Source organism: Streptomyces sp. SudanB25_2051 (assembly GCF_964272635.1).
Classification (GTDB): Bacteria; Actinomycetota; Actinomycetes; order Streptomycetales; family Streptomycetaceae; genus Streptomyces.
This window is the reverse complement of the sequence record NZ_OZ186787.1, coordinates 4819869-4934161: the sequence shown is the minus strand read 5'-3', so window position 1 is coordinate 4934161 and position 114293 is coordinate 4819869. Positions and strand designations below refer to the sequence as shown.

Genomic DNA, 114293 nt, shown 5'->3' with positions numbered 1-114293 from the left:
CGCACGAGGTGCAGTTCTACGGCCTGGACTTCGGTGGTGGCGGTCTGTCGTCGGTCGCGGGGCTGCCGCACGTGGGCGGTGTCGCCTCGCGCCTGGACCCGGAGCGGGTGCGGCGCACGGTCGCCGAGGTGTACGGCATCCTGTCGCGGCGCGAGGAGTACTTCCGCAGCGCCGGCATCGACTCGATCGCCACGTACCGGCGGCTGCGGGAGCGCGGTGAGATCTCGGTGGCCGACCAGCCGTGGGGCGACGTGTTCCTCCTCATCGACGGCTGGGGCAGCTTCCGCACCGACTACGAGGGGCTGGAGCACCTCGTGATGGACATCGCGGCGCGCGGTCTCGGCTACGGCATCCACCTGATCATCACCGCGTCGCGGTCCATGGAGGTGCGGGCCAACCTCAAGGACCACCTGATGAACCGGCTGGAGCTGCGGCTCGGCGACCCGATGGACTCGGAGCTGGACCGCCGTGTCGCGCAGAACGTGCCGACGGGTGTGCCGGGGCGGGGCCTCACCCCGGAGAAGCTGCACTTCATGGCGGCGGTGCCGCGCATCGACAGCATCAACTCGGACAGCGACCTGTCGGAGGCGACGGCGGCGATGGCGCGGGAGGTGTCCCGGCACTGGACGCTGCCGGGCGCGCCCGGCGTACGGCTCCTGCCGCGCGAGCTGCCGGCGGCGAACCTGCCGGCGGGCTTCGCGCACCCGGAGCGCGGGGTGGCGTTCGCGATCGACGAGAACAACCTGGCGCCGGTGTTCGTCAACTTCGAGCGCGACCCGTTCTTCCTGGTCTTCGGCGAGAGCGAGTCGGGCAAGTCGAACCTGCTGCGTCTGCTGATCAAGCAGCTGAGCGAGCGGTACGACGGGGACAGCTGCAAGCTGTTCGTCATCGACAACCGGCGCGGCCTGCTGGACGTCACCCCGCCGACCCACCTGGCGGAGTACGTGCCGATGTCCAACAACATGGACCACCATGTGGAGGCCCTCGCGGGGCTGATGCGGCGCCGCACCCCGTCGGAGGACGTCACGGCGCAGCAGCTGCGGGACCGGAGCTGGTGGCAGGGGCCGACGGTGTACGTGGTCGTCGACGACTACGACCTGGTGTCGACGTCGAGCGGCAACCCGCTGGCGCCGCTCACCGAACTGCTGCCGTTCGCGCGGGACGTGGGCGTGCGGTTCATCATCGCCCGCAACGCGGCGGGCGCGAGCCGCTCGGCGTACGAGCCGTTCATGCAGCGCATGATGGAGCTGGGCGCGCAGGGCGTGGTCCTGTCGGGCGACCCGCAGGAGGGCGACGTCCTCGGCGGCGTCCGCCCCCGCCCGATGCCCCCGGGCCGCGGCGTCTTCGTCTCGCGCCAGCGCGGCAACCCGCTGGTCCAGACGGGCCTCATGCCGGAAGCCCGCTAACCGCTGCCCTGCCGGGCCCTGCCCGGCCTGCCCGGCGCCGAGGGGGCGCCCGCCTTGACCGGCGGGCGCCCCCTTCGCCGTACGGGGGCTGTGCGCTGTGCGGGGCCCTTCGCCGTACCGGGGCCCGTCGCCGCCGTGCGGGGCCGCGACGGGAACCGGTCAGGTACGGGCGCGCGGCGTGTCGCGCCTTGCGGAGGGTGAGGTGCGGTCGCCTAGCGTGAGGCGTCCGACGTACGGCGTTCATGGGGGCGGGTGTCGGGAGTGGCATGGGACGAGCGGGAACAGCTCAAGGCGGAGGCGGGCGGCAGGGCGCGGACCGCATGCTCCTGAACGGCCTGCCACCAGAGGACCTGCCCAACGCGGGCGGTCCGACGGGGTGGAGTACACGGAAGCCCTGGGCCAGTCCGAGGCGTGCACGGGGGACATCTGGGCGACTCCCAAGCCGTCGGCGCCTGGGAAGAGCCCGTGAGAAGAGCAGGCCGCGACTGTGCCGGTGCGGTGACCGTATGGCAGACGGCCCTTGCGCGTGGCCAGCAACGGCCTCTCCTGAGCAGGTACGGGCGGCACCGGCGCGGCCGCACTTCCCCGGGCGATGCGCTGCCCGTCTTGCACTCGCCTACCGTGACGGTCGGCTCAAGCCGGCGATCGGGAGCTAACGGAGCGGCGGCAGGTGCAGGTCGGTGCAGCCGTGGCGTTTGGCCGTGCGCTTCACGAACTCCGTGAACGCCGGGGCGCCGAAGGTCTCCTCGCCGGTCTCCCCCGGGAGCCACACGGTCGCAGCCTCCGGAGGGATGAACGCCTCGAACAGCGCCCGCCCGTGGTCGCCGTGGCAGCGGGCGCTCCCCCACAGCTGTGCGCCCGCCCTCCCCGCCGGCTTGCCTCTTCCCCCCGGCGGGATCTCCCTCTCCCAGGCTCTCAGCGCCGCGGGTCCGAAGTGGGCCGAGAAGCTGTACCGGTCGCTGAAGTAGTGCGAAGCCCCCACCCGGCAGAACTCCCGCAGGGAACCGCCGCCCGTCACGGCCTCCTCCACGGTGTCCAGTCGCTTGTCGAGACCGAAGGGCAGACCGGCGCAGGTCCCGTCGGCGTCCTCGATCGGCTCCTCCCACGAGACCGGCGGCAGGGCTCGTATCCGCTGTCCCGGTTCGGCGTCGCAGTCCCAGTGCGCCGCGGCCTTGACGGCGGTCGCCGTGGCGAACCTGGCCCAGAAGCGGTCGCTCTCGACCCATCCGCTCCTCGATTTCTGCCGCTCCTCCAAGCCCGGGGGGTTCGGGAAGCCGACCGTGACGTAGACGGCCGCTCGCCTGTCCCTGCACGGGAGCAGCACCCCGACGGAGGCGTCGTCGACCGTGCCCCGCCACCCGTCGGCCAGCGGCACGGGCAGCATCCGAGCGTGGGAACCGGGCACCAGCTGCCGCAGCTGGTACTCGCCGTGCCGCCGGTGGTCGAGCAGCGCCACGGTGACCGGCGTCCGTGCCCCGCCGTACAGGCAGAAGTGCGCCTTGGGGCCCAGGACTTGCTCGTTGGGAACCTTGTTCGTCGCCAGGCCCTCGAACAGTGGGCTCTCCTCGTACGCCAGGACGCCCCCGCAGTACGTCCTCATCGCCTCCTCGAAGCGCCAGCGGGCCACGGTGTCGCTCTCCCGCCACCAGATGCCCGCCGCCAGGAGACCGAGGGCGACCAGCGCCGCCGTCCATGACGTCCACCGGATCACCGCGGTGCGTCTCACGCCGTGCCTCCTGGTCGTCGTGCCGGAGCATGCGTAGGGGCGGACACCTCCCGCGCGTGTCCGCCCCATGCCCCGGTTCTGGCCGGTGCCGCCGCTTACATGAAGTTCTGCGCGGCCTTCTTGTCGCCACCCTGGTAGGCGGGGGCCGCCTCGCGGACCGCGCGGGCGATCTGGTTCAGCGACTGGTTGATCTCACGGGCACGGCGGTCCCAGTCGGCCTGCGCCGTCTTGTACGCCTCGCGGGCCTCGCCCTCCCAGAGGTCGGAGATCGACGCGATCTTCGCCTGGATGGCCTCCAGGCTCATGTCGAGCCGCTTCGCCTGCTTCTCGATCGTGCTCGCGGCCTCCTGCAGGCTCGAGTAAGTGACGATCATCGTGCCGTCGTTGTTAGCCATCGGTCCTCCAACCGGTTCGTGCTGTCGTGAGTCGGCCGCGAAGAGTGCACGGCCGGGAGAGGTCAGTACTTGGCGAGGTTCGACGTGCGGGACTCGGCCGCGGCGTCGCCCGAGTAGCCCTCCGCCACGTCGACACCGCGCAGAGCGGCCTCGACCTCGGCGTCCGTGTTGCCGGCGATGGTGCGGGCCGCCTCGATGGCCTCCTGGAACTTCAGCAGGAGCTTGCCGATCCCCACCATGTTCCGGTTGATCGCGTCCTGCTTCACGTTGAAGGCACCGGCACCGATACCGGCCCAGCGGCCTTCCAGGCTGTCGATCGTGCCCTGCAGGGCGGAGAGCTGGCTCTTCACGTCGTCGAACTGGCGCGTCAGCTCCCCCTGGAGCTGCGAAAGCGCTACGCCATTGACCTTCTGCACTGCCATGCGATGTGTTCCTCTCTGGAGGTTCCCCGGTGGGTCGTGTCGCCACCGTCGGGTGCGGTCGGCTTGTTCGTGCCGCTATGTCGTACGGCGCTTGCGGGCGAGGTAGAACGCTCCCCCCGCGACGACGACCACGGCTGCGGCGCCGCCGAGAATGAGGCCGAGGGAACTCCCGCCCCCGGCTTCCTCGCTGGAGCCTGCCACGGCCTTGGCGGGCGTGGCCTCGGCCTGCGGAGCTTGTGACGAACCTGGTGCAGACGCCGCCGGCGAGGCGGCGGGCGACGCGGACGAACCGGCGCCGGAACCGGCGGAGTTCTCGTTCGTCAACGGGTTGATGTCGGGGTCACCGGGCTTGCCCAGGCCCCGGTTGATGTGGGCGCCGGGGCGGACCACGCCATGGCCGACGTAGTTGCTCACCGTGCCGGGCTTCCAGCCTTCGCCCTTGCCAGCGCTCTCGAACATCACGCGCAGCACCTGGTTCGCGGTCCAGTCCGGGTGGTACGACCAGATGAGCGCGGCGGTGGCGGAGGCGATGGCGGTGGCGTGGCTGGTGCCCTGCTGATTGATGCAGTATCCGTCGAACTTGGCATCACACCAGCCGGGAATGCCCTTGCCTGGCGCGGAGATGTCAACGACTCGACCGTGCTGGGAGAACTCCGCCACCCTTCCCTCGCGGTCGGTCGCCGCGACGCCGACAACCTCGGGGAAGGCCGCCGGGTAGAGCAACTCGTTCTTGCCGTCGCCGTCGTTCCCGACACCTGCGAACATCAGCTTGCCCTTGCTCTGGGCGTACTTCACCGCTTCTTCCATGCGGTCGGTGGTGTGCGGGTAGGCGAACGACATGTTGATGATCCGTGCGTCGCTGTCCGCGGCCGCACGGATGGCGTCCTCGATGGACCAGGGGTTCTTCTTCAGTTTCTGCGAGCCGGAAGTGTTCGCCCGGAAGGGAATGATCTTCGCTCCGGGGGCCAGCCCCTGGATGCCACCGGCCCGCCCGGTGCCGGCGATGAGCTCGGCCATGGTGGTGCCATGGCCGTCGGTGTCATCCGTCTTCCCGTCGAACTTGGTGGCGTCGAGGCCCTTGAGGACTTGCCCGCGCAGAGTATTCGTGGACGCGTTGACGCCCGTGTCGATTACCGCGACCTTGACGCCCTCGCCCTTGGTCTTCTGCCAGATCTTGTCGACGTGCATCGCGTCCAGGTACCACTGCTGGGCGCGGATGTCCTCCGCCGAAGCGGCGGGAGCCAGGCCGACGAAGCCGATGGCCCACGCACCGACCAACGCGACCGCACATGTCACCCGCCGCCGCAGCCGACGCGTCGTTCCTGCTGTCATCCTGGCTCCCTGCACCTTTCCTGAGATCAGTCGATCACCGGCGGAACGGCGCCACGCCGCCGCGTCGCCCACGTCTCTTCGTCTTCGACGAGGTAGTCGGGTCGCTCCGAACCGGGCTGCTCCTCGTCCTTCTGACCCCTGGCGCGCTGGGAGCGCGGGGTGCCCACCACGCCGTTGACGCTGGGGGTGCCTCGGCCCGTGGAACGGGCCGCCGCACCGGGGTTGGCTCCGATGACTCCGCCGGTGGCAGGACGCGCGGCCGACGGGCGACCCTGTGCCGCGGCCTGGCCGCCGATCACCGTGCCTGTGGGGATACGGGATCCGGCACCGCCGCCCGTGGCCGGGCGCTGCTGCGGCGTACCGCCGACGATGCCCGTGGTCGCCCGCCCGGCGACCGGCGATGCGGGCGCGCCCGCGCGCCCGGTGACCGGCGCGCCTGGAGAGCCAGGGCGGCCCACCATGTTGTTCGTGCCGGGGGCGCCGATGACGTTCTGGCGCCCTGCCGCGGGCGTACCGGGGGTGCCCGGTGTGCCCGGTCGGCCGACCGGGCTCGCCTGCCCGGGGGCCACCGTGCGGCCGGCCTGCCCCGGAGTGCCCGGCCCCACCTGCGGACCTCCGGGTACACCCGGACGGCCGTACTGGCTGGTGGTGGGTCCCGCCGTGCGCGGGCCGGCCGGTGCCACCGGGTTGCGCCCGGTGACCGGCCCCTTCCCTGTCGTCGGGAGGCCGGGAGCCATGGGAGGCGGCGTAAAGGGACCGGTGCTGGTGCTGGGCACGGTCGGCGTAGGCGCGGGTGCGGGCGGAGCCGTCACCGGCGGGGCCGCGGGCGCGATGGTGTCGATCTGCATCGACGGGTCCGGCATGGCGGGGGGAGACGCCTGGCCAGGGAGGTCAGCCCTGGGCGGCGGACCGGTGGGCACGCCGCGCTCACCAGCGTAGGCGGCCTGCGGATGATCCGCCCTTGCACCACGCGGCGCGTCGGTGGGAGGCGCCGTCCGTGAGCCGGCGGCGTCCCCGACGGAACCCGAACCCGTCGGCAAAGGCACCGCCGCCTTCAACCGCTCCGGGAACTTCGGCGGTTCCTGGGCCGCCAGCGTCGACTCCGAGACCGCGTAGAAGGACGCCAGGCGGTTCAGCTGGTTGATGGCCTCCTGGCGGTCGCGTTCCGCCTTGACGGCCTTCTGGTAGTCCTCGTTGTCCGCCGTGCGCTCCGCCGGGGGGAAGTCCGTGGGCTTCTTCGGGTCCGGGCGGTTGTCGCGGGGCGGGCGGGCGTTGCGGACGGAGGCGAGGCCCGTGCTGGCCACCTTCATCTGCGCGCCCACGATGTTGGCGAAGCTCGCCAGGTTGTACGTGTACGCGGCGAGGTCGGCGGCGAAGCGCTGGAACTCCGTACCCGCCACACCCTTCAGTTCCACGGCGGCGGCGTCCTTCTTCAGGTCGCGCGCCGCGTCGTTGAGCGCCTTGCGGGCGGCCTCCAGGGCCGTGCCGGCGGCCTCCAGTTCGGCCGGGTTGGCCGCTTCCAGCAGGTCCAGCATGGCGTTGAGCGGGGCGTTCTCGAAGTTCGTCTTGCCGAAGAAGCCGCCCGGTCCGCTTCCGGTGCCGAAGCCCATGCGGCCGAACTGTGCCGAGAAGCGCTCCAGCCGGTCCGTCGCGCTGAACGTCGTCTGGATCTTGGACGCGTCCTGGCTCTGCTGCTGCTCGGGGGTGAGGTTCTGCTCTTCGGTTCCCATCGGCCTTACCCCATGTCCTTCGTGACGTCCGGCATGTCCGTGCGGGGCTGGTCCGGCTTGTCCGTGTGCTTCTCTTCGCGCTGCTCCCGCTCCGCCTCTGCGGCCTTCAGCTGCGTCTGGATGGCGTGGAAGCGGCGGCGGGTGTCCTCGTCGACGTTGTCGAAGCCGACGTCGGCCGCGTGGGCGCCCAGGCGCAGGAGCTCCATCTGGTCGGCCAGCAGCTTGGAGAGGGTCACCAGTTCCTTGTGGACGCGGTTGTACTGGGTGAAGAAGCCGTCCGCTTCCGCGAAGGGCAGTGCGGTGCCGCTGAAGGCGCCGCGCTGGATAGTGTGCTCGGCGACCTTCTGGTGGCCGCCCGGGCTGTTCTCGAATTCCGTCAGCAGCGCGTTGATCTTGGACTGGAAATTCCGTAGCGCGCCTGCGCCGCGCTCAAGGTCGCCCATGCCCCTTGTCCCTCCCCGTTGTTCCAGCGGTCACGCATTGCGATCGGATCCTTGTGCTATTCGCCGATCGCACGCCCGCCACTCTATCCAGTGCCTCCGACAGCCCCAAGTGCCTTACGTGCCACGTGCCTTCTCCGTTGACGGGGGAAGGGGGCCGGTCGGTTGCGGTGTGGTCGTGTGTGTGCCGTCACCCGTTCGCGGGACGTGCCGTCGTACGGTCGCGGCGGCGGGCGTCGCGTAGGGCGATCGCGGTGCCGGCGATGGCGGCGACGAGGACGCCGCCGCCCACGACGACGTAGGTCGCGAGGCGGGCGTTGCGCTGTTCGGGCGTCTCGCCCAGGTGGAGCTCCGCCGGAGTGGGCGGTTCCGCCTTGGTGACGCCTTCGTGGGCGACCGGGGCCTCGATCGGCTTGTCGTCCTCCGTCAGGGCCCGGACCGGGTCCACGACGCCCCACCCTACTAGCCGGTCGCGTCCGGCGATCGAGCGCTCCGCGGTCTGCTGGATCTGGGCGACGATCTGCTTCTGCGTCCAGTCCTTGTGCTTGGCCTTGATGAGCGCGGCGATCCCGGCGACGTACGGGGCGGAGAAGCTGGTGCCGTTGTCGGCGCAGTGGCCGCCGCCCGGGACCGTGGTGATCATGTCCACACCGGGGGCGGCGACGCCGACGAAGTCGCCGGACTGGGAGAACGCGGCGCGCTCGTTGTTGCGGTCGGACGCGGCGACGGCGAGGACGCCCTCGTAGGAGGCGGGGTAGGTCTTCTTCACGTTGCCGTCGAGGCCGTCGTTGCCCGCGGACGCGACGACGACGATGTCCTTGTCCAGGGCCTTCTGGACGGCTTCCTTCAGCAGCGGCGTCGGCTCGACCGCCTTGGCCGTGTCCTGCGAGATGTTGATGACGTCGGCCTTCTCCGCGATGGCGTGCTCGATGGCGGTCGCCAGGGTCCCGGCCGTGCCGTTGCCGTCCGCGTCGTTCTGCTGGATCGGGATGATCGTGGCGTCCGGGGCGAGGCCGACGAAGCCGGTGCCCTTCATCGGGCGGGCGGCGATGATGCCGGCGACCTTGGTGCCGTGGCCGACCGTGTCGGTGGTGCCGCTCTCGTTGCCGCGCTCGACCTTGTTGCCGTTCTCGTCCTTGGCGTCCTTCGGGATCAGGTTGATGCCGCTCTTGACGTCGACGGCGGGCTTCAGCTGCGGGTGTTTGACGTCCACGCCGGTGTCGATGACGGCGACGCGGACGCCCTTGCCGGTGGACTGCTTCCACAGCTCGTCCAGCAGGACCCGCTGCAGCGCCCAGGGGCGGCCCTCGTAGGGCTTGCTGGGGTAGGTGCACTGGCCGGGGGTGTCCTCCGCCGCGGCCACGGGGGCGGGCAGGGTGACCGCCAGGAGGGCCGTCGCGGCCAGGACTCCGGCCCCGCGCCCGTACGCGGTGCGCCTGTTCGTGGACTTCATCGCCTGTGCCTCCGACCTCACGAGCCCTGCGGCTGGCGGGCCGCCGCCGTCGACAGGCGCGGGCCCGTCGGCAGGAACGCGGACCACGCGGCCGGGACGGGCTGCGGGTCGACATCCTTGTAGCCGAGCCGGTTCTGGGCCTGCTGCGCCTCCAGCAGGCGCGCCTTCTTCTCCTCCGCCGAGCCCGACGAGCCGATGCCGGAGTCGTCGGCCGGGTTGTCGCCGTTGGACTGCATCGCGTACCGCAGGCCGGTGTCGGTGACCAGGAACAGAAAGCCAGCGCGGGTGTTGGCGCCGCTGAACTGGCGGAACAGCAGGCCGGTGCCGGGGGTGACGTACGCGCTGCTGGAGCCGGTGGGCAGGGGCGCCGGGAATGCGTCGCCGGCCCAGGTGCTGAGCGTGGTGGAGCCGTTGTCCTCGTCGACCTCGCGCAGGACGTTGCAGACGGTGTTGCGGCTGCCCTCGTCGGTGCTCGCGGAGTTGACGGGCTTCGGCGCGTGCCGGGGCCACTTCTTGTCGGCGCCGAACGCCTCGCCGGGCTGGAAGGCGGCGGCGCTGACGGACGTGGCCTGGCCGTCCTGGCCCAGCTCGATCAGCTCGCGGCTGTTCAGCAGCAGCTTCGCGGTGAAGTCGGTGACGGGCGCGACGCGGCCGGGCAGGACGACGTACTGCTGCTTCTTGGTGCCGTCGGTGGCGGTCAGGACCATGCCGACCTTGTTCACCTCGTCGTCCAGCTCGCCGGGGACGTTCGCCGGGGCGCCGGGGGTGCCCTCGATGGACGGGAAGTCGACCTCGTCGCCCTTGTGGAGGGTGTCCAGCCAGCCGGCGGAGACCCGCTGCGGGGTGCGGCCCTGGCCGACGAGCTGGCGGAGCAGCAGTTCGTTGTTCTTCACCGGGTACGCGGTGCCGGCGCCGTCCACGATGTAGCGGGTCCGCTCGGGGGCGGGGCCCTCCACGTACAGCAGGTCGCCGCCGCTGAGCCGGCCTTCGCCGTCGGTCCGGGACTTCTCGCGGTCGGCGAAGACGAACGCGGCCTTCTGGATGGCGCGCCCGCCCTCGCCGGGCCGCTCGCACACCGCCCAGCGCTTGGCGGCGCCCGCCTCCTTCGCGTCGGGGAGGCGGTCCGGGGCGTACGGGATGCCGAGGGTGGCGCCGTGCCGGATCTTGCCGTTGTCGAGGACCGACTCGTCGACCTTGATGACCGTTCCCTTGTCGGGATTCAGCAGGAGTTTCGCGGAGGCCATGTTGAGAACCGGGTGGAGCTGCTTGGTCTTTCCGGTTTTCAGGACGACATAGCGCGTTGTCGACTTGCTGGCGATGATGACGTTCTCGCCGGGGCTGTCCCAATTCTTCGGGGCGACCGGCCGGAACATTCCCCACGCGCCGAAAACGGCGAGCACGACGACGCCCACGATCACGCCGGGCAGCACGCCGCGCAGCGGGCGGGGCGCGCCCTCTTCGGAGCCGGTGGAGTTGGGCTGGACGAATTGGGCGACGAGTCTCCGCTTCGCGAAGGTGTAGGCGTTGAGTTCATCCCGACGCGATGCCATGTATGCGCTGTCCCTCTCCCCGCTGGGCCGCCGCGTCCCCTGGTCCGCAAGGGCGCCGGCCGTCGTAACCGCCCCCCTACTATGCCTGCTGGAGGCCGGGCCGCTCTGCTCAGGTAGGGTGATCGCCCGGTCAACAGCCGTGTGAATTTGGCTTTTACGGACACGAGGGGGCAACGCGGCGATGGGTACGGCGACGCGCGCGCGCACGAGGCGGTCCGGCGAGGGACGCCCCGCCCGTTCCCGCGGGCAACGCGGCGGCGGCCGCCGGGCCGGAGGGCACCGTTCCGCCCCCGTTTCCCCGGCGTCCGGGTCCTCGGCCGCGCCCGCGCCGCGCCCGCTGTCGCGGGTCGGCCGCATGGGGCCGTTCCAGCTGCGCCAGCTGGTACTGATCGAGCTGGCCCTGGCTCTGGCGGCGGTCGGTTTCGCGCTGCAGGGCCTGTGGCTGATCCCGACGCTGTCCGTCGCGGTGCTGCTGGTGCTGCTCGCGGTGGTGCGCCGCCGCGGCCAGGCCGTGCAGGACTGGTCGTCGACGGCGCTGGCCCTGCGGGCCCGCCGCCGGGCGGCCGCGCCCGCCGACGTGGACACCGACCCGTCGCTGGCGCCGATCGCGGAGGGCCTGCCGGGCTTCCGGCCGTTCCCGTACGTCGACCGCAAGCGCCGCACGGTCGGCATGCTCGGCGACGGTACGTTCCTGACCGCCGTCGTCCGGGTCGAGGCGAGCGGCGCGGCGCCGCGCCCCGCGTTCGGCGCGCGGACGCTTCCGCTGTCGCTGCTGGGCGGGGCGCTGGAGGTGGACGACATCGTCCTGGAGTCGGTGCAGCTGGTGCAGCAGGTGCGTTCCGCGCCGGCGCCGCACCTGCCGCAGCAGGCGGTGGCCCGGCTCTCGTACGCGCCGCTGCAGGAGCGCACCGGGGCGCCCGCCCTGCGGATGACGTGGGTGGCGCTGAAGCTGGACCCGGAGCGGTGCCGAGAGGCCATCGAGGCGCGCGGCGGGGGCGTCGAGGGCGCCCAGCGGTGCCTGGTGCGGGCGGCGGACCATGTGGCGAGCAGGATCACCGGCGCGGGCTTCGACGCGGTCGTCCTGGACCAGGAGGAGCTGAACTCCACGATGGCGACCGCGGCGTGCGCGAGCCCCCGGCTGGCGGCGCGGGCGCACCGGCCGGACGCCACGCCGCAGCGCCGCACGGTGGAGACCGCGCGGGTGTGGCGGTGCGACGACCGGTGGCACACGACGTACGCGGTGGGCCGCTGGCCCGGTCTGGCGGGCGGCGACGGGTCGCCGCTGGCGAAGCTGGTGTCGCTGCTGACGGCGACGCCCGCGTACGCGACGACGTTCAGCCTCGCCATGCGCCGCGGGTCGCGGCAGGGCGCCGTGGACGTGGCCGGGTACGTGCGGATCACCGGCGGTTCGGACACCGAACTCATCGGGGTGCGGCGGGCGTTGGAGCAGGCCGCCCGGTCGGCGAAGGTCGGCCTGGTGCGGCTGGACCGGGAGCAGCTGCCCGGTGTCCTCGCGACGCTGCCGCTGGGAGGGACGCAGTGATGCTCGGTATGCGGTCGGCTCGCGCGCCGCGCGGACTGTTCGGCCCCCGTCACGCGGGCCACAGCGTGGCCGTGGAGGGCATGGGCGCCCTGTCGCTGCCGGTCGGCGACGACGGCGTGGTGATCGGGGACGACGCGGAGGGCAACCCGCGGATCGTGGGCTTCCACCGCTCCACCCCGTACGACGTGCTGCTGATCGGCGGGCTGTGGACCGCGCAGGTGCTGGCGCTGCGGGCGGCGGGCACGGGCGCGCGGGTCGCGGTGGAGACGGGCCGCGCGCAGGCGTGGACGGCGCTGGCGCACGCGGCCGGCGCCGGTCTGGAGTGCGTGACGCTGCACGACGTGGGCCGGGTGCCGCCGATGGGCGCCACGGTCGGCAGCCCGGTCGTGGTGGTCCGCGACTGCGGGATGCGGCCGCCGCGCGGGCGTGTCGTGTCGTCGCCGTGGCAGTCGGTGCTGACGCTGCTGCCGTACCTGAGTCCGGTCGCGCCCCGGCTGATGCGCGCCGCGACGCTGGTGGGCGTGCAGCGGGTGTCGCCGCAGGAGGCCGAGCAGATCGGGCGCATCCTGGGGCTCTCGCGCGCCGAGTACGAGGCGCTGCCGACGCTCGCGGACGGTGTGACGCTGTGGGTCTCCGGGCGCGAGCGGCACTGGGTGATGACGAGCGGTACGGACGCGGAGACCGGGCTGCTGGGTGTGGCCCGCCGGATGGACTGACCGCCCAGGAGGACTCGGGCCGGAGGCTCGGGACCGACGGTTCGGGGGCAGACCGCTCCAGGGCCGGAGGGCTGGGGCCGGGGGTGCTTTCCGGGGACGGCTTCGACGGGGCTTGCGGCCCGTCGTTCCGGAGCCGGGCACCGCGGCGGGAGGCGGGCGGTTCCGGGTCGGGCGCCGCGGCGGGAGGCAGGTGGTTCCGGGTCGGGCGCCGCGGCGGAGGCAGGGCGTTGCGGGCCGGGGCGATACGCCTGAGGGGCCGAGAGCCGCTTGTCAAGTGGCCCGGCGTGGGCGGGGTGTTCCGCCCTAAGATGCCGGGAAGTGACGGACCGCAACCGCAGTCGCCGTCGCACTCGACGGGCGGGGCTCCGGGAGGGGCACGTTCGACCCAGCCGTTACCGAAAGGACTCGAGCGATGGGCAGCGCACAGGAGAAGGACGAGTTGTACGCCCTCGACATCTCCGGGGTGGAGTGGCACGGCGCCCCCGGCACCAGCCCCGACGAGGAGCGCGTCGAGATCGCCTACCTGCCCGGCGGCGCGGTCGCCATGCGCTCGTCGCTGGACCCGGACACGGTGCTGCGCTACACCGAGGCGGAGTGGCGGGCCTTCGTACTGGGCGCGCGGGACGGCGAGTTCGACCTGAAGTGAACCGCTTGACGGTCCGGTACGCCTGAAGTGACCCGCTGACGGTCTGGTACGTCGGTGGCGGCGGACCTCGCGGCCCGGGAGTTCCGGGCGGTCGGGGTCCGCTTTCGTGTGCGGGGCTGCGGGCGGGCGGTGCGCCGAGACCTGATTGTTGGACAGGCCGCACGGGAGTGCGGGGCGTGAGCCGTTGTCAGTGTGCGGGCCTATGGTGGCTTTTGGGTGGGGTGGTGTTCACGCAGGGCTGTCGCGGCGTCACATGGCGCTGATGCCCGCCGTCGCCGGGGCGTCCCGCGGGCCCGACGGGCCTGACACGCGGGCGCCGTCGGCGATTAGGGTGGGAAGGGCCGGCCATGACCCCGCGCGGGCGTGCGGTGCCCGCAGGGGAGCGCCGGGCCACGGACGACAGGAACGGTCGCCCACACCCATGACGGCACAAGGGTGCTCGACCACACCAGGAGGCAAAGTGAACGGCGATCGGGACGAGATCCACCGGGGATGGAACGCTCCTCCCGTCGACGATCCGTCCGACATGGACGCCGCCGAGATGACGGGTGAGTTCACCATCGACTACACCCCGCCCGCCTGGTACACGCAGAACGCGGGGGGTGCGGACGCCTCCTCGCAGAGCGCGACGCCTCCGCCCCCGCCGCCGACCGGGCAGCCCATCGCCGTGCCCGGACTGCCGCAGAGCGGCGGGTTCCAGCCCCACACCGCGCCGCCGCCCGTGCCCGCCGCCCCGACCGCGGCGCCCCAGGTACCCGCGGCGCCCCACGTGCCGCAGGTGCCCCAGGCGGCGCCCGAGCCGGCCGCGCCGCCCGTGATGCCCGAACCGCCCGCGGCACCCGCGGCGGCCGAGCCCGCGGCGGCCTCTCCGTACGCGCCCGCAGCACCCGCGCCCTCCGCGGCCGAGCCGTTCGGCGGCGGCGATGTGGAGAGCGGCGCCACCATGCGCTTCTCCCCCGCCGCGCTGAAGCGCGAGATGGAGGAGATCGCCAAGCGCGCCGAGGCCGAGGCGGAGGCCGCCATGGCAACCGGCGCGAAGGCCGGACAGGCATCCGGGCAGGACGGCGCTACGGCGCCGGGCGCCTCGGACGCCGCCGAGAGCCCCGCCGCCCCCGACGAGGAGCGCGCCTCGGAGCCCGCCGGTGAGTCGGCGGACGCGCCCGGCCGGGACGACGTCGCGGCCGCCTCCCGCCACGACGACGGGACGCGCGACGACGCGCCCGGTGACGGCTCCGCCGACGTACGGGACGACGCTCGTGACGACGCCCCCTCCGACGCGCGGGCGGACGGACCGGCCGACGCCCCCGGCGACCGGGAGGGCGACGGACCGGGCGACGGACCGGGCGGCGATGCCGCCGACGACCGCGCCCACCAGTCCGGTGACCAGTCCGGCGCCCCGAGCGGCGACGCGTCCGGCCAGGGCGCCGCTCAGGACGCCGCGCCCGCCGCCGGTGAGCCCGCCCCGCAGCCGTGGACGCCGCAGGACGCCTCCGGTGGCCAGGGCGCCCAGCCGGTGCCGGGCCTGCCGCCGCTGCCGCCCGAGTTCCAGCCCGCCGCGCCGGCCGGGGCGCAGCAGTGGCCCGCACCGGCTCCGGGCGCCGACCCGTCGAACCCGCCCCAGGCACCCGCGTGGCCGGGGGCGGCCCCCGTGCCCGGCGCGCCGCAGCAGCAGCCGCCGTCGCCGTACGCCGACCCGCAGGCCGCCGCCGCGCAGCCCGGCGGCTACGGCTTCCCGCAGGGCCAGGCCCCGCAGCCCCAGGGCGGATACGGCTTCCCGCACCCGCACGCCCAGCAGCCGCACGCCCAGCAGCCGCAGCCGCCCGTGCCCGGCGCCCCGCAGCCGCAGCCGCCGCACGCCCCGGGCGGGTACGGCTTCCCGCAGGGCGACGCCCCGGCGCAGCCCGCGCCCCACGCCGCCCAGGCCCCGCAGGCCGCGCCGCCCGCCCAGCAGCAGGGCGGGTACGGCGTGCCGGGCCAGGCCCCCGTGCAGCCGCAGCCGCCGCAGCAGGCGCACCCCGGCCAGGCCCCGCAGCAGCACCCCGGTCAGCCGGGCCCCGCCCAGGGCGGGTACGGCTTCCCGCACCCGCACGCCCAGCAGCCGCAGCCCCACGACCAGCAGGGCCACGGCCCCGCGCAGGGCCAGGCGCAGCAGCCGCACGCCCACGGCCAGCAGCCGCAGGCGCCGGCGGTCGATCCCCGTGCCGGGGCGGGCTGGCCCTCGCCGGTGACGCACGACCAGCGGCAGCCGTCGGTGCCGGGCGCCCCGCTCGGGTACACGGCGGCCGTCGAGCTGTCGTCCGACCGGCTGCTGCGCAACACCAAGCAGAAGCCCAAGAGCAGCCGCAATCCGTCGGCCGGTTCGCGGTTCAAGCTCGGCGGCAAGAAGGAGGAGGCGGAGCGGCAGCGCAAGCTCCAGCTGATCCGCACGCCCGTGCTGTCCTGCTACCGGATCGCGGTCATCTCCCTCAAGGGCGGTGTCGGCAAGACCACGACGACGACCGCGCTGGGCGCCACCCTCGCCAGCGAGCGGCAGGACAAGATCCTCGCCATCGACGCCAACCCGGACGCCGGCACGCTCGGCCGCCGGGTGCGCCGCGAGACCGGGGCGACCATCCGCGACCTGGTCCAGGCGATCCCGTACCTCAACTCGTACATGGACATCCGCCGCTTCACCTCGCAGGCGCCCTCCGGTCTGGAGATCATCGCCAACGACGTGGACCCGGCCGTCTCGACGACGTTCAACGACGCCGACTACCGGCGGGCGATCGACGTGCTGGGCCGTCAGTACCCGGTCATCCTCACCGACTCCGGTACGGGCCTGCTGTACAGCGCCATGCGCGGGGTGCTGGACCTCGCCGACCAACTGATCATCATCTCGACGCCGTCCGTCGACGGTGCCTCCAGCGCCTCCACGACGCTGGACTGGCTGTCCGCGCACGGGTACGCCGAGCTGGTGCAGCGGTCCATCACCGTCATCTCCGGGGTGCGCGAGACCGGCAAGATGATCAAGGTGGAGGACATCGTCCAGCACTTCGAGACGCGCTGCCGCGGTGTGGTCGTGGTGCCGTTCGACGAGCACCTGGCGGCGGGCGCCGAGGTGGACCTCGACATGATGCGGCCCAAGACGCGGGAGGCGTACTTCAACCTCGCGGCGATGGTCGCCGAGGACTTCACACGGGCGCAGCAGGCGCAGGGCCTGTGGACCGGGGACGGGCACGGCGCCATGCCCCCGCAGATGGCCCCGCCGCTGCCCGGCCAGGGCCAGCCGCAGGCCCCCGGCCAGCAGCTCCCCGGCCAGCAGCTCCCCGGCCAGCCCATGCCGGGCCAGCCCATGCCGGGCCAGCAGGTCCCCGGCCAGCCGTACCCGGGCCAGGGGCAGCCGCCCGCGCCCGGCCAGTACGCCGCCCAGCCCCCGTACGGCGGTCAGCAGCCCGCACCGGGCCAGGCCCCCGCGCCCGGCCAGGCCCCCGCGTCCGGCCAGCCGTACGGGCAGCCGCCGCAGGCCCCCGGCCCGTACGCCCAGCCGGGCGTGCCGCCGCAGGGCTGGCACCAGCAGCCCCCGGCGGGCCACCAGGGCCGGCCGCCGCAGCCCGGCGGTCACCCCGGCGCCCCCCAGCAGTCCACCGACCCGAACGCGCCGGCCTCCGCCCCGGCCTGGCCCCAGCAGCCGCCCCAGGCCCCGCAGCCCCCGGCCGCCCCGCCCCAGCAGTAGGAGCACGGACAGAGGAAGGGCCCGCACCGTCCGGTGCGGGCCCTTCTCCACGCGGCGGGTGAGCGTCCCCCGCGGCTAACACGCGTCGTACTCGCCGGTCAGCTCGCGGCAGCGCTTCACGTCGTCGGCGATGGCCTCCAGCAGCGCCTCGATCGAGTCGAACTTCCGCTGCCCCCGCACGTACGCGAGGAAGTCGACGGCCACGTGCATCCCGTACAGGTCCAGGCCGACCCGGTCGATGGCGTACGCCTCGACGGTCCGCTCGGTCCCGTCGAACTGCGGGTTCGTGCCGACGGAGATGGCGGCCGGCATCCGCTCGCCGTCCGCGCTCAGCCACCCGGCGTAGACGCCGTCCGCGGGGATGGCCGTGTGCGGCAGGGTCTCCACGTTCGCCGTCGGATAGCCCAGCTCGCGGCCCCGCTGGGCGCCGCGCACGACGACGCCCTCCACCCGATGCGGGCGCCCGAGGATCTCGGCGGCGCCCCGGACGTCGCCCTCGGCGACCAGCCGGCGGGTCAGCGTGGAGGAGAACGGCTGCCCGCCGCCCGCCTCACCGGTCACGTACAGGTCGACGACCTCGACCTCGTAGTCGTACGTGGCGCCCAGCTCGGCCAGGTAGTCGACGGTGCCGGCGGCGCGGTGGCCGAAGCGGAAGTTCGGGCCCTCCACGACCACGCGCGCGCGGAGCTTGTCGACGAGGACCTTCACGATGAAGTCGGCCGGCGACAGCTTCGAGAACTCGGTGGTGAACGGCAGGACGAGCACGGCGTCGACGCCCAGCTCCGCCATCAGCTCCGCCCGCCGGTGGTGCGGGGCCAGCAGCGGCGGGTGGCTGCCGGGGCGTACCACCTCGGAGGGGTGCGGGTCGAAGGTGACCACGACGGCGGGGACGCCCAACTCGCGGGCGCGCTCCACGGCCCGCCCGATGATCAGCTGGTGCCCGCGGTGGACACCGTCGTAGGAACCGATGGTGACGACGCTGCGCCCCCAGTCCTGGGGAATCTCCTCCAAGCCTCGCCAGCGCTGCACTGTGACCGCTCCTCGCCCGAACCCGTGTACGTCAGTACGTCATGACCGATACGCAGGACTAAGGGTGCCATGCCCGCAGGGCTCGCCCCGCATCGGCATAGCGGTCGGTACGCGCCCGGCCACGGAGACGGGCCCCGCGCCCGGCCCCCGCCCCGTCGCGGGCCCCTCCCCCGGCGCCCGGACGGCCGACGCGGCGAAGCCCGGTGCCTCCTCGGCCAGTTCGGCGAGCACCCGGTCGAGGTGGGCGGTCCCCTCCGGCGTGCGGGCCAGCAGCTCACCGGCCCGCAGCACCAGCTCCCGGACCCGGGCGTCCGCGCCCGGCCGCCCCGTGGCCCGCAGCGCGGCGGCCCGCAGCAGCGCGTCCGGCACGGCGGGGTCGGGCACCTCGTGCCGCTCCAGGTCGAGCAGTACGTCGAGGAGCTCACCGCGCGGGCCCCGCGAGACGTCCGTGCCGGGCGCGGCGAGGACGGGTACGAGCGCGGCCCGCACCGCGGCGGGGCGGCCCCGCAGCAGGTCCATGACGAGCGGGACCACGAGGGCGCGTCCGGCCGGCCCCTGCTCCAGGCACCGGTCGACGTAGGCGGCGGCGTGGGCGGCGCCCCCGGGATGGCGGTCGGCGTACTCGCGGACCAGTGCGGCGGCGCGCCGGGCGAGCGCGGGCGCCCGCAGGCCGGCGAGGGCGTCCAGCACGTCGGCGGCCGCGTCCGGGCCGCCGCTGTGCAGCCGCGTGCGGAAGGCCGCCAGGACCGCTTCGGGGTGGGTGGTCAGCGCGGGGGCCAGCGCGCGGGCGGGCAGGCCGCGGTCGCCGGCCAGGAACACCGTGAGCGCCTGCGGCAGGTGCCGGTCGCGGGCGTGCGGGTCCCGCACGAGCACGGCGAGCGCCACGCCGTGCAGCGAACGGTCGCCGGGACGGGCGAGCAGGGCGAGCGCGGCGTACCGCAGGAGTTCCCGGTCGGCCTCGGCGGCGACGCGGGCGGCGAGGAGCTGCCCGTACGCGGCGGCGGCCACCCGGCGGGCCGGGCGGGCGTCGTCGTGGGCCCAGCGGTCGACGGCGCGGCACAGGGCGGCGGGCTCGTCGTCGGCGAGGCCGCGCAGGAGTTCGTCGGCGCGGGGGTGGGCCGTGGCGACCAGGGCCTCGCACAGGTCGTCGACGGCGAGGTCGCGGTGGGTGCGCAGCAGGGCCTGGGCGACTCCGGCGACGGTGGGCCGGGTGGCGGAGCCCGGCTGCGCGGGGAGCGGGCGCTCGTCGGTGAACCACCGGCACAGCAGGGGCTGCACGCCGCGCGGGTCCGCGGCCAGCCGGCGGGCGACCGCGGCGAGGTAGCCGGAGGGTCGGGTGGTGCCGGGCCGGGCGGGGCGCGGGACGTCGGCGGGCAGGACGCGGCGCAGCAGGTCGAGGCGCTCGTCCTCGCCGATGCCCAGCCGCTCCCAGAACGGCGGCCCGTACAGCCCGGGGTCGCCGGCGGCGGGCCGGGTCGTCAGGCGCGCGGCGAGCAGCCGCAGGACGCCGGTGTACGGGCGGGCGTCCGGCACGCCCAGCAGGGTGTCGTGGAGCAGCCGGCCGGCCCACCACTCGGCGTCGGCGGGCCCCGGCTCGCGCCGGAGCAGCCGCTCCAGCCGGCGCGCGAGCGGACCGGTCCCCCGGCCGCGCTCCAGCAGCAGCAGCGCCTGGACGACGACGCCGGACCGGTGCGCGGGGACTCCGCCGCCGGGTGGCCGGCACGCGGCGTCCGTGCCCGGCTGACCTGGCGGCACGGGGTACGGCGGCTCGGCGGGCGCGGAGGCGAGGGCCGGGGGGCTGTACCCCGGCCGGGGCGGTAGGAGGCCGCCGCCCGGTTCGCGGGGCGCACCGGGGCCGGAGGGTGCCCCGTACCCGGCGGCCTGGCCTGCCGGGGGCACCCACGCCGCCGCGGTGCCCTGCGGGACGGGGAGGGTCGGGACGGGCGGGGCGGCGCTGCCGGAGGGCGCGGGTCCGGCCGGAGTGGGTCCGGAGAGGGGGCCCGGGTGCGGGGGTGCGGCGGCCACGGGGACTCCGGGCCCGTGCGGGGCGTTCACACGCGGGCCGGCCCAGGGCGCGGCGGCCTGAGGGGCGGCCATGGGCGCGGCGGTCCCGGGCGTTCCGGGGCGGGTGAGCGGTCCGGGCGCGGCGGCCGCGGGCGCCGTCAGGACCGGCCTCCCGCCCGGGGGCAGGGCGGCCGGGGGCGGGCCGCCGACCGGGAGTGCCCGTGCCGTTCCGCCGGGCGCCAGTGCGGGAGGCCCGGCGGGACGGACCGGACCGGAGGCCGCCCGGCTCGGGCCCCCGCCCGTGGCGGGGAGGCGGTCCGGAGGGGCCGTCGCCTCGTGGCGTGTGAGCACCAGGGCGTCCAGGGCCGCGTCCACGTCGAGGTGGGTCGCCTGGAGCCACTCGCCGAACTCCTCGTCGGCGAACCGGTACCCGGCGCCCGCCGCGACCAGCGGTCCCTCCGCCAGGACGGCGGACGCCCACCTGGTGTCCGGCGGGAACAGGTCGTCGAACCCGGCCCGGTCCAGCGCCCCGTGGCCGGACCCGAGGCAGCGCCGCGCCGCCTCGTGGACGCGGCCGGCGACCCGCGCGGCGAGGCCCCGCACCTCCGTCTCCGACAGGGCGGGCCGGCAACCGGCGGCGATGCGCTGGGCGACGCGCAGGCACAGCAGGTTCAGGTGCGCGGCGAACAGGTCGGCCCGCGCCGCGCACGGGGGTACGGCGCCGGGCAGCGCCGCCCGCAGGTCCGCGAGGAGCCGCAGGGCCAGCGGGTGGCGCGCGTCGGCGGGCGCGAGCCCTCCGGGGAGCAGCCCGTACCGCAGGCGGGCCTCCTCGGCCTCCTCGCGGGTCAGGTCCCCGACGGGTACGGCTGCCGGGCCGGGCGCCCCGGTCCCGTACAGCGCGTCCGGCGGGTAGAGCGCGCCCGCCGTCTCCCAGTACGCCTGCCCGCAGGCCAGGGCGAGCCGTGCGCCGTGCTGCCGCAGCCACTGGACCGTCTCGGAGGTCCAGTGGGGCAGCCGGTGCGCGAGGGGCGGGGGCGCCTCCTCGGGCGCGTCCAGCACCACGAGGAGCGGCCGTCCCGCCTCTGCGGCGATCCGCGCGACCCGCCGGGCCAGGCCGTCCCGCTCCGGGGGCGCGCCCCCACCGCCGGTGCCGGGCATGAGTCCGCGCCCGGCCTCTTCGAGTGCGCGGACCATGGCGTCGGCGAGGGAGGTGTCGCCGGGCCGCAGATCGGCGCCGCGCAGCCACAGGGTCGGCTCGGGCACGGCCGCGACGGCGCGGCGGCGGGTGTGGGCGGCCAGGGCGGTGGTGCGCCCCGTGCCGGGCGCGCCCACGAGCGCGCAGACGACCGGCCCGCCGGCCGGGGCCCGGCCGGCGCCCCTGGTGAAGAAGTCCAGGTGGTGGGCGAGTTCGGGGCGGGGGACGGCGCGTCCGGGGTGGAGCGGCGCGTGGGTGAGGGCGGTGAGCTGGAGGGCGCCGGCCAGATTGAGGTCGGGGCCGTGGGCGGGGACCGTGGCGGCGTTGCGGCGGAGCAGGGCCGCCAGGGGCCCGCCCGGTTCGCGGGTGGCCGCGGCGGCGAGGGGCACGGCGAGCACGGCGGGGTGGTCGGTGTGCAGGGCGGGGGTCAGGACGGCGAGGACCGCGCCCGTGGCGGCGTCCACGACGGGGCCGCCGCCCGCCGCGCCGCCCGGCTGCAGGGCCTCGCGCCCCTCGGTGCCGAGGGCGAGTTCCAGGACGTCGCCGACGACGTGGGTGCCGTCGCGCCCGGTGCGGGTCGCGCGGGTGGTGCCGAGTACCCGTGCCTCGCGCGGCCCGTCGGCTTCGACGCGTACATACGATCCGATCGCCGCCCGGCGGGTGGCGATGGCCAGGGGGCGCACGCCGAGGCCCTCGGTGCGGATGAGCGCGAGGGCGTCGCCGGGCAGGACGGTGACGGCGTCGGCGGTGACCACGAGGGCTCGTCCCGCGGGTGCGTCGAGCACGATCCGGTCGAGGCCGTCGACGGTTTCCTGGCTGGTCACGACCGTGCCGAGGGTGTCCGCGACGAAGCCGGCGCCGCGCGTCCGGCCCGCCTGATCACAGATGCGCACCAGTGTCGCCCGGTCCTGTCGTCCCATGGGTCGACGTTAGGGCGGGGCTGATCGGGGCGGGAAACGCGAGCGGTCTACGCGCCCCCGAATGCCCCCGCCTTCACTCCGAGCGCCCGTCCAAGTGGGTGAATAGGCATTCTTGTGCGGACAGAGACAAGTCGGAGGGGGATCGTGGAGCGGGCCAGGACGACCGGCCCGCTCCACGGTGCACGGGCGCGACGCGGACCACCGGCCGGCCCCACACAGCGCGGGGGCGACGCGGGCCACCGGCCGGCCCCACACAGCGCGGGGGCGACGCGGACCGGCCCACTGGCCCGAGCACCCATGGGCCCGCGCCCTGCCGGTCCGAAGACGCCGGGCAGGGCGGCTCGGGTGGGTGTGCGCCACCGCGGCCCGCAGCGCGACGGGCCTGCGGCCCGCGGCCCACCGGCCGCGGCCCGCGGGCCCGTGCAGGGGGCCGTGCGGCCGCCCGGGTCTCAGCCGAAGACGGCAACGCTCTTGGCCTTGCCGCCGCGCTCCTCGACCAGGGCCAGGAAGCGGCCCTCGGGTCCGAAGACGGCGACGGGGCCCTTCTCGTAGGCGGGCATGTCGATGCGTACGCCGTTGAGGAGCAGCTTGGCGCGCCGCTCGTCCACCTCCCAGCGCGGGAACGCGGCGCCGGCCGCCTCCGCGATGGGCATGACGGTGAGCTCCTCCTGGAGCTGGTCCAGGGTGCGGGCGGCGTCGAGCTTGTACGGGCCGACGCGGGTGCGGCGCAGCGCGGTCAGGTGCCCGCCCACCCCGAGGTCGGCGCCGACATCGCGGGCGAGCGCCCGGATGTACGTGCCGGACGAGCAGACGACGGAGACGACGAGGTCCACGACGGGGGTGCCGTCCTCGGCGACGGCGTCGCGCATGTCGTACACGGTGAACTGGGAGACGGTGACCGGGCGGGCGGGGATGTCGAACTCCTCGCCGCCGCGCACCCGCGCGTAGGACCGCTTCCCGTCGATCTTGATGGCGCTGATCTTGGACGGCACCTGCATGATGTCGCCGGTCAACTTGGCGACGGCCGCGTCGACGGCCTCGCGGGTCACGCGGGACGCGTCGGTGGACGAGGTGATCTCGCCTTCGGCGTCGTCGGTGACGGTGTTCTGCCCGAGGCGGATGGTGCCCAGGTACTCCTTCTCGGTCAGCGCGAGGTGGCCGAGGAGCTTGGTGGCCTTCTCGACGCCGAGGACGAGGACGCCGGTGGCCATGGGGTCGAGCGTCCCCGCGTGGCCGACGCGGCGGGTGCGGGCGATGCCGCGCATCTTGGCGACGACGTCGTGGGAGGTGAACCCGGCCGGCTTGTCGACGATGACGAGGCCGTCGCGGGGGCCCCTCCCGGTGTCGGCCGGGAGGGGCTTGCGGCTTGCGTTGCTCATCGGGCGCCGGTGCCGTCCTCGTCGTCCGCCCCGGCCTCGTCGGCGTCGGCGTCCTCGTCGCCCGGCTTGCGGTACGGGTCGGCTTCGCCGGCGTACGTCTTGCCGGTGGACACCTCGCGCACCTCGGCGTCCTTGGCGCGCGCCTTGTCGAGGAGGTCCTCGATGGTGCGGGCGTTGTCGGGCAGGGCGTCCGGCACGAACGTCAGCGTCGGCGTGAAGCGGACGCCGGTCTGCCTGCCGACCTCGGAGCGCAGGATGCCCTTGGCGGACTCCAGCGCGGCCGCGGAGGCCGCGCGCTCCTCCTCGTCACCGTAGACCGTGTAGAAGACCGTGGCCTCTCGCAGGTCGCCGGTGACGCGGGCGTCCGTGATGGTCACGAACCCCAGCCGCGGATCTTTGATTCGCCGGTCCAGGGTCTCCGCGACCACGACCTGGATGCGATCGGCCAGCTTGCGGGCCCGCGCGTTGTCGGCCACCGGTCCGTCTCCTCTTCCGTCTTGCGTTCACTCTTCATCGGTGTGGATGCGCCGCCGTACGGACAGCAGCTCCACCTCGGGCCGGGCGGCGACGAGCCGCTCGCACCGGTCCAGTACCCCTGTGAGGTGCCCGACGTCCCCCGAGACCATCGCGACGCCGATCTCGGCCCTGCGATGGAGGTTCTGGTTGCCGGTCTCCGCCACACTCACCGCGAATTTCCGCTGGAGTTCGGCGACGATCGGCCGGACGACGGAGCGCTTCTCCTTCAGCGACCGTACGTCGCCGAGGAGCAGATCGAAGGACAGCGTCCCCACATACATGCACAGTCCGGATGTCCCGCCGGTTCGGGTTCGATGGGTCCCCGCCGTGCACCGGCGGGGACCTTCGAACCGTACACGCAGCGGCCGGGGCCGATCGACGGAAATTCCTTCCGCCGACCGGCCCCGGCTTCCGCTGCGTGGTGTCGCGCCGGCTGGGTCAGCCGCGCGGCTTCTCGCGCATCTCGTACGTCGCGATGACGTCGTCGACCTTGATGTCGTTGAAGTTTCCGAGGTTGATACCGCCCTCGAAGCCTTCGCGGATCTCGGTGACGTCGTCCTTGAAGCGACGCAGACCCTCGATGTTGAGGTTCTCCGCGACGACCTTGCCGTCGCGCAGGAGGCGCGCCTTGGTGTTGCGCTTGACCACACCGGACCGGATGAGGACACCGGCGATGTTGCCCAGCTTGGACGAGCGGAAGACCTCGCGGATCTCCGCCGTGCCGAGCTCGACCTCTTCGTACTCCGGCTTGAGGAGACCCTTCAGGGCCGCCTCGATCTCCTCGATGGCCTGGTAGATCACCGAGTAGTAGCGGACGTCGACGCCCTCGCGCTCCGCCATCTGCGCGGCACGGCCGGCCGCGCGGACGTTGAAGCCGATGACGATGGCGTCGGAGCCCATCGCCAGGTCGATGTCGGACTCGGTGACCGCACCCACACCGCGGTGCAGGACCCGGATGTCGACCTCTTCACCGACGTCGAGCTGGAGCAGCGAGGACTCGAGGGCCTCGACCGAACCGGACGCGTCGCCCTTGATGATGAGGTTGAGTTCCTGGATCTGACCGGCCTTGAGCACCTTGTCGAGGTCCTCGAGGGACACCCGGCGGACGCGCTTGGCGAAGGCGGCGTTGCGCTCCCGCGCGGCGCGCTTCTCGGCGATCTGGCGGGCCGTGCGGTCCTCGTCGACGACGAGGAAGTTGTCGCCGGCGCCCGGGACGTTGGTGAGGCCCAGGACCAGGACGGGGGTCGAAGGAGTGGCCTCCTCGACGTTGTTGCCCTTGTCGTCGAGCATCGCGCGGACACGGCCGTACGCGTCGCCGACCACCATCGTGTCGCCGACCCGCAGGGTGCCTCGCTGGACCAGGACGGTCGCGACGGCGCCGCGGCCGCGGTCGAGGTGGGACTCGATCGCGATGCCCTGCGCGTCCTGCTCCGGGTTGGCCCGCAGGTCGAGCGAGGCGTCCGCCGTGAGGATGACGGCCTCCAGCAGGGAGTCGATGTTCAGACCCTGCTTGGCGGAGATGTCGACGAACATGGTGTCGCCGCCGTACTCCTCGGCGACCAGGCCGTACTCGGTCAGCTGACCGCGCACCTTGGTCGGGTCGGCGCCCTCGACGTCGATCTTGTTGACCGCGACCACGATCGGCACGTCGGCCGCCTTGGCGTGGTTCAGGGCCTCGACCGTCTGCGGCATGACACCGTCGTTGGCCGCCACCACGAGGATCGCGATGTCGGTCGACTTGGCACCGCGGGCACGCATGGCGGTGAACGCCTCGTGACCCGGGGTGTCGATGAAGGTGATCTTGCGCTCTTCGTCGTTGACCTGGGTCGTGACCTGGTAGGCACCGATGTGCTGGGTGATGCCGCCGGCCTCGCCCGCGACGACGTTCGTCTTGCGGATGGCGTCGAGCAGGCGGGTCTTGCCGTGGTCGACGTGACCCATGACGGTGACGACCGGAGGACGCGGCGCGAGGTATTCCTCGCCGCCCTCGTTCTCGCCCCATTCGAGGTCGAAGGACTCGAGCAGCTCGCGGTCCTCCTCCTCCGGCGAGACGATCTGAACGGTGTAGTTCATCTCGTCGCCGAGGAGCTGCAGCGTCTCGTCGGAGACGGACTGCGTGGCCGTGACCATCTCGCCGAGGTTCATCATGACCGCGACGAGCGACGCCGGGTTGGCGTTGATCTTCTCCGCGAAGTCGGTGAGGGACGCACCGCGCGACAGGCGAACGGTCTCGCCGTTGCCGCGAGGCAGCATCACGCCGCCCACGGACGGGGCCTGCATGGCCTCGTACTCCTGGCGCCTCTGACGCTTCGACTTGCGGCCGCGGCGGGCGGGACCGCCCGGACGGCCGAACGCGCCCTGCGTGCCACCACGGCCGCCGGGGCCGCCGGGACGGCCGCCGAAGCCGGGACGACCGCCGCCGAAGCCGCCGCCGCCACCCGGGGCACCGGGACGGCCACCGCCGCCACCGCCGCCGGGACGACCGGCGAAGCCGCCGCCACCGCCGCCGGGACGGCCGGCGAAGCCGCCGCCGCCGGGACGGCCGCCGGGGCCGCCGGGACGGCCGCCGGTCGCGGGACCGCGGCCGCCGGGGCCGGGACGCGGGCCGGCAGCGGGACGCTGCGGCATCATGCCCGGGTTCGGGCGGTTGCCGGCGGGGCCGCCGCCCGGGCGCGGGGCCTGGGGACGCGGCATGGAGCCGGGAGTGGGGCGCGGGCCGCCGGGGCCCGGCTGCGGACGCGGGCCGGCCTGGCCGGGGGCCTGCGGACGCGGGCCGCCGGGAGCACCCGGGGCGCCGGGACGCGGGGCACCGCCCGGACGGGGCGCCTGCGGGCGCGCCATGCCGGTGGAGCCGCCGGACGTGAACGGGTTGTTGCCCGGACGCGGGCCGGCCGGACGGGCGCCGCCCGGACGGGGGGCCTGCTGGCCGCCGGGGCGCGGGGCGCCCTGGCGTCCGGCGCCCTGCTGGCCGCCGCCGGCCTGCTGGCGCGCGGCGGGACGGGGGCCGGGGGTGGCACCGGGCCGGGGACCGGCGGCGGGAGCCGACGGCGGCGCGGTGAACTCGGGCTTCGTCGGGGCCGGGGCCGCCGGGGCCGGCTTGGCCGGGGCGGGCTTGGGACCCGGGGTGGGCCGCGGGCCGGGGGCCGGCGCCGCGGGCTTCTCGGCGGCCGCGGGCTTCGGCGCGGGGGCGCCGGGCTTCGGGGCGGCCGGACGCGCCGCCTGCGCCGGGGACGGCGCGGCGGGCTTGGACTGGGGGGTGCCGGCCTCGCGCTTGGCGGGGGCGGCGGGGGCGGCCTTGCGGGGCGCGCCAGGCTTGGCAGCGGACTTGCCGGCGGAGCCGGGTCCCTGCAAAGCGTCGGTCAGCTTACGGACAACCGGCGCCTCGATCGTCGAGGACGCCGAACGCACGAATTCACCGAGTTCCTGGAGCTTGGCCATGACGACCTTGCTCTCCACACCGAACTCCTTGGCGAGTTCGTATACCCGGACCTTAGCCACTTCGCTCCTTTGAGGTCCGGTGTACCGCCGGACCGTCGCTACTTCATGGGCGTACTCATCGCGTACTCATCGAGTGCTCATCGCAATCTCGACCTACTTCCACTCGCGAGGTACCTGACCGCACGGGCTCTCCCCGTGCCGTACTTCTTCTTACGGTGTCGCCTGCTCGACGTAGTGGCGGATGTCCGCGGTGTCGAGCGGACCCTGGACCCGGAGGGACCGGGGGAACGCCCGGCGGCGGACCGCCAGATCGAGACAGGACTGGACGGGATGCACATAGGCACCCCGACCGGGCAGCGTACCGCGTGGATCGGGGGCGCACTCACCCTCGATCGCCACGATCCGCAGCAGATCGCTCTTGGCCGCCCGCTCCCGGCATCCCACACAGGTTCGCTCAGGGCATGCGCGGGCATGCGTCCGGCCAGACACGCTTAAGTCTACCTCCCCGCACCGACCTCACCCCTTTGGGGCAAAAATCGAACGGTTGTTGTCGTGATCCCGTCGTGGTCTCGCTGTGGCACAACGTGACCACGGGGGGACTCTATTCCCCGGCGGGCGGCGCCGTCTGCTCGGTATCCGGGCGGATGTCGATGCGCCAGCCGGTGAGGCGGGCGGCGAGGCGGGCGTTCTGGCCCTCCTTGCCGATCGCCAGGGACAGCTGGTAGTCCGGCACGGTGACCCGCGCGGACCGGGCGGCCAGGTCGACGATCTCGACCTTGGAGACCCGCGCCGGCGACAGGGCGTTGGCCACCATGTCGGCCGGGTCGTCCGACCAGTCGACGATGTCGATCTTCTCGCCGTGCAGTTCGGCCATGACGTTGCGCACACGGCCGCCCATCGGGCCGATGCAGGCGCCCTTGGCGTTGAGCCCGGAGCGCGTGGACCGTACGGCGATCTTCGTGCGGTGGCCGGCCTCGCGGGCGATCGCGGCGATCTCGACGGAACCGTCGGCGATCTCCGGGACCTCCAGCGCGAAGAGCTTCTTCACGAGGTTGGGGTGGGTGCGCGAGAGGGTGACGGACGGGCCGCGCACGCCCTTGGCGACGCGGACGACGTAGGTGCGCAGCCGCAGGCCGTGGGTGTACTCCTCGCCGGGGACCTGCTCCTGGACGGGGAGGATGGCCTCCAGCTTGTCGTCCAGCTTCACCAGGACGTTCTTGGGGTCCTTGCCCTGCTGGACGACGCCCGCGACGATGTCGCCCTCGCGGCGCGCGTACTCGCCGAACGTCATGTCGTTCTCGGCGTCGCGCAGCCGCTGCTGGATGACCTGGCGGGCGGTGGTCGCCGCGATGCGGCCGAAGTCCGACGGGGTGTCGTCGAACTCCTTGGGCTCCTGCCCCTCCTCCAGGTCCGCCGGGTCCTCCTTCGCCCACACCGTCACATGACCGGTCTGCCGGTCCAGCACGGCACGGGCGTGGCGGCGGGCTCCCTCGGTGCGGTGGTAGGCGATGAGGAGGGCCGACTCGATCGCCTCGACCAGCAGCTCGAAGGGGATCTCCTTCTCTTGTGCCAAGCCCTTAAGGAGCTTCACATCGATGTCCACGGCTACGCCTCCTCCTCTTCCTTCTTGTCCTTGCGGTTGAACTCGATCTCCACGCGCGCCTTGGCGATCTCGGGGAACTCCACGCGCCGGGCGGTGGCCTTGCGGCCCTTCACGCCCGGTACCTCCAGGTCGAGTCCCTCCTCGTCCACGCCGAGGATGCGGGCGACGAGGTCGCCGCCCTCGCGCAGCTGGAACTTCACGAGGCGGCCCGTGGCCCGTACGTAGTGGCGGTGCTCGGTGAGGGGGCGGTCGGCGCCCGGCGAACTCACCTCGAGGACGTACTCGCCCTCGCCCATCGCGTCCGTCTCGTCGAGCTTGTCGGAGATGGCGCGGCTCAGCTCGGCGCAGGCGTCGAGTTCCACGCCCTCGTCCGAGTCGACGATGACCCTCAGCTCCCTGCGGCGGCCCACCCGGGACACCTCGATCTCTTCCAGATCCAGCTGCCTGGCGATGACCAGCGGTTCAATCAGCCCGCGCAGCCTCTCGCTCTGGGTGGTGCTCATCCGGGTGACTCCTCGGCCGCGTGTGCTGTTGTGGGTTCGTCGCGTGTCAGAACCAAAGGGTATCCGGTCCCGGGGGGTGTTGCCGTCCACCCCGGACCGACCCGCGGGTACGCTCGCCTGCGGTGATCTTCGATGGATGTACCCGAAGGAGTGACGCGTGGGGCGCACGGGGATGACGCGGAGACGTGCACTCACCATGGCCGCGACGGCCGCCGCGGCGCCCGCCGCGCTGGCCGGATGCTCTGGTTCCGGCGCCGGCGAGGGTGAGCGGGGCGGCGCGTCGCGCCCCTCGGAGGCGGAGCGCGCGCGCCGTGCCGAGGCGGCCCTGCGCCGCAGGTCGGCAGGGGTGAGCGGGGTACTCCTCGCGGGTTACGACGAGGTGCTGGGCGCCCATCCGGGCCTGGGCGCGCGGCTGGCGCCACTGCGCGAGGCGACGGCCCTGCACGTCGCGGCGCTGGCGCCCGCGGGCGAGCGCGCCGCCGGGACGGCGAGCCCCGGCGCGGTGGCCCCGACGGGCGGCGCGGCGACCGGTGCGGCGCCGTCCGGGGCCGGGCGCCCGGCGGGGGCCGCGGCGTCTCCCGGCGCGTCCGGTGCGGCGGTGCCCGGTACCGGGCCGTTCCCCCGCGGGGTGCCGGCGGAGCCGGGGGCCGCGCTCGGGGAGCTGGCCGCGCTGGCGTCCCGTACCGCCGCAGCGCACACCGCCGCCCTGGCCGGGGCGCCGCCCGAACTGGCCCGGCTGCTGGCGTCGGTCGCCGCCGCGGGCGCCGCCCACGCGTACCTGCTGACCGAGGGGAGCGGGGCATGAGCGCCCTGGAGGCCGCGCGGGCGGTCGTGGCGGCGGAGCACGCGGCCGTGTACGGGTACGGGGTCGTCGGCGCCCGGGTGGGCGCCGCGCGCCGGGCGGAGGCCGGGGCGGGCCACGCGGCGCACCGGGCGCGGCGGGACGCGGCGGCCCGGACGGTGCGGGACCTGGGCGGTACGGCACCGGTGTCGGCGCCCGCGTACGCGCTGCCGTTCCCGGTCCCGGACGAGGAGGCGGCGGTCCGGCTGGCGGCCCTGCTGGAGGACCGGGTGGCGGGCGCGTACGCCGATCTCGTACGGGCCTCCGGAAGGGCCCTGCGCCGGGACGCGGCGGCCGCGCTGCGCGAGGCGGCGGTGCGGGCCGTCCGCTGGCGGGGCGGCGGCGTAGCCTTTCCTGGGCTCGCCGAGCGATCGTGAGCCCCGCTCCCCCGCGCGGCCCGCGCCGCAGTACCGGAAGGTGACCCCGCACGTATGGCCCACGCCGCTGACGCCCCCCTGTTCGAACCGCCGCGCCGTGTCGCGCGGGCGCTCGGCGAGACGTACGGCGAGGCCGCCGCGGGCGCGTGGCTCGGCGGGCTGCCGGACATCGCGCGCGAGGCGCTGACCGCGCGGGGCGCGACCGCGGAGCGGGTGGTGGAGCCGGGCGGGCGCAGCAGCGTCGTGGCCCTGGTGCGGCGCGCCGACGGGGAGCCCGCCGCGCTGAAGCTGGCGCCGCCGTTCGCCGCGCCCGCCCTGGAGCGGGAGGCGCTGGCCCGCTGGAACGGCTGGGGCGCGGTGCGGCTGCTGGACGACGGGGCGGACGCGCCGGGGCTGCTGCTGGAGCGGCTGCGGCCCGATGTGTCGCTGCGCTCCCTGCCGGAGGCGAAGGCGCTGCTGGAGGCCGCCGGAACGGTACGGCGGCTGTGGGTGGCGCCGCCGGAGGGGCACGGGTTCGAGTCGGTGGCGGACCGGACGGCGCGGATGGCGGGCGCGATGGCCGCGTACCGGGCCGACGAGGCGGTGGGCGCCCTGGTGGCGGCGGCCCTGGAGGCCCGCGAGGCGCTGGTGGCCAAGCCCCCGCAGGACGAGGCGCTGCTGCTGCACGGCTGCTTCCGGCAGGGCAAGGTCCTGGCGGGCGACCGCGCGCCGTGGCTCGCCGTGGGGCCCGAGCCGGTGGTGGGCGAGCGGGCGTACGACCTGGCGCGGCTGGCGCGGGACCGCGTGGAGGACCTGGTGGCGGAGGCGTCCGGCGCGACGGCGGCCCGGCGGCGGGTGGCGAAGCTGGCGGACTCGCTGGACGTGGACGGGGAGCGGCTGCGCGGCTGGACGCTGTTCCGGGCGGTGGAGTCCGGGACGCGGGCGCTGGCGGCCGGGCGGCTGCGCGAGGCGGAACCGCTGCTGGAGTTCGCCGGCTGGCTCTGACGCCCCGCCTGCGATGTGAACCCGCCTGCGGTGCGGCCGCCCTGCCTGGGTGCGGCCCTGCCTGCTCTGAGGCCTGCCTGATGTGCGGTCGCGCGGGGTGGCCCTGCCTGCTCTGACGCCTGCCTGCTGTGCGGTCGCGCGCGGCCGCCCTGCCTGGGTGCGGCCCTGCCTGCGGTCCTGCCCGCCGCGCCTGCCCCAGGGCCCGACTGCGGTCGACCCCGCCGCCCCGCGCGGCTGTCTGCGGTGCGGCCGCGCGGGGCGGCCCCATAGCGCCCATATGGGTGCACTATGGGCTTTAGCCCGTTCATCGCACTCGGGTTCGACCGACGGCAGGGGGTCGTCATGGGCGAGGAACTGCTGACCGCGGCGGTGCTGGCCGGCTCGGCCGCCATCGCGTACGCCGGGGCCGCCGCCAGGGTCGTCCGGCAGTACGAGCAGGGCGTCGTGCTGCGGTTCGGGCGGCTGCGCAGCCGTGTGCGGGGGCCGGGGCTCACCTTCATCGTCCCGTTCGTCGACCGTATGCGGAAGGTCAGCCTGCAGATCGTGACGATGCCCGTGCCCGCCCAGGACGGCATCACCCGCGACAACGTCACGGTCCGGGTGGACGCGGTGATCTACTTCAAGGTCGTGGACCCGGTGGACGCCGTGATCCGGGTCGAGGACTACCGCTTCGCCGTCTCGCAGATCGCGCAGACCTCGCTGCGCTCCATCATCGGCAAGAGCGACCTGGACGATCTGCTCTCCAACCGGGAGAAGCTCAACGAGGGCCTGGAGCTGATGATCGACAATCCGGCCGTCGAGTGGGGCGTCACCATCGACCGCGTCGAGATCAAGGACGTGTCGCTGCCCGAGACGATGAAGCGCTCCATGGCCCGGCAGGCCGAGGCGGACCGTGAGCGGCGGGCCCGGCTGATCAACGCGGACGCGGAGCTGCAGGCGTCCAAGAAGCTGTCGGAGGCCGCGCGGGAGATGGCCGACACGCCTTCGGCACTCCAGCTGCGGCTGCTCCAGACGGTGATGGCGGTGGCCGCCGAGAAGAACTCGACGCTGGTGCTGCCGATCCCGGTGGAGCTGCTGCGGTTCCTGGAGCGGTCCGCCGAGGCCGCAGAGTCCCGGACCGCCGAGTCCCAGGCCGCGGAGTCCCGGGCAGAGGGGCGGCGCGGGGCCGGATCCGGGGACGACACGCGGCGGGAGGACACCGGCGACGGCACGGAGCGGACGCGGAGCGACGACGGGCGGTCCGGCGAGGGCCGGTCCGGCGAGGAGCGCGGGCGGCTCGCGGCCGGGGAACGCCCCGAGCTGGGACCCGCGCCGCAGCGGGCCGCCGCGGCGCCGCCGTACGGGGAGACGCGCCGTCCGGAGCCCGTACGCCGACCGGCGCCGACCGCCCCGCTGCGGGACGACGACGCCGGTACGGCGGGGTGCCTGTGAGACCTACTCGGCGGCGGTGAGGCGGGCGACCGCCTCCTCGACGGTGAGCTCCTCGCGCTCGCCGGTGCGGCGGTCCTTCAGCTCGACGACGCCCTCACCGGAGCGGCGCCCGGCGACGAGGATCTTCGGCACGCCGATCAGCTCCGCGTCGGTGAACTTCACGCCCGGCGAGACACCGGCCCGGTCGTCGACCAGCACGCGCAGCCCGGCCTCACGGAGCTTCTCGGAGACCTCCAGGGCCAGCTCCGTCTGGAGCGCCTTGCCCGCCGCGACGACATGGACGTCCGCCGGGGCGATCTCGCGCGGCCAGCACAGGCCCTTGTCGTCGGCGGTCTGCTCGGCGAGGGCGGCGACGGCGCGGGAGACGCCGATGCCGTACGAGCCCATGGTGACGCGGACCGGCTTGCCGTTCTGGCCGAGCACGTCCAGCTGGAAGGCGTCGGTGTACTTGCGGCCGAGCTGGAAGATGTGGCCGATCTCGATGGCGCGGTCCAGCTTCAGGCCCGTACCGCACTTCGGGCAGGGGTCGCCCTCCTCGACCACGACGACGTCGAGGTAGTCGTCCACCTGGAAGTCGCGACCGCACACGACGTTCCTGGCGTGCTTGTCCTGCTTGTTGGCGCCGGTGATCCAGGCGGTGCCGGGGGCGACGCGCGGGTCGGCGATGTAGCGGACCTTCTCCAGGCCCTGCGGGCCGACGTAGCCGCGCACCAGGTCGGGGCGGCCGACGAAGTCCTCGGCGGTGACCATCTCGACGACGGCCGGGGCGAGGTGGTCCTCCAGCTTGCCGAGGTCGACCTCCCGGTCGCCGGGGACGCCCACGGCGACGATCTCGCCGTCGACCTTCACCAGCAGGTTCTTCAGCGTGGCGGAGGCCGGTACGCCCAGGTGCTCGGCGAGCGTCTCGATGGTCGGCGTGTCCGGGGTGTCCAGCTCCTCGACGGGACCGTGCGCGGAGCCGTCGACGGGCTCGCCGCCCGCGAAGGTGACGGCCTCGGTGTTGGCGGCGTAGTCGCAGGACGGGCAGTACACGAAGGTGTCCTCGCCGGCGGCGGCCGGGGCCAGGAACTCCTCGGACGCCGAGCCGCCCATCGCGCCGGAGATCGCGGAGACGATCTTGTGGCGGAGGCCCAGGCGCTCGAAGATCCGCACATACGCCTCGCGGTGCAGGCGGTACGACTCGGCGAGGCCCTCGTCGGTGGTGTCGAAGGAGTACGAGTCCTTCATCTGGAACTCGCGGCCGCGCAGGATGCCGGAGCGGGGGCGGGCCTCGTCGCGGTACTTGGTCTGGATCTGGTAGAGGATCACCGGCAGGTCCTTGTAGGACGTGCACTGGTCCTTGACCAGCTGGGTGAAGATCTCCTCGTGGGTGGGGCCGAGCAGGTAGTCGGCGCCCTTGCGGTCCTGGAGGCGGAACAGCTCGGCGCCGTACTCCTCCCAGCGGCCGGTCGCCTCGTACGGCTCCTTCGGCAGCAGCGCGGGCAGCAGGACCTCCTGGGCGCCGATGGCGTCCATCTCCTCGCGCACGACGCGGGCGACGTTCTCCAGGACCTTCTTGCCGAGCGGCAGCCAGGACCAGATGCCGGCGGCGTTGCGGCGGACGTATCCGGCGCGGACGAGCAGCTTGTGGCTGAGCGTCTCGGCGTCCGCCGGGTCGTCGCGCAGTGTCTTGATCATCAACCGGGACATGCGCTGGACCTGGGCCATGGGGATCTCTCCTGCGGTGAAAAGTGTGATGTGCAGGAGGTTAGCCGGGTGCCCCCGGCGCGAGGAAATCAGTTGCCGCCGCCACACGGGCGGCGGGCGGCCGCGCCGGGGCGGCGGGCACCGGGCTCAGCGGCGGCGCAGGGGCAGTGGGGCGCCCATGACGGCGTACGGGCGGGGGGCGCTGGGGAAGTGGACCCGGCGGGCGAGGTCCACGTACCCGAGGGAGCGGTACAGCCGGCGGGCGGGGCTCTCGATGTCGATGGCGGACAGGATGGAGCGCGGCTCCCGGGCGGTGCCGGTGATGGTGGTGAGCAGCCGCGTGCCGATGCCGCGGGCCTGGTGGGCGGGGTGGACGTGCAGCTCGGTGATGACGAACGAGTCGTCGAGCCAGCCCTCGGCGCCCTCGCGGACCAGGTAGGGCTGGACGACCGTCGACCACCAGTGGGCGCGGTCGTTGGGCATGCCGTACACGAAGCCGACGAGCCGGCCGTCCGGGGTGGTCGCGCCGAACGCGCGGGCGCCCGGGCACTCCATGTGCCGGACCACGATGTGGCGGCGCACCGCGATCTCGCTCTCGCTCAGCCCGAAGGCGAGGGCCTGCACGGCCAGCGCGTCATCCACCCGTGCCGTCAGGTCGAGCGGTCCGACCGTCACGACGTCATCCATGGACCGACCCTACGTCGCGCCGGCGCCCTCAGAACAGCACGCTCATGAACGCGCCGACCTCGCGGAAGCCGACCTTGCGGTACGCGGCGCGGGCGGGGGCGTTGTAGTCGTTGACGTACAGGCTGACGACCGGCGCCACGTCGGCGAGGGCGTACCGCAGGACCGCGGCCATGCCGGTCTCGGACAGGCCCCGGCCGCGGTACTCGGGCGCCACCCACACGCCCTGGATCTGGCACGCCTTGGAGGTGGCCGCGCCGATCTCCGCCTTGAAGACGACCTTGCCGTCCTCGACGCGGGCGAAGGACCGGCCGGAGGACACCAGTTCGGCGACGCGCGCCTGGTAGAGCAGCCCGCCGTCGCCCGCCATCGGGGAGACGCCGACCTCCTCGGTGAACATCGCCACGCACGCCGGCATGATCAGGTCCATCTCGTCCTTGCGGACGCGGCGGACCAGCGGGTCGGGCTCCACGTCGGCGGAGGGCCGTTCGGTGACCATCAGCGGCTGGTGCGGCCGTACGTCGCGGGCGGGGCCCCAGCTCGGTTCCAGGAGGCGCCACAGCTCGGCCGTCGCCTCGGCGGGGCCGACGATGGAGGAGCAGCGGCGGCCGGCGCGGCGGGCCCGGTCGGCGAAGGCGCGGACCGCCTCGGGGGTGGCGCAGACGGGGACGAGGTTGGCGCCCGAGTAGCACAGGGAGCGCAGCCGCCCCTCGGAGTACCAGCCCCACATCTCGCCGCCGAGGCGCCACGGGTCGAGGCCGGCGGCCTGGACGCGGGCGGTGACGAACGCGTTGGCCACGGGCTCGCTGTCCAGGACGGCGAGCGCGGCGCCGAGGTCCCCGGGCTCGAGGACCCGGGTGGTGGTGTGCGTCAACACGGGGGCCTCACCAGTGGGTCTGTCGGTCTGACGCACTGTACCCGGCGCCGCGGGGGGCATGCGGCGGGCACGGTCCGCTCCCGGACGGCGCCCGGGCCGGCCGGCCGCCCGCTCCCACGGGGTCGGGCGGCCGGCCGGCGGGCGGTCAGCTGACGGAGACCTCGGGCTCGCCGGACGGCACGCCGTCCTTCTCCATCTGCTCGGCGATCTTCATCGCCTCCTCGATCAGCGTCTCCACGATCTTCGACTCGGGCACGGTCTTGATGACCTCGCCCTTCACGAAGATCTGGCCCTTGCCGTTGCCGGAGGCGACGCCGAGGTCGGCCTCGCGGGCCTCGCCGGGGCCGTTGACGACGCAGCCCATGACGGCGACGCGCAGCGGGACCTCCATGCCCTCCAGACCCGCCGTCACCTCGTCGGCCAGCTTGTACACGTCGACCTGGGCGCGGCCGCAGGACGGGCAGGAGACGATCTCCAGGCGGCGCTGGCGCAGGTTCAGGGCCTCCAGGATCTGGATGCCGACCTTGACCTCCTCCGCCGGCGGGGCGGAGAGGGAGACGCGGATGGTGTCGCCGATGCCCTCGGAGAGCAGCGCGCCGAAGGCGACGGCGGACTTGATGGTGCCCTGGAAGGCGGGGCCCGCCTCGGTGACGCCGAGGTGGAGGGGGTAGTCGCACTGGGCGGCCAGCTGCCGGTAGGCGTTGACCATGACGACGGGGTCGTTGTGCTTGACCGAGATCTTGATGTCGCGGAAGTCGTGCTCCTCGAAGAGGGACGCCTCCCACAGGGCGGACTCGACGAGCGCCTCGGGGGTGGCCTTGCCGTACTTCTGGAGGAGCCGCTTGTCGAGGGAGCCGGCGTTGACGCCGATGCGGATCGGCGTGCCGGTCTCGCGGGCCGCCTTGGCGATCTCCTTGACCTTGTCGTCGAACTGCTTGATGTTGCCCGGGTTGACCCGGACGGCCGCGCAGCCGGCGTCGATGGCGGCGAAGACGTACTTTGGCTGGAAGTGGATGTCCGCGATGACGGGGATCTGCGACTTCTTGGCGATGACGGAGAGCGCGTCGGCGTCGTCCTGCGTGGGGCAGGCGACGCGGACGATCTGGCAGCCGGACGCGGTCAGCTCGGCGATCTGCTGGAGCGTGGCGCCGATGTCGGAGGTGCGCGTCGTGGTCATGGACTGCACCGAGACGGGTGCGTCCCCGCCGACGGCGACGGAGCCGACCTGGATCTGCCGACTCTTCCGGCGCTCGGCCAGCTTGGTCGGAACGGACGGCATGCCGAGAGAAATCGCGGTCATCTGCTGTGCAACCCCAAGGTATGGATCGAGGTCCCGATATCGGCGGGCTCCAGGCTCCGAGATTACAGGTGGGGGGCGGCCGCCAGCACATCGCGGCGGGCGCGCGCCGCCCCGCCCGCGCGGCCCCGGCGCGCGGTGGCGCCGGGGCCGCGGTCCCGTGGCGGTCCGCCCGCGGCGGGCGGGGTCAGGAGATCTTCACCGGGTTCACGATGTCGGCGAGGAGCACGAGGACCGTGAAGCAGATGAAGATGCCCGCGACGACGTACGCGACCGGCATCAGCTTGGCGACGTCGAACGGGCCGGGGTCGGGGCGGCGCAGCAGCCGTGCCAGGTGCCGCCGCGCCGACTCCCACAGGGCGCCCGCGATGTGGCCGCCGTCGAGGGGCAGCAGGGGGAGCATGTTGAACAGGAACAGCGACAGGTTGAACGTGGCGAGGACCAGCAGCATCGTCGCGACGATGTTCTGCGTGGGCACGTCGAGGTTCATCACCTCGCCGCTGATGCGGGCGGCGCCGACGATGCCGACCGGGGAGTCCGCCTTGCGCTCGCCGTCGCCGAAGGTGGCGTCCCACAGGTCGGGGACCTTGCCGGGCAGGGCGACGACCGCGTGGGCGCCGTCCGCGATCATGTCGCCCATGCGGTCGACGGACTGGCCGAAGGTGAGCGGGACGATCTCGGTCTTCGCCGCGAAGCCCAGGTAGCCGGCGGGGACGTACCTGTCGGGGATCGGCTCGCCGTCGGCGTCCTTGGCGACCACCATGTTCCGTTCGAGGACGGGCTTGAGGTCCAGGCGCTGCCCGTCGCGTTCGACGGTGACCGTGGCGGGGCCGATCGTGTCGCGGATGCGGGCGGAGAGCGTCGGCCAGTCGGCGACGGGCTCGCCGTTGAAGGCGACGATGCGGTCGCCCTCCCTCAGTCCGGCGGCGTGGGCCGGGGACACCTTGTCGCCCTTGGCGCACGTGTCGCGCTTCTCGCTCTGCGCGATGACGCACTTCTGGACGCCGGCGACCTCGGTGGTCTGCGTGGAGAAGCCGAACGACATGGCGACGCCGAGGAAGATCGCGACGGCGAGCACCAGGTTCATGAACGGGCCGGCGAACATGACGATGACGCGCTTCCACGGCTTGCGCGTGTAGAACAGCCGCTTCTCGTCGCCGGGCTGGAGCTCCTCGTACGCCGCCGAGCGGGCGTCCTCGATCATGCCGCGCCACGGCGAGGTGGAGCGGGCCTCGACGCGGCCGTCCTCGCCGGGCGGGAACATGCCGATCATGCGGATGTAGCCGCCCATGGGGATGGCCTTGATGCCGTACTCCGTCTCGCCCTTCTTGCGGGACCAGAGCGTGGGGCCGAAGCCGACCATGTACTGCGGCACGCGGATGCCGAACAGCTTGGCGGTGGAGAGGTGGCCCAGCTCGTGCCAGGCGATGGAGATCAGCAGCCCGACGGCGAACACCGCCATGCCGAGGATCGTCAGCAGTAGCGTCATGCGCGGACCTCCGCGGTCGTCCCTGCGGCCTGCGCGGCCAGCTCACGGGCCCGGGCGCGGGCCCAGGTCTCCGCTTCGAGGACGTCCGCGACCGTCAGCGAGGTTCCCGGCGCGGGCGTGCCGTGCTCGGCGACGACCTCCGTGACCGTGTCCATGATGCCGGTGAAGGGCAGCTTGCCGGCGAGGAAGGCGTCGACGCACTCCTCGTTGGCGGCGTTGAACACGGCGGGCGCGGTGCCGCCCAGCTCGCCGACGTGCCGGGCGAGGCCGACGGAGGGGAACGCCTCCGTGTCGAGCGGGAAGAACTCCCAGGTGGACGCCTTGGACCAGTCGAAGGCGGGCGCCGCGTCCGGGACGCGCTCGGGCCAGCCGAGGCCGATGGCGATGGGGCCGCGCATGTCCGGCGGGGTGGCCTGGGCGAGGGTGGAGCCGTCGGTGAACTCCACCATCGAGTGGACGTACGACTGCGGGTGGACGACGACCTCGATGCGCTCGAAGGGGATGTCGTACAGCAGGTGGGCCTCGATGACCTCCAGGCCCTTGTTGACGAGCGTGGCGCTGTTGACCGTGATGACTGGGCCCATCGCCCAGGTGGGGTGGGCGAGGGCGTCCTCGCGGGTGACGCCCGCCAGCTCGGCGCGCGTCCGGCCGCGGAAGGGGCCGCCGGACGCGGTGACGACGAGTTTGCGGACGTCGGCGCGGGTGCCGGCGGCGAGCGCCTGGAACAGCGCGGCGTGCTCGGAGTCGACCGGGATGATCTGGCCGGGCTTGGCGACGGCCTTGACGAGCGGGCCGCCGACGATGAGCGACTCCTTGTTGGCGAGGGCCAGGGTGCGGCCCGCCTCCAGGGCGGCCAGCGTCGGCGCGAGGCCGATGGAGCCGGTGATGCCGTTGAGGACCGTGTGGCAGTCGGACGCCGCGAGCTGGGTGGCGGCGTCCGGGCCGGCGAGGATCTCGGGCAGGGGCTCGGAGCCGTACTGGCGTGCCAGCGCTTCCCGCAGCGCCGGTACCGCGTCCTCGCGGGCCACGGCCACCGTGCGGACGCGCAGCCGGTGCGCCTGCTCGGCGAGGAGCCCGGCCCGGCCGCCCGCGGCGGAGAGCGCGGTGACGCGGAACCGGTCGGGGTTGCGCAGCACCAGGTCGATGGCCTGGGTGCCGATGGACCCGGTGGAGCCGAGGACGACGATGTCCCGGCGGCCTTCGGCCGGATCGAAGGCGATGTGCGGGTCGGCGAGGGGTGCTGGGCTGTCGCTCATGCCCTCCATTCTTGCCGCATCCGCCGCGGCCTCCGACCCGCTCCCCCGGCCGGCCACATCCGGAGGCGCCCGGTCCGCACCGGCGGGGAGCGCCCGCCGCGGCCGGGCGCGGGTCAGTGCGCGGTGTCGCGGTAGCGGGCGAACGCGTGGTGGAAGCCGGGGAAGGTCTTCCGTACGCAGCCGGGGTCGTCGTACGTGATGCCGGGGGTGCGCAGGGCGGTGACGGCGAACGACATGACCATGCGGTGGTCACCGTGCGTGGCGATCTCGGCGGGCCGGGGCGTGCCGGGGCGGACCTCCAGCCAGTCGGGGCCGGTGGTGGCGGCGACGCCGAGGCGGCGGAGGTTCTCGGCGCAGACCTCCAGGCGGTCGCACTCCTTGACGCGGGTGTTGGCGACGTCCTCGATGCGGACGGGCCCGTCGGCGAAGGGCGCCAGCGCGGCGAGGGTCGGCATGGTGTCGGAGATGTCCCGCATGTTCACGGTGAGACCGTGGAGGCGGCCGGTGCCGCGCACGGTCGTGGCGTCGGCGGTCGTCTCGACATGGGCGCCCATGCGGGCGAGGACGTCCGTGAAGCGCAGATCGCCCTGGAGGGCGCCCGCGCCGAGGCCGGGCACGGTGACCTCGCGGCCGGTGAGCGCGGCGGCGGCGAAGAAGTAGCTCGCGGTCGACGCGTCGGGCTCGATCGCGTAGGTGGTGGCGCGGTAGCCGGTCGGGGGGACGGTGAAGACGTCGCCGTCGCGGACGGGTGCGGCGCCGAAGGCGCGCATCATCGCGAGGGTGATCTCCACGTACGGCACGGAGACGAGGTCCGTGACGGTGATGCGCAGGCCCTCGGCGGTGAGCGGGCCGAGCATCAGCAGGGCGGTGAGGTACTGGGAGGACTGCCCGGCGTCCAGGGTGAGGTCGCCGCCCCTGATCCCGGCGGCGGTGACGGTGAGCGGGTGGTGGCCTTCGGCCTCCTCGTGGCGCAGGTCGACGCCGAGGGTGCGCAGCGCCCCGGTGAGCGGGCCGAGGGGGCGGCGGCGCAGCTGGGGCGAGGCGTCGAAGCGGTAGTGGCCGCGGCCGGCGGCGGCGAGCGCGGGCAGGAAGCGGCCGGTGGTGGCGCCGTCGCGGCAGTAGACGTCGGCGGTGGCGGCGGGCGGGCCCTCGGGGCGGCCGGTCACGCGCCAGGCGTCGGGGGCGCGTTCCACCCGGTAGCCGAGGGTGGCGAGGCCCTCGGCGAAGCCCTCGGTGTCGTCGGAGGCCAGGGGGCGCAGGAGGGTGGTGGTGCCCTCGGCCGCGGCGGCGAGGAACAGGGCGCGGGCGGTGACGGACTTGGAGCCGGGTATGTCGATGACGGTCACGGCGCCCATCCTGCCGGGCGGGGCGGGACGGGCGCCGGGCGTCTCAGGAGGTGGTCAGGGGCCGGGCGGTCGGGGGGTGTCGGGGGGCGGGACCGGGGTGTCGACGGTGGGGGCGGTAGGGCGGAGCCCGGATGTCGGCGGTGGGGGCGGTAGGGCGGAGCCCGGATGTCGGCGGTGGGGGCGGTCGGCCATGGGCGGGGTGTGTCGGCGGTGGGGGCGACACGTCGGAAATGTTTCACCCGGCGCGCCGATCCGAGGAACATGTGCGCGGACTTCAAGGGCCGGGGCCGCGCGGACGTTCGAGGGCGCGGCCCCCTCACGCCATCCGGGGGGATGCCATGGACACAGCCGTACGTACGCGGGCGACGGGCAGGGGGCGCGGGGTGCTGGAGGGGGCGTTCGCGCTGCTGGACGCGTTGCGGCGGCACGGTGGCGAGGCGGGCGTGACCGAGCTGGCGGCCGTGTGCGGGATGCCCAAGAGCACGGCGCACCGGCTGCTGGAGCAGCTGGTGGCCCTGGAGGCCGTGGAGCGCCGCGGTCCGCGCTACCGGCTGGGCGCGCACCTCTACCGGCTCGGTCAGGCGTGGCAACCGCACCCAGGGCTGCGGGCGGCGGGGCGTCTGCCGCTGCACCGGCTGCGGGCGGCCACCGGGGGGAGCGTGCTGCTCGCGGTGATGCGCGAGGACCGGGCGCTGACGGTCTGCTCGGTGCCCGGGCGGGTGGAGTCGCTGGTGCCGGTCCGCGACGGTGAGGTCTTCTCGCTGGACACGGCGTTGGGCAAGGCGCTGCGGGGGCCGGTGCGGGGCGGGGCCGTACTGGACCGGGAGGACGTGATGGCGGGCGTCTGCTGCGCGGCGCTGCCGGTGCGGTCGCCGGCGGGGGCCGTGGTGGGGGCGGTGGCCGCGGTGGTCGAGGCGGGTCAGCGGCTGGAGGTGGTGGCGGGCCGGGTCGCCGAGGCCGCCCTGGCCGTCACGCGCGCGCTGGCCCGGGCGGGGGTCGAGGTCCCGGCGTGACGGCGGGGCGCCCGGCGGTGTTCCGCTGAGTGGAACGCACGTGGATGCGGGGCGGTGGCGGTCGGCACAGTGGGCGGTGTGCCGGGGGAAGGCACGGGCTCCGCGAGACGGGGCCGCCACATCACCCAAGGGGGGAACGATCATGCGTGGAATCACTCGGGTGGCTTCGGCCGCGCTGCTCTCGCTGGCCGGCGTCGCCGGGTTCGCCGGGAGCGCGCAGGCCGAGCCGATCGACTACGTCCGCATCGAGCTGCTGGAGCTGACCTGCCACCAGCAGAGCGAGGGCGACCACGACGAGGCGTACCTGAAGGTCACCGACGCGAACGGCAACGCCGTCAAGGTGTGGCCGGGCAGCCTCAAGTACCAGACGATGGGCGCCGGTTACGTCCGGTCGATGACGGACGGGAACGGCAACGCGGCGCTCGTCCTCGGCAAGCAGCAGGCCCGCACCATGACGCTGTGGGACGACGACACGACCAGCGGCGACGACAAGCTCGGCGCGACGCTCGTCACCGGCAGCGAGGCGGGCGCCGAGGTGCAGTACCGCTCGCTGGAGGGGTCCGGCGGCGTCTACACCATCGCCTACCGGGTCATCGACATCTGACGGTCCCGGCGCCCTCGCGCGCCGGTCCGCCGGGCGGGTGCGCTCCACCCGCCCGGCGGCGGCCGTGCCGCCGCCCGCGGTCAGCGGATGGGGCGGTGGACGTTCTCGCGGGTGGAGGGGCCCGGGGTGGCGTCGGCGATCCAGGGGCCGTCGCCGCTGGGGTCGAGCACGCCGTCCTCCAACCAGGTGTAGCGGCCCGCGAGGACGTTCTTCACGACCTTCCGGTCGAGGTCGTCGGTGTTGTCCCACAGCCGGCCGAAGAGCTCCTCGACGCGCAGGCGGGACTGGCGGCAGAAGGCGTCGGCCAGCTCGTAGGCGGCGCGGCCGTGGTCGCCGTTGGTGCGGAGCAGTTCGGCGCGTACGCAGGCGGCGCTCATGGCGAACAGTTCGGCGCCGATGTCCACGATCCGGCCGAGGAACGCCTGCTTGGTCTCCATGCGGCCCTGCCAGCGGGACATGGCGTAGAACGTCGAGCGGGCGAGCTTGCGGCTGGTGCGTTCGACGTAGCGCAGGTGCCGGGCCAGGTCGGGGTGGCCCTCGGGGTGGAAGTCGGCGTACGCGTTCGGGAGCTGGCCGCGTCCGGCGACGAGGCGGGGCAGCCAGCGGGCGTAGAACGCGGTGGCCTGGGCGCCGGCTCTGGCCTTGTCGGCGAGGTCCTTGTCGGGGTCGATGAGGTCGCCGGCGACGGCGAGGTGGGCGTCGACGGCCTCGCGGGCGATCAGCAGGTGCATGATCTCGGTGGAGCCCTCGAAGATGCGGTTGATGCGCAGGTCGCGCAGCAGCTGTTCGGCGGGTACGGCGCGTTCGCCGCGGGCGGCGAGGGAGTCGGCGGTCTCGTAGCCGCGGCCGCCGCGGATCTGGACCAGTTCGTCGGCCATGAGCCAGGCCATCTCGGAGCCGTACAGCTTGGCGAGGGCGGCCTCGATGCGGATGTCGTTGCGGTCCTCGTCGGCCATCTGGCTGGAGAGGTCGAGGATCGCCTCCAGGGCGAAGGTGGTGGCGGCGATGAAGGAGATCTTCGCGCCGACGGCCTCGTGGTGGGCGACGGGCTTGCCCCACTGCTCGCGTACGGCGGACCACTCGCGGGCGATCTTCAGGCACCACTTCCCGGCGCCCGCGCACATGGCGGGCAGGGAGAGGCGGCCGGTGTTGAGGGTGGTCAGCGCGATCTTCAGGCCGGCGCCCTCGGGGCCGATGCGGTGCGCGGCGGGGACGCGGACGCGGTGGAAGCGGGTGACGCCGTTCTCCAGGCCGCGCAGACCCATGAAGGCGTTGCGGTTCTCGACGGTGACGCCCTCGGACGCGGCCTCCACGATGAACGCGGTGATGCCGCCCGGATGCCCCTCGGACCTCGGTACGCGTGCCATGACGACGAGCAGGTCGGCGACGACGCCGTTGGTGGTCCACAGCTTGACGCCGTCGAGGACGTAGTGGTCGCCGTCGGGTACGGCGGTGGTGGCGAGGCGGGCGGGGTCGGAGCCGACGTCCGGTTCGGTGAGGAGGAAGGCGGAGATGTCCGTGCGGGCGAGCCGCGGCAGGAACGCCTCCTTCTGCTCCGGGGTGCCGAACAGTTTCAGCGGCTGTGGGACGCCGATCGACTGGTGGGCGGAGAGGAGGGCGCCCACGGCGGGGCTGACCGAGCCGACGAGGGCGAGGGCCTTGTTGTAGTACACCTGCGTGAGGCCGAGGCCGCCGTACTTGGTGTCGATCTTCATGCCGAGCGCGCCGAGCTCCTTGAGGCCGTCGATGACGGCGTCGGGGATGCGGGCCTCGCGTTCGATGAGCGCGCCGTCGATCTTGGTCTCGCAGAAGTCGCGCAGCTTGGCCAGGAACTCCTCGCCCCGCTGGACGTCCTCGGCGGGCGGCAGCGGATGCGGGTGGATCAGGTCGAGGCGGAAGCGGCCGAGGAACAGCTCCTTGGCGAAGCTGGGCTTGTGCCAGTCCTGCTGCCGGGCGGCCTCGGCGACCTGCCGGGCCTCGCGCTCGGAGACTCTGGGTGTGTGGTGCGGGCCGGGCATGGGGCTCACCTCACCGCGTTTCGGGGTGACCGGCCGGTGGGGCCGGCCGGTTCGGGGGTGGCCGGCGGGCCCGGCAGGAGGCGGCCGCCGCTCGGGGCGGCCGGGTCCGGTCGGGCGGGCCGGTCGGGGGGCTTACCGTCCGTGTTACCCGATGACGGGGCGTACGAAAAGGCGACGGGAGCGGCACCGCGACGGCACCGCCTCCCGGCGCCCCACCGCTGACCTGCCGGGCGACCCCGATCGGCGCACACGCCCGCCGCCTGCCGGGACGTCACCCCATCGGTCCGACCGGGTGAACCACGCGGCCCCGGCCGCGCCCACACCGGCGGCCCCGCGCGCGACGCCCCGCACTCCCCCGGCGCCCGCGCCCCGCCCCGGGGAGCGCGGCCATGCCGCGGGGCGGAGCCGACGGGCCGCCCCGCGCCATGCCGAGCCCGTCTCCGCCGGGAGACCGGCCCCGTGTTCCCGCGACAGCGCAAACGGCCAGGATCCGCCCGTTCCCGCAGTTCTGAGGCCCTGTACGAAGAGGCGGCCGGAGCCCCCGCACAGTGGGCTCCGGCCGCCGGCTCGGTGGTACGAGTGGCCTGTTACAGGGCCAGGCCGGTCAGGACCAGGACCCGCTCGTACGTGTAGTCGTCCATCGCGTACGCGACGCCTTCGCGGCCGACGCCGGACTGCTTGACGCCGCCGTACGGCATCTGGTCCGCGCGGTACGAGGGGACGTCGCCGATGATCACGCCGCCGACCTCGAGGGCGCGGTGGGCGCGGAACGCGGTCTGCAGGTCGTGCGTGAACACACCGGTCTGGAGGCCGAACTTGGAGTTGTTGACCTCGGCAAACGCGGCGGCCTCGCCGTCCACCTTGTGCAGCGTCAGGACCGGGCCGAAGACCTCCTCGCAGGCGAGGGTCACGTCGGTCGGCAGGTCGGCGAGCACGGTCGGGGCGTAGGTCGCGCCCTCGCGCTTGCCGCCGGTCAGGAGCGCGGCGCCGCCCTTGACGGCCTCGTCCACCCACGCCTCGACGCGCTTGGCGGCGTCCTCGCTGACGAGCGGGCCGACCTCGGTGGCCTCGTCGGTCGGGTCGCCGGTGCCCTGCGCCTCGACCGCGGCGACGATCTTCGGCACGAGCCGGTCGTACACCGAGGCGTCCGCGATGACCCGCTGGACGGAGATGCAGGACTGGCCGCCCTGGTAGTTGGAGAAGGTGGCGATGCGGGTCGCCGCCCAGTCCAGGTCCTCCTCGGAGGACCAGTCGGCGAGGACGACGGCCGCGGCGTTGCCGCCGAGCTCCAGCGTGCAGTGCTTGTGCGGCACGGACTGCTGGATGGCGTAGCCGACCTTGTCCGAACCGGTGAAGGAGATGACCGGCAGGCGCTCGTCCTGGACGAGGGCCGGCATGCGGTCGTTCGGCACGGGAAGGACGGACCAGGAGCCGGCCGGCAGGTCGGTCTCGGCGAGCAGCTCGCCGATGATGAGCGCCGAGATCGGCGTGGCCGGGGCCGGCTTGAGGATGATCGGCGCGCCGACGGCGATGGCCGGGGCGACCTTGTGGGCGCACAGGTTCAGCGGGAAGTTGAACGGCGCGATGCCGAGGACGACGCCCTTGGGGAAGCGGCGCGTCAGGGCGAGGCGGCCCGTGCCGCCGGCGTCCGTGTCGAGGCGCTGGGCCTCGCCGCCGTTGAAGCGGCGGGCCTCCTCGGCGGCGAAGCGGAACACGGACACGGCGCGGCCGACCTCGCCGCGGGCCCACTTCAGGGGCTTGCCGTTCTCGGCGGTGATGAGCCGCGCGATCTCCTCGGTGCGCTCGGCGAGCCGCTTCGACACGTGGTCGAGGGCGGCGGCGCGCACATGCGCGGGGGTGGCGGCGAACTCGTCGACGACGGCGTGGGCGGCGGCCACGGCCTCTTCGACCTGGGCCTCGGTGGGCACGCTCACCTGGCCGACGAGGTGGCCGTCCCAGGGGGAGGTGACGTCGAAGGTGGTCTCGCCGGTGGCCTGGCGGCCGGCGAGCCAGAAGGCGTGGGTGGCAGTCATCGCGGTCCCGGCCCTTCCGAGTAGTGGGGTGTCTGGCGCACGCGCTTGGCGCTCAGCTCACACGGTAGGGCCGGAGGAGCCGCTGGGGGTTTGTCCGCCGTGGAGTGGTCGCGCCTCGGGGTCCGCCGGTTCGGCAGGTACGGGGGCCGGTCCTGCCGGTTCCCCGACGGGGGCGACCGGGGCGGGGCGCCGGTCGGGGGCGGCCGCGAGGTGGTCGGCGGGGGCGGTGAGCCGGTCGGCCGGGGCGGTGAGCTTGTCCGCGGGGGGCGCGGGACGCCGCTCGGCGCGGACGATCAGCCACACGCCGGCCACGACGACGACGCCGCCCAGCGCGATCGGCCAGGTCACGGCCTCGTCCAGGACGAGCCAGCCGAGGAGGACGGCGACCACCGGGTTGACGTACGCGTAGGTGGCGACGAGGGAGATCGGCGCGGTCTGCAGGAGCCAGGCGTACGCGGTGAACGCGACCAGCGAGCCGAAGACGATCAGGTAGGCGAGGGCGCCCCAGGACCGGGCGGACACCTCCGCCAGGTCCAGGCCGCGCTGCTCCCCGCGGACCAGTCCGACGAGGGCGCAGCCGATGCCGCCCGCCAGCATCTCGTAGGCGCTCGCGGTGAACGGGTTGCGCGGCATCGGGATGCGCGAGGAGGAGAACGAGCCCGCCGACCACATCAGGGTGGCGACGACGACGGTGAGGACGCCGCCGATGCGGACGTCGCCGCTCAGGCCGGGGAGGCTGAGCAGCGCCAGACCGGCGAGGCCGAGCACCACTCCGGCGTACGCGGCGGGGCCGGGGCGCTCGCCGAACGCGGTGCGCAGGACGACCACCCAGGCCGGGACGACCGCGACGAGCAGCGCGGCGAGGCCGGACGGCACGGAGGTCTCGGCGAGCACGACGAGGCCGTTGCCGCCGAGGAGCAGCAGCACGCCGACGACGGCGGCGGAGGCGAGCTGGGCGCGGGTCACCTTCAGGACGCCGGGGCCGTGGCGCCAGGCCAGCAGCGCGGCGAGGAGGAGGCCGGCGACGACGAAGCGCGCGCCGGCGGAGAGGAAGGGGGGCATGGTCTCGACGGCGATGCGGATGCCGAGGTACGTCGAACCCCACACGAGGTACACGATCGCCAGCGCGGCCCACACGGTGCCGCTGATGCGCGCGGTTGTCATGAGCAGGAGCGTATGGATCTTGCGCCCGGACGGCAAAGGATTTGCCCGATTCCGGGCAGGCGGGGCCTGCTTTTCGGGGCTGGTGAGCGCTGGTGGGGAGGTTTTCCTGTCGTGGGGGTGGTGGGGTGGCCGTCTTCGGCCGGGCGGCGGTGTCGGCGGCGGGGTTGGTTGACAGGGGGCCGGGGCCCGGGACGGGCCGCCGGGGTGGCGTGGGCGCGCCGGGGTGGCGTGGGCGCGCCGGGGTGCGCGGCTACTTCGCGCCCTTGCCGGGCCCGCCCTTGCCGTTCGCGGGCGGCCTGTCGCCGGTCGTCTTCAGAGCGAGCCACAGCTCCATCCGGACGTCCGGGTCGTCCAGGGAGCGGCCCAGGATCTCCTCGACGCGCCGCATCCGGTACCGCAGCGTGTGGCGGTGGACGCCCAGGTCGGCGGCGGCGGCGTCCCACTGGCCGTGCCGGGACAGCCACGCCCGCACGGAGGCCACCAGGTCGCCCCGGCCGGTCGCGTCGTGCTCGTACAGCGCCCGCAGCATGCCGTCGGCGAACGCCCGTACGGCGTCGTCGGCCAGCAGCGGCAGCAGGGAGCCGGTCGCCAGCTCCTCGTGCTCGACCAGGGCGCGGCCGCGCCGGCGGGCCACGGACAGGGCCTGCTCGGCCTGCTTGTAGGCGGTAGCGGCGGCTATCGGCCCGGCCGGTGCGGACAGGCCGATCACGGCGCCCGCGTCGTCCGCCTCGCGCGCGGCGTACGCGTCGCAGGCGGCGACCACCGCTCCCCCGTCCTCGGCCAGGACGACCAGCCGGTCCTCGCCCTCCGGGACGGTCAGCACGGCCTCCCCGGCGCGGGCCGCGGCCGCCTCCAGCGCGTCGGCCAGCACGGCGAGCGGCGGTTCGGCGGCCTGGTCCGCGTCGCCCGCCGCCTCCGCGATGAGCAGCCGGAACGGCGCGTCGAGCAGCCCTCCGTACAGATCGCCCGCGACCGTGCGGGCGTGGTCGGGCTGACCGGCCAGCATCATCCGCAGCACGGCCGCGCCGAGGCGCTGCTCGGCGGCCTGCAGGGAGCGGGAGCGTTCGGTGGTGAGGGTCAGCAGGGCGATCGCGGAGTGGACGGCGTACCGCTCCGCCGTGCCGAGCGGCGCGCCGGTGCCCACCGCCAGCGCGCCCCGCACGCGCCGCCCGGTGCCCAGCGACTGGAGCTCGACCCGGTCGTCGGTGCCGCCCACCACGGCGCTGGCCGGTGCGGCGCGTTCCCGCAGGCGCTCCACGTCCGGGGTGAGCCGGGCCGCCCTGCGCGCCGCCCAGTCGGGGGCGGCGGTCAGTACGGCCCCGGACGCGTCGTACAGCGCCGCCCACCCGTCGACGTGCGCGGCGAGCCGGGCGACCACCGCGTCGGGGCCCTCGGTGAGCGCCGCCCGGGTCAGCTCACGCTGCGCCTCGAACCCGGCGGTCACCGCCCGGTACTGGTCGGCGGCGAGCGCGGCGGAGACGGCCTTGGAGATCGCGAGGAACGGGGTGCGGCGCGGCACCTCCAGGAGCGGCAGCCCCTCCTCGCGGGCGGCCTCCAGCAGCGCGGCGGGGATCTCGTCGTAGTTGACGCCGACCGCGAAGCCGACTCCGACGACCCCGGCGCGGGCGAGCCTGCGGACGTACCGGCGCATGGCCTCGCCGTCTTCGGCGTCCAGCGTCATGGCGGTGGTGAGCAGCAGCTCCCCGCCCTCCATGTACGGCACGGGGTCGGCGAGCTCGCTGACGTGCGCCCAGCGGACGGGCGTGTCGAGGCGGTCCGCGCCGGCGCGCACGGCGAGCTTGAGCGCGGAGTGCTGGACGAGCGAGGCGAGGGTGAGCGGCATGGGACCGGCGGTCCTTCGGGACGGGGACGGGGGCGGCGCTTTTCGCCGTCCCGTATGAACGGCTCCCTTCGATTCTGCCAGGACGTACGACTGCGGCGTACCGCACCGGCGGGCGCACGCCATCCCGCGGGCCCGCGGCACCCGGCGCGTGGATACGTCGACACGTCGACGCGGCCGGGCACCGCCAGGCGCCGCCGTCGGTGCGCCCGACCCGGCGCCGGGATGGGACCGGACGCCGGTCCCCCTGCCGGCCGGGCGCGGGGGCCCGCCCGCCGGTCGGTCAGGCGCGCAGGTCCACCAGGAGGGGCGGGGCGTGCTCGCCCCGGACGCCGGTGACCGACAGGACCGCGTGCCCGGCCGGGACGGCGTGGGCCAGTTCGGAGGCCGACCAGCGCTGGCGCTCCACCTCCCGTACCGTCACCGCCTCGGCGGTGGCCGCGCGCCCGGTGACCAGGCGCCGCATGAAGTGCAGGGCCTTGGTGAGCGGCTCGTCCGCGATGATCTGGCGGTTGGTGACGTCGCGGGTCTGCACCCACTCCGTGCCCCACACCTCCGCGAACCGGCCGCCGTCCCACGGCGCGAGGCCCGAGAAGGCCATGCGGCAGCCGACCGCGCCGAGCAGCGGCCCGCGCAGCGGCTCCGGCACGTCCTGGAGGGTGCGCAGCGACAGGACGACGCCCGCGTGCGCGGAGCGGAGGCGCTGGATGGCGCGCACCGAGTCGGCGGTGATCGTGTCGGTGGCGTCGTCCAGCACCAGGCAGGCGAAGAGCGACCGGTCGGCGCGGGCCGACGCGGCGTCCGTGAACTGGGCCAGCAGCAGCCGCGCGATGATCCGGGACGCCTCGGCGTGGCCGCGCTCGGGCAGGTCGACGCGGACCCGCAGCGGGTGCTCGATGGCGCGCAGCGAGAAGCGGGGGCCGTCCCCGTCGGTGCGGAAGAAGCCCGCGAACGCCGGGCGGTCCAGGAAGGCGACGCGCTCGGCGAGGAGGACCGCCACGTCGTCGCCCCGCTCGGCCTGCCGGGCGCGGGCGTCCAGCTCCCTCAGCTGCGCCGGGTCCCCCGCGACGGCGGCGCGCAGCTCCGCGAGGACCTTCGGGGCGCCGCCGAGGAGCTCGCGCAGCTCCGGTACGCCGGGGAAGCGTCCGTAGGCGGCCCGGTACGGCCCGATGAGCTGGGCCAGCGCGGTCGCGGCGCGGCGGCTGTCCGGTACGAGGTCCCCGACCAGGGCCTCCGCGAGGGTGCGCGCGGCCTCGTCGGGGTCGTCGGAGCCGCCGTACAGGTCGATGTCGTGCCGTGTGTCGGGGCGGCCCACCGCGATGACCACGTCGAACGCGGCGTCCGGGGCGAGCGGCGCGCCCTGCGCGGTGACGGCCACGACGGCGGCGCGGTTGGCGAGCGCCTGGAGGCACAGGGCCTCGGTGACGGGCCGGACCAGGTGGACGGTCTTGCCGGACGCGGCCGGGCCGACCGCGAGGAGCGACGTGCCCAGCAGGGCGGGTTCCAGGGCGACGCCGGTGGTGCGGCGGGCGTACGGGTTGCGGGGGTGGTCGGCCGCGGTGCCGATGCGGACCTGGCCGGTGGCGAGGTCGTGCGTGGCGGTGCGGACCGGGAGGTCCCGCTCGCCCGAGGGGTGCCCGCAGGCGGCCGGTCCCTGGGCGCGCACGGCGTCGGTGAACGCGGCGAGGCGGCCGGGGTGGGTGCGCACCCCGTGCCAGGCGCGCTGGATGCGGGCGTAGTCGACGTCGCCGAGGGCGCCCGTGCGGGCGGCTTCCGCGAGCCGGTCGGCGGCCTCGTGCAGCCCGGCGGCACGCAGCTCGGGCCAGTCGGCGGGGTCGGCGCCGGAGCCGGGCGGCGTGGGCCGGGCGGCCGTGGCGCGGGGGCGGCGGACGCAGCGGCGGATCAGCTCGGGGACGTGCCCGATGCGGGCGAAGAAGATCAGCAGGCCGGTCCCGACCACGGCGTAGTAGACGTTGCTGGCGTCGGCCCACGTGACCGGGTCGCTGCGCCATTCGTCGGGGGTGAGGACGAGGAGCGGCCACAGCCAGTAGTGGCCCAGATAGCCGTTCCACAGCAGCGACCACAGCAGCCACCCGCTGAGCAGCGAGATCAGCGCACCGGCGACGAGGCGCCGGGTCGGGACCCGCTCGGGCTCCTCCGCGGCGCGCGGGCGGTGGCCGAAGCGCCACACCCCGGGCTCGGCCTCCGGCCTCGGGGTGCGCAGCCACTCCACGATCGGCGTCCCCGCCGGGGCTCCGGGCGCGTGGCGCGGTGGCGGCGGGGCGGCGGGCGGCACGGGCGGTGCGGCCGGGGGCCGGGGCGGGCCGGGCACCGGGTGCGGGGCGGGGTCGTGGGTGCCCCGTGCCTCGTACGACGTACCGTCCCTGTCCATCTGTCCCTGCCCCCTGTGCTGCCAGGCCGCGCGCGTCTGTGCACCGGCCAATCTAGTGCCCGTGCGGCGCCCGGGGGCCGGTCCACGCGGAACGCGCGCCGCCGAAAGCGCCAGGGCCGCGGACACCGTGTGCCGCGCAGGCCCGTCCGTGCCACGGCGCGTCCGTGCCACGGCGCGTCCGTACCACGGCGCCCGGCTGGCGGCGCCACGGCGCCCCCAGCCGCCCGGCCGCCGCCGGCGGCTTCGACGCTATGTCCGCCGCGGACAACGCACCCGCCCGGACCACTCCCGAACGGCGCATGCCCGGGTGGCGCGCACGGGCCTAGCCTGCGGGAGAAAGTAGACCCAGAGCGTCCGTAAGCACCCCCAGGAGCCCCGCATGACCGAAATTGCGCAGGAGCGCCGCGTCGTCACCGCCATTCCCGGCCCGAAGTCCCAGGAGCTTCAGGCCCGCCGCGTCGCCTCCGTCGCGGGCGGCGTCGGCTCCGTCCTCCCGGTGTTCACCGCCCGCGCGGGCGGCGGCATCATCGAGGACGTCGACGGCAACCGCCTGATCGACTTCGGTTCCGGTATCGCCGTGACCTCCGTGGGCGCCTCCGCCGAGGCCGTCGTGCGCCGCGCCTCGGCGCAGCTGGCGGACTTCACCCACACCTGCTTCATGGTCACGCCGTACGAGGGCTACGTGGAGGTCTGCGAGGCGCTGGCCGAGCTGACGCCGGGCGACCACGCCAAGAAGACCGCGCTCTTCAACAGCGGCGCCGAGGCCGTCGAGAACGCGGTCAAGATCGCCCGCTCGTACACCAAGCGCCAGGCCGTCGTCGTCTTCGACCACGGCTACCACGGCCGTACGAACCTCACGATGGCGCTGACCGCCAAGAACATGCCGTACAAGCAGGGCTTCGGCCCGTTCGCGCCCGAGGTCTACCGCGTCCCGGTCGCCTACGGCTACCGCTGGCCGACCGGCCCGGAGAACTGCGGCCCCGAGGCCGCCGCCCAGGCCATCGACCAGATCACCAAGCAGATCGGCGCCGAGAACGTCGCCGCGATCATCATCGAGCCGGTCCTCGGCGAGGGCGGCTTCATCGAGCCGGCCAAGGGCTTCCTCCCGGCGATCGTGAAGTTCGCCAACGACAACGGCATCGTCTTCGTCGCGGACGAGATCCAGTCCGGCTTCTGCCGCACCGGCCAGTGGTTCGCCTGTGAGGACGAGGGCATCGTCCCGGACCTGATCACCACCGCCAAGGGCATCGCGGGCGGTCTGCCGCTCGCGGCCGTCACCGGCCGCGCCGAGATCATGGACTCCGTGCACGGCGGCGGCCTCGGCGGCACCTACGGCGGCAACCCGGTGGCCTGCGCCGGTGCGCTCGGCGCCATCGAGACGATGAAGGAGCTCGACCTCAACGGCAAGGCCAAGCGCATCGAGGAGGTCATGAAGGGCCGCCTCGCCGCCATGCAGGAGAAGTACGCCGACAAGGTCGGCTGCAGCATCGGCGACATCCGCGGGCGCGGCGCGATGATCGCGATCGAGCTGGTGAAGGACCCGGCGACCAAGGAGCCGAACCCGGAGGCCGCCGGCGCGCTGGCGAAGGCCTGCCACGCGGAGGGCGTGCTGGTCCTGACCTGCGGCACCTACGGCAACGTCCTGCGCTTCCTGCCCCCGCTGGTCATCGGCGAGGACCTGCTGAACGAGGGCCTGGACGTCATCGAGAACGCGTACGCCGCGCTCTGACGGCGGGCCGGCACCTCGGCCCATGCCGGCGCGCGCGGAGCCGTACGCGCCGGTACGTGAAGAAGGTGTGGGGGGCCGATGGCGGGTTGGAGTTCCGCCTGTCGGTCCCCCTCCCCGTCGCGTAACGTCGGAGCCGATGAGAGAAGAACCCCGCTCGCAGGGGACTGCGGGCGGAGCCGGGTCGGGACCTCCCCAGTTCCTCCCCGGACGTGCCATCGCGCACCACGCCGGCGCCTCGCGTGCCGGTGATCCTCACCGATCGGACCGCCGCGCGCCCCACACCCCCCGGGGCGAGCGGCACACCGGTCCCGGCGGCCGTCCCGGAACAACCCCCCCTGTTCCGGGACGGCCGGCTTTCGTTGTGGCGCTGCTGTCGCTGTGCGCCTTCGCGCTGGTCACCTGGCAGGTCGCGGTACGCGGCCCGCTCGCCGGGCTGGACGAGCGCGCCGGGCGCGCGCTGGCCGGACGGGGCCCCGCGTGGCTCACCGAGCTCGGCGCCGACCTCGGCCATCTGCACGTCGCCCTTCCGGTGCTGGCCGCCGCCATGGGCTACGCCGTGTGGCGCGGGCGGTGGCGGGCCGCGCTGTGCGCGGGCGCGGCCATGGCGCTCGTACCGGCCCTGGTGGTGCCGCTGAAGCTGCTGCTGGACCGGCCGGGCCCGTTCACCGGGGCGACCGGCTACTACCCGTCCGGGCACACCGCGACGGCGCTGGTGGCGTACGGGGCGGCGGCGCTGCTGACGCGCCCGCGCGCGCTGGCGCCCGTCGCCGCGGTGCTGACGGCGGCGACGGGCGCGGGCCTGGTGCTGCGCGGCTACCACTGGCCGCTGGACGTGGTGGGCAGCGTGCTGCTGTTCGGGGCGGGTTTCGCGGGGGTCAGCGCCAGGGGTAGGCGTCGAAGTTCCGGGAGAACTCCCAGCCGTTGAAGCGGTCCCAGTTGATGGACCAGGTCATCAGGCCGCGCAGGGCCGGCCAGGCGCCGTGGGGGCGGTAGGTGCCGCAGTCGGTGTTCTTCGTCAGGCAGTTGAGGGCCTTGGCGACCTCGGCGGGCGGGGTGTGGCCGTTGCCCGCGTTCGGGGAGGCGGGCAGGCCGATGGCGACCTGCTCGGGGCGCAGGGCCGGGAAGAAGCGGCCGGTGTCGCCCGCGACGGGGAAGCCGGTGAGCAGCATGTCGGTCATGGCGATGTGGAAGTCGGCGCTCCCCATGTGGTGGTACTGGTTGTCCAGGCCCATGATCGGGCCGGAGTTGTAGTCCTGGACGTGCAGCAGCGTGAGGTCGTCGCGCAGGGCGTGGATGACCGGCAGGTAGGCGCCGGCGCGCGGGTCCTGGCCGCCCCAGGGGCCGGAGCCGTAGAACTGGTAGCCGAGCTGCACGAAGAACGTCTCGGGCGCCATGGTGAGGACGAAGCCGTCGCCGTACTTGGCCTTCAGCGTCTTCAGGGCGGAGATCAGGTGGACGATGACCGGGGTCGTGGGGTTGCGGAAGTCGGTGTCCCCGGTGTTGAGGGACAGCGAGTGGCCCTCGAAGTCGATGTCGAGGCCGTCGAGTCCGTACTCGTCGATGATCTTCGATACGGAGGAGACGAACGCGTCGCGGGCGGCGGTCGTGGCGAGCTGGACCTGGCCGTTCTGGCCGCCGATGGAGATCAGGACCTTCTTGCCCGCGGCCTGCTTGGCCTTGATGGCGGCCTTGAACTCCTCGGGTGTCTCGACGTTCGGGCACTCGCTGCGGGGGCAGAGGGCGAAGCGGATGTCGCCTGAGGTGACGGAGGTCGGCTCGCCGAAGGCCAGGTTGATCACGTCCCAGGAGTCCGGCACGTCCGCCATGCGGGTGTAGCCGGAGCCGTTGGCGAAGCTCGCGTGGAGGTAGCCGACCAGGGCGTGGGCGGGCAGCTGCGGGCCGGGGCCCGGCGTGCCGGCCTTCGCGGTGCGCGCGGTGACCACCGGCGACCGGGGCGACTCGCCGGCGCTGTTGGCGGCGGTGACCTGGAAGCCGTACGAGGTGTCGGCGGCGAGGCCGGTGACGGTGGCCGACGTGCCGGTGGCGGTGAGCGCCTTCACGCCGTCGCGGTACACGGTGTAGCCGGTCGCGCCGCTGACGGGCCGCCAGGTGAGCGGCACGCTGGACGAGGTGGGTGTGCCCGCGGTCAGGCCCGCGGGCGCGGCCGGGACGGTGACCGGGTCGCCGCCGGGGCCGGTGAGCGACAGGTCGTCGGCGTGGTAGGCGGCGGTGCCGTACCAGCCGTGGGTGTACACGGTGACCGAGGTGGTGGCGGGGCCGGTGCGGAAGGTCGTGGTGAGCTTCTGCCAGTCGGCCGCGGAGGGCGTCCAGGTGTACGTGTCGGTGGTGCCGGTGCCGGTCGCGCCGAGGTACGCGTAGCCGCCGCGCACCCAGCCGCTGAGCGTGTACGCCGAGTCGGGGCGTACGGCGACGGTCTGGGAGCAGCGGGCGTTGTCGCCGCCCGTCGGGGTGGCCTTCAGGGCGCCGGTGCCGCCGTGCACGGGACTGGTGACGGCGGCTCCGCTGCCCGCCGTGCACGTCCACCCGTCGAGGCCCGACTCGAAGCCGCCGTTGCGGAGGAGCTCCGGGTCGGCGGCCGTCACGCGGGCGGCGGGGGCGTTCTGGAGGAGGGCGGCGGTCCGGGCGGGGACGTCCCGGCCGGCGGAGGGGGCCGTGTGGTGCGGGCGGGCCTCGGCGGTCTGCGTGGCGGCGGCGAGGCCGCCCGCCGCGAGGACGGCCGCGAGCACGGCGGCGAGAGGTCTGGTGCGACGGGTGCGGTCCACAACTGCCTCCGGGTGTGGGGGTGTACGTGCGGCGCGCACAACATGGTCCAGACCAATCCGGTTGTCAAGACCTCCCGTCTCCGCCGCCGCGGGCCGCCAGGCACCCGGCCGCCTCGTGCATCGCCAGTTCCAGCAGCACGGGGTCGGTGAGCGTGCCCGCCCCGTCGGGCAGCACCAGCCAGCGCACCGCTCCCGACGTGCGTCCGGGATACGGCACCACGATCCAGGTGCCGCCGCCCGCGCCGCGCATGCCCGTGCCCACCCAGCGGGCGGCCGTGCCGACGGGGACGAAGAAGCCCATCCGCGCGTCGCCGAAGTCGCACAGGACCGGCCCCGGGCGGTCGACGAGCCGCTGGAGCACGTCCAGCGTCGGGTAGCCGAGGCGCGCCGGGAGGATGAGCACGTCCCAGCGGCGCCCGGCGGGCAGGAGCGTGACGCCGTTGGGGTCGCGCTCCCACTCCCAGCGGGCCCCCTCCGGGTCGGGCGCCACCGACACCAGCCACTCCACGGCCGCCCGGGCCCCCGCCGCACCGCCCCTCCCCGAAGGCCCCGTGGGTCCCATGGGCTCCGAAGGCCCGGAAGGCCCCGTGGGTCCCGTGGGCCCGGAAGCCCCCGAAGGCGCCGCGTCGTCGGGCGTCGCCGGCCGCCCCGTCGTCCCGGTTGTCTCCCGCGTGCCCGGCGTCTCCGTACCCGTCATGTGCCACAGCCTCCATGTCCGTGTGTGACCGCCCTTGCCGGGCGGTGCCTTCACACGGGAGAGGCCGATGTGCGGGGTTCATGACGCGGGTTCGGCGCCCCGGAAGGAGCGGACCGGCGCGCGGCAGGGGCGCGCACCAGCGAGAACGCCCCGGCCGCACGCCCCGCGCTCCCCGGCGGGGGGTCCTGATCCGGCGCTAGCTGTCGAAGCCGAGGCCCAGCCGATCCAGGGCCCGCAGCCACAGGTTGCGGCGGCCGCCGTTGGCGTCGGCGCGGGCCAGGGACCACTTGGTCACGCCGATGCCCGCCCAGGCGAACGGCTCGGGCGGGAACGGCAGCGGCTTGGTGCGCACCATCTCCAGCTCCGTGCGCTCGGTCCGCTCCCCCGCCAGCAGATCCAGCATCACCTCCGCGCCGAACCGGGAGGCCCCCACGCCGAGACCGGTGTACCCGGCGGCGTACGCGACCCTGCCCCGGTGCGCCGTGCCGAAGAAGGGCGAGAAGCGGGAGCAGGTGTCGATGGCGCCGCCCCAGGCGTGGGTGAACCGGACGCCCTCCAGTTGCGGGAAGCAGCGGAAGAAGTGCTCGGCGAGGGTCAGGTACGTCTCGGGCCGCTGCTCCAGCTCCGCGCGGACGCGGCCGCCGAACGGGTAGATCGCGTCGTAGCCGCCCCACAGGACGCGGTTGTCGGCGCTGAGCCGGAAGTAGTGGAACTGGTTGGCGCTGTCGCCGAGGCCCTGGCGGTTCTTCCAGCCGATGGAGGCGAGCTGGTCGGCGCCGAGCGGCTCGGTCATCAGGGCGTAGTCGTAGACGGGGACGGTGTAGGGGCGGGCGCGCCGGACGAGGGACGGGAAGACGTTGGTGCCGAGGGCCACCCGCCGCGCGAGGACCCGGCCGTACGGGGTGCGTACGGCGAGGGCGGCGCCGGACGGGGCGAGGTCGAGGCCGCGGGTGTTCTCGTACATCCGCACGCCCGCGTCGAGGCAGGCGCGCTTGAGGCCCCAGGCGAGCTTCGCGGGGTGGAGGAGGGCGACCGAGCGCCGGTCCCAGAGGCCGCCCAGGAAGGTGGGCGAGTCGACCTGGGCGCGGACGGCGTCCCGGTCGAGGAGTTCCAGTCCCTCGTCGAGGCCGAGGCGCCGGGCCTCCTCGTACAGGTCGCGCAGTTCGTCCAGCTGGTGGGCCTGGGTGGCGACGTCGATCTCGCCGGTGCGCTCGAAGTCGCAGTCGATGCCGTAGGAGGCGACGGTCCGCTCGATGGCGTCGAGGTTGCGCAGGCCGAGCTCGTGGAGCCGGGGCAGTTCGGCGGGCCAGCGGGCGAGGCCGTTGCCGAGGCCGTGGGTGAGGGAGGCGGCGCAGAAGCCGCCGTTGCGGCCGGAGGCGGCCCAGCCCGCCTCCCGGCCTTCGATGAGCACGACGTCCCGCCCGGGGTCGCGCTCCTTGGCGAGGAGCGCGGTCCACAGTCCGCTGTAGCCGCCGCCGACGACGAGGAGGTCACAGTGCTCGGTGGCGGTGAGGGCGGGGAGGGGGGAGGGCCTGCCGGGGTCTTCCAGCCAGAAGGGCACGGGCTGGGCGTAGGTGAGTGATGGTGCAGCGGTTCGCCTGGCGACTGGGGCCATGGCTTCCAACTCCCTCGGGTTCTAGTGGGGTGTGTCCGTTCGCTTGCGCCGGGCGGCGAGGAGCTGTCCGGCGACGACGGCCAGGACGGCCAGGACGAACATCGCCGTGCCGACGACGTTGATCTGTACGGGGGTGCCGCGCTGGGCGGAGCCCCAGACGAACATGGGGAAGGTGACGGTCGATCCGGCGGTGAAGTTGGTGATGATGAAGTCGTCGAACGACAGGGCGAAGGCGAGCAGCGCGCCCGCGGCGATGCCCGGCGCCGCGATCGGCAGGGTGACCCTCAGGAAGGTCTGGACGGGCCCGGCGTACAGGTCCCGGGCGGCTTCCTCCAGGCGCGGGTCCATGGACAGCACCCGCGCCTTGACGGCGACGACGACGAAGCTGAGGCAGAACATGACGTGGGCGATCAGGACCGTCCAGAAGCCCAGCTCGGCGCCCATGTTGAGGAACAGGGTGAGCAGCGAGGCGGCCATCACCACCTCCGGCATGGACAGCGGCAGGAAGATCAGCGCGTTGACGGCGCCGCGTGCCCGGAAGCGGTAGCGGACCAGCGCGAAGGCGATCATCGTGCCGAGCACCGTCGCGCCGAGCGTCGCCCAGGCGGCGAGCTGGAGCGACAGGGTGAGCGCCCCGCACAGGTCGGGCACGCCGCAGGGGTCCTTCCAGGCGTCGGCCGAGAACCGCTGCCAGGTGTAGTTGAAGCGGCCCTTGGGCTCGTTGAAGGAGAAGACGAGCACGACGACGTTGGGCAGCAGGAGGTAGGCGAGCGTGAGCAGGCCCGCGACGACCACCAGGTTGCGCCGTATCCAGCGCATCGGCTGACGCGACATCAGACCAGGTCCTCCGTTCCGGCGCGGCGGATGTAGACGGTGACCGTGATCAGCACGACGGCCATCAGGAGGAAGGACAGCGCGGCCGCCGTCGGGTAGTCCAGCACCCGCAGGAACTGGCTCTGGATGACGTTTCCGATCATCTTCGTGTCGGTCGATCCGAGGAGTTCGGCGTTGACGTAGTCGCCGCTCGCGGGGATGAAGGTGAGCAGCGTGCCGGAGACGACGCCCGGCATGGACAGCGGGAGGGTCACCTTGCGGAAGGTGGTGGCGGGAGAGGCGTAGAGGTCCCGGGCCGCCTCGTGCAGCCGCCCGTCGATCCGCTCCAGGGAGGTGTAGAGCGGCAGGATCATGAACGGCAGGAAGTTGTACGTCAGTCCGCAGACGACCGCGAGCGGTGTGGCCAGCACCCGGTCGCCCTCCGTCCAGCCGAGCCGGCTGGTGACGTCCAGGACGTGCAGGGCGTCGAGGGCTCCGACGACGGCGCCGCCGTCCGCGAGGATCGTCTTCCAGGCCAGCGTGCGGATGAGGAAGCTGGTGAAGAACGGCGCGATGACGAGGACGAGCAGGACGTGCCGCCACCGCCCGGCGCGGAAGGCGATGAGGTACGCGAGCGGGTAGCCGAGCAGCAGGCACAGCAGCGTCGCCGTCCCGGCGTACAGCAGCGACTTCAGGAACTGCGGGTGGTACTCGCGCAGCGCCTCCCAGTACGTCGGGAAGTGCCAGGTGACCCTGAAGCCCTCCTCCAGGGAGCCGGTCTGCACGGAGGTGGACGCCTGGTAGACCATCGGCAGCAGGAAGAAGACCAGCAGCCACAGCACTCCGGGCAGCAGCAGCCAGTACGGGACGAGCCGCCGGCGCGCGGAGCGGCGCCGCACGGCGGGCGCGGCCGGGGCCGCCGGAGCGGGCGGCCCGGCGGCGGCCGGGGTGTCGGCGGCGGCGGTCACGCGGCGTCCTCCACCGTCTCGACCCCGGCCTCCGCGTCCTGCGCGGCGTCGAGGCCGAAGGTGTGCGCCGGGTTCCAGTGGAGGACGACCTCGGCGCCGGGGACGAGGCGCCCGTCGCGCTCGATGTTCTGCTCGTACACCTTCAGGCCGGTGCTCGCGGGGCCGTCGACGGTGTACTCGGTGGACACGCCGATGAACGACGTGGCGGCGATGCGGCCGGCGACCCGGTTGCGGCCGGCGGGGATCGCGTCCGCGTCGTCGGCGTGCGCGAGCGTGATCTTCTCCGGCCGGATGCCGACGAGGAGCCGCTCACCGGCGCGGGCGGGCGTGGCGCAGCGCTCGGCGGGCAGCCGCAGCGGGCCGTCGCCCGCGGTGACGACGACGTCGGTGCCCGTCTCGGTGACGCGGGCCTCGATGAGGTTGGAGGTGCCGAGGAAGTTGGCGACGAAGGTGGTGCGCGGGTTGTCGTACAGGTCGGCGGGGGCGCCCAGTTGCTCGACGCGGCCGGCGTTCATCACGGCGACCGTGTCGGCCATGGTCATGGCCTCCTCCTGGTCGTGGGTGACGTGCACGAAGGTGATGCCGACCTCGGTCTGGATGCGCTTGAGCTCCAGCTGCATCTGGCGGCGCAGCTTCAGGTCCAGCGCGCCGAGCGGCTCGTCCAGGAGGAGGACGCGCGGGTGGTTGATGAGGGCGCGGGCGACGGCGACGCGCTGCTGCTGGCCGCCGGACAGCTGGTGCGGGCGGTGCCGGGCCTTGTCCCCGAGCTGCACCAGGTCGAGCATCGCGTCGACCTGGCGCTTGACGGACTTGACGCCGCGGCGGCGCAGCCCGAAGGCGACGTTCTCGTGGACGTCGAGGTGCGGGAAGAGGGCGTACGACTGGAAGACGGTGTTGACCGGGCGCTTGTGCGGGGGGAGGTCGGTGACGTCGCGGTCGCCGAGCAGGACACTGCCGGTGGTGGGTTCCTCCAGGCCGGCGATCATGCGCAGGGTGGTGGTCTTGCCGCAGCCGGAGGCGCCCAGCAGGGCGAAGAAGGAGCCCTCGGGGACGGTCAGGTCGAGCGGGTGGACGGCCGTGAAGGAGCCGTAGGTCTTGCTGATCCCGGCGAGGCGGACGTCGCCGCCGGTGTGGGTGTCGGTCATGGGTGTGGGTCCCAGGGGGTCGATGCGGATCGGGACGGGGGGGAGACGGGCGGGAGGGCGGCCGCGGCGGGGGCCGGCCGCGGCGGGGGCGGGCGGGGGCCGGGCGGGGGCCGGCTCAGGCGCCGATGAGCTTGGCGAACTTCTCCTCGAACGCCGTCTCCTCCTCGCCGCTCAGGGACCGGAAGGCGTGCGACTTCGCGGCCATGGCCCGGTCAGGGAGGATCAGCGTGTTCGCCGCCATCGCCGGGTCGATGCGGGCGAGTTCCTCCCGTACGCCGTCCACGGGGCAGACGTAGTTGATGTACGCGGCGAGCCGGGCGGCGACCGGAGGCTCGTAGTAGTAGTCGATCAGCCGCTCGGCGTTGGCCTTGTGCCGCGCTCCCGCCGGGACGAGGAGGTTGTCGGTGGAGGTGAGGTATCCGGCGGCAGGGATGGCGAACTTGATGTCCGGGTTGTCGGCCTGGAGCTGGATGAGGTCCCCGGCCCAGGCGAGGCACGCCGCGATGTCGCCCTTGCTCAGGTCGGCGGTGTAGTCGTTGCCGGTGAAGCGGCGGATCTGCTTGGTCTCGACGCCCTTGCGGAGCCTGCCGATCGCCGCGTCGTAGTCGGCGGCGGTGACCTTGCCGGGGTCCTTGCCCATGTCGAGGAGGGTCATGCCGACCGTGTCGCGCATCTCGGAGAGGAACGCGACGCGGCCCTTCAGCTTCGGGTCGTCCAGGAGCTGCGTGACGGAGTCGACGCGCCGTCCGCCGGTCGCCTTGGCGTTGTAGGCGATGACGGTGGAGATCCCGGTCCAGGGGTACGAGTGGGCCCGGCCGGGGTCCCAGTCGGGGCGGCGGAACTGCGGGGCGAGGTTGGCGTACGCGTGGGGGAGGTTCGCCGGGTCGAGCCTCTGCGCCCAGCCGAGGCGGATGATGCGGGCGGCGAGCCAGTCGGTGACGCAGATCAGGTCGCGGCCGGTGTCCTGGCCCGCGGCGAGCTGCGGCTTGATCTTGCCGAAGAACTCGACGTTGTCGTTGATGTCCTCGGTGTAGGCGACGGCGATCCCGGTGCGGCGGGTGAACGCCTCCAGCGTCGGGCGGCGCTTCTCGTCGTCGCTGACGTCGATGTACTGCGTCCAGTTGGAGAACGCGAGCCGCTTCTCCTTCGCCGAGTGGTCGGTGGCCGCCGGGCCCTGGCCCTCCCGCTTGGCGGGCGGGATGCCGCAACCGCCGAGCCCGAGGGCGCCGCCGAGGGCGAGGGCGCCGACGCCCGAGGCGCGCAGCAGGGAGCGGCGGGTGAGGGCTCCCCTGCCGTTCGTCAGGCTGCGCCGCATCGCGGCGAGTTGTGCCGCGGAGAGGCGGTCGGGCTCGTACTGCTCCATGCGCTGTGCCTTTCGGGAAGGGTCGGGCCGCCGTCCGGGCGGCGGGCGGGCTGCGGGCTGCGGGTCCCCGGGGGTCGTGCGGCGCCGGTCCTTCCCGGCGTCCGCGGTGCGGTCGTCCACGGTGTGTGTGACCTGCGCGTACTCCTCGAAGGAGTAGGTTGGCATGTCCGTGCGGAAGCCCGGCGCGCGGTGGGCCGGTAGGCGGGCGCGGCAGGGCGCCGTACCGCGTCGGCGGCGGTGCGGAAGTGCTCGTCCATGGAGGCTCTCCCGTCGTCGCGGCGTCAGGTGGGTGCCGATCCTGACAGAGAGGCATGCGCCCAACAAGGGATTCCGTTGTTGCCTTTTGATTACGCGACGGATTCGGTCGGCCCTCGGGGGCGCTGCCCGGGGAAATCCCGTACGCGGTCCCGGCGGTGGCTGAAATGCTGGCCGCATGGAACGACGAGAGGCGCTGATCAAGCAGGTCGGCAGGGGCGAACGGGTCAAGTACCTGCACTTCTGGGGACACCGGCCGCGCCCCGACGGACGGATCGGGGCGAGCTGCCTGAGCCAGTGGTGGCCGTCGCCGTTCACCGTGGACGGCGTCCGGTACGCGACGGCGGAGCACTGGATGATGGCCGCCAAGGCGCGGCTGTTCGGCGACGCGGAGGCGGAGCGCCGGGCCGTCGAGGCGCCCGGCCCGGCGCAGGCGAAGCGGGTGGGGCGGCTGGTACGCGGCTTCGACGACGCCGTCTGGGAGCGCGAGCGGTACGGGATCGTGGTGGCCGGCAGCCTCCACAAGTTCGAGCAGAACCCGGAGCTCGGCGGCTTTCTGCTGGGCACAGGCAGGCGGGTGCTGGTGGAGGCCAGCCCCGTGGACCGCGTCTGGGGCATCGGCCTCGCCGCCGACGACGAACGGGCGCAGGACCCGGCGCGCTGGCGGGGGCTCAACCTGCTCGGCTTCGCCCTGATGGACGCCCGCGAGGAGCTGCGCGGCGGATAGGTCGCGCATGGCCTGCCGGTGCGGCGCCGGGGGACCGCGCGGCCGGCGCCGGTCGGCTTCGGGTACGCGCCGGGGGCCGCGCGCCGGTCCCGCGCGGTGGCGCGCCGCGGCCCGGCGCGCGAAGGACGTGCCGGGCCGGGAGGTGAAGCCCCGCGGATCAGGCGCTGGACGCCAGGCCGAGGAAGCTGGCGAAGGCCACCAGCAGGATCACCGGGATCAGGACGGCCGCGATGATGCCGGTGACCAGGCCCGCCGTGGCGGCGCCCTTGTTCGTGGCCTCGCCCCGGTTCGCCTTGCCGCGGCCGACCGCGCCGAAGATGATCGCCAGGATGCCCAGGATCACGCCGAGGAACCAGAGGACCCCGGTGACTGCGCAGACGGTGCCGATGATGCCGAGCACCAGTCCCGCGGTGCCCATGCCGTTGCTGGGCTGCTGCGCGACGGGGACGCCGTAGGCGGGCGCGGGCTGCCCGTACGGCGAGGGCTGGGGGGCCTGCGGGTAGCCGGCCGGCGGAGGGCCGGCGGGTGCCGGGTAGCCGTACCCGGGCTGCGGCGGCTGGCCCGCCCCGTACGGGTTGGGCTGCCCGTAGCCGCCGGGCTGCTGCTGGTACGGATCGGACATGAGTGGTCTCCCCTCCACGGATGCGTCGGCCCATCGTATGGCCCGACGATCAGCGGGGTGCGCCGCTTCAGGAGTCCGTGATCACCAGGGAGGTGGCGTAGGGGTCGTCGTAGTCGTGGTCGCCGATCTTCTCGTCGTTCTGCGCCTGGACTATCGCCCAGATCAGGAGGCCGAGGACCAGCGCGCCGAGCGCGATGCCGACCGCTCCCATGACGATGCCGGCCGTGGCCATGGCGCCGTTGTTCGCCTCGCCCCGCTGGACGCGCTTGCGCGCGATGATGCCGAAGACCAGGGCGATGATGCCGAGGATGATGCCGAGCCCGTACAGCCAGCACATCACCAGCGAGATGATGCCGACGACCATCGCGGCGATGCCGAGGCCGTTCGCCGGGGCGGCTCCCCACGGGCCGCCCGCGCCGTACGTCCCGTACGCGCCGGGGTAGCCGCCCGGGTAGCCGTAGCCGCCGACCGGGGCGCCCGCCGCGGGGGTGGCCGGCGCCGGGTAGCCGTACGGGCCGGGCGCGGGCTGCGCGGGGCCGCCGGGCGCGACCGGCGGCGGAGGCAGCTGGTCGCCGGCCGGGGAGCCGAACCCGCCGGTGGGCATCGACGTCACCGTCGGCTGATCATGCGGCCCCGAAGGCGGCGCGCCGCTCTTGCCGAGGCCGACCCCCGGCGACTGGGCCGGCCGGCTCTCCGGCGGCGCCCAGGGATCGTTCCGGTCGGTGTTCTCTGGCATGGCCCTCCCCCATCGTGTCCGGCCATGCTAACGACCCCCCTACGATGAGCGGTGACCAGGGACGGCTCACCCGCACGGAGGAACCCGATGACCGATCTGCGCCCCTTCATCGCGGGCCTGCCCAAGGCGGAGCTGCACGTCCACCACGTCGGCTCGGCATCGCCCCGCATCGTCGCGGAGCTGGCGGCCCGCCACCCCGACTCGAAGGTGCCCACGGACCCCGAGGCGCTGGTGGACTACTTCACCTTCACCGACTTCGCGCACTTCATCGAGGTCTACCTGTCGGTCGTCGACCTGGTCCGCACCCCCGAGGACGTGCGGCTGCTGACGTACGAGGTCGCGCGGGACATGGCGCGGCAGAACATCCGGTACGCGGAGCTGACGATCACGCCGTTCAGCTCGACGCGGCGCGGGATCGACGAGAAGGCGTTCATGGCGGCCATCGAGGACGCCCGTACCGCCGCCGAGACCGAGCTGGGCGTGATCCTGCGCTGGTGCTTCGACATCCCTGGCGAGGCCGGGCTGGAGGCTGCGGAGGAGACCGCGCGGCTCGCCGTGGACCTGCGGCCGGAGGGGCTGGTGTCGTTCGGCCTGGGCGGACCGGAGATCGGGGTGCCGCGCCCGCAGTTCAAGCCGTACTTCGACCGGGCCATCGCCGCCGGTCTGCACTCGGTGCCGCACGCGGGCGAGACGACCGGGCCGCAGACGATCTGGGACGCGCTGCACGAGCTGCGCGCCGAGCGCATCGGCCACGGCACGAGCGCCCCGCAGGACCCCGCGCTCCTCGCGTACCTCGCCGAGCACCGCATCCCGCTGGAGGTGTGCCCCACCTCCAACATCGCCACCCGCGCGGTCACCGACATCGACCGGCACCCGATCCGGGAGATGGTCGCCGCCGGTGTGCTCGTCACCGTCAACTCCGACGACCCGCCGATGTTCGGCACGGACCTGAACACCGAGTACGAGGTCGCCGCCCGCCTCCTGGAGCTGGACGAGCGCGGGGTGGCCGCGCTCGCCAGGAACGCCGTCGAGGCGTCGTTCCTGGACCCGGCGGGCAAGGACCGGATCGCGCGGGAGATCGACGCGTACACGGAGCAGTGGCTCGCCCCCTGAACCGCGGCCGCTGCCGGTGACCGGGGGCGACGCGGGGCCGGGCGCCCGCGCGGCGCGGGGTCCGGGGTGCCGGGCGCTCGCGCGGTGAGCGGGCGCCAGGGTGCCGGGCGCTCGCGCGGTGAGCGGGCCCGCGCGGAGAATGGTCGTATGCGCACCCTCACCGTCGTGGGACACCGGGGCGACCCCTACCGGGTCCGTGAGAACACGGTCGCGTCGATCCGTTCGGCGCTGGCCCGCGGGGCGGACGCCGTGGAGATCGACGTCCGGCTGACCTGGGACGGGGTCCCGGTGCTCCTCCACGACGACACGCTGCGGCGGCTGTGGCACATCGACCGGCCGCTCGCCGCGCTGAGCTTCGCCGAGGTGCGCGAGCTGACCGGCCCGGAGGGCGTACCGACGCTGCACGAGGCGCTGGCCGCGGCCGCCCCGCACCGGGTGATGATCGACCTGCCGGGCGCCACCGAGGAGTCCGTGCGCGCCGTCGTCGGCGCCGTCCACGAGTGCGACGCGGAGGACCGGGTCTACTACTGCTCCAGCGCGCCCGCGATGCTGCTGGTCCGCGCCGCCGACCCGGCCGCCGAGCTGGCCCTGACGTGGACGACGCTCGCTCCGGCCCGCCCGGCGCTGCTGGACGCGCTGTCGCCGCGCTGGCTCAACTACCGCTTCGGGCTGGTCAGCAAGGCGCTGGCGGACCGGGTCCACCGGGACGGGCTGCTCGTCTCCTGCTGGACGGCCGACACCCGCAGGTCCATGCGTAAGCTGATCGCCAACGGGGTGGACTCCATCACCACCAACCGTGTGGACACGCTCAACGCCGTACTGACGGGAGCCCGTTCGTGACGTCCGACCCCTCCGCCGGGCCGCCCCGGCCCGGCGCCGAGGCCCGCACGCCTTGACCGGCATACGACTGCCGCGCCTCCGAACCGGAGCGCGCGGGGCCGGCGGGGGCGCTCGGGGGGTTCGCGCGCGCCCGTTCCTCGTCGACCTGGGGATCACGCTGCTGGTGCAGGCGGCGGTCACCATGCCGTTCGTGGTGCCGCGCGCCCCGAGCCTGCCCGAGGCGACCTGGACGGCGTACGGGCTGACGACGCTTTCGGTGCTGCCGCTGCTGTGGCGTCGGCGCGCGCCGGTCGCCGTGCTGCTCGCGGTGCTGGCGGCGGGCGGCCTGTACCGGTTCGCGGTGGACGGGCCCGGCCAGCCGCTGCCGTACCAGGGGCTCGTGGCGTTCTACACGGTGGCCGTGGCGTCCCCTCCCGTGAAGCGGTTCGCCGTCACGGCGCTCACCTTCGCGGTCATCTTCCCGTCGGTCGCCTACAACACCGGCGAGGCGCGGGAGCTGCTGTTCACGCTGTTCGTGTTCGGTGCCGCGTACGCCTTCGGACGGCTGACGGACACGCGGCAGCGGTACACGGCGGCGATGGAGGACCGTGCGGCGCAGCTGGAGCGCGCCAACCGGATCGAGGCCGAGCAGGCGGCCGCGCGCGAACGGGCCCGCATCGCGCGGGAGATGCACGACATCCTGTCGCACGCGGTGAGCCTGATGGTGGTGCAGGCGGAGGCGGGCCCGGTCGCCGTGCGGACGGCGCCGGAGCGGGCGGAGGCGGCGTTCGACGCGATCTCGGAGACCGGCCGGGAGGCGATGCGCCAGCTGCGCGGCATCCTCGGCGTGCTGCGCGAGGACCCGGACGGCCCGCGCGGCGACGCGCCCCGGTCTCCGCAGCCGGGCACGGCGGAACTCCCGGCGCTGCTGGAGCGGGTGCGCGGCAGCGGTCTGCGCGTCGTCCACGAGGTGGTCGGGCCGGCCGGGCCGGTGCCGGACGCGATCGGGGCGACGGTGTACCGGGTGGTGCAGGAGGCGCTGACGAACACGGTCCGCCACGCGGGCGCCACCGCGGCGACCGTGCGCCTGGAGTACGCGCCCGACGCGCTGCGGGTCACGGTGGTGGACGACGGGCGCGGGCCCGCCGGGCCGTACGGGGAGGCGGGGACGCATGGGAAGGGGCACGGGCTGATGGGGGTACGGGAGCGGGTCGCCGCGCACGGCGGTTCGGCGCACACGGGGGCGGGGCCCGGCGGCCGCGGCTTTCGCGTCGCGGTGCGGCTGCCGCTGACCGGGGCGGGCGACGGCACGGGCACCGCGGCACCGGTCGTGGACGGCGCGGCGCCGGTCGTGGACGGCGCGGCGGTGGGGCGGTGACCGTCCGGGTGGTCGTCGCGGACGACCAGGAGCTGGTGCGCAGCGGCTTCGCGATGATCCTTGACGCGCAGCCGGACATCGAGGTCGTCGCCGAGGCGGGGGACGGGGCGCGGGCCGTCGCCGCGGTGCGGGAGCACGCGCCGGACGTGGCGCTGCTCGACGTCCGCATGCCGGTCATGGACGGGATCGACGCGTGCCGGGAGATCACCTCGGGGACGGCGTGCCGCACGGTGATGCTGACGACGTTCGACTCCGACGCGTATGTGTACGAGGCCCTGCACGCGGGCGCGAGCGGCTTCCTGCTGAAGGACGTGCGCCGCGACGACCTGGTGCACGCCGTGCGGGTGGTGGCGCGCGGCGACTCGCTGGTCGCCCCGTCCGTGGCCCGGCGGCTGATCGAGGAGTACACGAGGCGGCCGGCCCGGCCGGTGGCGGTGTCGGAGCGGCTCGACGTGCTCACCGGCCGGGAGCGCGAGACGCTGCTGCTGCTCGCCCGCGGCCTGTCGAACGCCGAGATCGCCGCGGCACTCGTCGTCAGCGAGCACACGGTGAAGACGCATGTGGGCAACGTCCTGGCCAAGCTGGGCCTGCGGGACCGCATCCAGGCGGTGATCTGGGCGTACGAGACGGGTCTGGTGACGGCGAGCGCTCCCCCGGCCGGGGGATCCGGCGCCGCGGCGGCTCCCCCGCGCGGCTGAGGAGGCGGCCGGGCGAAGACCCCCCGTGACGGCGATCCGCCGCGGGCGCGGCGTCACGAGGATGGTTCCCGTCCACCACGACGGTCCCTCCCCGAGGAGTCCACCTTGACCAGCCGCATCCGGGCGCTGCTCGCCGCCGCCCTCGTCCTGGGGGTGACGGCCGGGCCGGCCCCCGCCGCCCCCGCCGGGCTCGCCGGGCTCGCCCCCGCCGCCGCGACGGCCGCCGCTGCCCCGGAGCCCGCCGCACCCGCCCCGTACGGCGCCCCGGACGCGGGCAGGCTGCGGGCCGCGCTCGACGGGCTGCCCGGCACCCACGCGACCGCCGCCCTCGTCCGCGTCGGCGGCACGGGCGGCGCGTGGCACGGCAGCGCGGGCGTCCACGACCTGCGCAGCGGCCGCCCGGCCGATCCGCACGGCCGGTTCCGGGCCGGGTCGGTGACGAAGGTGTTCACGGCGGCGACCGTGCTGCAGCTGGCCGCCGAGGCCCGGGTGGAGCTGCACCGGCCCGTACGGCACTACCTCCCCGACCTGATCCCGGCCTCGTACGCCGGGGTCACCGTGCGCCAGCTGCTCGACCACACCCACGGGATGCCGAACGCCGACTTCCCCGGCGACGACGTCCACGACTGGTACGCCCACCGCTTCGACGTGCACGACCCGCGCGCCGTGGTCGCGTCGGCGACGGCCAAGCCGCCCGTGGCGCCGCCGGGGACGGCGCAGCGGTACGGCAACATCGGGTACACGGTGGCCGGTCTGCTCGTCGAGCGGGTCACGGGCGACACGTACGAGAACCAGGTGACCCGGCGCGTGCTGCGACCGCTGGGGCTGCGGGACACGTATCTGCCCGGCACGTCACCGCGCATCCGGGGCCCGCACAACCGGGGCTACCAGGTGTTCCCGCTGCCCGACGGGACGACCGAACTGCGCGACGCCACCGTGTGGGGCGTGACGGACGGCTGGGCCGCGGGCGACCTGGTGTCCACGACGGCCGACCTGGAGCGGTTCACCGTCGCCCTGTTCCGGGGGCGGGTCGTGCCGGAGCCGTATCTGCGGGAGATGTTCACGCCGCCCGCCAAGCTGCCGGACGCGCCGCTGACGGCCGGGCTCCAGCGGTACGGGCTGCCCGATGGGCGGGTGCTGTGGCTCAAGACGGGCGGGCGCTGGGGGTACAACACGATCGTCGCGGCCACCGAGGACCTGTCCCGCACCCTGGTCTACTCGGTCAACTCCACCGACGCCAAGGGCCGGGACGCCAACCCGGTGACCGAGCGGATCATACGGGCAGCGTTCGACGCACCGTCGTGACCGGTTCCGTCAGGGCCTCCAGCCGCTTGATGTGGCGGCGCACGGCCAGCAGCGGGATCACCCCGAACACCCCGAACGACATGTCGATCACCGACCACCAGAAGGGGATGCCGCGGATCGGACCGCAGATCAGGGCGAGCGGGATGATCCCGGCGCAGGCGATGACACCGAAGTCGACGACCCAGATGTTGCGTACCGGGTCGCGGTACGGGCCGTAGAAGGCGACCGCGATGACCAGGTGCGCGAAGGCCAGCCAGTCGGTGCCGTACAGCAGGAACGGGTACCGCGCGTCGGCGGTGTCCAGGCCCTCGCGCACTCGCGCGACCCACTCCAGGAGGCCGGGGAAGGCGTCGGCGACGGGCGACGCCCACCCGGTCAGCGCCTCGTGGGCGAGGCGCAGTTCGGTCACGAGCGGGAAAGCGGTGACCCCGCTCAGCACCAGGCAGACGATGAAGAACACCAGCCACACACGGATCCGCCTCAGAAGGGCGCTCTGCTCGCTCATGCCCGCAGCGTACGCCCGCCTTTACACCGGTTTTACCGGCCCCCGGTGATCTTCCGCGCGACCGCGTGGGAGAGGATGGTGGCGCCTCCGGCCAGCGCCAGGCCGGCCACCGCGTCGCGCGCCCGCGCGGGCCGCAGCACCCCGGCGCGCCGCAGCCGCCCGCGCGCCCACAGGGTGAACGGCACCACGACGAGGGGCGAGGTCGCGGAGCCGGGCGTGTAGCCCCGTACGGCGGCGGCCTGGGCCAGGTGGACCAGCCCGTGCAGGCCGAAGCCGGTGAGCGCCCCCTGGTAGAAGCCGGACCGGCCCCCGGTGCGGGCGCCCGCCACGGCCGCCGCGCCGACGATCGCGCCCATCACCGCGACGGCCGCCCGGAACTCCCGGTCGTCCACCCCTTCCACGGCCTTCCACACCCGGTCGGGCACGCCGGGGAAGCGCTCGCGCAGCTCGGGCAGGTGTTCCCGCAGCCACCGGGGCCCGAAGGCCACCTCCTCGGCGTCGTGGATCGCCCAGGCGGCCAACAGCCCGTAGGTGACGGCGCGTTGCACGTCGTTGTCGCTCATGGGCGCATTGTCGTCCCGCCAGTCAGCGCCTGCGGCACGGCGCGGCCCGCGCGCCCCGGTGGCGTTCCTCACAGGCGGGCGGGCGGCTCAGGCCCGCAGGTAGGCGAGGACCGCGAGGACCCTGCGGTGGGTCTCCTCCGCAGGGGGGAGATCCAGCTTGGCGAGGATGCCGCCGATGTGCTTGCCGACGGCGGCCTCGGAGACGACGAGTTCGCGGGCGATGGCGCTGTTGGACCGGCCCTCGGCGATCAGGGCCAGCACCTCCCGCTCGCGCGGGGTGAGGCGCTCCAGCGGGTCGCGGCGGCGGCGCAGCAGCTGCCGTACGACCTCCGGGTCGACGACCGTGCCGCCGTCCGCGACGTCGCCGAGGGCCCGGACGAACTCCTCGACCTGGCCGACGCGGTCCTTCAGCAGATAGCCGACGCCCGACCCGTCGCCGGAGTCCAGCAGCTCGGCGGCGTAGGCCCGTTGGACGTACTGGCTGAGGACCAGCACCGGCAGCGCGGGGCGCCGCTCGCGCAGCCGGACCGCCGCGTGCAGGCCCTCGTCCTGGAAGCCGGGCGGCATCCGCACGTCCGTCACGACGATGTCGGGCCGCTGTTCCTCGACGGCGGCCATCAGGGCACCGGCGTCGCCGACGGCGGCGACGACCTGGTGGCCGCAGCGCTCCAGCAGGGCGGTCAGCCCGTCCCTCAGCAGCACGCTGTCCTCGGCAAGCACTACGCGGAGCGCTCGGTCCACTCGCAAGGGATCTCCACACACAGCAGGGTCGGCCCGCCCGGCGGGCTGGACAGGGAGAGTGTGCCATCGAGGACGGACACGCGGTCGGCGAGACCGGTCAGTCCGCTGCCCGCCGCGGCGTCGGCGCCGCCCCGGCCGTCGTCGCGTATCCGCAGGCGCAGCCGGCCGTCGCGGTGCCCGCCGGTGATCTCCGCGCGGCTCGCGCCGCTGTGCCGCGCCACGTTGGCGAGCGCCTCGCACACGACGAAGTACGCCGCTGCCTCCACCGCCTGCGGCAGCCGCCCGGGCAGGTCGAGGTGTACGTCGACGGGGACGGCGGAGCGGTCGGCGGCGTCGGTGACGGCGGCCTCCAGGCCGTAGTCGGCGAGGACCTTGGGGTGGATGCCGTGGATCAGCTCCCGCAGTTCGGCGAGGGCCTCGCCCGCCTCCCGGTGCGCTTGGGCGAGCTGGTCGGCGAGCGGCCCGGGCGGGGCGTCCAGGCGGGCGAGGCCGAGGGTCATCGTCAGGGCGACCAGCCGCTGCTGCGCCCCGTCGTGCAGATCGCGCTCGATGCGGCGCCGCTCCGCCTCGAAGGCGTCCACCAACCGCACGCGGGAGCGGGCCAGTTCGACGACCGCGGCGTCCGGGTCGCCGGCGCGCGGGGCGATCAGCAGCCGTGTCAGCGCGGCGCGGGCACCGGCCACGGCCCCCAGCGCGTACGCGCCCGCGGCCAGCAGCACCACGCCGAGGACGGCGACGCCGATCGCGCCCGGCCAGGTGGTGACCGTCCACTGCTTGAGCACCTTCGCCTCCTCGCCGTCCCCGACGGTTGCCATCAGCAGCGGCGTGGCGACCAGGGACAGCGGCCCGAGCAGGGCGACGGCGAGCGCCAGGACGTCGACCGGCCACAGCAGCCCGGCGAACAGCAGGGCGTGGCCGAGCTCCCGCCAGGTGGCGCCCTCCCGCAGCCGGACCGCCAGCCAGGCCCGCGGCCCTGCGGCCGTGACGCGCGCGTGCGGGTCCGGCGCCGGGTCCAGGTCGACCAGCCGCAGCCGGTGCCGCTCCGCCCACGCCACCGGAAGGCCCGCGAGGGCGGTGAGCAGGAGCAGCGGCAGGCCCACGAGGACGACGGCGAGCAGCCCGCCGGCCACGGCGGCGCTCACGATCCCCACCAGGACGACCGGCCCGCCGACCGCCCCGGTGAGCAGGTAGGCGGCCGAGCGCCACGGCCACGAGGAGCGGAGGAAGCGGCGCCCGGCCATGGCCTGCCACACGGTTCGAGGGTGCATGCCGGTCACCGTAGGACCTCGGCGCGGGCACGGACCATCGGCCGGGGCACCGGTCGGGGGTAGGGCCGGCCCCACCCCCGGTTCTCGCCCCCGGGTCACTGCGCCGGGCCCCCCGCGGACGGTTTCGTGGAGCCACCGAGACTCCGCCCCGCCGGCCGGGCGGGTGGAGCGACACCGACGAGTGGGGACAGATGAACGACGACGCGGTCCGGCTGGACGACGTCAGCAGGCGGTACGGATCGGGCGGCGGCGTGGTGCACGCCCTCGACCGGGTTTCCCTCGCCTTTCCGCGCGGGAGCTTCACCGCCGTCATGGGCCCGTCGGGCTCGGGCAAGTCGACGCTCCTGCAGTGCGCCGCCGGGCTGGACACGCCGACGTCCGGCACGGTCACCGTGGGCGGCACCGAACTGACCGGGCTCGGCGAGCGGAGGCTGACGCTGCTGCGCCGGGAGCGGATCGGGTTCGTCTTCCAGGCGTTCAACCTGCTGCCGTCGCTGACCGCCGAGCAGAACGTGGCGCTGCCGCTCCGGCTGGCGGGCCGGCGGGTGCCCGGGGCGCGGGTGCGCGAGGTGCTGGAGCGGGTCGGCCTCGCCGGGCGGGCGCGGCACCGGCCGTCGGAGCTGTCGGGCGGGCAGCAGCAGCGGGTGGCGCTGGCGCGGGCCCTGGTCACCCGCCCGGACGTGCTGTTCGGCGACGAGCCGACCGGCGCGCTGGACTCGCGGACCGGCCGCGAGGTGCTGGCGCTGCTGCGCGGCATGGTGGACGGGGCGGGCCAGACGGTCGTCATGGTGACGCACGACCCGGTGGCCGCCTCGTACGCCGACCGTGTCGTCTTCCTGGTGGACGGCCGGGTCAACGGCGAGCTGACCGGGGCGGGCGCCGACGCGATCGCCGCGCGGATGACGACGCTGGAGGCCATGCCGTGCTGAGCGTCGCGCTGCGCACGCTGCGCAGCCGCTGGACCGTCTTCGCCGGCGCGTTCACCGCGCTGGCGCTGGGCGTGGCGCTGCTGACGGTGATGGGCCTGGCCCTCGCCTCGTCGCTGGACGCCCCCGACCGGGCCCCGGAGCGGTTCGCGGCCGCGCCGGTGGTGGTCAAGGGGCCCGACACGCTGCGGGTGGACACCCCGGCGGGCCGGCGGGTCCAGCGGCTCGCGCATCCGCGCCCGGTGCCCCCGGCGGCGGTGGCCGCGCTGGAGCGGCTGGGCCCCGTCGTCCACGACCGCTCCTTCGCGGTACGGGCGCGGGGCGGGCCGGGCGGTCTGGTCGGCCACCCGTGGTCCACCGCCGCGTTCGCCCCGTACACGCTCGAGGCGGGGCGCGCGCCCCGCGCCGCCGGGGAGGTGGTCGTCAGTGGCGACTGGGCGCAGCCGGGCCGGCTGGTGCGCACCGACCGCGGGACGGTGCGGGTGGTGGGCACGGTCGCGGACCTCGGCTTCGAGGACGCCGTCTTCTTCACCGACGAGCGTGCCGCCGAACTTCAGCCGTTCAGCGGCCAGTTGGTGGTGCGCGCGGACGCGGCGGCCGTACGGGACGCGGTGCGCGGCACCGGCGTGCGGGTGCTGGCGGGGGACGGGCGGCGGTACGCCGAAGCCGACCCGGACCGGGACCGTGAGGCGCTGGCGGCGATGAACGCCATGTTCGGCACGGCCGGCGGGATCTCCGCGTTCGTCTCCGTGTTCGTGGTGGCCTCGACCTTCGCGTTCGCGGTCGCCCAGCGGCGCCGGGAGTTCGGCCTGCTGCGCACCGCGGGCGCGACGCCGGGCCAGATCCGCCGGCTGGTGCTCGCCGAGGCGCTGCTGCTCGGCGCGGTCGCGTCGGCCGCCGGGTGCGCGCTCGGCGCGTACGGCGCCCCGATCCTGGCCGAGCGGGTGGTGGACGCCGGTCTCGCACCGGCCTGGTTCGCCATCGGCGACCACACGTGGCCGTACCACCTGGCGTTCTGGACGGGTCTGCTGGTCGCCCTGTGCGGTGCGGTGGCCGCGTCGTGGCGGGCGGGCCGTACGGGTCCCGCACAGGCGCTGCGGGAGGCGTCCGTGGACAGCGGGGCGATGACGTGGGGGCGGCGGCTGTCCGGCGCGGGTCTGCTGCTGACGGCGGCGGTGACGCTCGGCCTGGCCCTCGCGTCGGACCCGGGCGACCTGCTGCACCGCAAGACGTATGTGAGCCGGCCGATGCTGCTGGTCGCCTCGGTCGCGCTGCTCGCGCCGGTCGTGGTGGGCCCGCTGGTCCGGCTGGTGGCGTGGCTGCCGTCCCGGCTGCCCGGCGCGGGCGGCACACTGGTGCGGGAGAACGCCGTCGCGGGGGTGCGGCGGACCGCCGCCGTCGCGGCACCCGTCCTGGTCACGGTCGCTCTGGCGGGCTCGCTGCCGGGGGCCACCGCGACGCTGAACGAGGCGAAGGCGGCCGAGACCCGGCAGCGGACCACCGCCGCGTTCGTGGTCACCCCGCCGGACGGTGCGGGCTTCGACGCGGAGGCGCTGCGCCGGCTGCGCGCGGTCCCGGGCGCCGTGGTGTCCCCGACCTCGTCGAGCGCGGTGTACGTCCTGGAGGACGGGGTGGCGCTGGTGCGGTCCGAGGCACGCGCCGCCGAGCCGAAGGCGCTGGCAGCCACCGCGCGCCTGCCGCTCGCGGCGGGGAAGGCGGCCGACCTGGACGACGGTTCGATCATCGTCAACGAGGAGTGGGCGCGGCACACGGTCGGCGAGCGGGTGTCCGTGTGGCTCGGCGACGGCACGCGCAGGACGCTGCGGATCGCCGCGGTGATGACCACCGGCACCGGCGACAACGGCGTCTACGTCACCCCGGCCAACGCCCCCGGCGCGCACGTCGACCGGGTGGACGTGGCCCTCGCGGACGGCGCGGACGCGGGCGCCGTCGCGGCGGGGCTGCGCGAGGCGGCGGGCGCCGCGGGCGGGCGGGTCGTCACCCGCGACGAGTGGGTCCGGGCCGCGTACCCGGAGACGGACCGCAGGACCCGGCTCGGCTTGGCGCTGGTCCTTGGCATCGCCCTGCTGTACACCGCGATCTCCCTGGTCAACACGATGGTGATGGCGACATCGGACCGGGTGCGGGACCTGGCGGCGCTGCGGCTGGCCGGGGCGACCCGAGGGCAGGTGCTGCGTCTGGTGGGGGCGGAGGCGCTGGCGGTGGTCGCAGTCGGCGCGCTGCTCGGGCTCCTGGTCACCGGGGTCAACCTGGCGGGAATGGCGGGCGCGCTGGACCTGCTGTCGGCGCCGGCGGCGGTCGTGGTGCCGTGGGCGGCCGTCGGGGGCGCGGCGGCGGTATGCGCGGTGCTGGCCGTGGCGGCCTCGACGGTCCCCGCCGCCCTGCTCCTGCGCCGCCGGGCGGTGGAACTGGCGGGCGTACGCGAATAACCGGCGCCCGTGCGCCGGGAGTCCGTGCCGGAGGCGTCAGGGGCCCGCGCCCTGGGGGCCGTACCGGGAAGGCGGCCGAGGTCCGTACGGGCAGCGGGCACGCCCGGAGGGCGGCACCGTGTGGGTGCCGCCCTCCGGGCGCGGGTGGCGGGGGTGTCAGCTGAGCGAGGTCATCACGTGCTTGATGCGCGTGTAGTCCTCGAAGCCGTACGCCGACAGGTCCTTGCCGTAGCCGGACTTCTTGAAGCCGCCGTGCGGCATCTCGGCGACGAGCGGGATGTGGGTGTTGATCCACACGCAGCCGAAGTCGAGGGCCTTGGACATGCGCATCGCGCGCGCGTGGTCCTTGGTCCAGACGGAGGAGGCGAGGGCGTACTCGACGCCGTTGGCGTACTCCAGCGCCTGCTCCTCGTCGCGGAAGGACTGGACGGTGATGACGGGGCCGAAGACCTCGTTCTGGATGATCTCGTCGTCCTGCTGGAGGCCCGAGACGACGGTCGGGGCGTAGAAGTAGCCCTTGTCGCCGACGCGGTGGCCGCCCGCCTCCACCTTGGCGTGCGCCGGGAGGCGGTCGATGAAGCCGCTGACCTGCTTGAGCTGGTTGGCGTTGTTGAGCGGGCCGTACAGGGCGTCCTCGTCGTCGGGCGCGCCGGTCTTCGTGTCGGCGGCGGCCTTGGCGAGGGCGGCGACGAAGTCGTCGTGGATGGACTCGTGGACGAGCACGCGGGTGGCGGCCGTGCAGTCCTGGCCGGCGTTGAAGAAACCGGCGACGGCGATGTCCTCGACGGCCTTCTCGATGTCGACGTCCTCGAAGACGACGACGGGGGCCTTGCCGCCCAGCTCCAGGTGGACGCGCTTGACGTCCTTGGCGGCGGACTCGGCGACCTGCATGCCGGCGCGCACGGAGCCGGTGATCGAGGCCATGGCGGGGGTCGGGTGCTCGACCATCATGCGGCCGGTGTCGCGGTCGCCGCAGATGACGTTGAAGACGCCCTTGGGCAGGATCGAACCGATGATCTCGGCGATGAGGACCGTCGACGCGGGTGTCGTGTCGGACGGCTTGAGGACGACGGTGTTGCCCGCGGCGAGGGCCGGGGCGAACTTCCACACGGCCATCATCATCGGGTAGTTCCACGGGGCGACCTGGGCGCACACGCCGACCGGCTCGCGGCGCACGATCGAGGTCATGCCCTCCATGTACTCGCCCGCGGAGCGGCCCTCCAGCAGCCGGGCGGCGCCCGCGAAGAAGCGGATCTGGTCCACCATCGGGGGCAGCTCCTCGGTCCGGGTGAGACCGAAGGGCTTGCCGGTGTTCTCGCACTCGGCGGCGATCAGGTCCTCGGCGCGCTCCTCGAAGGCGTCCGCGATCTTCAGCAGGGCCTTCTGGCGCTCGGCCGGGGTGGCGTCGCGCCAGGCGGGGAACGCGGCGGCGGCGGCTTCCATGGCGGCGTCCACATCGGCCTGGCCCGAGAGCGGAGAGGTGGCGTAGACCTCCCCGGTGGCGGGGTTGACGACGTCGATGGTCCGGCCGTCGGCGGCATCCCGGAACTCGCCGTTGATGTAGTTGCGCAGACGACGCAGTTCGGTGGTCACGTGGCCACCCCTCCTGTCGATTTCGGTGTCCGTGGTCACCCGCCCGGCGCGTGTCCCGATGTCCGGTGGGTGAGACACCCAGCCTAGTCGCTCATCCCACGCTTTCGACAGGCCCGACGCTCCACAACTTCGGATTCAGTGAGATCGAGATCCTCAGACAACGGATTTCATCATTGCCGGGTTGCAAAACCAACGAGTCCCGGTGCACAGTGAGGTCGTGGCCAGTCGAAGCGCAGACCCCAGGACCGGCAGTGGATCGTCCCCCGCGATCGACTCCGTCTCCCTGGCGATCATCGAACAGCTCCAGGAGGACGGACGCCGTCCCTACGCCGCCATCGGCAAGGCCGTCGGCCTGTCGGAGGCGGCCGTACGGCAGCGCGTCCAGAAGCTCCTCGACCAGAACGTGATGCAGATCGTCGCCGTCACCGACCCCCTCACCGTGGGGTTCCGGCGCCAGGCGATGCTCGGCATCAATGTCGAGGGCGATGTCGACCCGGTGGCGGAAGCGCTGACCGCCATGCCCGAGTGCGAGTACGTGGTGATGACCGCGGGCTCGTTCGACCTGATGGTGGAGGTCGTCTGCGAGGACGACGACCACCTGCTGGATGTGATCAACAAGCGCATCCGCACCCTCCCCGGCGTGCGCTCCACCGAGAGCTTCGTCTACCTCAAGCTCAAGAAGCAGACCTACATGTGGGGAACCCGATAGCCGTGAGCAACTCCCGCAGCGACCTGTCAAAGTCCGCCTACGACCACCTGTGGATGCACTTCACCCGCATGTCGTCGTACGAGAACAACCCCGTCCCGACCATCGTCCGCGGTGAGGGCACCTACATCTACGACGACAAGGGCAAGCGCTACCTCGACGGTCTCGCCGGTCTCTTCGTCGTCCAGGCGGGCCACGGCCGCACCGAACTCGCCGAGACCGCGTACAAGCAGGCGCAGGAGCTCGCGTTCTTCCCCGTGTGGTCGTACGCCCACCCGCGCGCCGTCGAGCTGGCCGAGCGCCTCGCCCACCACGCCCCCGGCGACCTGAACAAGGTCTTCTTCACCACCGGCGGCGGCGAGGCGGTCGAGACCGCCTGGAAGCTGGCGAAGCAGTACTTCAAGCTCACCGGCAAGCCGACCAAGCACAAGGTGATCTCCCGCGCCGTCGCCTACCACGGCACGCCGCAGGGCGCCCTGTCCATCACCGGCCTGCCCGGCCTGAAGGCCCCCTTCGAGCCGCTCGTCCCCGGCGCGCACAAGGTGCCCAACACCAACATCTACCGCGCGCCGCTCTTCGGCGACGACCCGGAGGCCTTCGGCCGCTGGGCCGCCGACCAGATCGAGCAGCAGATCATCTTCGAGGGCCCCGACACCGTCGCCGCGGTCTTCCTGGAGCCGGTGCAGAACGCCGGCGGCTGCTTCCCGCCGCCGCCCGGATACTTCCAGCGCGTGCGCGAGATCTGCGACCGGCACGACGTGCTGCTCGTCTCCGACGAGGTCATCTGCGCCTTCGGCCGCCTCGGCACGATGTTCGCCTGCGACAAGTTCGACTACGTGCCGGACATGATCACCTGCGCCAAGGGCATGACCTCCGGGTACTCCCCCATCGGCGCCTGCATCATCTCCGACCGCCTCGCCGAGCCGTTCTACAAGGGCGACAACACCTTCCTGCACGGCTACACCTTCGGCGGCCACCCGGTCTCCGCCGCCGTCGGCCTCGCCAACCTCGACATCTTCGAGCGCGAGAACCTCAACCAGCACGTCCTGGACAACGAGGGCGCCTTCCGCGCGACGCTGGAGAAGCTGCACGACCTGCCCATCGTCGGCGACGTGCGCGGCAACGGCTTCTTCTACGGCATCGAACTGGTGAAGGACAAGCACACCAAGGAGTCCTTCAACGCGGAGGAGACCGAGCGCGTCCTGTACGGGTTCCTCTCCAAGGCGCTGTTCGACAACGGGCTCTACTGCCGCGCCGACGACCGCGGCGACCCGGTCGTCCAGCTCGCCCCGCCGCTGGTCTCCGACCAGTCGACGTTCGACGAGATCGAGCAGATCCTCCGGGCCACCCTCACCGAGGCCTGGACCAAGCTCTGACCGGTCCACCGATCGCCCCGCCCTGGCCGATCGGGCCGAACGTCGGCCGGCCGCGGCCCGGATTCACCCACGCGGGTGCATCCGGGCCGCGGCCGTTTCCCGTTGCGGCGGCATACCACCGGGGCCCGGCGGGCAACGTGTTATGTTCCGACCGGTTCGGGGGGACGTCAGAAGGCTCCGAGCTGCTCCGAGGGGATGAGGAACATGGTGGCCCCGCCCGACAACGACGTGCTGTGGGCGCGTTCCCTGCACCAGACGCACGACGGCTCCCCCGCGCTCCAGGGCGTTTCGCTCGGTGTCCGCGAAGGCGAGATCCTCGCCGTCCAGGGGCCGCGCGGCTGCGGAAAAACGACACTGCTGCACTGCCTGTCCGGCCAGACCGTCCCCGAGGAGGGCGAGGTCTGGTTCAACAGCGCGCCCGTCCACACGATGAGCGCCCTCCAGCGGGAGCGGCTCCGCCGCGACCGGTTCGCCTGGATCGGCGCCGATCCCGGCCTCGTACCGGAGCTGACGGCGTGGGAGAACGCCGCCCTGCCGCTGCTGCTGCGCGGCACGCCCCGCCGGGCCGCCAAGGCCGCCGCCCTCGAATGGCTGGAGCGGCTCGACGTCGGCGCCATCGCCAAGCGGCGGCCGCGCGCCCTGCTCCAGTCCCAGCGCCAGCGCGTCGCCGTGGCCCGCGCGCTGGCCGCCGAGCCCACCGTCCTGTTCGCCGACGAGCCGACCGCCGCGCTGCACACCGCGGACGGCCGGCAGGTGCTGCGCACCCTCACCGCCGCCGCGCGCTCCCACCGCATCACCGTCGTCCTCGCCACCCACGACGCCGAGGTCGCCGCGCTCGCCGACCGGAGCGTCGCGCTGCTCGACGGACGGCGCGTCAACTCCCTGGCGGCCGCGGACGTGGAGGGGCGGGACGCGTGCTCGCTCTCCGTCTAGCCCGCGGCTCCCACCCCTTCCTCCTGCTGCGGCGCCTCCTGGTGGCCGCGGCGTCGGCGGGGGCGGGCTTCCTGCTGCTGTGCGCCCTCGCGTACGCCGTCGCGCACCCCGACCGGCCGTCCGCCGCCGCGCTCCGGCTCGCCTGGTGCGCGCTGCCGCTGGCCGCCGCCGTCCACCTGGCGGTCGCCGTGGCCCGTACGGACCCGAGCACCCGGCCCCGGCCCGGACTGTCGTCCATCGGGCTCGGTCCGGCCCGGCTCGCGGTCATCGCCGCCGCGTCGACCGCCGTCGCCTGCACGCTCGGCTCGGCGCTGGCCCTCCTGTTCTTCCTGCACCTGCGCGGCGACCTGACCGGGCTGCCCTTCGACGGGGACGCCGCCGAACTGCTGGCCGCCGGGCGGCCGCTGCCGGTGCCGGCCGCGCTGACCCTGCTCGCCCTGGTCCCGGTCACCGCCTGCGCCGCCGTCGTGCTGGCGCTGCGGCCGGCGGGCCTGCTGGGCTCCCGCCGCGCGGGCGCGGGTGAGCGGCGGACCGGCACCGATGCGGCCGGTGCCGGACCGGCCGCCGACGGCGCGGGAGCCGCCGGTACGGGCGCGGTGCGGGCCGGGACGGTGCGCACGGGCGCCGTGCGGGCCGGGACCGGCCGCGGCGGCGCGGTGCGCGAGGGCGCCGGGGACGCCGCCGCCCGGGACCCGTTCGACGCCGTGCCGGCCCCGCCCGGCCTGCCGTGGGGCGTCGCCCTGATGGCGGCGGGCCTGGCGCTGGAGCTGTACGGGGCGCGCGGCACCGGCGACGCCGTACCGCTGCCGGGCGGCGTGCCCGGCAGCCCCCTGCCCGTGCTGGCGGGCTGGGCGCTCACCGCGCTGGGCCTCGTCGTCGCCGGACCCGGCCTCGCCCACCTGTGCGGGCGTCTCCTCCAGGCGTACCGGCCCGGCGCGACGCGGCTGCTCGCCGGGCGCGCGCTGATGGCGGAGGCCCGGCGCGTCGGGCGGCCCCTCGGCGTGCTGTGCGCGGTCGTCGCCGCCGGACTGACGGCCAACAGCCTGTACGCGCAGGCCGACACGCGCCCGTTCGGCCCGCTGTCCGGGCTGGGCGCGGCCGTGGTCCTGGCGTGCGCGGCGGGCTCCGTGCTCACCGCCGCCGTGGAGACCCGGCAGCGGCGCGCCGGGACCACCGCCGCGCTGCTGCGGCTGGGCGCCCCCGCGGGGCTGCTCCGCTCGGCCGGACTGCTGCGGGCGGCGGCCCTGATCGCCGGATTCGCCCCGCTGACCTGGCTGGTGGCGGCGCTGACGGCCCTCCCGCTGCGGCCCTGACGCCTCGGCTACGTTAGGTGGATGGCGCACCTCCACCCTGACGGGCACGCACAGGAGATCCACACGCTCGACGCGTTCGACCGGGCCGTCGCGGGCGGCAGCCTGGTCGGGCGTCGGGTCCAGTCCCTGGACCTGACGGGCCGTACGCGGGAGCTGCTGGCCACCGACACGACCGCCGCCGTGTTCCTCGGCTGCCGCCTGGCGCCGGACGCGGCGGCGAAGGTCCGCACCGACGGGGCGCTCGTCTTCCCGCCCGTCCCCGACCTGCCGTTCGACCCGTACCGGGGCCTCCTCTACACGCCCGGCGAGCTCTTCGACGGCCTCGGCCGGGGCGGATACGCGGCCACGCCGGACGCCCGGACGTACACCTGGTTCCGGCGCACCCGGCAGGACGGGGACGTCTTCGCGTCGATGCTGCGCGCCGTGCACGACGACGCGATGTCCGACGCGCTGGACGAGCGGCTCGCCGGGGTGCCGGTCGTCGGGGTGATGGGCGGCCACGCCATGGCGCGCGGCACCGACGCGTACGCGGGCGCCGCCCGGCTCGGCCGCGCTCTGACCCGCGCCGGGCTGACCGTGGCGACCGGGGGCGGGCCCGGCGCGATGGAGGCGGCCAACCTCGGCGCGTACGCCGCGCCCCACCCGGACGGGATGCTGGACGAGGCCCTGGCCCTGCTCGGCAAGGAGCCCTCGTACGCCCCCTCGATCGGCGACTGGGCCCGCGCGGCGTTCGAGGTCCGCGCCCGCTGGCCGGAGGGCGGCGACTCGATCGGCATCCCGACCTGGTTCTACGGGCACGAGCCGCCCAACGCGTTCGCCGGGCACATCGCCAAGTACTTCGCCAACGCCACCCGCGAGGACGGGCTGCTGGCCCGCTGCACGGCCGGCGTCGTCTATCTTCCGGGCGCCGCGGGCACGGTCCAGGAGATCTTCGACAACGCGACCCCGAACTACTACGGGTCGCGTGGCGAGCCGACGCCGATGGTGCTGGTCAACCGCGTCCACTGGACGGAGCACCTGCCGGCGTGGCCGCTCCTCACGGCCCTGGCCGAGGGCCGGGCGATGGCGCCGCGGATCGCCCTGGTCGACACGGTGGACGAGGCGGCCGACGCCCTGCTGCGCCTGGCCGGCCGCTGACGCCTCCCTGCTGACGCCCCCGGCTGCCGCTCCCCCGCCGGGCGGAGCGGGAGCGTCCCGCAGGCTGACGCCCCCGTGCCGGCGCGGCGGCCAGGCTGGCGGGCATGGGACCGAGGCGATGGCGGGCGGCGTGGCCGTCCTGGGCGGGGAGCGCCGCCCTCGTGTGGAGCGTGCTGTACGCGGCGGGCGCGGCGCTGGCGGCGCTGACCGGCCCCGCGTTCGGGTACGCGCTGCCGGGCGGCGCGGTACGGGGCGCGGCGGCCGAGTGGGCGCTGGCCGCGCTGTACGGGGGCGCGGCGGCACTGGCGTACGGGATGCGGCGGTGGCCGGGGCGCGCGTGGCCGGACCGGGCGGCGTGGGCGGTGGTGGCGTTGTGCCTGACGTCCGGGTTCGGGTTCCTGCTGAGCCTCACGCGGGTGCTGGCCTTCCTCAGCCGGAACCAGCCGCCCATGGACTGGGCCGCGTGGGCGAACCAGGGCGTCGCCGTGGGGGGCGCGGCGCTGTGGCTGGGCGCCGCGCTGGCCGGCCGGCGGCGCCGCGGGGGCGTGTGCCCGCACTGCGGGGGCGCCCGCGGTGGCGGGCACGGGGGCGCCGGGGGACGCGCGGGCGCGGAGGGCAGCCGGGTGCGGGGCGGTCGCCCCGTGCGGGCCGGGCTGGTCGCGGCGGCCGCGCTCGTGCCGTACGCGGTGCTGAAGACGGGCTGGGCGCTCGGCTGGGCGGCCGGGTACACCGGCGAGGGGAGCCCGGGCCTCGACCCGCGCTATGCGAGCGACCTGGCGATACGCCTGTACGCGCACGGGGTGGACGCGACCGCCGTGCTGGCCGTCGCCGGGATGGGGCTGGCGCTGGCGCTGACCCGGTCGTGGAGCGCGCCCGCGGTGCGGGCGGTACTGCTGGCCCTCGGCTGGGCGGGGGCGGCGGCGCTCGCCCCGTTCGGGGTGTTCCTCGCGGTGACGGGCGCGCTGATGTGGGCCGGCCTCGTCGACGTGGGGCTCGGGGACCACGCCGCGTGGGTGGTGGTCGTCGCGTACGGCGGCTTCTCGGTGTACGGGGTGGCGCTGGGGCGCGCGACGGAGGCGTACCGCGCCCGCACCCGCCGCCCGTGCACCCGGTGCTGACCGCCGCCGGAGCGCCGCGCCGCGCCGCCCGCATGCCGGTGCCGCCCGGACGGTGAGCCCGGCGCGTACACCGGGTGCCGCCCGGCCCGTGTGCCGTCGGCCCTCAGCCCAGTACGACGACCTCGTCGGGGCTGAACGTCACCCCGACCGTCGCGCCCGGCTCCGGCGCGTCCCGCAGCCCGCACTCGGCCTCCAGCACGGGCGCGTCCGCGTCGGCCGGCCGGAGCAGGACCGCCACGTGGTGGCCCCGGAACGTGCGCCCCTCCACCACGCAGCGCAGCCCGTCGGCGGGGTCGCCCAGCCGTACGCCCGCGGGCCGCACCAGCAGCCGGGCCTCGCCCTGCCGGGTGCCGGGCGGCACCGGGACCTTGCCCCACACGGTGTCGGCGGCGTCCCCGCTCACGGTCGCGGCGACCACGTTGTCGAAGCCGAGGAACCGCGCGACGAACTCCGATGCGGGCCGCTGCCACACCTGCGGCGGCGTACCCGCCTGCGCGATCCGCCCCTCGTGCATGACGACCACCCGGTCGGCCAGCGCGAACGCCTCCGCCTGGTCGTGCGTGACGGCCAGCACGGTCGTGCCGAGCCGTCCGAACAGCCCGCGCAGCTCCGTCACCAGCCGCTCCCGCAGGCCCCGGTCGAGCTGGCCGAGCGGCTCGTCGAGCATCAGCAGCCGCGGACTGGGGGCGAGCGCCCGGGCGAGCGCGACGCGCTGCTGCTCCCCGCCGGACAGCGCGGCCACCGATCTGCGTCCCGCACCCGGCAGGCCCACCAGGTCCAGCAGCCGGGCGACCCGCGCCTCCCGCTCGGCGCGCGGCACGCCCCGCATCCGCAGCCCGAACGCGACGTTCCCGGCGACGTCCCGCTGCGGGAACAGCTGGTGGTCCTGGAACATCAGCCCCACCCCGCGCCGGTGCACGGGCACCCCCGCCTGGTCGGCGCCGGCCAGCAGGACCCGTCCCGCGTCGGCCGGCTGGAGCCCGGCGACCACGCGCAGCAGGGTCGACTTGCCGCTGCCGCTCGGCCCGAGCACGCAGACGATCTCGTGCTCGGCGACCCCCAGGTCGACCGCGTCCAGCGCCGCCCGGGCGCCGAAGCGCACGGTGACGCCCTCCAGTCGAAGCAGCATCGTCACAACTCCCCCCCGCGGTCCACCCGGACGCGTTCGAGCAGCAGCAGCGCCACCGCGCAGACCACCATCAGGATCGTGGACAGCGCCATCGCCTGCCCGTAGTTGAGCTCGCCGGGCCGGCCGAGGAGCCGCGCCACGGCCACCGGCAGCGTCGGCTGGTCGGCACGGGCGATGAACACGGTCGCGCCGAACTCGCCCAGCGACACCGCGAACGCGAACCCGGCCGCGACCAGCAGCGCCCGCCGCACCATCGGCAGGTCCACCTCCTGCCACGCCCGCAGCGGCGACGCGCCCAGCACGGCCGCCGCCTCCCGCAGCCGCGCGTCCACCGCCCGCAGCACGGGCAGCATCGTCCGCACGACGAACGGCACCCCGACCAGCGCCTGCGCCAGCGGCACCAGGATCCACGTCGAGCGCAGATCGAGCGGCGGCTCGTCCAGCGCGATCAGGAATCCGAAGCCCACGGTCACCGCGGACACACCCAGCGGCAGCATCAGCAGCGCGTCGAACCCGCGCACCAGCCGGCCCGCGCGCCGGGTGAGCGCCGCCGCCGCGAGCCCGCCGACCACGACGGCGATGGCGGTCGCGGCGAGCGCGAACTGCAGGGAGTTCCACACCGCCTGGAGCGGCGGGACGACGAACGTGCCGCCGCTCGCCTCAGCCGACCGCAGCGCCCGGTAGAAGCCCAGCCCGCCGGACGCGTCCAGCGACCGGGCGACGAGCACCCCCAGCGGCAGCACCAGCAGCACGGCGATCGACAGCAGCACGCCGGCCAGCAGCGCCCACTGCCCGGCGCCGCGCGGCCGGCGCGCGGTGCCCGCCGGGTCCACCAGCCGCAGCGCGGACTCCCGGCGCCGTACGGTCCGGGCGTGCAGCGCCAGCACACAGGCGACGGCGGCGAACTGGACGAGGGTGAGCACGGCGGCCGTCGGCAGGTCCAGGAGCTGCGCGGTCTGCCGGTAGATCTCCGCCTCCAGCGTCCGGTACCGCGGCCCGCCGAGGATCACGACGACACCGAACGAGGTGTACGTGAAGAGGAACACCATCAGCGCGGCCGCGGCGACCGCCGGGGCGAGCGCGGGCAGCGTCACCCGCCGCCAGGCGGCGAACCGCGAGGCGCCGAGGACCCGCGCGGCCTCCTCCTGCCGGGGGTCGAGCTGCGCCCACAGCCCGCCGACGGTGCGCACGACGACGGCGTAGTTGAAGAAGACATGCGCGAGGAGGATCGCCCACACGGTCGTGTCGAGGCGCACCCCCCACAGCTCGTCCAGGAGCCCGCCGCGCCCGAGGAGCGCCAGGAACGCGGTGCCGACGACGACGGTCGGCAGCACGAACGGCACGGTGACCACGGCCCGCAGCACCTGCCTGCCGGGGAAGTCGAAGCGGGCGAGGACATACGCGCCGGGCAGCGCCACCAGCAGCGTGAGCGCGGTCGACGCGAGCGCCTGCCAGGTGGTGAACCACAGGACGTCCAGGACGTCCGGCCGGGTCAGCACCTCCCCGATCCGCCCCGGCCGCCACCCCTCGCCGGTCCGCAGGCCGCGCCCGACGATGGCGGCGACCGGGTAGGCGAAGAACACCGCGAAGAACGCGGCGGGCACCAGGAGCAGCGCCCCGCGCACCGCCCCGCCCCGGACCCGCGCCGCACGGGCGGCGCGGGCGGCCGGGGCGTCCTTCGCCGGACGGTCCCCGGCGGCTACTTCAGGACGAGGGAGGACCACGACTGGACCCACTGGTCGCGGTTCTTGGCGATCTTCTCGGGGGCCAGGGTCAGCGGCTTGTCGATGACGACCCCGTGCCTGGTGAACAGCTCGGGCAGCGCGGCGTCCTTCGCGACCGGGTGGACGAACATGTTCAGCGGCATGTCCTCCTGGAACCGCTTCCCGATCAGGAAGTCGATCAGGGCCTTGCCGCCGTCCTGGTTCGCGGCGCCCTTGAGGAGCCCGGCGAACTCGATCTGCCGGAAGCAGGTGCCGGTGGAGACCCCGGTCGGCGCCTCGGCGGGCTTCGGCTCGCCGTACAGCACCTCGACAGGCGGGCTGGAGGCGTACGAGACGACCAGCGGCCGGTCCGCCTTCGCCTTCTTGCCGCCCGCCGAGCCGGAGAACTCCTGGTTGTAGGCGATCTCCCAGCTGTCGACGACCTTGACGCCGTTGTCCTTCAGCTTCTTCCAGTAGCCCTCCCAGCCGCCGTCGCCGTACCGGGCGGCGGTGCCCAGCAGGAAGCCGAGGCCGGGGGTCGACCGCTCCGGGTTCTCCACCACGAGGAGGTCCTTGTAGGCGGGCTCCGCCAGGTCGTCGAGGGTCTGCGGCGGGGCGAGCTTCTTGTCGGCGAAGTACTTCTTGTCGTAGTTGACGCAGATGTCGCCGTAGTCGACGGGCGTGACGCGGTGCCCGCCCTTGTCGAGCTGGACGGCCGGGTCGACCCGGTCCAGGCCCTTCGCCTCGTACGGCTCGAAGAGGCCGTTGTCGAGAGCGCGGGAGAGGGTGGTGTTGTCGACGCCGAAGAAGACGTCGCCCTGCGGGGCCCCCTTGGTGAGGACCGCCTTGTTGACGGCCTCGACGGCGTCGCCGCTCTTGAGGACCTTGACCGTGTAGCCGGTCCGCTGGGTGAACTCCTTCAGCACCGCGTCGGACGCGGCGAAGGAGTCATGGCTGACGAGCGTGACGGTCTTCGACTTCGCGCCACCGGCCTTGTCGCCGCCGGTCCCGCCGTCGGACGCGCCGCCGCAGCCGGTGAGCGCCAGAGCGCCCAGCGCCGTGGCGGCCGCACCGGCGGTGATCTTCTTGGTGGTGCTCACTGATTCCTCCTGGGTGTGACCAGGAAGAGACGCGGCCCTGCCCGCCGCGGGCGCGGCGGGCAGGGCGCAACAGCTCGAGTAACGACCGAACTCCCTACCCAGAATGACCTGGGCGAGGTTCAGAGGGTCTGCGGTCTGACGGTCACCGCACTCTCAGCGCTGTGGCGCTCCCCTGTCGGAATATCCAGATGTTCGAGCTCAGCGTACATCGGGGCGATTTCCGGTCACCCCGCACACCCTCCGTGGCGGCGGAGGTCAGCGCTCGGAGGCCGCGAGCTGGCCGCACGCCCCGTCGATCTCCTGGCCCCGCGTGTCCCGGACGGTGACCGGAACGCCGTGCGCGGCGATGGCCTCGATGAACGCCTTCTCGTCCTCGGGACGGGAGGCGGTCCACTTGGAGCCCGGGGTCGGGTTGAGCGGGATCAGGTTGACATGGACCCGCTTGCCCTTGAGGAGCCGTCCGAGCAGGTCGCCGCGCCACGCCTGGTCGTTGATGTCGCGGATCAGCGCGTACTCGATGGAGACGCGGCGGCCGGACTTCTCGGCGTACTCCCAGGCGGCGTCGAGGACCTCGCGGACCTTCCAGCGCGTGTTGACCGGCACGAGCGTGTCGCGCAGCTCGTCGTCCGGGGCGTGCAGCGAGACGGCGAGGCGGCACTTGAAGCCCTCGTCGGCGAAGCGGAGCATCGCCGGGACGAGGCCGACCGTGGAGACGGTGATGCCGCGCTGCGAGAGGCCGAGGCCGTCGGGCTCGGGGTCGGTGAGGCGGCGGATGGCGCCGACCACCCGGTTGTAGTTGGCGAGCGGCTCGCCCATGCCCATGAACACGATGTTCGACAGCCGCGCGGGCCCGCCGGGGACCTCGCCGTCGCGCAGGGCGCGCATGCCGTCCACGATCTGGTGGACGATCTCGGCGGTCGACAGGTTCCGGTCGAGGCCCGCCTGCCCGGTCGCGCAGAAGGGGCAGTTCATCCCGCAGCCGGCCTGCGACGAGATGCACATGGTGACGCGGTCGGGGTAGCGCATCAGCACCGACTCCACGAGCGTCCCGTCGTGCAGCCGCCACAGCGTCTTGCGGGTGGTGTCGTCGTCGCACGAGATGTGCCGGACGACGGTCATCAGCTCCGGCAGCAGCTCACCGGCGAGCTTCTCGCGGGAGGCGGCGGGGATGTCGGTCCACTCGGCGGGGTCGTGGGCGTACCGCGCGAAGTAGTGCTGGGACAGCTGCTTGGCGCGGAACGGCTTCTCGCCGATGGCGGCGACGGCCTCCTTGCGCTCGGCGGGCGTGAGGTCGGCGAGGTGCCGCGGCGGCTTCTTGGCTCCGCGGGGCGCGACGAAAGTGAGTTCTCCGGGAACTGGACGGGCCACGATTGAGCGTCTCCTCAAGACGACGAGGTCTGGCAGCCCCGCGTCGGCGGGGACGACGGCAGCACGATGCCGACGCCAGGAGACCTCACTGGACCATCCCCGCAGCAGCAGGGACTACTAGGGCCCGCGCCGGCCAGGGGCGCTGTCCGGGACGGCGGCTCCCCGAGAGCACGGGCTCTACCAGGGTACCTGCTGCCTCTCCCTTGCCCCCGAAAACGTACGAGGCCCGCCGTCCCGGGGGACGGCGGGCCTCGCGGTCGTACGGCGTACCGCTCGGGCGGTGCGCGGCCGCTATCCCGCGCCGACGAACGCGACCAGCAGCAGCCACACCACCGGGGCCGTCGGGAGCAGGGAGTCGAGGCGGTCCATGATGCCGCCGTGGCCCGGCAGCAGGGTGCCCATGTCCTTGATGCCCAGGTCCCGTTTGATCATGGACTCGCCCAGGTCGCCCAGGGTGGCGCTGACCGCGACGGCGAGGCCCAGGAGCAGGCCCTGCCACCAGGTGCCGCCGTCCACGAGGAGCTGCATGCACAGCGCGCCGGCGGCCATCGCGAACCCCACGGCGCCGAGCAGGCCCTCGCGGGTCTTGCCGGGGCTGATCCGCGGGGCCAGCTTGTGCTTGCCGAAGCGCCAGCCGACCGCGTACGCGCCGGTGTCGCTGACGATCGTCAGCACCAGGAACGTCAGCACCCGCTCGGGCCCGTCGTCCGCCGCCAGCATCAGCGCGACGAACGTGGCCAGGAACGGCACGTAGAACGCGGCGAACACACCGGCCGTGACGTCCTTGAGGTAGCCCTCGGGCGGCTGCGCCATGCGCCAGACGAGTACCGCGAGCGCGGTCAGCGCCATCGCCACCCAGGCGCCCTCGGCTCCGCGGACGTACCCGGCGACGACCATCGCCGCGCCGCCGACGGCGAGCGGGACGAGCGGCGCCTTGATGCCCTTGCGCTCCTGGAGGCGGGTGGTCAGCTCCCACAGGCCGACGACGACGGCGAGCGCTATCACGCCGACGAAGACGGCCTTCTGGATGAACAGCGACGCCACGATCACCGCGCCGAGGCCGACCCCGACCCCTATGGCGGCCCGCAGGTCGCGCCCGGCCTGCTTCTTCTGCCGCTGGGGCTTGGCCTGCTGCCGCCCCTGCCGATGCCCGTGCGGTGAACGACCCTGCGGCTCGGCGGGCTCAGGTTGTTCCGAGGGCATGGGCTCCTGCGGCATCTCGTCACGGAACAGGGGACCGCTCAGCCGAGCGGCCCCCCGGTCATGGTCGTCCTGGTCTCCGCCGGCGGGGACGTCGGGCACGATGGGCATGGGCCGAGTCTGCTGCGCGGCGTGCTCATCGCGGGCGGGACCCGCCGGGGCTGCCGGAGCCGGCCCCTGGTCGGGCGGACCCCAGTGTCCGCCTCGTGGCGGGGCCCCCCAGGAAGCGTCGTTCATCAGACCTCGAGCAGCTCGGCTTCCTTGTGCTTCAGCAGCTCGTCCACCTGCGCGACGTACTTCGCGGTGGTGTCGTCGAGCTCCTTCTCCGCACGGCGGCCCTCGTCCTCACCGACCTCGCCGTCCTTGACGAACTTGTCGATGGTCTCCTTGGCCTTGCGGCGGACGGAGCGGATCGAGATCTTCGCGTCCTCGCCCTTGCCCTTGGCGACCTTGATGAACTCGCGGCGGCGCTCCTCGGTGAGCTCGGGGAACACCACCCGGATGATGTTGCCGTCGTTGCTGGGGTTGACGCCCAGGTCGGAGTCGCGGATGGCCTGCTCGATGTTCCGCAGCGCGGACTTGTCGAACGGGGTCACCACGGCCATGCGCGGCTCCGGCACCGAGAAGGAGGCCAGCTGGTTGATCGGCGTGAGGGCACCGTAGTAGTCGGCCACGATCTTGTTGAACATGGCCGGGTGCGCACGCCCGGTGCGGATCGCGGCGAAGTCCTCCTTGGCGACCAGGACGGCCTTCTCCATCTTCTCCTCGGCTTCGAGGAGGGTCTCTTCGATCACCACTTGCTCCTGCGTGTCTTGGGTTTGTCCCGGCGTGCACACGGCCGCGGAACCTGCGTCGCGTCTACTCCTGCACGGTGTCCGACCGGCAGGGCTTTGTCCATCCCCGGCTTGGGGCGACCCGGAGTCAGTCCCGGGTGCCCTGGTCGCTCACGAGCGTGCCGATCTTCTCACCCTTCACGGCGCGGGCGATATTGCCCGCGGTGAGGAGTTCGAAGACGAGGATCGGCAGCTTGTTGTCGCGGCAGAGGGTGATGGCGGTGGCGTCGGCGACCTTGAGGTCGCGGGCGATCACCTCGCCGTACTCCAGGGCGTCGAACTTCACGGCGTCCGGGTTGGTCTTCGGGTCGGAGTCGTAGACCCCGTCGACCCCGTTCTTGCCCATGAGGAGGGCTTCGGCGTCGATCTCCAGGGCGCGCTGGGCGGCGGTGGTGTCGGTGGAGAAGTAGGGCATGCCCATGCCGGCGCCGAAGATCACGACGCGGCCCTTCTCCAGGTGGCGCACGGCGCGCAGCGGGATGTAGGGCTCGGCGACCTGGCCCATGGTGATCGCGGTCTGGACGCGGGACTGGATGCCCTCCTTCTCCAGGAAGTCCTGGAGGGCGAGGCAGTTCATGACGGTGCCGAGCATGCCCATGTAGTCGGAGCGGGCCCGGTCCATGCCGCGCTGCTGGAGCTCGGCGCCGCGGAAGAAGTTGCCGCCGCCGATGACGATCGCGATCTGCGCGCCGTCGCGGACGACCGCGGCGATCTCGCGGGCCATGGCGTGTACGACGTCGGGATCGACGCCGAGGCCGCCGCCGCCGGAGAACGCCTCGCCGGACAGCTTCAGAAGGAAGCGGCCGGCCTTTTTACCGGTGTTGTCATCGCCCTGTGCGGCGCCCTGATTCATTGGAGATCTCCTCGTGCACATACGAAGAAGGCCATTGCCGTGGGTGTCGGTGTCCCTGTGCGGCAATGGCCTCCTCGTCAGATCTGCGGTCGCCCGGCGCGTGCGCGGACGACTGCGGCGACCCCTCGCGGGGCCCGGTGTCCGTTCGGGGACGGACTCAGATGCCGACCTTGATGCGCGTGAAGCGCTTCAGGGTGACACCGGCCTCGTCCAGGATCTGCTGAACGGACTTCTTGTTGTCGAGCGCGTACGGCTGGCCGAGCAGCGTCGCGTCCTTGAAGAAGCCGTTGAGGCGGCCCTCGACGATCTTCGGCAGCGCGGCCTCGGGCTTGCCCTCGGCGCGGGTGGTCTCCTCGGCGACGCGACGCTCGGCCTCGACGACCTCGGCCGGGACGTCCTCCTTGGAGAGGTACTTCGGCGCGAACGCGGCGATGTGCTGGGCGACGCCCTTGGCGACCTCGGCGTTCTCCTTGTCCAGCTCGACCAGGACACCGATCTGCGGGGGCAGGTCGGGCATGGTGCGGTGCATGTACGCGGAGACGTAGCCGCCGGAGAACTGCGCGAAGCGGTCCAGGACGATCTTCTCGCCCAGGTTCGCGTTGGCCTCGTCGACGAACGCCTGCACGGTCTTGCCGGGCTCGATCTCGGAGGCGAGCAGCGCCTCGATGTCGGCCGGGCTGGTGGCGGCGACGTGCTGGGCGAGCTGGTTCGCGACCGACTGGAACTTCTCGCCCTTGGCGACGAAGTCCGTCTCGCACTTCAGCTCGACGAGGACGCCGGAGGTGTTGTCGTCGGCGATCAGGGAGACGACGGCACCGTTCTCGGCGGAGCGGCCCTCGCGCTTGGCGACGCCCTTCTGGCCCTTGATGCGCAGGGCCTCGACGGCCTTGTCGACGTTGCCGTCGGACTCGTCCAGCGCCTTCTTGCAGTCCATCATGCCGGCGCCGGTGAGCTCACGGAGCTTCTTGACGTCAGCGGCGGTGTAGTTCGCCATGATCTGTGAATCTCTCTCGAAGTCTGGAAGATCTACCAGGATCTATGGGGTGACGGAGGGGGCTTGTGGCCCCCTCCGTCGACGACCGGACCGGGGGTCGGACCGGGCTCGGTGGCCCGGTCCTCACTCACCGGTCGGGACCGCTGATCAGGCCTGCTCGGCCTCGGCGGCCGGAGCCTCGGCGGCGGGGGCCTCGGCCGGCTTCTCGGCGGCCTCGTCGGAGTCCGCCTTCTTCTCGCCCTCGAGCAGGTCGCGCTCCCACTCGGCGAGCGGCTCGCCGGCGGCCTTGTCGCCCGGCTTGCTGTCGCCGGTGGCGGCGCCGGAGCGGGCGATGAGGCCCTCGGCGACGGCGTCGGCGATCACGCGGGTGAGCAGGGTGACGGAGCGGATCGCGTCGTCGTTGCCCGGGATCTTGTAGTCGACCTCGTCCGGGTCGCAGTTGGTGTCGAGGATCGCGACGACCGGGATGTTGAGCTTGCGCGCCTCGCCGACGGCGATGTGCTCCTTCTTGGTGTCCACGATCCAGACGGCGCTGGGCACCTTCTGCATGTCGCGGATACCGCCGAGGGTCTTCTCCAGCTTGGCCTTCTCGCGCGAGAGGACCAGGAGCTCCTTCTTGGTGAGGCCGGAGGCGGCCACGTCCTCGAAGTCGATGGCCTCAAGCTCCTTGAGGCGCTGGAGGCGCTTGTAGACGGTGGAGAAGTTGGTGAGCATGCCGCCCAGCCAGCGCTGGTTGACGTACGGCATGCCGACGCGGGTCGCCTGCTCGGCGATGGCCTCCTGCGCCTGCTTCTTCGTGCCGACGAACATGATGGAGCCGCCGTGCGCGACGGTCTCCTTGACGAACTCGTAGGCGCGGTCGATGTACGACAGCGACTGGAGCAGGTCGATGATGTAGATGCCGTTGCGCTCGGTGAAGATGAAGCGCTTCATCTTCGGGTTCCAGCGACGGGTCTGGTGACCGAAGTGGACGCCGCTCTCCAGCAGCTCCCGCATCGTGACGACGGCCATGGCCGTATCTCCTTGGTTTGTCGGTTGTTTCCTGACGCCCCGGCGCGCTGCTGCCACGAGTGGACCGAGGAGCGCTGCCACGGCCGGTGAAGGCGGTGGCGGGGCGTGCGAAGTCGACCCGGTGGCCCGGGTCGCCGTAAGAAGTGTACGGGACCTGGACACCAGCGGGTGACGGCGCTGTCCACAAGCGCCGCGGCCGTCCACAGATCAGGGGCGTGATCCACCCGTGCGGGCGGTGCGGCGGGACAGTGTGCGCATGAACCGACGCTCTCCGTACGCCGCCGGGTCCGCGACCGCCCGGCCGGGTCCCCTCCCCGCGCGGGGCCGCCTTCCGGTGCCGGCGCGGGGGCTGCCGGCACTGGGGCCGCTCGTGCTGGTGCCGCTCGTGCTGGGGCCGCTGGCGGTGCTGTCGCTCGTGCTGCTGTCGCTTGCGGCGGCGCCGCCGGGCGGTCCGGGCGCCCCCGCGCCGGACCGGCTGGGCGCGGCGGGTGCGGCCGCCGCACGGAGCGGGGAGCCGGACGGCGCCGGGCTGCCCGTCGCCGGGGCGGTGTGGCCGGTGGGGCCGCCCCGCGCGGTGGTGGTGCGTGGCTGGGAGCCGCCCGTGTCGGCGTACGGGCGGGGGCACCGGGGCGTGGACCTGGCCGCGCCGCCGGGCACCCCGGTGCGCGCGGCGGCCGCCGGGCGGGTGTCCTTCGCCGGGGCGGTGGCGGGGCGGGGCGTCCTGGTGGTGACGCTCGCGGCGCCGGCGGGCGCGGTGCCGCTGAGGGTCACGTACGAGCCGGTGCGGCCGCTGGTGGAGGCGGGGGCCGTGGTGGCTGCCGGGCAGGTGGTCGCGGTGACGTCCGCCGACGCGGCCTCGCACTGCGCGGGCGGGTGCCTGCACTGGGGGCTCAGGTGGGGCGACGCCTATCTGGACCCGCTGTCGCTGCTGCCGCCCGATCTGCTGCGCCGCCCGCCGTCCCGGCTGCTGCCGGTGCGCTGAGAGGCCGGGCCGGAGGCGGGAGCGATCAGGGGTGGGCGACGCCGCGCAGGGCGACGGCGACGGCCGTGTCGGCGATGGCGGCCGGGTCCTCGGCCGCGCCCAGTTCGATGCGGCGGACCGCCGCGTCGACGACGCCCTGGAGCAGCATCGCGGCGAGCCGGGGCTCGGGCTGGCCGAGGTCGGCGAGCGCCTCCACGATGATCGCGACGAGCCCGCCGTGCGCGGCGCGGATCTTCTCGCGGGCGCCGTCGTCCAGTTCGCTGGCGGAGATGGCCACGACGGCGCGGTGGCGGCGGTCCCCGACGAGCTCCAGCTGCCGGCGCACATACGCCTCGACCTTCGCCGCGGGCGTGGCCGCCCGGTCCATGGCCGCCTCGACCTCGGCCGCCCAGACGGGGAAGTCGACGGCGCACAGCTCCTCGACCACGGCGGCGCGGGAGCGGAAGTACTCGTACACCGACGACCGGGCGAGGCCGGTGCGTTCGGCGAGGGCGGGGAAGGTCAGCGCCTCCGTGCCGCCCTCGGACAGCAGGGAGCGCGCCGCGTCCAGCAGGGCGGCGCGCTGCATCGTCCGGTGCTCGGCCACGGAGGCCGCTCGAATCCTTGGCACGGGTCCCACTGTACGGCCGCCCGTCCGGCCTCGGGGGGCCGTCCCCGGTCAGCGTCCGACATCGGCCAGCTTGGCCCTGAGCTGGAGGACGGACTTGGTGTGGATCTGGCTGACGCGGCTCTCCGTGACGCCCAGGACGTTGCCGATCTCGGCGAGGGTGAGGCCCTCGTAGTAGTAGAGCGTGACGACGGTCTTCTCGCGCTCGGGGAGGGTGTTGATGGCGCGGGCGAGCAGCCTCCGCAGCTCGCGCCCCTCGGCGACCTCGACGGGGTCGTCGGCCGCGGTGTCCTCCAGGGTGTCCATGAGGCTGAGGCGGTCGCCGTTCTCCCCGCCGACGTGCAGCAGCTCCTCGAGGGCGACGACGTTGGCCAGGGAGAGCTGGCTGAAAACGGCGTGCAGGTCCTCGACGGGGATGCCCATCTCGGCGGCGACCTCGGTCTCGGTGGGCGTACGCCGGAGCTGGGCCTCCAGTGTCGCGTAGGCGCGCTCCACTGCCCTGGCCTTCTGGCGGACGGAGCGGGGGATCCAGTCCAGAGCCCGCAGCTCGTCGATCATGGCGCCGCGGATGCGGGTGATCGCGTACGTCTCGAACTTGATCGACCGGTCGAGGTCGAACTTCTCGATCGCGTCGATCAGGCCGAAGACGCCGGAGGAGAGGAAATCGGCCTGTTCGACGTTGGAGGGCAGGCCGACGCTGACCCGGCCCGCGACGTACTTCACGAGGGGCGAGTAGTGCAGGATCAGCTGTTCCCGCAGCCGCTCGTCACCCGTGTCCTTGTACGACCGCCACAGCTCGTCCAGGGACGAGGGAGCGGCCGGCCGCACGCTGCTCCGGGCAGCGGGCGGCGGAACCGCGGCGCGGTCGGACCCGGAGGTGTGCTGGGGCATGCGTCGCCTTGAGCCGTTCTGCCGTCGTGTGCGGGGATGAATCGGGGGTAGCGGTGAGCGTAGCGTGACTGGGCCGTTGCGGTGAGCGAAGGCGTGGGGATCGTCCGTAGGCGGGTTCGCGCCATCGGCCGCATCTTCGAATGGGGGCAGCGGTTCGCCCGCGGGCGTCTCCGCCGCCCCCGGAGGAGCGGAGCGGGTCATCGAGGTCACCTTTTCACCCGATTGCTCCAGGTCAAGGACCGCCTCGCCGGGTGTTCGAGCGGCGTCCCCCCAAGGTGGTCAACCCCCAGCCGTCGCCCTGGCGTTCGACGTGGCCGAGGGAGTGCAGCTCGTACAGTCGGCCGAGTGCGTCGTCAACGCCCGTCCCGGCGTTCGCCGCCACGTCGGACACGGAGGCGGTCCGGCCGGGCGGCGGGAGCGCGTCGAGCACACGCGCGGTGACCGGGTCGAGCAGGTCCCTGGGGACGACGGGGCCGTGCCGGTCGGGGGCCAGTTCCCCGATGTCGCCCACGAGTTCGGCGACCTCGTCGGCGTCGGTGACGAGGACGGCGCCGCCGCGCAGCAGTTCGTGCACGCCTGCGGAGTACGTGCTGGTCACCGGGCCGGGCACCCCTATGGTGTGGCGGCCGAGCCGCTGGGCGTCGCGCGCGGTGGCGAGCGCCCCGCTGCGGTAGGCGGCCTCGACCACGACGGTCCCCCGGGTGAGGGCGGCGATGACGCGGTTGCGCAGCAGGAACCGCCCCGCCGTGGGGTGGCTCCCGGGCGCCAGCTCCCCCACGATCAGCCCCTGGCGGCCGATGCGCCCGATCAGTTCGCCGTGCCCGCGCGGATAGGCGACGTCCACGCCGCAGGCGAGCACGGCGATCGTGGCGCCCCGCGCGCCGAGGGCACCGCGGTGGGCGGCGCCGTCGATGCCATACGCCGCGCCGGAGACGACGACCCAGCCGCGCTCGGCGAGACCGCCGGCGAGGAGGGCCGCCATGTGGGCGCCGTAGGCCGTGCAGGTGCGGGAGCCGACCACGGCGACGGAGCGCAGCGCCCATCGGCGCAGGTCGGCGGCGCCGCGCACCCAGAGGCCCACGGGCCGGGCGTCCCCGAGGTCGTCGAGCTGGCTCGGCCACTCGGCGTCGCCGGGGACGAGGAACCGCCCGCCGATCCTCCCGGCCTCCTCCAGGTCCTGGCGGGGCCGCACCCGGGTCACCCGCGTCAGGTATCCGGCGAGGCGCCGCTCGCTCGCGCCCGGGAGCGAGCCGGCCCGGTACGGCTGCGCGCCCAGTCTCCGCAGCAGCTCCACGGCGCCGAGCTCCCGCAGCCACCGCCCCGCGACCTGGTCCCCCGGCTCGATCACCCGGCACAGCGCCGCCCGCGCGACCCGCTCCTCCTCCGTCACGCCCATCGCGGCACCTCCGCACCCGCCATCGGGGGCTCCCCCGGCGTGCCCCTCGCTCTCCTCACTCCTCCGGACCGCGGACCCGCCCCCGCGTGCCCCGGCCCCGCCGAATCCCGCCGTCGCGGAACCGGTACGCATGCCGGCCCGCCCGCCGGGACCACGCCGTCCGGCTCCGGGCCGCCCGCCGGGACCGCGACCTCCGGGACCGCCCCGTCCGGCTCCGGGCCCGCCGCGATCGCGACCGCCGCAGCCTTACCCGCCAGCACCCCACGCGGGGCCGCGCTCGGGAAGGGTGGGCGGTCCTCCGCCCGTCCGGTCGGGTGTCCCGGCCCGGACGGTGGCCCAAGGCCCGCAGCCGGACGGGCGGGGGCCGGTGGCCCAAGGCCCGCAGCGGGACGGGCGGAGGCCGGTAGCGCAACGCCCGCAGCCGGACGGGCGGGAAGCGTGCCGGGCTCGTGGTGGGCCGTCACAGCCGGCCTCCCACGGGCACGCCGCGGGAGATGCCGGTGCGCAGCTCCAGAGCCAGATTGACGTCACCCGCGTCGGGGCGGCCCCGGCCGGCCAGGTCGGCGAGCGTCCAGGCGATGCGCAGGACCCGGTCGAGGCCCCGGGCGGTGAGCAGGCCACGCTCGATGTCGCGCTCGGCGGCGGCGAGGGCGCCGGGGGCCGGATGCCAGCGGGTGCGCAGTTCATGGCCGGGCACCTCGGCGTTGCGAGTCCAGGAGGTCCCGAGCAGCCGGGCGGCGGCACGCTCCCGGGCCGCTCGTACCCGGGCTGCGACGGCCGCGCTGGGCTCGCCGTTCGCGGCCATCAGGTCGGCGCGGCCGACCGGCTCCACCTCGACCCGCAGGTCGACGCGGTCCAGCAGCGGCCCAGACAGGCGGGACTGGTAGCGGCGGATCACCGACGAGGGGCACTCGCAGCTGTCGCCCTGGGTGCTGTGCCGGCCGCACGGGCACGGGTTCGCCGCGAGGACCATCAGGAACCGCGCGGGAAGCCGCACCACGCCGGCCGCCCGTGCCACGACCACCTGGCCGGACTCCAGCGGCTGCCGCAGCGCGTCCAGGACCTTTGCGGAGAATTCGGGCGCTTCGTCGAGAAAGAGCACTCCTCGATGAGCGAGGGAGACGGCCCCCGGGCGTGGCATGCCGTTGCCGCCGCCGACCAGGGACTGCATCGTCGCCGAGTGGTGCGGCGCGCAGTAGGGCGCCCGGTTCACCAGCGGCTTGCCCGGCGGGAGGATGCCGGCCACCGAGTGGACGGCCGTCACCTCCAGGGACTCGGCGCGTGTCAGCGGCGGCAGCAGTCCGGGCAGCCGCTCGGCCAGCATGGTCTTGCCCGCGCCGGGCGGTCCCGACAGGAACAGATGGTGGCCGCCCGCCGCGGCGACCTCCAGAGCGAGCCGGGCGGCCCGCTGGCCTGCGACATCGGCCATGTCGGGGGCGTCGCCGGGGTCCACGGCCAGTCCCGTGCCGAGCCCGGCGCCGGGCACGACCAGGCCGGCGAGCATGGGGTCGGGCCTGCCGTCCTCGGCGGGCTCCTCCTCCGGCACGGGCGCGTCGGTGAGGACCGCGACCAGCTGGCGCAGGCTGCGCACCCCGAGCACGGACACCCCCGGCACCAGCGAGGCCTCGCCCGCCGTCTGCTCGGGCACGACGACCTGCTCGTATCCGGCTTCGGCGGCCGCCAGGACCGCGGGCAGCACGCCCCGCACCGGCCGGACGCGGCCGTCGAGGCCGAGCTCCCCGATGAGGACGAGGTCCGCGATGGTGCGCGGGTCGATCAGCTCGGCCGCCGCCATGACGGCGCAGGCCACGGCCAGGTCGAAGCTGGAACCGCCCTTCGGCACCGACGCGGGGCTCAGCCCGACCGTCAGCTTCTTCTGCGGCCACGGCGCCCCGGAGTTGACCATCGCGGCCCGCACCCGGTCGCGGCTCTCCGACAGGCTCTTGTCCGGCAGGCCGACCAGCGTGAACGCCGCGACCCCGGGCTCCAGGTCCGCCTGGACCTCCACCACCACTCCGTCGACGCCGACCAGCGCCACCGAGCACGTCCGGGCGAACCCCATCAGGCCACCCCCCGCACATGCTGCACGAGGGGCGCGCCGCGCCGGGGCAGCACCACACCGACCAGGTCGATGCGGACGCCGCCCGGCGGTGGACCGCCGTGCCGGTCGAGCCAGCATGCGGCGAGCCTTCTCAGCCGGTCGGCCTTGGCGGGTGTCACCGCCGCGAGCGGCTGCTGGAAGGCGCCCGCGCGGCGGGTCTTCACCTCGCATACCACCACCGCGTCGCCGTCGCGGGCGACGATGTCGATCTCGCCGCCGCGCCCGCAGCGCCAGTTCGTGGCGAGGACGGCCATGCCCATCTCGCCGAGCCGGCGGACCGCCAGCCTCTCTCCGTACTGCCCGAGTGCCCCCGTGGCGTTCATCTCGGCACCACCTCCCGCACCGACTGTGACGCGTCGGCGGCCCGGATGTGGATCTTGCCGAGTGGACCGGTGGACAACTGCCCCGCTGTGGAAAACTCCCTCACCCGTACGGGTGGAGCCGCGCCGGGACAGCGGCGGACAACGGCCGAGCGGCGCCCGGATCAGCGGCGAGGCAGCGGCCGGACTCGGCGGCGGATCAGCAGCCTCAGCAGCGACGCAGCAACCGGGCTCTGCGGCCGATCAGCAGCCCTCAGCAGCGGGAAACCGCGGCTCTGCGGCGGATCAGCCGTCGCCCCGCGGCGGCCTGGCGGAAGCTCAGCTGCTGGGGAGCTCCAGGTCGGACTTGTTCAGCTCCTCGATGTTCACGTCCTTGAACGTGAGCACACGGACCTGTTTGACGAAGCGGGCCGGCCGATACATGTCCCAGACCCACGCGTCCGCCATGGACACCTCGAAGAAGACCTCGCCGTGCACGGAGTGCACCTGCATCTCGTAGTCGTTCGTCAGGTAGAAGCGCCGCTCGGTCTCGATGACGTATTTGAACAGCCCGACGACGTCGCGGTACTCCCGGTAGAGCTTCAGCTCCATCTCGGTTTCGTACTTCTCGAGGTCCTCGGCGCTCATGGCATGTTCCCCTTCAGCCGTGCGTGCCCCCATTGTGCGCCAGTCATCCGCACCCCTAGACGATTTCCGGGGACAGGACGACCGGCGCGGGCGGCGGGCCCTCGTCGAGCAGCGTGCGCAGCAGCCCGGCGAGTCGTGTCGGGTACACCGTCTCACGGGCCGCGGACAGTTCGGCGGAGGTCCACCACCTCAGCCCCGCGACACTGCGGCTCTCCAGCTCCGTGAGGCGGTCGCCCAGGACGGCGGCGGTGTGGCGGGTACGGGCCAGGTAGTACCACTCGTCCTGGTTCCAGCGGCGCCCGGCGAAGGGGAACGAGCACATCCGCCGCCACAGCACCGGGCCCAGCTCGACCTGTGTGATCCCGGTCTCCTCCGCCAGTTCCCGCAGCGCGGCCTGCTCGCGGGTCTCGCCGTCCTCGACGCCGCCGCCGGGCGTGAACCACCAGGTCTGCGACGGGTCGTCGGGCTCGTAGCCGTGCAGGAGGAGGATCCGGTCGTCGGGGTCGAGCAGCACGACCCGCGCCACCCTGCGCAGCTCCCCCGGCGGCAGGGCGCTCCCATCGCCCACCGGCACCTCCCGCGCCGCGCCGTCCTCAGTCACGCGCGCCTCCGCTCGTACGCTGCGCCGCGGACCGCGCGCCGGGACCCGGGGTACCGGACGCACCGGCGCCGCCCCGCGAGAAAAGCCGTGCCAGGGGGCCGTACGCCGCGCCGGCCAGGACCAGCGCCGCGCCGCCCGCGAGGGCCCAGGCCAGCGGCCGTACGGGGCCGGGCTGCGACACACCGCCCGGCAGCGCGGCGAAGCCCTGCGGCCGGTCGATCACCGCGAGTCCGTCCAGCGGCCACACGACGGCGTCCAGCCGGGCCGTGACGGCGCTGCGGGGCACCGCGCCCTTGCCCGGGTCCTGGAGGTGGACCCGCGAGTCCTGGGAGGTGGCGCGCTGGTCGCCGAGGAGGAAGAGGTGCCCGTCCGGCACGGTCGCGGAGAACCCGGTCGGCGACGCGGCCTCCTTGCCGCCCCACCCCTGCCGGCTCAGGTACGGCTCGGTGACCGGCTTGCCGTTGACGGTGAGCCGGCCGGCCGCGTCGCAGCAGGCGATCCTGTCGCCGTCGACACCCACCACCCGCTTGATCATCGGCATGTCCCCCCAGGCAGGGTCCTTGAAGACGACGATGTCGCCGCGCCGCACCTCGGAGCCGTCGATCCGCTCGGCCAGCACCCGGTCGCCGGACGTGACGGTGGGGTGCATCGACTCGGAGGGCACCGTGTACGGCCGGTACACCAGCGCGCCCCAGGCGAAGCCGCCGAGGAACAGCACACAGCCGACGGCCACGGCCAGCCCCGACAGCACGCTGCCGAGGCGGCCGCGGCCGCCCGTACGTATCGTTCCGCCCATCCCAGCGCTCCCCGCTCAAGGAGATCCAGTGCCCTGGGACGGCACCCTACCCGCGCCCGCTACCGGGCTGTACGCCCCGAGGGGCCCCGGTCAGGCACGCTCGCCGGCCCGCTCGGTGAGCCGGCGGCGGCGCCACAGCACCAGCGGCAGCGCGCCCGCCACGCCCAGGGCGCCCGGCCCCGCGACGGACGCGGCGGCGGCCAGTCCGGGCTGGTCGAAGGTGTCCGGCACCGGCAGCGTCGACCAGCGGTCGAGCGGCCAGGGGACGAAGACCGCGCGGCCGACGACCTCCTCGTTGGAGATCGTGCCCTCGCCCGGGAGCTCCTGGTGGTAGCGGGAGTCCAGCGAGTTCTGCCGGTTGTCGCCCATCACCCAGATTCGGCCGTCGGGCACCTTGACCGGGCCGAAGGGCTCGTCGTCGCACGGGGTCGAGCCGGGGTACAGGTACGACGTCTCGTCCAGCGCCTTGCCGTTGACGTGGACCTTGCCGCCCTTCTTGCACTCCACGGTGTCGCCGCCGACCGCGATGACGCGCTTGATCAGGTTCTGCTGGTCGGCCGCGGGCATCAGGCCGATGAAGCTGAGGAACCGCTGCAGCGGGTTCGGCTCGGGCGCCGGCTCGTTCAGCCAGCCGCCCGGGTCCTCGAAGACCACGACCTCGCCGCGCTCCGGCTCGGAGCCGAACCACGGGGTCAGCTTGTCGACCAGCACCCGGTCGCCGCGCTTGAGGGTGTCCATCATCGACTCGGACGGGATGGAGAACGCCTGGACCAGGAAGGTCTTGATCAGCAGCGCCAGCACCAGCGCGATACCGACCAGCAGCGGCAGCTCCTTCCAGAAGGAGCGCTGCTTCCTCGGCCGCGGCCGCCCGTGCTCGCCGCCGTCCACGGTGTCGTCGGTGTCGTCGTCCACGCTGTCGCCCTCGGCGTTGTCGGCGCTCCTCGCGCCGGTCACTTGCGGCGCGTCCCCCCGGACGGCCGCGCTTTCGGTCACACCCGGGGCGGGCGTCCCGCCCGGGCCGGGGGACGGGTCCGCGAGGTCCTCGCGCCCCTTCTCCGGCTCGTCGCGTCCGGATCGTGCGCCGACCGCCAGATCCCCCACATCCACTCCTCAGTCCGTGCTCTCGCCCGCCCCCGAAGCAGGGGAAGGCCCACCACTCCCATAACGAGCGGGAGTTCCGCAGGGGTCGGGAGCCGTAGCGATCCATTCGCGTACCAGGGGGACACACTATGCGACGCGCCGAGTGCCGTCGCGGCCCCGGGCGGCGCGTCCGGGACCCGGTCGAACGCCCCGTCGTCGCCGAGGGTGCGCCAGTGCCCGAAGGGCCAGGCGATCACGAACGCACGCCCCACGACCTGCTCCTCCGCGATGGTGCCCTGCCCGGCCTCCCTGAGGTGGAAGCGGGAGTCGGCGGAGTCGGAGCGGTGGTCGCCGAGGACGAAGAGCCGGCCCTCGGGGACCTTCACGTCGAAGGGGATCCGCGAGGGCTCGTTGCCCGGATGGAGGTAGGGCTCGTCCACAGGTACGCCGTTGACCGTCACGCGTCCGCCGGGGTCGCAGCACTTGACGGTGTCCCCGCCGACGGCGACGACGCGTTTGATGAGGTCCTGCTCGTCGTCGGACGGCAGCAGGCCGATGAAGGTGAGGCCCCGCTTGACCTGGGCGACGACGAAGGGGGAGTCGTCCGGCGGGGTCTGCTCCGCCTGGAGCCAGCCGCCGGGGTCCCGGAAGACGACGACGTCACCGCGCTCGGGCCGCGACCCGAACCACGGTGACAGCTTGTCCACCAGGACCCGGTCGTCGATCCGGATCGTCTGCTCCATGGAGCCGGACGGGATGACGAACGCCTGCACCAGGAAGGTCTTCAGGACGAGCGCGATGACCACCGCGACGGTGAGGAGGAGCGGGATCTCCTTGATCGCGGACCGGCGCCTGCGCCGCTTGACCTTGCGCGCGAGCCTGCGCCGTTCCGCGCGGCCGGGCAGCGGGCGACGGCCGTCCGTGGGCCGGGACCCGGTGGGCAGCCTCGTGTCGGCGCGGTGCCCGCCGCGCCGGCCGCGGCTACCCATGCCCGCCGCCGTGCCGGGGGGCGTCCGGTACGGCGTCGAAGGCGCCCGTCGGCCGGATGCCGGACCAGCGGCGGGCGGGCCAGCCGATCCAGTCGGCGCGGCCGATCACCATGTCCTCGGGCACCATGCCGCCGCCCGGGGCGCCGAGGTGGTCGCGGGAGTCGCGGGACTGGCTGCGGTGGTCGCCCATGACCCACAGGGTCCCCTCGGGGACCACGATGTCGAACCGCACCTGCGACGGCGCGTCACCGGGGTGCAGATACCCCTCGTCGACGGGAACGCCGTTCACCTGGATCCTGCCCTCCTTGTCGCAGCACGTCACCCGGTCGCCCCCGACGCCGACGACGCGCTTGACGAAGTCGGTGTCGTCGGGCTCCGCGAGGCCCAGCGCCGCGGCGGCGCCGTGCAGGAGCTCGGTGACGGGGTTCTCTTCTGGAACGGTACGGACGAAGGAGCCGGTTCCGTCGAAGACGATGACGTCCCCGCGCGCGGGGCGGTCGCCGAAGCGGTACGCCAGCTTGTTGACGACCACCCGGTCGCCCACCTGGAGCGTGGGCTCCATGGAGCGGCTGGGGATCTGGAACGGCTGGATGACGAACTGGCCGATGAGCAGCATGCCGACGGCCCAGGCGGCGCCGATCAGACCGGTGGTGCGCCAGGAAAGCGCGAAGCGCGACCTCCGCTCCGGATGCCTTTCGGCGTCGGGAGGGAGGTCGCGCTCCGTGTGCGTGGCTTCGGTGTCCATCGGGGGCAGAGCCTAACCGGCCGCCCTGGGAGGCTCATCCGAAGCGTGAGCCCGCGGCTTGGCCGGGTCTCAGTTCTCGCGCTTCTCCTTGATCTTCGCGGCCTTGCCGCGCAGCTCACGGAGGTAGTACAGCTTCGCACGGCGGACGTCACCGCGGGTGACGAGCTCGATCTTCTCGAAGATCGGGCTGTGCACCGGGAAGGTGCGCTCGACGCCGACGGAGAAGGAGACCTTGCGGACCGTGAAGGTCTCGGAGACGCCCGAGCCCTGGCGGCGGATGACGACGCCCTTGAACTGCTGGATACGGGAGCGGTTGCCCTCGATGACGCGAACGTGGACGTTCACGGTGTCACCGGGACGGAACGCCGGGACATCGGTCCGCAGGGACGCGGCGTTGACGGCGTCGAGCACGTGAGACATGATCGTCTGCTTCCTCACTGATGCCACAGGTCATCAGCGGCAACTAGAAACGGGGTTTCGGGGCCGGGCGTCGGGTGCGGCGTCGTGTCCCCCTGTGGCAGGGGCGCCGACCGGACGTACGGCAGCGGCCTATTCTTCCACGTCCTGCGGCCTGCGCCAAAACCGGCCATCCGGCTCGGGCGCCCAGCCCAGGATCGACAGGGTCTCGCGGTCCTTCTTGTCGAAGGCGGACGGGTCGCACCGCTCGATGAGGTCGGGGCGGTGCAGCGCGGTCCGCCGCAGCGCCTCGTCCCGCCGCCACCGCGCGATCCTGCCGTGGTGGCCGCTGAGCAGCACGTCCGGGATGCCGCGGCCGCGCCAGACCGGCGGCTTGGTGTAGACGGGGCCTTCCAGGAGGTTGGCCATGGCGCCGGGGGCGAAGGAGTCGTCGCGGTGGGACTCGGCGTTGCCCAGGACGCCGGGCAGGAGCCGGGCCACGGCCTCGGTGATGACCAGCACGGCCGCCTCGCCGCCGGCGAGGACGTAGTCGCCGATGGACACCTCGTACACCGGCATCCGCGTGGCGTACTCCTCCATGACCCGGCGGTCGATGCCCTCGTACCGGGCGGGGGTGAAGATCAGCCAGGGCCGCTGGGACAGTTCGACGGCCACCTGCTGGGTGAAGGGCCGCCCGCTGGGCGTGGGGACGACGAGCACGGGTGCGTGGGCGCCCGCCTCGTATCCGTCGGCGGTGATCTCGTCCAGGGCGTCGCCCCACGGCTCGGTCTTCATGACCATGCCGGGGCCGCCGCCGTAGGGCGTGTCGTCGACGGTGTTGTGGCGGTCGTACGTCCAGTGCCGCAGGTCGTGGACGTGGACGTCGAGCCGGCCGCGGGCGCGGGCCTTGCCGACGAGCGAGACGTTCAGCGGTTCGAGGTACTCGGGGAAGATCGTGACGACGTCGAGCCGCATCAGCGGGCGTCCTCGTTCCCGGCGGCCCCGCCGTCCTCGTCGGCGGCCTCATCGCCGGCGGGGGTGTCGTCGTCGCCGCGCGTGGAGGCGATGACGGCGCGGTCGTCGATGAGGCCGGGCGGCGGGACGATGACGGCGCGCTGGGCGTCGAGGTCGACCTCGGTGACGATCTCCTCGACGAAGGGGATCAGGACCTCGCTGCCGTCGGGCCGCTCGACCACGAACAGGTCCTGGTAGGGCAGGTGGGAGACCTCGGTGATGCGGCCGACCCCGGTGCCGTCGGCGAGCACCACGTCGAGGTCGATCAGCTGGTGGTCGTAGTACTCGTCCGGCTCCTCGGGCCGCTCGTCCGGGTCGACGTCGGCGATGAGCAGGGTGTTGCGCAGCGCCTCGGCGGCGTTCCGGTCGCGCACGCCCGCGAAGCGCAGCAGGAGCCGGCCGCTGTGGACGCGGCCGCTCTCGATGGTGAGGGGTCCGGCGGAGGCCGGGTCGGTGGCGAGTACGGCACCGGGCGCGAGCCGCAGCTCGGGCTCGTCCGTGCGTACCTCGACGGTGACCTCGCCCTTGATGCCGTGGGCGCGGCCGATCCGCGCGACTACGAGCTGCACTTTTGGAACTCTCCTGTCGGACGACGACGGGCCGGGGCGGGCCGCAGCCCTCCCCGGCCCGTGCGCCGGTGTTCAACTTCGCTCAGCGAACCTGGTCCACGTCGACGAGGTCGACGCGGATGCCCCGTCCGCCGATGGCACCCACGACCGTACGCAGTGCGCGTGCGGTGCGGCCGTTGCGGCCGATCACCTTGCCGAGGTCGTCCGGGTGGACCCGGACCTCGAGCACACTTCCGCGGCGCAGGTTGCGCGAGGCGACCTGCACGTCGTCGGGGTTGTCGACGATGCCCTTCACGAGGTGCTCGAGAGCCTCCTCGAGCATGCTCAGGCCTCGGTCGACTCGGAGGACGCGGCCTCGGCCTCGTCCGCCTTCTTGTCGGCCTTCTTGGCCTTCGGGGTGATGGCCTCACCCTTGGCGTCGTCACCCTCGATCGACTTGGCGAACGCCTCGAAGGAAGCGCGCTTGTCTTCCTTCGTGGCCGGGGCCAGCAGCGGCTTCTCGGGAGCCGGCAGGCCCTTGTGCTTCTGCCAGTCGCCGGTCAGCTTCAGGATGGCGAGGACCGGCTCGGTCGGCTGGGCGCCGACGGAGAGCCAGTACTGCGCGCGCTCCGAGTCGACCTCGATGCGCGACGGGTTCTGCACCGGGTGGTACAGGCCGATCTCCTCGATCGCCCGGCCGTCACGGCGGGTGCGGGAGTCGGCGACGACGATGCGGTAGTGAGGCGAACGGATCTTGCCCAGACGCTTCAGCTTGATCTTGACTGCCACGGGTGTGGTGTCTCCTGGTCTTGACGTGGTTGGGCACAACGAGATGCCACGTGGGGTTGCGGTACCCGAGTGCCCGATGGACGCGTCAGCCGTAGGAGAGAGGGGTCCTGTTCGACTGTCGAGTACAGCTAGCCATTGTGCCACACCCCGCGCTGCCGCCGGCCCCGGGGGGAACGGCCGGCGGCGGGCGGGGAGACCGGGCCGCGGATCATCTCGCGGCGCCCACCGTCTCGGGGATGCGGAAGGGCTTCCCGCAGCCGCCGCAGACGATCGGCGCCTGGGCGAGGACCGAGGGGACGACCCGGACGTTGCGCCCGCAGTCGCAGACCGCCTTGACGCGGACGCCGCCGCCCGACGATCCGTGGCGCGCGGCGGGTCCGCGGAAGGACCGCTTGGTGTCGGCGGTCGTGGCGGCCGAGTGCGCCTTGAGGGCGCGCTGCAGGCGCTCGATGGTCGGCCGGTACCGGCGCTTGGCCTCGGGGCTGAGCGTGACCAGCGAGAAACCGCTGCTCGGGTGCGGCTCCTCGGAGTGGTCCAGGCCCATCTCCTCGGCGATCGCCAGGAATCGGCGGTTGTGGTAGCGGCCGGCGCGGGAGGTGTCGCGGACCCCTCGGGCGGCGGCGATGCCGTGGACTGCCTCGTGGAGCAGTCGCTCGAAGGAGAGCTCGGCGCCGCAGGCGGACGACGACTCTCCGATCAGGGACTCGGGCGCGGCGAGATCGGGCAGCTCGGGGTGGTGCCGCTGAATGTCGGCCCACGCCTGTGCCAGTTCTGCGGCGAGGACAGGTGGTGTCGTGCTCACGTCGTGAACAACGAGCCGGGAAGCCGTCGGGTTCCATTCCGGGGCATCCCAAATATTTTGCACGTACCCGTCAGTTGCCATTGATGTGTCCTCACGAGGGCCAGTGCGCTGATCTGCGTAAGAAGCCACACAGCTCGCATCAAGGTGGTACGTATGGCTTGCGGTTCCGGTGCGGTGCCGCCCTCCCCCGACCACCCGGGTCGCTTTGGGTGACGGCGCATCACCGGGGGCGACGTTACCCCCGTCGGGGGACGCGCGTGGCCGCGGGGGCGCCTGCATGGCGGGATTCGCACGGCGGCCCCACTATGGGAGGTGGTTCGTGCCGGGCCAGGGGGCGCACGACCGGGGCACGCGCGCATTGCGGCCCGGACCCCTGGACGCGGGGGCGGAAGCGGAGTTCTCTGGCTACGGACCGTGCGAGCGCACGTACACGGGGGCCGTCAAGCAGGGCACGGACGCACAGATGCACTCTCGGCTGATTGGGGCGCTTTCGATGACACCGATGCTCGTCCAGCACCACCCCCACCCGGCCTCGGCCCCCGCGGCCACCGACGCGCCGGCGCGCGCCCGTGACTGGGCGGAGATCCAGGAGCGGATGCTGGTGCCGCTCTACGAAGCGGTGTACGAGCACCTGGAGGTCGGCACCGGGACCCGGCTGCTCGGTCTGGGCTGCGGCTCGGGGCTCGCCCTCCTCATGGCCGCCGCGCGCGGGGCCCGGGTGACGGGGGTCGACACCGACCACGCGCGCGTGGACCTCGCCCGGGAGCGGCTGCTCCCGGACCCGTCCGTCGGCGGCCACGGCCCTCACCCCTACCGGGGCCCGCGCCCCGAGACGAGACTGCTGTACGGCACGCCCGACGCGGCCGGCGACCCGGCGCTCCCGGCGTACAACCTGGTCACCGCGTTCCAGCCGGTGGGCTGCACCGCGGGTGACTCCGACGGGCTCGTGCCCGCGCTGACCGCGGCGGTCCCCATGGCGGAGCGCGGCAGCGCCGTCGTACTCGCCGGCTGGGGTCCGCCCGAGCGGTGCGCCACGACCGCGGTGTTCCGCGTCGCGGGCCGCCTCACCGCGCGGCTGCGCGGCGACGGCGCCTGGCGGCCGGCGCGCCGCGACGACCTGGAGGAGGTGGCCGCGCGGGCCGGGCTGCGGCCGGACGGCTCCGGCCGGGTCTCCTGCCCCTTCGGGTACGCCGACACCGACAGCGCCGTGCGCGGGCTGCTGTCCACCGGCCTCTTCGACGCGGCCGTCGCGGCGAGCGACCAGGTGACCGTGGAGAAGGAGATCGCCGAGGCGCTCCACCCCCACGTCCGGCACGACGGCACCGTCTGGATGCCGAACGTCTTCCGGTACCTCGTCGCCCGGATCCCCTGACCCGGACCCGCTCCCCGGCGCGTACGCGCGCCGCCCGGCACCGAGACGCGTAAGGGGCGCCCGCCATGGACGGGCGCCCCTTACCTGTGTACCTCCGGACGGGTGACGCGACCGGTCCGGCGCCTCCGGCCTCCGCGATCCGGTGCCTTCAGCCGCCCGGCTCCGGTGCCTCCGGCCGCCGCGATCCGGTGCTTCGGCCTCGCGCGTCGGACACCGGGGCGTCGGCGCGCGGGCTCACCGGTCTCAGCGCATGAACTTCTTGAACTCGTCCGGCAGCTCGAAGTCCTTGCCCGGCTCGCCCGCGGGCAGCCCGAACGCCCCGCCCTGCTGGGCCTGCTGCTCGCGGCGCTCCGCGGCGGCCTGCTCCTCGGCCTTGCGCTTCATCGGGTTGCCGCTGCGGCGCTTGCCCTTCGCCTGCTTGACCTGCTTCTTCTGCCGCCCGGCGCCGCCGCCCATGCCCGGGATGCCCGGCATCCCCGGCAGGCCGCCGCCCTGCGCCATGCGCGACATCATCTTGCGCGCCTCGAAGAACCGCTCGACCAGCGACTTCACGGCGCTGACCTCGACACCGGAACCCCGGGCGATACGCGCGCGGCGCGAGCCGTTGATGATCGTCGGGTCCTGGCGCTCGGCCGGGGTCATCGACTTGATGATCGCGGCCGTGCGGTCCACGTCCCGCTCGTCGATGCTGTTGATCTGGTCCCGCATCTGCGCCATGCCGGGCAGCATGCCGAGCAGCTTCGAGATGGAGCCCATCTTGCGGACCTGCTCCATCTGGGCCAGGAAGTCGTCGAGCGTGAAGTCCTTGCCCTTGGAGGACGCCAGCTTGGAGGCCATCTTGGCGGCCTCTTCCTGGCTGAAGGTCTGCTCGGCCTTCTCGATCAGGGAGAGCACGTCGCCCATGCCGAGGATGCGGGACGCCATACGGTCCGGGTGGAACGCGTCGAAGTCGTCCAGCTTCTCGCCGTTGGAGGCGAACATGATCTGGCGGCCGGTGACGTGCGCGATCGACAGCGCGGCACCGCCGCGCGCGTCGCCGTCGAGCTTGGAGAGGACCACGCCGTCGAAGCCGACGCCGTCGCGGAAGGCCTCCGCCGTGTTGACGGCGTCCTGGCCGATCATGGCGTCGACCACGAAGAGGATCTCGTCCGGGGAGACGGCGTCCCGGATGTCCGCGGCCTGCTGCATCATCTCCTGGTCGATGCCCAGGCGGCCGGCGGTGTCGACGATGACGATGTCGTGGAGCTTGGTCCGCGCGTACTCGATGGAGTCCTTGGCGACCTTGACCGGGTCGCCGACGCCGTTGCCCGGCTCGGGGGCGTAGACGGACACCCCGGCGCGCTCGGCGACGACGGAGAGCTGGTTGACGGCGTTCGGGCGCTGGAGGTCGCAGGCGACGAGCAGCGGCGAGTGCCCCTGGCCCTTGAGCCACAGGCCGAGCTTTCCGGCGAGCGTGGTCTTGCCCGCACCCTGGAGACCGGCCAGCATGATCACGGTGGGCGGCTGCTTGGCGAAGCGCAGCCGGCGGGTCTCGCCGCCGAGGACCTTGATCAGTTCCTCGTTGACGATCTTGATGATCTGCTGGGCGGGGTTCAGCGCCTTGGAGACCTCGGCGCCCAGCGCCCGCTCCTTGACGCTCTTGATGAAGGCCCGGACGACCG

At 74.2% G+C, this 114293-nt stretch carries 98 protein-coding genes and 1 pseudogene (2 of these 99 cut by a window edge); 29 read left to right on the top strand and 70 right to left on the bottom strand.

The features are described from left to right. Positions 1-1406, top strand: the 3' portion of a protein-coding gene (eccCa, locus tag ACSUPT_RS22250; RefSeq protein ID WP_436945363.1) for a type VII secretion protein EccCa. 2563 nt of this gene lie to the left of the window's left edge; the window shows 1406 of its 3969 coding nt (coding positions 2564-3969); its start codon lies off the left edge, out of view; the stop codon is at positions 1404-1406. 652 nt (positions 1407-2058) lie between these two features. On the opposite strand, the gene ACSUPT_RS22245 is transcribed toward eccCa, so the two are convergent. The 8 genes from ACSUPT_RS22245 to eccB all read right to left on the bottom strand — a co-directional run bounded on the left by ACSUPT_RS22245 (position 2059) and on the right by eccB (position 10454). Next, positions 2059-3132: a hypothetical protein gene (locus ACSUPT_RS22245; protein WP_436945362.1), complete on the bottom strand. Its 1074-nt coding sequence runs from the start codon at positions 3130-3132 to the stop codon at positions 2059-2061. A gap of 95 nt (positions 3133-3227) precedes the next feature. Continuing rightward, complete coding sequence (locus tag ACSUPT_RS22240) at positions 3228-3527, bottom strand: WXG100 family type VII secretion target (RefSeq protein ID WP_403499217.1); 300 nt, start codon at positions 3525-3527, stop codon at positions 3228-3230. A gap of 62 nt (positions 3528-3589) precedes the next feature. Continuing rightward, positions 3590-3949 (bottom strand): WXG100 family type VII secretion target, encoded by a 360-nt coding sequence (locus tag ACSUPT_RS22235; RefSeq protein WP_351968117.1) that lies wholly within the window; start codon positions 3947-3949, stop codon positions 3590-3592. Positions 3950-4024: 75 nt separating this feature from the next. After that, a complete protein-coding gene (locus ACSUPT_RS22230; RefSeq protein ID WP_436945361.1) occupies positions 4025-5281 on the bottom strand; it encodes a S8 family serine peptidase in 1257 nt (418 codons plus the stop codon). Positions 5282-5307: 26 nt separating this feature from the next. Beyond that, positions 5308-7011, bottom strand: a complete 1704-nt coding sequence (locus ACSUPT_RS22225) for a WXG100 family type VII secretion target (protein WP_436945360.1) — start codon at positions 7009-7011, stop codon at positions 5308-5310. 5 nt (positions 7012-7016) lie between these two features. Further along, on the bottom strand, positions 7017-7454 hold the full coding sequence (locus ACSUPT_RS22220; RefSeq protein ID WP_436945359.1) for a hypothetical protein: 438 nt from the start codon (positions 7452-7454) through the stop codon (positions 7017-7019). Positions 7455-7641: 187 nt separating this feature from the next. Then, on the bottom strand, positions 7642-8904 hold the full coding sequence (gene mycP, locus ACSUPT_RS22215; protein ID WP_403499224.1) for a type VII secretion-associated serine protease mycosin: 1263 nt from the start codon (positions 8902-8904) through the stop codon (positions 7642-7644). A 17-nt stretch (positions 8905-8921) separates the two neighbouring features. Then, on the bottom strand, positions 8922-10454 hold the full coding sequence (gene eccB, locus ACSUPT_RS22210; RefSeq protein ID WP_351968122.1) for a type VII secretion protein EccB: 1533 nt from the start codon (positions 10452-10454) through the stop codon (positions 8922-8924). Positions 10455-10809: 355 nt separating this feature from the next. On the opposite strand from eccB, the gene eccE reads away from it, so the two are divergent. The 4 genes from eccE (at position 10810) to ACSUPT_RS22190 (ending at position 17071) form a co-directional block, all read left to right on the top strand. Next, positions 10810-11997 (top strand): type VII secretion protein EccE, encoded by a 1188-nt coding sequence (eccE, locus tag ACSUPT_RS22205; protein WP_399219637.1) that lies wholly within the window; start codon positions 10810-10812, stop codon positions 11995-11997. 8 nt (positions 11998-12005) lie between these two features. Then, positions 12006-12713 (top strand): hypothetical protein, encoded by a 708-nt coding sequence (locus ACSUPT_RS22200; protein WP_351968124.1) that lies wholly within the window; start codon positions 12006-12008, stop codon positions 12711-12713. A 412-nt stretch (positions 12714-13125) separates the two neighbouring features. Next, positions 13126-13359: a DUF397 domain-containing protein gene (locus ACSUPT_RS22195; RefSeq protein WP_010471541.1), complete on the top strand. Its 234-nt coding sequence runs from the start codon at positions 13126-13128 to the stop codon at positions 13357-13359. A gap of 460 nt (positions 13360-13819) precedes the next feature. Beyond that, positions 13820-17071: an SCO5717 family growth-regulating ATPase gene (locus ACSUPT_RS22190; RefSeq protein ID WP_436945358.1), complete on the top strand. Its 3252-nt coding sequence runs from the start codon at positions 13820-13822 to the stop codon at positions 17069-17071. 75 nt (positions 17072-17146) lie between these two features. On the opposite strand, the gene ACSUPT_RS22185 is transcribed toward ACSUPT_RS22190, so the two are convergent. From ACSUPT_RS22185 to rimP, 9 genes are all read right to left on the bottom strand, one after another. Beyond that, positions 17147-18100 (bottom strand): bifunctional riboflavin kinase/FAD synthetase, encoded by a 954-nt coding sequence (locus tag ACSUPT_RS22185; protein ID WP_436945357.1) that lies wholly within the window; start codon positions 18098-18100, stop codon positions 17147-17149. Between the two features lie 39 nt (positions 18101-18139). Continuing rightward, positions 18140-22219 carry a serine protease gene (locus ACSUPT_RS22180; protein ID WP_436945356.1) on the bottom strand — a complete coding sequence of 1360 codons (4080 nt, stop codon included), beginning with the start codon at positions 22217-22219 and terminating at the stop codon, positions 18140-18142. A gap of 449 nt (positions 22220-22668) precedes the next feature. After that, a complete protein-coding gene (truB, locus tag ACSUPT_RS22175) occupies positions 22669-23598 on the bottom strand; it encodes a tRNA pseudouridine(55) synthase TruB (protein WP_436945355.1) in 930 nt (309 codons plus the stop codon). After that, positions 23595-24074, bottom strand: coding sequence for a 30S ribosome-binding factor RbfA (gene rbfA, locus ACSUPT_RS22170; RefSeq protein ID WP_351968129.1), 480 nt, complete (start codon positions 24072-24074; stop codon positions 23595-23597). The genes truB and rbfA overlap by 4 nt, the downstream gene beginning before the upstream one ends. A 27-nt stretch (positions 24075-24101) precedes the next feature. Continuing rightward, entirely contained in the window at positions 24102-24395 is a 294-nt protein-coding gene (locus ACSUPT_RS22165) for a DUF503 domain-containing protein (protein ID WP_351968130.1), read from the bottom strand. Between the two features lie 157 nt (positions 24396-24552). Next, the gene (gene infB / locus ACSUPT_RS22160; RefSeq protein WP_436945354.1) at positions 24553-27612 is read right to left on the bottom strand and encodes a translation initiation factor IF-2; all 3060 of its coding nucleotides are present in this window, start codon (positions 27610-27612) and stop codon (positions 24553-24555) included. Positions 27613-27762: 150 nt separating this feature from the next. Beyond that, positions 27763-28041, bottom strand: coding sequence for a YlxR family protein (locus ACSUPT_RS22155; protein WP_351968132.1), 279 nt, complete (start codon positions 28039-28041; stop codon positions 27763-27765). Between the two features lie 112 nt (positions 28042-28153). Beyond that, a complete protein-coding gene (gene nusA, locus ACSUPT_RS22150) occupies positions 28154-29155 on the bottom strand; it encodes a transcription termination factor NusA (RefSeq protein WP_351968133.1) in 1002 nt (333 codons plus the stop codon). Between the two features lie 2 nt (positions 29156-29157). Further along, positions 29158-29658, bottom strand: coding sequence for a ribosome maturation factor RimP (rimP, locus tag ACSUPT_RS22145; protein ID WP_351968134.1), 501 nt, complete (start codon positions 29656-29658; stop codon positions 29158-29160). Positions 29659-29854: 196 nt separating this feature from the next. On the opposite strand from rimP, the gene ACSUPT_RS22140 reads away from it, so the two are divergent. From ACSUPT_RS22140 to ACSUPT_RS22125, 4 genes are all read left to right on the top strand, one after another. Continuing rightward, positions 29855-30463 (top strand): hypothetical protein, encoded by a 609-nt coding sequence (locus ACSUPT_RS22140; protein ID WP_436945353.1) that lies wholly within the window; start codon positions 29855-29857, stop codon positions 30461-30463. After that, a complete protein-coding gene (locus ACSUPT_RS22135) occupies positions 30460-30876 on the top strand; it encodes a DUF4439 domain-containing protein (protein ID WP_436945352.1) in 417 nt (138 codons plus the stop codon). The genes ACSUPT_RS22140 and ACSUPT_RS22135 overlap by 4 nt, the downstream gene beginning before the upstream one ends. 54 nt (positions 30877-30930) lie before the next feature. After that, the gene (locus ACSUPT_RS22130) at positions 30931-31860 is read left to right on the top strand and encodes an aminoglycoside phosphotransferase family protein (protein WP_436945351.1); all 930 of its coding nucleotides are present in this window, start codon (positions 30931-30933) and stop codon (positions 31858-31860) included. A gap of 342 nt (positions 31861-32202) precedes the next feature. Further along, the gene (locus tag ACSUPT_RS22125; RefSeq protein WP_436945350.1) at positions 32203-33291 is read left to right on the top strand and encodes an SPFH domain-containing protein; all 1089 of its coding nucleotides are present in this window, start codon (positions 32203-32205) and stop codon (positions 33289-33291) included. A 3-nt stretch (positions 33292-33294) separates the two neighbouring features. Here the strand turns inward: ACSUPT_RS22125 and ACSUPT_RS22120 are convergent, their stop codons facing one another. The 7 genes from ACSUPT_RS22120 to aroA all read right to left on the bottom strand — a co-directional run bounded on the left by ACSUPT_RS22120 (position 33295) and on the right by aroA (position 41926). Beyond that, on the bottom strand, positions 33295-34998 hold the full coding sequence (locus tag ACSUPT_RS22120) for a proline--tRNA ligase (protein WP_351968139.1): 1704 nt from the start codon (positions 34996-34998) through the stop codon (positions 33295-33297). Between the two features lie 126 nt (positions 34999-35124). After that, a complete protein-coding gene (locus tag ACSUPT_RS22115) occupies positions 35125-35664 on the bottom strand; it encodes a GNAT family N-acetyltransferase (protein WP_351968140.1) in 540 nt (179 codons plus the stop codon). A gap of 28 nt (positions 35665-35692) precedes the next feature. Further along, positions 35693-36538: a GNAT family N-acetyltransferase gene (locus ACSUPT_RS22110; RefSeq protein ID WP_436945349.1), complete on the bottom strand. Its 846-nt coding sequence runs from the start codon at positions 36536-36538 to the stop codon at positions 35693-35695. A gap of 145 nt (positions 36539-36683) precedes the next feature. Next, positions 36684-37838: a flavodoxin-dependent (E)-4-hydroxy-3-methylbut-2-enyl-diphosphate synthase gene (gene ispG, locus ACSUPT_RS22105; protein WP_351968466.1), complete on the bottom strand. Its 1155-nt coding sequence runs from the start codon at positions 37836-37838 to the stop codon at positions 36684-36686. A 184-nt stretch (positions 37839-38022) separates the two neighbouring features. Then, on the bottom strand, positions 38023-39324 hold the full coding sequence (locus ACSUPT_RS22100; RefSeq protein WP_399219645.1) for a M50 family metallopeptidase: 1302 nt from the start codon (positions 39322-39324) through the stop codon (positions 38023-38025). Further along, positions 39321-40580, bottom strand: a complete 1260-nt coding sequence (gene dxr / locus ACSUPT_RS22095; RefSeq protein WP_351968468.1) for a 1-deoxy-D-xylulose-5-phosphate reductoisomerase — start codon at positions 40578-40580, stop codon at positions 39321-39323. Before dxr ends, ACSUPT_RS22100 begins: the two co-directional genes overlap by 4 nt. Positions 40581-40693: 113 nt before the next feature. Continuing rightward, a complete protein-coding gene (aroA, locus tag ACSUPT_RS22090) occupies positions 40694-41926 on the bottom strand; it encodes a 3-phosphoshikimate 1-carboxyvinyltransferase (protein WP_361655851.1) in 1233 nt (410 codons plus the stop codon). Between the two features lie 338 nt (positions 41927-42264). Between aroA and ACSUPT_RS22085 the strand changes: the two genes are divergently transcribed. Both ACSUPT_RS22085 and ACSUPT_RS22080 read left to right on the top strand, forming a co-directional pair. Continuing rightward, entirely contained in the window at positions 42265-42939 is a 675-nt protein-coding gene (locus ACSUPT_RS22085; protein WP_351968470.1) for a helix-turn-helix domain-containing protein, read from the top strand. A gap of 142 nt (positions 42940-43081) precedes the next feature. Next, positions 43082-43543, top strand: coding sequence for a hypothetical protein (locus tag ACSUPT_RS22080; protein ID WP_351968471.1), 462 nt, complete (start codon positions 43082-43084; stop codon positions 43541-43543). A gap of 80 nt (positions 43544-43623) precedes the next feature. Here the strand turns inward: ACSUPT_RS22080 and ACSUPT_RS22075 are convergent, their stop codons facing one another. From ACSUPT_RS22075 to ACSUPT_RS22055, 5 genes are all read right to left on the bottom strand, one after another. After that, complete coding sequence (locus tag ACSUPT_RS22075; protein WP_351968472.1) at positions 43624-45561, bottom strand: acyl-CoA dehydrogenase family protein; 1938 nt, start codon at positions 45559-45561, stop codon at positions 43624-43626. Between the two features lie 587 nt (positions 45562-46148). Further along, the gene (locus ACSUPT_RS22070) at positions 46149-47594 is read right to left on the bottom strand and encodes an aldehyde dehydrogenase family protein (RefSeq protein ID WP_436945348.1); all 1446 of its coding nucleotides are present in this window, start codon (positions 47592-47594) and stop codon (positions 46149-46151) included. Between the two features lie 57 nt (positions 47595-47651). After that, positions 47652-48758 (bottom strand): EamA family transporter, encoded by a 1107-nt coding sequence (locus ACSUPT_RS22065; protein WP_436945347.1) that lies wholly within the window; start codon positions 48756-48758, stop codon positions 47652-47654. A gap of 250 nt (positions 48759-49008) precedes the next feature. After that, positions 49009-50601 (bottom strand): PucR family transcriptional regulator, encoded by a 1593-nt coding sequence (locus ACSUPT_RS22060; RefSeq protein WP_351966293.1) that lies wholly within the window; start codon positions 50599-50601, stop codon positions 49009-49011. Positions 50602-50881: 280 nt separating this feature from the next. Continuing rightward, positions 50882-52990, bottom strand: coding sequence for an ATP-binding protein (locus ACSUPT_RS22055; protein ID WP_436945346.1), 2109 nt, complete (start codon positions 52988-52990; stop codon positions 50882-50884). Between the two features lie 379 nt (positions 52991-53369). Here ACSUPT_RS22055 and gabT point away from each other — a divergent pair, with 379 nt between their 5' ends. Beyond that, positions 53370-54719: a 4-aminobutyrate--2-oxoglutarate transaminase gene (gabT, locus tag ACSUPT_RS22050; RefSeq protein ID WP_436945345.1), complete on the top strand. Its 1350-nt coding sequence runs from the start codon at positions 53370-53372 to the stop codon at positions 54717-54719. A 361-nt stretch (positions 54720-55080) separates the two neighbouring features. Beyond that, entirely contained in the window at positions 55081-55644 is a 564-nt protein-coding gene (locus ACSUPT_RS22045) for a phosphatase PAP2 family protein (RefSeq protein WP_436945344.1), read from the top strand. Here the strand turns inward: ACSUPT_RS22045 and ACSUPT_RS22040 are convergent. From ACSUPT_RS22040 to ACSUPT_RS22010, 7 genes are all read right to left on the bottom strand, one after another. Then, positions 55595-57502, bottom strand: a complete 1908-nt coding sequence (locus ACSUPT_RS22040) for a chitinase (RefSeq protein ID WP_403502950.1) — start codon at positions 57500-57502, stop codon at positions 55595-55597. The two genes, ACSUPT_RS22045 and ACSUPT_RS22040, sit on opposite strands and share 50 nt — an antisense overlap. Before the next feature lie 64 nt (positions 57503-57566). After that, complete coding sequence (locus ACSUPT_RS22035; protein WP_403502947.1) at positions 57567-58064, bottom strand: hypothetical protein; 498 nt, start codon at positions 58062-58064, stop codon at positions 57567-57569. 331 nt (positions 58065-58395) lie between these two features. Beyond that, on the bottom strand, positions 58396-59814 hold the full coding sequence (locus ACSUPT_RS22030; RefSeq protein WP_361655874.1) for an NAD(P)/FAD-dependent oxidoreductase: 1419 nt from the start codon (positions 59812-59814) through the stop codon (positions 58396-58398). A 21-nt stretch (positions 59815-59835) separates the two neighbouring features. Then, on the bottom strand, positions 59836-60633 hold the full coding sequence (locus ACSUPT_RS22025; protein ID WP_399219694.1) for an ABC transporter permease: 798 nt from the start codon (positions 60631-60633) through the stop codon (positions 59836-59838). A gap of 14 nt (positions 60634-60647) precedes the next feature. After that, complete coding sequence (locus tag ACSUPT_RS22020) at positions 60648-61595, bottom strand: ABC transporter permease (protein WP_361655877.1); 948 nt, start codon at positions 61593-61595, stop codon at positions 60648-60650. Continuing rightward, a complete protein-coding gene (locus ACSUPT_RS22015; protein ID WP_436945343.1) occupies positions 61592-62740 on the bottom strand; it encodes an ABC transporter ATP-binding protein in 1149 nt (382 codons plus the stop codon). Before ACSUPT_RS22015 ends, ACSUPT_RS22020 begins: the two co-directional genes overlap by 4 nt. Positions 62741-62855: 115 nt before the next feature. After that, entirely contained in the window at positions 62856-64103 is a 1248-nt protein-coding gene (locus ACSUPT_RS22010; protein WP_365727731.1) for a spermidine/putrescine ABC transporter substrate-binding protein, read from the bottom strand. A 433-nt stretch (positions 64104-64536) separates the two neighbouring features. Here ACSUPT_RS22010 and ACSUPT_RS22005 point away from each other — a divergent pair, with 433 nt between their 5' ends. Further along, complete coding sequence (locus tag ACSUPT_RS22005) at positions 64537-65085, top strand: NADAR family protein (protein WP_436945342.1); 549 nt, start codon at positions 64537-64539, stop codon at positions 65083-65085. 157 nt (positions 65086-65242) lie between these two features. On the opposite strand, the gene ACSUPT_RS22000 is transcribed toward ACSUPT_RS22005, so the two are convergent. Then, complete coding sequence (locus tag ACSUPT_RS22000) at positions 65243-65707, bottom strand: DUF4190 domain-containing protein (RefSeq protein WP_351966304.1); 465 nt, start codon at positions 65705-65707, stop codon at positions 65243-65245. Positions 65708-65774: 67 nt separating this feature from the next. Next, the gene (locus tag ACSUPT_RS21995) at positions 65775-66443 is read right to left on the bottom strand and encodes a DUF4190 domain-containing protein (protein ID WP_351966305.1); all 669 of its coding nucleotides are present in this window, start codon (positions 66441-66443) and stop codon (positions 65775-65777) included. An 87-nt stretch (positions 66444-66530) separates the two neighbouring features. Here ACSUPT_RS21995 and ACSUPT_RS21990 point away from each other — a divergent pair, with 87 nt between their 5' ends. The 5 genes from ACSUPT_RS21990 (at position 66531) to ACSUPT_RS21970 (ending at position 71756) form a co-directional block, all read left to right on the top strand. Next, positions 66531-67556: an adenosine deaminase gene (locus ACSUPT_RS21990; protein WP_351966306.1), complete on the top strand. Its 1026-nt coding sequence runs from the start codon at positions 66531-66533 to the stop codon at positions 67554-67556. 147 nt (positions 67557-67703) lie between these two features. Beyond that, positions 67704-68396: a glycerophosphodiester phosphodiesterase gene (locus ACSUPT_RS21985; protein ID WP_351966307.1), complete on the top strand. Its 693-nt coding sequence runs from the start codon at positions 67704-67706 to the stop codon at positions 68394-68396. Positions 68397-68463: 67 nt separating this feature from the next. After that, complete coding sequence (locus ACSUPT_RS21980; protein WP_436946250.1) at positions 68464-69753, top strand: sensor histidine kinase; 1290 nt, start codon at positions 68464-68466, stop codon at positions 69751-69753. Continuing rightward, positions 69750-70451, top strand: coding sequence for a response regulator (locus ACSUPT_RS21975; RefSeq protein ID WP_436945341.1), 702 nt, complete (start codon positions 69750-69752; stop codon positions 70449-70451). The genes ACSUPT_RS21980 and ACSUPT_RS21975 overlap by 4 nt, the downstream gene beginning before the upstream one ends. Positions 70452-70556: 105 nt before the next feature. Beyond that, a complete protein-coding gene (locus ACSUPT_RS21970) occupies positions 70557-71756 on the top strand; it encodes a serine hydrolase domain-containing protein (RefSeq protein ID WP_436945340.1) in 1200 nt (399 codons plus the stop codon). On the opposite strand, the gene ACSUPT_RS21965 is transcribed toward ACSUPT_RS21970, so the two are convergent. From ACSUPT_RS21965 to ACSUPT_RS21950, 4 genes are all read right to left on the bottom strand, one after another. Then, entirely contained in the window at positions 71725-72261 is a 537-nt protein-coding gene (locus tag ACSUPT_RS21965; RefSeq protein WP_404149148.1) for a hypothetical protein, read from the bottom strand. The genes ACSUPT_RS21970 and ACSUPT_RS21965 overlap by 32 nt on opposite strands. A 32-nt stretch (positions 72262-72293) precedes the next feature. Beyond that, positions 72294-72824 (bottom strand): HXXEE domain-containing protein, encoded by a 531-nt coding sequence (locus tag ACSUPT_RS21960; RefSeq protein WP_399219659.1) that lies wholly within the window; start codon positions 72822-72824, stop codon positions 72294-72296. Positions 72825-72911: 87 nt separating this feature from the next. Next, positions 72912-73544 (bottom strand): response regulator transcription factor, encoded by a 633-nt coding sequence (locus tag ACSUPT_RS21955; RefSeq protein WP_351966312.1) that lies wholly within the window; start codon positions 73542-73544, stop codon positions 72912-72914. Further along, positions 73544-74833, bottom strand: a complete 1290-nt coding sequence (locus ACSUPT_RS21950) for a sensor histidine kinase (protein ID WP_436945339.1) — start codon at positions 74831-74833, stop codon at positions 73544-73546. Before ACSUPT_RS21950 ends, ACSUPT_RS21955 begins: the two co-directional genes overlap by 1 nt. 191 nt (positions 74834-75024) lie before the next feature. Between ACSUPT_RS21950 and ACSUPT_RS21945 the strand changes: the two genes are divergently transcribed. Both ACSUPT_RS21945 and ACSUPT_RS21940 read left to right on the top strand, forming a co-directional pair. Further along, positions 75025-75762: an ABC transporter ATP-binding protein gene (locus tag ACSUPT_RS21945; protein ID WP_436945338.1), complete on the top strand. Its 738-nt coding sequence runs from the start codon at positions 75025-75027 to the stop codon at positions 75760-75762. After that, positions 75756-78209 carry an FtsX-like permease family protein gene (locus ACSUPT_RS21940; RefSeq protein WP_436945337.1) on the top strand — a complete coding sequence of 818 codons (2454 nt, stop codon included), beginning with the start codon at positions 75756-75758 and terminating at the stop codon, positions 78207-78209. The genes ACSUPT_RS21945 and ACSUPT_RS21940 overlap by 7 nt, the downstream gene beginning before the upstream one ends. A gap of 156 nt (positions 78210-78365) precedes the next feature. Here the strand turns inward: ACSUPT_RS21940 and ACSUPT_RS21935 are convergent, their stop codons facing one another. Continuing rightward, on the bottom strand, positions 78366-79802 hold the full coding sequence (locus ACSUPT_RS21935) for a gamma-aminobutyraldehyde dehydrogenase (protein ID WP_351966316.1): 1437 nt from the start codon (positions 79800-79802) through the stop codon (positions 78366-78368). 217 nt (positions 79803-80019) lie between these two features. Here ACSUPT_RS21935 and ACSUPT_RS21930 point away from each other — a divergent pair, with 217 nt between their 5' ends. The 6 genes from ACSUPT_RS21930 (at position 80020) to ACSUPT_RS21905 (ending at position 86385) form a co-directional block, all read left to right on the top strand. Further along, the gene (locus ACSUPT_RS21930; RefSeq protein ID WP_351966317.1) at positions 80020-80511 is read left to right on the top strand and encodes an Lrp/AsnC family transcriptional regulator; all 492 of its coding nucleotides are present in this window, start codon (positions 80020-80022) and stop codon (positions 80509-80511) included. Further along, entirely contained in the window at positions 80496-81884 is a 1389-nt protein-coding gene (locus ACSUPT_RS21925) for an aspartate aminotransferase family protein (RefSeq protein WP_351966318.1), read from the top strand. Before ACSUPT_RS21930 ends, ACSUPT_RS21925 begins: the two co-directional genes overlap by 16 nt. 195 nt (positions 81885-82079) lie before the next feature. Then, the gene (locus ACSUPT_RS21920) at positions 82080-82817 is read left to right on the top strand and encodes an ABC transporter ATP-binding protein (RefSeq protein WP_351966319.1); all 738 of its coding nucleotides are present in this window, start codon (positions 82080-82082) and stop codon (positions 82815-82817) included. Then, positions 82799-84130, top strand: coding sequence for a hypothetical protein (locus ACSUPT_RS21915; RefSeq protein ID WP_436945336.1), 1332 nt, complete (start codon positions 82799-82801; stop codon positions 84128-84130). The genes ACSUPT_RS21920 and ACSUPT_RS21915 overlap by 19 nt, the downstream gene beginning before the upstream one ends. 21 nt (positions 84131-84151) lie before the next feature. Beyond that, the gene (locus tag ACSUPT_RS21910) at positions 84152-85267 is read left to right on the top strand and encodes an LOG family protein (RefSeq protein WP_404149131.1); all 1116 of its coding nucleotides are present in this window, start codon (positions 84152-84154) and stop codon (positions 85265-85267) included. A gap of 104 nt (positions 85268-85371) precedes the next feature. Next, complete coding sequence (locus tag ACSUPT_RS21905; RefSeq protein ID WP_436945335.1) at positions 85372-86385, top strand: hypothetical protein; 1014 nt, start codon at positions 85372-85374, stop codon at positions 86383-86385. A 103-nt stretch (positions 86386-86488) separates the two neighbouring features. Here ACSUPT_RS21905 and ACSUPT_RS21900 read toward each other — a convergent pair whose 3' ends face one another. The 9 genes from ACSUPT_RS21900 to rpsB all read right to left on the bottom strand — a co-directional run bounded on the left by ACSUPT_RS21900 (position 86489) and on the right by rpsB (position 96576). Next, positions 86489-87514 carry an ABC transporter ATP-binding protein gene (locus ACSUPT_RS21900; RefSeq protein ID WP_399219668.1) on the bottom strand — a complete coding sequence of 342 codons (1026 nt, stop codon included), beginning with the start codon at positions 87512-87514 and terminating at the stop codon, positions 86489-86491. A 2-nt stretch (positions 87515-87516) separates the two neighbouring features. Beyond that, positions 87517-89139, bottom strand: a complete 1623-nt coding sequence (locus tag ACSUPT_RS21895) for an ABC transporter permease (protein WP_436946249.1) — start codon at positions 89137-89139, stop codon at positions 87517-87519. Between the two features lie 74 nt (positions 89140-89213). Further along, positions 89214-90317, bottom strand: a complete 1104-nt coding sequence (locus ACSUPT_RS21890; protein ID WP_436945334.1) for a thiamine ABC transporter substrate-binding protein — start codon at positions 90315-90317, stop codon at positions 89214-89216. 255 nt (positions 90318-90572) lie between these two features. After that, positions 90573-91685, bottom strand: a complete 1113-nt coding sequence (rlmN, locus tag ACSUPT_RS21885; protein ID WP_351966324.1) for a 23S rRNA (adenine(2503)-C(2))-methyltransferase RlmN — start codon at positions 91683-91685, stop codon at positions 90573-90575. Positions 91686-91976: 291 nt separating this feature from the next. Then, complete coding sequence (locus ACSUPT_RS21880; RefSeq protein ID WP_351966325.1) at positions 91977-93122, bottom strand: phosphatidate cytidylyltransferase; 1146 nt, start codon at positions 93120-93122, stop codon at positions 91977-91979. Continuing rightward, a complete protein-coding gene (frr, locus tag ACSUPT_RS21875; RefSeq protein WP_351966326.1) occupies positions 93122-93679 on the bottom strand; it encodes a ribosome recycling factor in 558 nt (185 codons plus the stop codon). The genes ACSUPT_RS21880 and frr overlap by 1 nt, the downstream gene beginning before the upstream one ends. Before the next feature lie 127 nt (positions 93680-93806). Continuing rightward, complete coding sequence (pyrH, locus tag ACSUPT_RS21870; RefSeq protein ID WP_023586312.1) at positions 93807-94571, bottom strand: UMP kinase; 765 nt, start codon at positions 94569-94571, stop codon at positions 93807-93809. A 157-nt stretch (positions 94572-94728) separates the two neighbouring features. Next, complete coding sequence (gene tsf, locus ACSUPT_RS21865) at positions 94729-95565, bottom strand: translation elongation factor Ts (RefSeq protein ID WP_351966327.1); 837 nt, start codon at positions 95563-95565, stop codon at positions 94729-94731. A 147-nt stretch (positions 95566-95712) separates the two neighbouring features. Then, entirely contained in the window at positions 95713-96576 is an 864-nt protein-coding gene (gene rpsB, locus ACSUPT_RS21860; RefSeq protein WP_351966328.1) for a 30S ribosomal protein S2, read from the bottom strand. A 256-nt stretch (positions 96577-96832) separates the two neighbouring features. On the opposite strand from rpsB, the gene ACSUPT_RS21855 reads away from it, so the two are divergent. Next, a complete protein-coding gene (locus ACSUPT_RS21855; RefSeq protein ID WP_436945333.1) occupies positions 96833-97558 on the top strand; it encodes a peptidoglycan DD-metalloendopeptidase family protein in 726 nt (241 codons plus the stop codon). 25 nt (positions 97559-97583) lie between these two features. On the opposite strand, the gene ACSUPT_RS21850 is transcribed toward ACSUPT_RS21855, so the two are convergent. The 17 genes and pseudogenes from ACSUPT_RS21850 to ACSUPT_RS21770 all read right to left on the bottom strand — a co-directional run bounded on the left by ACSUPT_RS21850 (position 97584) and on the right by ACSUPT_RS21770 (position 111260). Beyond that, a complete protein-coding gene (locus tag ACSUPT_RS21850; protein ID WP_351966381.1) occupies positions 97584-98144 on the bottom strand; it encodes a TetR/AcrR family transcriptional regulator in 561 nt (186 codons plus the stop codon). Positions 98145-98216: 72 nt separating this feature from the next. Next, positions 98217-99056, bottom strand: coding sequence for an RNA polymerase sigma factor WhiG (gene whiG, locus ACSUPT_RS21845; RefSeq protein WP_351966330.1), 840 nt, complete (start codon positions 99054-99056; stop codon positions 98217-98219). A 232-nt stretch (positions 99057-99288) separates the two neighbouring features. Further along, positions 99289-100584, bottom strand: coding sequence for a DNA-processing protein DprA (gene dprA, locus ACSUPT_RS21840; RefSeq protein WP_436945332.1), 1296 nt, complete (start codon positions 100582-100584; stop codon positions 99289-99291). Between the two features lie 328 nt (positions 100585-100912). After that, on the bottom strand, positions 100913-102514 hold the full coding sequence (locus ACSUPT_RS21835; RefSeq protein WP_365725314.1) for a YifB family Mg chelatase-like AAA ATPase: 1602 nt from the start codon (positions 102512-102514) through the stop codon (positions 100913-100915). Further along, positions 102514-102876, bottom strand: coding sequence for a YraN family protein (locus ACSUPT_RS21830; RefSeq protein WP_436945331.1), 363 nt, complete (start codon positions 102874-102876; stop codon positions 102514-102516). The genes ACSUPT_RS21835 and ACSUPT_RS21830 overlap by 1 nt, the downstream gene beginning before the upstream one ends. A 315-nt stretch (positions 102877-103191) precedes the next feature. Beyond that, positions 103192-103500: a DUF2469 domain-containing protein gene (locus tag ACSUPT_RS21825; RefSeq protein ID WP_023586321.1), complete on the bottom strand. Its 309-nt coding sequence runs from the start codon at positions 103498-103500 to the stop codon at positions 103192-103194. A gap of 55 nt (positions 103501-103555) precedes the next feature. Then, entirely contained in the window at positions 103556-104068 is a 513-nt protein-coding gene (locus ACSUPT_RS21820) for an NUDIX hydrolase (RefSeq protein WP_399219696.1), read from the bottom strand. A gap of 25 nt (positions 104069-104093) precedes the next feature. Next, positions 104094-104897, bottom strand: a complete 804-nt coding sequence (gene lepB, locus ACSUPT_RS21815) for a signal peptidase I (RefSeq protein ID WP_436945330.1) — start codon at positions 104895-104897, stop codon at positions 104094-104096. Positions 104898-104987: 90 nt separating this feature from the next. Then, complete coding sequence (lepB, locus tag ACSUPT_RS21810) at positions 104988-105989, bottom strand: signal peptidase I (RefSeq protein WP_399219697.1); 1002 nt, start codon at positions 105987-105989, stop codon at positions 104988-104990. After that, positions 105910-106966 (bottom strand): annotated as a pseudogene (gene lepB / locus ACSUPT_RS21805) (signal peptidase I); the annotation flags it as partial. The pseudogene lepB (ACSUPT_RS21805) and the gene lepB (ACSUPT_RS21810), both read right to left, overlap by 80 nt. Then, positions 106959-107711, bottom strand: a complete 753-nt coding sequence (lepB, locus tag ACSUPT_RS21800) for a signal peptidase I (protein WP_351966336.1) — start codon at positions 107709-107711, stop codon at positions 106959-106961. The pseudogene lepB (ACSUPT_RS21805) and the gene lepB (ACSUPT_RS21800), both read right to left, overlap by 8 nt. A gap of 69 nt (positions 107712-107780) precedes the next feature. Beyond that, positions 107781-108131, bottom strand: coding sequence for a 50S ribosomal protein L19 (gene rplS / locus ACSUPT_RS21795; RefSeq protein WP_023586326.1), 351 nt, complete (start codon positions 108129-108131; stop codon positions 107781-107783). A 129-nt stretch (positions 108132-108260) separates the two neighbouring features. After that, positions 108261-109082: a tRNA (guanosine(37)-N1)-methyltransferase TrmD gene (trmD, locus tag ACSUPT_RS21790; protein ID WP_351966337.1), complete on the bottom strand. Its 822-nt coding sequence runs from the start codon at positions 109080-109082 to the stop codon at positions 108261-108263. Next, complete coding sequence (gene rimM / locus ACSUPT_RS21785; RefSeq protein ID WP_399219678.1) at positions 109082-109690, bottom strand: ribosome maturation factor RimM; 609 nt, start codon at positions 109688-109690, stop codon at positions 109082-109084. Before rimM ends, trmD begins: the two co-directional genes overlap by 1 nt. An 82-nt stretch (positions 109691-109772) precedes the next feature. After that, positions 109773-110012, bottom strand: a complete 240-nt coding sequence (locus ACSUPT_RS21780) for an RNA-binding protein (RefSeq protein WP_023586329.1) — start codon at positions 110010-110012, stop codon at positions 109773-109775. A gap of 2 nt (positions 110013-110014) precedes the next feature. Beyond that, the gene (gene rpsP, locus ACSUPT_RS21775; RefSeq protein ID WP_023586330.1) at positions 110015-110458 is read right to left on the bottom strand and encodes a 30S ribosomal protein S16; all 444 of its coding nucleotides are present in this window, start codon (positions 110456-110458) and stop codon (positions 110015-110017) included. 208 nt (positions 110459-110666) lie between these two features. Next, complete coding sequence (locus ACSUPT_RS21770; RefSeq protein ID WP_351966339.1) at positions 110667-111260, bottom strand: hypothetical protein; 594 nt, start codon at positions 111258-111260, stop codon at positions 110667-110669. Positions 111261-111753: 493 nt separating this feature from the next. Between ACSUPT_RS21770 and ACSUPT_RS21765 the strand changes: the two genes are divergently transcribed. Beyond that, positions 111754-112632 (top strand): methyltransferase domain-containing protein, encoded by an 879-nt coding sequence (locus ACSUPT_RS21765; protein ID WP_365725325.1) that lies wholly within the window; start codon positions 111754-111756, stop codon positions 112630-112632. A gap of 243 nt (positions 112633-112875) precedes the next feature. Here the strand turns inward: ACSUPT_RS21765 and ffh are convergent, their stop codons facing one another. After that, positions 112876-114293, bottom strand: partial view of a signal recognition particle protein gene (ffh, locus tag ACSUPT_RS21760; RefSeq protein WP_351966341.1) — the 3' portion only. Its footprint extends 136 nt past the window's final position; only the last 1418 of its 1554 coding nucleotides appear in the window; its start codon lies beyond the right edge, outside the window — the gene reads right to left on this strand; the stop codon is at positions 112876-112878.

What these genes read in the sequence shown, in the direction of transcription:
- rplS (WP_023586326.1), bottom strand. Translation starts at nt 108,131, where the DNA reads ATGTCTCACGTGCTCGACGCCGTCAACGCCGCGTCCCTGCGGACCGAT.
- gabT (WP_436945345.1), top strand. Translation starts at nt 53,370, where the DNA reads ATGACCGAAATTGCGCAGGAGCGCCGCGTCGTCACCGCCATTCCCGGC.
- ACSUPT_RS22130 (WP_436945351.1), top strand. Translation starts at nt 30,931, where the DNA reads ATGGCCCACGCCGCTGACGCCCCCCTGTTCGAACCGCCGCGCCGTGTC.
- ACSUPT_RS21855 (WP_436945333.1), top strand. Translation starts at nt 96,833, where the DNA reads ATGAACCGACGCTCTCCGTACGCCGCCGGGTCCGCGACCGCCCGGCCG.
- ACSUPT_RS21900 (WP_399219668.1), bottom strand. Translation starts at nt 87,514, where the DNA reads ATGCTGCTTCGACTGGAGGGCGTCACCGTGCGCTTCGGCGCCCGGGCG.
- ACSUPT_RS22125 (WP_436945350.1), top strand. Translation starts at nt 32,203, where the DNA reads ATGGGCGAGGAACTGCTGACCGCGGCGGTGCTGGCCGGCTCGGCCGCC.
- ACSUPT_RS22220 (WP_436945359.1), bottom strand. Translation starts at nt 7,454, where the DNA reads ATGGGCGACCTTGAGCGCGGCGCAGGCGCGCTACGGAATTTCCAGTCC.
- ACSUPT_RS21765 (WP_365725325.1), top strand. Translation starts at nt 111,754, where the DNA reads ATGACACCGATGCTCGTCCAGCACCACCCCCACCCGGCCTCGGCCCCC.
- ACSUPT_RS22060 (WP_351966293.1), bottom strand. Translation starts at nt 50,601, where the DNA reads ATGCCGCTCACCCTCGCCTCGCTCGTCCAGCACTCCGCGCTCAAGCTC.
- ACSUPT_RS22195 (WP_010471541.1), top strand. Translation starts at nt 13,126, where the DNA reads ATGGGCAGCGCACAGGAGAAGGACGAGTTGTACGCCCTCGACATCTCC.
- eccB (WP_351968122.1), bottom strand. Translation starts at nt 10,454, where the DNA reads ATGGCATCGCGTCGGGATGAACTCAACGCCTACACCTTCGCGAAGCGG.
- ACSUPT_RS22200 (WP_351968124.1), top strand. Translation starts at nt 12,006, where the DNA reads ATGCGGTCGGCTCGCGCGCCGCGCGGACTGTTCGGCCCCCGTCACGCG.
- ACSUPT_RS22025 (WP_399219694.1), bottom strand. Translation starts at nt 60,633, where the DNA reads ATGCGCTGGATACGGCGCAACCTGGTGGTCGTCGCGGGCCTGCTCACG.
- ACSUPT_RS22005 (WP_436945342.1), top strand. Translation starts at nt 64,537, where the DNA reads ATGGAACGACGAGAGGCGCTGATCAAGCAGGTCGGCAGGGGCGAACGG.
- ACSUPT_RS21825 (WP_023586321.1), bottom strand. Translation starts at nt 103,500, where the DNA reads ATGAGCGCCGAGGACCTCGAGAAGTACGAAACCGAGATGGAGCTGAAG.
- ACSUPT_RS21995 (WP_351966305.1), bottom strand. Translation starts at nt 66,443, where the DNA reads ATGCCAGAGAACACCGACCGGAACGATCCCTGGGCGCCGCCGGAGAGC.
- ACSUPT_RS22230 (WP_436945361.1), bottom strand. Translation starts at nt 5,281, where the DNA reads ATGACAGCAGGAACGACGCGTCGGCTGCGGCGGCGGGTGACATGTGCG.
- ACSUPT_RS22080 (WP_351968471.1), top strand. Translation starts at nt 43,082, where the DNA reads ATGCGTGGAATCACTCGGGTGGCTTCGGCCGCGCTGCTCTCGCTGGCC.
- ACSUPT_RS22235 (WP_351968117.1), bottom strand. Translation starts at nt 3,949, where the DNA reads ATGGCAGTGCAGAAGGTCAATGGCGTAGCGCTTTCGCAGCTCCAGGGG.
- ACSUPT_RS22140 (WP_436945353.1), top strand. Translation starts at nt 29,855, where the DNA reads ATGGCCGCGACGGCCGCCGCGGCGCCCGCCGCGCTGGCCGGATGCTCT.
- dxr (WP_351968468.1), bottom strand. Translation starts at nt 40,580, where the DNA reads ATGAGCGACAGCCCAGCACCCCTCGCCGACCCGCACATCGCCTTCGAT.
- ACSUPT_RS21780 (WP_023586329.1), bottom strand. Translation starts at nt 110,012, where the DNA reads ATGCTCGAGGAGGCTCTCGAGCACCTCGTGAAGGGCATCGTCGACAAC.
- ACSUPT_RS21905 (WP_436945335.1), top strand. Translation starts at nt 85,372, where the DNA reads ATGGGACCGAGGCGATGGCGGGCGGCGTGGCCGTCCTGGGCGGGGAGC.
- ACSUPT_RS22165 (WP_351968130.1), bottom strand. Translation starts at nt 24,395, where the DNA reads ATGTATGTGGGGACGCTGTCCTTCGATCTGCTCCTCGGCGACGTACGG.
- ACSUPT_RS22015 (WP_436945343.1), bottom strand. Translation starts at nt 62,740, where the DNA reads ATGACCGACACCCACACCGGCGGCGACGTCCGCCTCGCCGGGATCAGC.
- ACSUPT_RS21830 (WP_436945331.1), bottom strand. Translation starts at nt 102,876, where the DNA reads ATGAACGCCACGGGGGCACTCGGGCAGTACGGAGAGAGGCTGGCGGTC.
- eccE (WP_399219637.1), top strand. Translation starts at nt 10,810, where the DNA reads ATGGGGCCGTTCCAGCTGCGCCAGCTGGTACTGATCGAGCTGGCCCTG.
- whiG (WP_351966330.1), bottom strand. Translation starts at nt 99,056, where the DNA reads ATGCCCCAGCACACCTCCGGGTCCGACCGCGCCGCGGTTCCGCCGCCC.
- ACSUPT_RS22055 (WP_436945346.1), bottom strand. Translation starts at nt 52,990, where the DNA reads ATGGACAGGGACGGTACGTCGTACGAGGCACGGGGCACCCACGACCCC.
- ACSUPT_RS21880 (WP_351966325.1), bottom strand. Translation starts at nt 93,122, where the DNA reads ATGAACGACGCTTCCTGGGGGGCCCCGCCACGAGGCGGACACTGGGGT.
- lepB (WP_351966336.1), bottom strand. Translation starts at nt 107,711, where the DNA reads ATGGACACCGAAGCCACGCACACGGAGCGCGACCTCCCTCCCGACGCC.
- ACSUPT_RS22065 (WP_436945347.1), bottom strand. Translation starts at nt 48,758, where the DNA reads ATGACAACCGCGCGCATCAGCGGCACCGTGTGGGCCGCGCTGGCGATC.
- ACSUPT_RS21960 (WP_399219659.1), bottom strand. Translation starts at nt 72,824, where the DNA reads ATGAGCGACAACGACGTGCAACGCGCCGTCACCTACGGGCTGTTGGCC.
- rpsB (WP_351966328.1), bottom strand. Translation starts at nt 96,576, where the DNA reads ATGGCCGTCGTCACGATGCGGGAGCTGCTGGAGAGCGGCGTCCACTTC.
- ACSUPT_RS22225 (WP_436945360.1), bottom strand. Translation starts at nt 7,011, where the DNA reads ATGGGAACCGAAGAGCAGAACCTCACCCCCGAGCAGCAGCAGAGCCAG.
- ACSUPT_RS22240 (WP_403499217.1), bottom strand. Translation starts at nt 3,527, where the DNA reads ATGGCTAACAACGACGGCACGATGATCGTCACTTACTCGAGCCTGCAG.
- rimP (WP_351968134.1), bottom strand. Translation starts at nt 29,658, where the DNA reads ATGAGCACCACCCAGAGCGAGAGGCTGCGCGGGCTGATTGAACCGCTG.
- ACSUPT_RS22070 (WP_436945348.1), bottom strand. Translation starts at nt 47,594, where the DNA reads ATGACTGCCACCCACGCCTTCTGGCTCGCCGGCCGCCAGGCCACCGGC.
- ACSUPT_RS22000 (WP_351966304.1), bottom strand. Translation starts at nt 65,707, where the DNA reads ATGTCCGATCCGTACCAGCAGCAGCCCGGCGGCTACGGGCAGCCCAAC.
- ACSUPT_RS21950 (WP_436945339.1), bottom strand. Translation starts at nt 74,833, where the DNA reads ATGCACCCTCGAACCGTGTGGCAGGCCATGGCCGGGCGCCGCTTCCTC.
- ACSUPT_RS22135 (WP_436945352.1), top strand. Translation starts at nt 30,460, where the DNA reads ATGAGCGCCCTGGAGGCCGCGCGGGCGGTCGTGGCGGCGGAGCACGCG.
- mycP (WP_403499224.1), bottom strand. Translation starts at nt 8,904, where the DNA reads ATGAAGTCCACGAACAGGCGCACCGCGTACGGGCGCGGGGCCGGAGTC.
- ACSUPT_RS22030 (WP_361655874.1), bottom strand. Translation starts at nt 59,814, where the DNA reads ATGGCCCCAGTCGCCAGGCGAACCGCTGCACCATCACTCACCTACGCC.
- dprA (WP_436945332.1), bottom strand. Translation starts at nt 100,584, where the DNA reads ATGCGTACCGGTTCCGCGACGGCGGGATTCGGCGGGGCCGGGGCACGC.
- trmD (WP_351966337.1), bottom strand. Translation starts at nt 109,082, where the DNA reads ATGCGGCTCGACGTCGTCACGATCTTCCCCGAGTACCTCGAACCGCTG.
- tsf (WP_351966327.1), bottom strand. Translation starts at nt 95,565, where the DNA reads ATGGCGAACTACACCGCCGCTGACGTCAAGAAGCTCCGTGAGCTCACC.
- ACSUPT_RS22100 (WP_399219645.1), bottom strand. Translation starts at nt 39,324, where the DNA reads ATGACGCTACTGCTGACGATCCTCGGCATGGCGGTGTTCGCCGTCGGG.
- lepB (WP_436945330.1), bottom strand. Translation starts at nt 104,897, where the DNA reads ATGGGCGGAACGATACGTACGGGCGGCCGCGGCCGCCTCGGCAGCGTG.
- ACSUPT_RS22085 (WP_351968470.1), top strand. Translation starts at nt 42,265, where the DNA reads ATGGACACAGCCGTACGTACGCGGGCGACGGGCAGGGGGCGCGGGGTG.
- truB (WP_436945355.1), bottom strand. Translation starts at nt 23,598, where the DNA reads ATGAGCAACGCAAGCCGCAAGCCCCTCCCGGCCGACACCGGGAGGGGC.
- pyrH (WP_023586312.1), bottom strand. Translation starts at nt 94,571, where the DNA reads ATGAATCAGGGCGCCGCACAGGGCGATGACAACACCGGTAAAAAGGCC.
- ACSUPT_RS21920 (WP_351966319.1), top strand. Translation starts at nt 82,080, where the DNA reads ATGAGGAACATGGTGGCCCCGCCCGACAACGACGTGCTGTGGGCGCGT.
- ACSUPT_RS21990 (WP_351966306.1), top strand. Translation starts at nt 66,531, where the DNA reads ATGACCGATCTGCGCCCCTTCATCGCGGGCCTGCCCAAGGCGGAGCTG.
- ACSUPT_RS22120 (WP_351968139.1), bottom strand. Translation starts at nt 34,998, where the DNA reads ATGGCCCAGGTCCAGCGCATGTCCCGGTTGATGATCAAGACACTGCGC.
- ispG (WP_351968466.1), bottom strand. Translation starts at nt 37,838, where the DNA reads ATGACCGCGATTTCTCTCGGCATGCCGTCCGTTCCGACCAAGCTGGCC.
- ACSUPT_RS22075 (WP_351968472.1), bottom strand. Translation starts at nt 45,561, where the DNA reads ATGCCCGGCCCGCACCACACACCCAGAGTCTCCGAGCGCGAGGCCCGG.
- ACSUPT_RS21835 (WP_365725314.1), bottom strand. Translation starts at nt 102,514, where the DNA reads ATGGGGTTCGCCCGGACGTGCTCGGTGGCGCTGGTCGGCGTCGACGGA.
- ACSUPT_RS22035 (WP_403502947.1), bottom strand. Translation starts at nt 58,064, where the DNA reads ATGGGACCCACGGGGCCTTCGGGGAGGGGCGGTGCGGCGGGGGCCCGG.
- ACSUPT_RS21965 (WP_404149148.1), bottom strand. Translation starts at nt 72,261, where the DNA reads ATGAGCGAGCAGAGCGCCCTTCTGAGGCGGATCCGTGTGTGGCTGGTG.
- ACSUPT_RS22010 (WP_365727731.1), bottom strand. Translation starts at nt 64,103, where the DNA reads ATGGAGCAGTACGAGCCCGACCGCCTCTCCGCGGCACAACTCGCCGCG.
- ACSUPT_RS21985 (WP_351966307.1), top strand. Translation starts at nt 67,704, where the DNA reads ATGCGCACCCTCACCGTCGTGGGACACCGGGGCGACCCCTACCGGGTC.
- ACSUPT_RS21945 (WP_436945338.1), top strand. Translation starts at nt 75,025, where the DNA reads ATGAACGACGACGCGGTCCGGCTGGACGACGTCAGCAGGCGGTACGGA.
- ACSUPT_RS22115 (WP_351968140.1), bottom strand. Translation starts at nt 35,664, where the DNA reads ATGGATGACGTCGTGACGGTCGGACCGCTCGACCTGACGGCACGGGTG.
- ACSUPT_RS22180 (WP_436945356.1), bottom strand. Translation starts at nt 22,219, where the DNA reads ATGGGACGACAGGACCGGGCGACACTGGTGCGCATCTGTGATCAGGCG.
- ACSUPT_RS21910 (WP_404149131.1), top strand. Translation starts at nt 84,152, where the DNA reads ATGGCGCACCTCCACCCTGACGGGCACGCACAGGAGATCCACACGCTC.